At 56.3% G+C, this 113,739-nt stretch carries 108 protein-coding genes, 4 tRNA genes and 1 pseudogene (1 of these 113 running past the window's edge); 59 read left to right on the plus strand and 54 right to left on the minus strand.

Annotation, left to right across the window (positions count from 1 at the left end; translation table 11 throughout):
• Both ACR0KX_RS01315 and ACR0KX_RS01320 read left to right on the plus strand, forming a co-directional pair.
• Positions 1-1,251, plus strand: the 3' portion of a protein-coding gene (locus tag ACR0KX_RS01315) for a xanthine dehydrogenase family protein molybdopterin-binding subunit (RefSeq protein ID WP_170622938.1). 1,005 nt of this gene lie to the left of the window's left edge; only the last 1,251 of its 2,256 coding nucleotides appear in the window; its start codon lies off the left edge, out of view; the stop codon is at positions 1,249-1,251.
• Positions 1,244-1,489 carry a MoaD/ThiS family protein gene (locus ACR0KX_RS01320; protein WP_170452499.1) on the plus strand — a complete coding sequence of 82 codons (246 nt, stop codon included), beginning with the start codon at positions 1,244-1,246 and terminating at the stop codon, positions 1,487-1,489. Before ACR0KX_RS01315 ends, ACR0KX_RS01320 begins: the two co-directional genes overlap by 8 nt.
• Here the strand turns inward: ACR0KX_RS01320 and ACR0KX_RS01325 are convergent.
• Entirely contained in the window at positions 1,486-2,193 is a 708-nt protein-coding gene (locus ACR0KX_RS01325) for a lysophospholipid acyltransferase family protein (protein WP_480707768.1), read from the minus strand. The two genes, ACR0KX_RS01320 and ACR0KX_RS01325, sit on opposite strands and share 4 nt — an antisense overlap.
• Before the next feature lie 142 nt (positions 2,194-2,335).
• On the opposite strand from ACR0KX_RS01325, the gene ACR0KX_RS01330 reads away from it, so the two are divergent.
• Positions 2,336-2,411, plus strand: a tRNA-Trp gene (locus ACR0KX_RS01330).
• Positions 2,412-2,893: 482 nt separating this feature from the next.
• On the opposite strand, the gene ACR0KX_RS01335 is transcribed toward ACR0KX_RS01330, so the two are convergent.
• A complete protein-coding gene (locus ACR0KX_RS01335) occupies positions 2,894-3,289 on the minus strand; it encodes a hypothetical protein (RefSeq protein ID WP_170622941.1) in 396 nt (131 codons plus the stop codon).
• Positions 3,290-3,709: 420 nt separating this feature from the next.
• Positions 3,710-4,990, minus strand: a complete 1,281-nt coding sequence (locus ACR0KX_RS01340; RefSeq protein WP_170736379.1) for a hypothetical protein — start codon at positions 4,988-4,990, stop codon at positions 3,710-3,712.
• 297 nt (positions 4,991-5,287) lie between these two features.
• Between ACR0KX_RS01340 and lptF the strand changes: the two genes are divergently transcribed.
• Positions 5,288-6,427, plus strand: coding sequence for an LPS export ABC transporter permease LptF (lptF, locus tag ACR0KX_RS01345; protein ID WP_170622945.1), 1,140 nt, complete (start codon positions 5,288-5,290; stop codon positions 6,425-6,427).
• A 2-nt stretch (positions 6,428-6,429) separates the two neighbouring features.
• Here lptF and ACR0KX_RS01350 read toward each other — a convergent pair whose 3' ends face one another.
• Complete coding sequence (locus ACR0KX_RS01350; RefSeq protein ID WP_170622947.1) at positions 6,430-7,257, minus strand: LysR family transcriptional regulator; 828 nt, start codon at positions 7,255-7,257, stop codon at positions 6,430-6,432.
• Positions 7,258-7,357: 100 nt separating this feature from the next.
• Here ACR0KX_RS01350 and ACR0KX_RS01355 point away from each other — a divergent pair, with 100 nt between their 5' ends.
• Positions 7,358-7,948: an HD domain-containing protein gene (locus ACR0KX_RS01355; protein WP_170623156.1), complete on the plus strand. Its 591-nt coding sequence runs from the start codon at positions 7,358-7,360 to the stop codon at positions 7,946-7,948.
• Here ACR0KX_RS01355 and speB read toward each other — a convergent pair.
• The 10 genes from speB to ACR0KX_RS01405 all read right to left on the minus strand — a co-directional run bounded on the left by speB (position 7,945) and on the right by ACR0KX_RS01405 (position 19,011).
• The gene (gene speB / locus ACR0KX_RS01360) at positions 7,945-8,787 is read right to left on the minus strand and encodes an agmatinase (protein ID WP_170622949.1); all 843 of its coding nucleotides are present in this window, start codon (positions 8,785-8,787) and stop codon (positions 7,945-7,947) included. The two genes, ACR0KX_RS01355 and speB, sit on opposite strands and share 4 nt — an antisense overlap.
• Positions 8,784-9,953, minus strand: a complete 1,170-nt coding sequence (gene nspC / locus ACR0KX_RS01365) for a carboxynorspermidine decarboxylase (protein WP_170622951.1) — start codon at positions 9,951-9,953, stop codon at positions 8,784-8,786. Before nspC ends, speB begins: the two co-directional genes overlap by 4 nt.
• A 78-nt stretch (positions 9,954-10,031) precedes the next feature.
• Complete coding sequence (locus tag ACR0KX_RS01370) at positions 10,032-11,243, minus strand: saccharopine dehydrogenase family protein (protein ID WP_170622953.1); 1,212 nt, start codon at positions 11,241-11,243, stop codon at positions 10,032-10,034.
• Between the two features lie 19 nt (positions 11,244-11,262).
• The gene (speA, locus tag ACR0KX_RS01375; protein WP_170622955.1) at positions 11,263-13,152 is read right to left on the minus strand and encodes a biosynthetic arginine decarboxylase; all 1,890 of its coding nucleotides are present in this window, start codon (positions 13,150-13,152) and stop codon (positions 11,263-11,265) included.
• 100 nt (positions 13,153-13,252) lie between these two features.
• Positions 13,253-14,338 (minus strand): DUF1513 domain-containing protein, encoded by a 1,086-nt coding sequence (locus ACR0KX_RS01380; RefSeq protein WP_170622957.1) that lies wholly within the window; start codon positions 14,336-14,338, stop codon positions 13,253-13,255.
• Positions 14,339-14,341: 3 nt separating this feature from the next.
• Positions 14,342-15,355 carry an imelysin family protein gene (locus tag ACR0KX_RS01385; RefSeq protein WP_170622959.1) on the minus strand — a complete coding sequence of 338 codons (1,014 nt, stop codon included), beginning with the start codon at positions 15,353-15,355 and terminating at the stop codon, positions 14,342-14,344.
• A 1-nt stretch (position 15,356) separates the two neighbouring features.
• Positions 15,357-16,862, minus strand: coding sequence for a di-heme oxidoreductase family protein (locus ACR0KX_RS01390; RefSeq protein ID WP_480707769.1), 1,506 nt, complete (start codon positions 16,860-16,862; stop codon positions 15,357-15,359).
• Between the two features lie 16 nt (positions 16,863-16,878).
• Positions 16,879-17,364, minus strand: a complete 486-nt coding sequence (gene bfr / locus ACR0KX_RS01395) for a bacterioferritin (protein ID WP_480707770.1) — start codon at positions 17,362-17,364, stop codon at positions 16,879-16,881.
• Positions 17,312-17,605, minus strand: coding sequence for a (2Fe-2S)-binding protein (locus ACR0KX_RS01400; RefSeq protein ID WP_170452471.1), 294 nt, complete (start codon positions 17,603-17,605; stop codon positions 17,312-17,314). Before ACR0KX_RS01400 ends, bfr begins: the two co-directional genes overlap by 53 nt.
• Positions 17,606-17,739: 134 nt before the next feature.
• Positions 17,740-19,011 (minus strand): imelysin family protein, encoded by a 1,272-nt coding sequence (locus ACR0KX_RS01405; RefSeq protein WP_170622962.1) that lies wholly within the window; start codon positions 19,009-19,011, stop codon positions 17,740-17,742.
• 270 nt (positions 19,012-19,281) lie between these two features.
• Between ACR0KX_RS01405 and ACR0KX_RS01410 the strand changes: the two genes are divergently transcribed.
• Positions 19,282-19,818: a ZrgA family zinc uptake protein gene (locus tag ACR0KX_RS01410; protein ID WP_170622964.1), complete on the plus strand. Its 537-nt coding sequence runs from the start codon at positions 19,282-19,284 to the stop codon at positions 19,816-19,818.
• A 71-nt stretch (positions 19,819-19,889) separates the two neighbouring features.
• On the opposite strand, the gene ACR0KX_RS01415 is transcribed toward ACR0KX_RS01410, so the two are convergent.
• From ACR0KX_RS01415 to ACR0KX_RS01440, 6 genes are all read right to left on the minus strand, one after another.
• A tRNA-Met gene (locus tag ACR0KX_RS01415) sits at positions 19,890-19,966 on the minus strand.
• Positions 19,967-20,039: 73 nt separating this feature from the next.
• On the minus strand, positions 20,040-21,026 hold the full coding sequence (locus ACR0KX_RS01420; protein WP_170622966.1) for an alpha/beta fold hydrolase: 987 nt from the start codon (positions 21,024-21,026) through the stop codon (positions 20,040-20,042).
• A 4-nt stretch (positions 21,027-21,030) separates the two neighbouring features.
• The gene (locus tag ACR0KX_RS01425; RefSeq protein WP_170452464.1) at positions 21,031-22,500 is read right to left on the minus strand and encodes a flavin-containing monooxygenase; all 1,470 of its coding nucleotides are present in this window, start codon (positions 22,498-22,500) and stop codon (positions 21,031-21,033) included.
• Positions 22,501-22,633: 133 nt separating this feature from the next.
• On the minus strand, positions 22,634-22,873 hold the full coding sequence (locus ACR0KX_RS01430) for a hypothetical protein (RefSeq protein ID WP_170632158.1): 240 nt from the start codon (positions 22,871-22,873) through the stop codon (positions 22,634-22,636).
• A gap of 10 nt (positions 22,874-22,883) precedes the next feature.
• Positions 22,884-24,038 (minus strand): aromatic ring-hydroxylating oxygenase subunit alpha, encoded by a 1,155-nt coding sequence (locus tag ACR0KX_RS01435; protein ID WP_480707771.1) that lies wholly within the window; start codon positions 24,036-24,038, stop codon positions 22,884-22,886.
• Between the two features lie 99 nt (positions 24,039-24,137).
• Positions 24,138-25,043, minus strand: a complete 906-nt coding sequence (locus tag ACR0KX_RS01440; RefSeq protein ID WP_170452460.1) for a LysR substrate-binding domain-containing protein — start codon at positions 25,041-25,043, stop codon at positions 24,138-24,140.
• A gap of 460 nt (positions 25,044-25,503) precedes the next feature.
• Here ACR0KX_RS01440 and ACR0KX_RS01445 point away from each other — a divergent pair, with 460 nt between their 5' ends.
• From ACR0KX_RS01445 to ACR0KX_RS01465, 5 genes are all read left to right on the plus strand, one after another.
• Positions 25,504-27,330, plus strand: a complete 1,827-nt coding sequence (locus ACR0KX_RS01445) for a BCCT family transporter (RefSeq protein WP_170521847.1) — start codon at positions 25,504-25,506, stop codon at positions 27,328-27,330.
• A 146-nt stretch (positions 27,331-27,476) separates the two neighbouring features.
• On the plus strand, positions 27,477-29,024 hold the full coding sequence (locus tag ACR0KX_RS01450) for a trimethylamine methyltransferase family protein (RefSeq protein WP_480707772.1): 1,548 nt from the start codon (positions 27,477-27,479) through the stop codon (positions 29,022-29,024).
• A gap of 69 nt (positions 29,025-29,093) precedes the next feature.
• The gene (locus ACR0KX_RS01455; RefSeq protein WP_170622973.1) at positions 29,094-30,197 is read left to right on the plus strand and encodes a mandelate racemase/muconate lactonizing enzyme family protein; all 1,104 of its coding nucleotides are present in this window, start codon (positions 29,094-29,096) and stop codon (positions 30,195-30,197) included.
• Between the two features lie 13 nt (positions 30,198-30,210).
• The gene (locus tag ACR0KX_RS01460) at positions 30,211-30,942 is read left to right on the plus strand and encodes an SDR family oxidoreductase (RefSeq protein WP_170622975.1); all 732 of its coding nucleotides are present in this window, start codon (positions 30,211-30,213) and stop codon (positions 30,940-30,942) included.
• Positions 30,939-31,673 (plus strand): 3-oxoacyl-ACP reductase family protein, encoded by a 735-nt coding sequence (locus tag ACR0KX_RS01465; RefSeq protein ID WP_170622977.1) that lies wholly within the window; start codon positions 30,939-30,941, stop codon positions 31,671-31,673. The genes ACR0KX_RS01460 and ACR0KX_RS01465 overlap by 4 nt, the downstream gene beginning before the upstream one ends.
• 11 nt (positions 31,674-31,684) lie before the next feature.
• Here ACR0KX_RS01465 and ACR0KX_RS01470 read toward each other — a convergent pair whose 3' ends face one another.
• Genes ACR0KX_RS01470 through ACR0KX_RS01485 form a run of 4 tightly spaced genes read right to left on the minus strand, consistent with a single transcriptional unit; the run spans position 31,685 to position 36,154 of the window.
• Entirely contained in the window at positions 31,685-33,025 is a 1,341-nt protein-coding gene (locus ACR0KX_RS01470; protein WP_170622979.1) for an NAD(P)/FAD-dependent oxidoreductase, read from the minus strand.
• Positions 33,022-34,518, minus strand: coding sequence for an aldehyde dehydrogenase (locus tag ACR0KX_RS01475; RefSeq protein WP_170622981.1), 1,497 nt, complete (start codon positions 34,516-34,518; stop codon positions 33,022-33,024). The genes ACR0KX_RS01470 and ACR0KX_RS01475 overlap by 4 nt, the downstream gene beginning before the upstream one ends.
• A gap of 3 nt (positions 34,519-34,521) precedes the next feature.
• Positions 34,522-35,439 carry a dihydrodipicolinate synthase family protein gene (locus ACR0KX_RS01480; RefSeq protein ID WP_170622983.1) on the minus strand — a complete coding sequence of 306 codons (918 nt, stop codon included), beginning with the start codon at positions 35,437-35,439 and terminating at the stop codon, positions 34,522-34,524.
• Positions 35,440-35,446: 7 nt separating this feature from the next.
• Entirely contained in the window at positions 35,447-36,154 is a 708-nt protein-coding gene (locus tag ACR0KX_RS01485; protein ID WP_170622985.1) for a GntR family transcriptional regulator, read from the minus strand.
• A 156-nt stretch (positions 36,155-36,310) separates the two neighbouring features.
• Between ACR0KX_RS01485 and ACR0KX_RS01490 the strand changes: the two genes are divergently transcribed.
• Positions 36,311-37,261 carry a GlxA family transcriptional regulator gene (locus ACR0KX_RS01490; protein WP_480707773.1) on the plus strand — a complete coding sequence of 317 codons (951 nt, stop codon included), beginning with the start codon at positions 36,311-36,313 and terminating at the stop codon, positions 37,259-37,261.
• A gap of 294 nt (positions 37,262-37,555) precedes the next feature.
• Here ACR0KX_RS01490 and ACR0KX_RS01495 read toward each other — a convergent pair whose 3' ends face one another.
• Complete coding sequence (locus ACR0KX_RS01495; protein ID WP_480707774.1) at positions 37,556-38,563, minus strand: endonuclease/exonuclease/phosphatase family protein; 1,008 nt, start codon at positions 38,561-38,563, stop codon at positions 37,556-37,558.
• Positions 38,564-38,828: 265 nt separating this feature from the next.
• Positions 38,829-38,903 (minus strand) — tRNA-Thr (locus ACR0KX_RS01500).
• An 83-nt stretch (positions 38,904-38,986) separates the two neighbouring features.
• Here ACR0KX_RS01500 and ACR0KX_RS01505 point away from each other — a divergent pair.
• From ACR0KX_RS01505 to ACR0KX_RS01585, 17 genes are all read left to right on the plus strand, one after another.
• The gene (locus tag ACR0KX_RS01505; protein ID WP_170452420.1) at positions 38,987-39,142 is read left to right on the plus strand and encodes a hypothetical protein; all 156 of its coding nucleotides are present in this window, start codon (positions 38,987-38,989) and stop codon (positions 39,140-39,142) included.
• Positions 39,143-39,148: 6 nt separating this feature from the next.
• Entirely contained in the window at positions 39,149-40,417 is a 1,269-nt protein-coding gene (gene murA / locus ACR0KX_RS01510; RefSeq protein WP_170452419.1) for a UDP-N-acetylglucosamine 1-carboxyvinyltransferase, read from the plus strand.
• The gene (locus tag ACR0KX_RS01515) at positions 40,414-40,890 is read left to right on the plus strand and encodes a DUF2948 family protein (RefSeq protein WP_170452417.1); all 477 of its coding nucleotides are present in this window, start codon (positions 40,414-40,416) and stop codon (positions 40,888-40,890) included. The genes murA and ACR0KX_RS01515 overlap by 4 nt, the downstream gene beginning before the upstream one ends.
• A 43-nt stretch (positions 40,891-40,933) precedes the next feature.
• Positions 40,934-41,407: a GNAT family N-acetyltransferase gene (locus ACR0KX_RS01520; protein ID WP_480707775.1), complete on the plus strand. Its 474-nt coding sequence runs from the start codon at positions 40,934-40,936 to the stop codon at positions 41,405-41,407.
• Positions 41,408-41,460: 53 nt separating this feature from the next.
• Entirely contained in the window at positions 41,461-42,762 is a 1,302-nt protein-coding gene (hisD, locus tag ACR0KX_RS01525) for a histidinol dehydrogenase (protein WP_170622987.1), read from the plus strand.
• Between the two features lie 99 nt (positions 42,763-42,861).
• Positions 42,862-43,341, plus strand: coding sequence for a UPF0262 family protein (locus tag ACR0KX_RS01530; RefSeq protein ID WP_170452413.1), 480 nt, complete (start codon positions 42,862-42,864; stop codon positions 43,339-43,341).
• 3 nt (positions 43,342-43,344) lie between these two features.
• Positions 43,345-43,797: an arsenate-mycothiol transferase ArsC gene (locus ACR0KX_RS01535; protein ID WP_170452411.1), complete on the plus strand. Its 453-nt coding sequence runs from the start codon at positions 43,345-43,347 to the stop codon at positions 43,795-43,797.
• A gap of 3 nt (positions 43,798-43,800) precedes the next feature.
• Positions 43,801-44,199 (plus strand): ketosteroid isomerase-related protein, encoded by a 399-nt coding sequence (locus ACR0KX_RS01540; RefSeq protein WP_170622989.1) that lies wholly within the window; start codon positions 43,801-43,803, stop codon positions 44,197-44,199.
• Entirely contained in the window at positions 44,192-44,785 is a 594-nt protein-coding gene (locus tag ACR0KX_RS01545) for a GNAT family N-acetyltransferase (protein WP_170622991.1), read from the plus strand. The genes ACR0KX_RS01540 and ACR0KX_RS01545 overlap by 8 nt, the downstream gene beginning before the upstream one ends.
• A gap of 167 nt (positions 44,786-44,952) precedes the next feature.
• Positions 44,953-45,216 carry a hypothetical protein gene (locus tag ACR0KX_RS01550; protein ID WP_170622993.1) on the plus strand — a complete coding sequence of 88 codons (264 nt, stop codon included), beginning with the start codon at positions 44,953-44,955 and terminating at the stop codon, positions 45,214-45,216.
• Positions 45,217-45,342: 126 nt separating this feature from the next.
• On the plus strand, positions 45,343-46,218 hold the full coding sequence (locus tag ACR0KX_RS01555) for a carbon-nitrogen hydrolase family protein (RefSeq protein ID WP_170521880.1): 876 nt from the start codon (positions 45,343-45,345) through the stop codon (positions 46,216-46,218).
• Between the two features lie 90 nt (positions 46,219-46,308).
• Positions 46,309-46,527 (plus strand): translation initiation factor IF-1, encoded by a 219-nt coding sequence (gene infA / locus ACR0KX_RS01560; RefSeq protein ID WP_005978431.1) that lies wholly within the window; start codon positions 46,309-46,311, stop codon positions 46,525-46,527.
• 11 nt (positions 46,528-46,538) lie between these two features.
• Positions 46,539-47,117, plus strand: coding sequence for a Maf family protein (locus ACR0KX_RS01565; RefSeq protein WP_170452400.1), 579 nt, complete (start codon positions 46,539-46,541; stop codon positions 47,115-47,117).
• Positions 47,114-48,136 carry a ribonuclease E/G gene (locus ACR0KX_RS01570; RefSeq protein WP_170622995.1) on the plus strand — a complete coding sequence of 341 codons (1,023 nt, stop codon included), beginning with the start codon at positions 47,114-47,116 and terminating at the stop codon, positions 48,134-48,136. The genes ACR0KX_RS01565 and ACR0KX_RS01570 overlap by 4 nt, the downstream gene beginning before the upstream one ends.
• Positions 48,133-48,315, plus strand: coding sequence for a DNA gyrase inhibitor YacG (locus tag ACR0KX_RS01575; protein WP_170622997.1), 183 nt, complete (start codon positions 48,133-48,135; stop codon positions 48,313-48,315). The genes ACR0KX_RS01570 and ACR0KX_RS01575 overlap by 4 nt, the downstream gene beginning before the upstream one ends.
• A gap of 79 nt (positions 48,316-48,394) precedes the next feature.
• A tRNA-Phe gene (locus ACR0KX_RS01580) sits at positions 48,395-48,469 on the plus strand.
• A gap of 627 nt (positions 48,470-49,096) precedes the next feature.
• On the plus strand, positions 49,097-49,906 hold the full coding sequence (locus tag ACR0KX_RS01585; protein ID WP_480707776.1) for a hypothetical protein: 810 nt from the start codon (positions 49,097-49,099) through the stop codon (positions 49,904-49,906).
• 61 nt (positions 49,907-49,967) lie between these two features.
• Here the strand turns inward: ACR0KX_RS01585 and ACR0KX_RS01590 are convergent, their stop codons facing one another.
• From ACR0KX_RS01590 to ACR0KX_RS01600, 3 genes are all read right to left on the minus strand, one after another.
• Complete coding sequence (locus tag ACR0KX_RS01590; RefSeq protein WP_170623001.1) at positions 49,968-50,786, minus strand: hypothetical protein; 819 nt, start codon at positions 50,784-50,786, stop codon at positions 49,968-49,970.
• Positions 50,787-50,855: 69 nt separating this feature from the next.
• Entirely contained in the window at positions 50,856-52,520 is a 1,665-nt protein-coding gene (locus ACR0KX_RS01595) for a sulfatase-like hydrolase/transferase (RefSeq protein ID WP_480707777.1), read from the minus strand.
• An 11-nt stretch (positions 52,521-52,531) separates the two neighbouring features.
• Positions 52,532-53,794 carry a DUF3179 domain-containing (seleno)protein gene (locus ACR0KX_RS01600; RefSeq protein WP_480707778.1) on the minus strand — a complete coding sequence of 421 codons (1,263 nt, stop codon included), beginning with the start codon at positions 53,792-53,794 and terminating at the stop codon, positions 52,532-52,534.
• Positions 53,795-54,222: 428 nt separating this feature from the next.
• Here ACR0KX_RS01600 and ACR0KX_RS01605 point away from each other — a divergent pair, with 428 nt between their 5' ends.
• Positions 54,223-55,578 (plus strand): tetratricopeptide repeat protein, encoded by a 1,356-nt coding sequence (locus ACR0KX_RS01605; protein ID WP_170521903.1) that lies wholly within the window; start codon positions 54,223-54,225, stop codon positions 55,576-55,578.
• Positions 55,579-55,713: 135 nt separating this feature from the next.
• Here the strand turns inward: ACR0KX_RS01605 and ACR0KX_RS01610 are convergent, their stop codons facing one another.
• Complete coding sequence (locus ACR0KX_RS01610; RefSeq protein ID WP_170521905.1) at positions 55,714-55,920, minus strand: type 2 periplasmic-binding domain-containing protein; 207 nt, start codon at positions 55,918-55,920, stop codon at positions 55,714-55,716.
• Positions 55,921-56,535: 615 nt separating this feature from the next.
• On the opposite strand from ACR0KX_RS01610, the gene ACR0KX_RS01615 reads away from it, so the two are divergent.
• A complete protein-coding gene (locus ACR0KX_RS01615; protein ID WP_170623007.1) occupies positions 56,536-57,708 on the plus strand; it encodes a hypothetical protein in 1,173 nt (390 codons plus the stop codon).
• 214 nt (positions 57,709-57,922) lie between these two features.
• Here ACR0KX_RS01615 and ACR0KX_RS01620 read toward each other — a convergent pair whose 3' ends face one another.
• Genes ACR0KX_RS01620 through ACR0KX_RS01630 form a run of 3 tightly spaced genes read right to left on the minus strand, consistent with a single transcriptional unit; the run spans position 57,923 to position 67,646 of the window.
• Complete coding sequence (locus ACR0KX_RS01620) at positions 57,923-58,465, minus strand: D-Ala-D-Ala carboxypeptidase family metallohydrolase (RefSeq protein WP_170623009.1); 543 nt, start codon at positions 58,463-58,465, stop codon at positions 57,923-57,925.
• Between the two features lie 2 nt (positions 58,466-58,467).
• Positions 58,468-63,924 carry a CHAT domain-containing protein gene (locus ACR0KX_RS01625; protein WP_170623011.1) on the minus strand — a complete coding sequence of 1,819 codons (5,457 nt, stop codon included), beginning with the start codon at positions 63,922-63,924 and terminating at the stop codon, positions 58,468-58,470.
• A complete protein-coding gene (locus ACR0KX_RS01630) occupies positions 63,921-67,646 on the minus strand; it encodes an OmpA family protein (RefSeq protein WP_170623013.1) in 3,726 nt (1,241 codons plus the stop codon). Before ACR0KX_RS01630 ends, ACR0KX_RS01625 begins: the two co-directional genes overlap by 4 nt.
• A 661-nt stretch (positions 67,647-68,307) precedes the next feature.
• On the opposite strand from ACR0KX_RS01630, the gene ACR0KX_RS01635 reads away from it, so the two are divergent.
• The gene (locus ACR0KX_RS01635) at positions 68,308-69,462 is read left to right on the plus strand and encodes a helix-turn-helix domain-containing protein (protein WP_170623015.1); all 1,155 of its coding nucleotides are present in this window, start codon (positions 68,308-68,310) and stop codon (positions 69,460-69,462) included.
• A gap of 16 nt (positions 69,463-69,478) precedes the next feature.
• The gene (locus tag ACR0KX_RS01640) at positions 69,479-69,847 is read left to right on the plus strand and encodes a DUF1304 family protein (RefSeq protein ID WP_170623017.1); all 369 of its coding nucleotides are present in this window, start codon (positions 69,479-69,481) and stop codon (positions 69,845-69,847) included.
• Between the two features lie 769 nt (positions 69,848-70,616).
• Here the strand turns inward: ACR0KX_RS01640 and ACR0KX_RS01645 are convergent.
• Positions 70,617-71,117: a GIY-YIG nuclease family protein gene (locus tag ACR0KX_RS01645; protein ID WP_480707779.1), complete on the minus strand. Its 501-nt coding sequence runs from the start codon at positions 71,115-71,117 to the stop codon at positions 70,617-70,619.
• A gap of 740 nt (positions 71,118-71,857) precedes the next feature.
• On the opposite strand from ACR0KX_RS01645, the gene ACR0KX_RS01650 reads away from it, so the two are divergent.
• From ACR0KX_RS01650 to ACR0KX_RS01660, 3 genes are read left to right on the plus strand one after another with little or no spacing between them, the layout of a single operon-like run.
• Complete coding sequence (locus ACR0KX_RS01650; protein ID WP_170623021.1) at positions 71,858-73,738, plus strand: HU family DNA-binding protein; 1,881 nt, start codon at positions 71,858-71,860, stop codon at positions 73,736-73,738.
• A complete protein-coding gene (locus ACR0KX_RS01655; RefSeq protein WP_170623023.1) occupies positions 73,738-74,580 on the plus strand; it encodes a hypothetical protein in 843 nt (280 codons plus the stop codon). Before ACR0KX_RS01650 ends, ACR0KX_RS01655 begins: the two co-directional genes overlap by 1 nt.
• Positions 74,573-75,406 carry a DUF6339 family protein gene (locus tag ACR0KX_RS01660; RefSeq protein ID WP_170623025.1) on the plus strand — a complete coding sequence of 278 codons (834 nt, stop codon included), beginning with the start codon at positions 74,573-74,575 and terminating at the stop codon, positions 75,404-75,406. Before ACR0KX_RS01655 ends, ACR0KX_RS01660 begins: the two co-directional genes overlap by 8 nt.
• Before the next feature lie 50 nt (positions 75,407-75,456).
• On the opposite strand, the gene ACR0KX_RS01665 is transcribed toward ACR0KX_RS01660, so the two are convergent.
• On the minus strand, positions 75,457-76,227 hold the full coding sequence (locus ACR0KX_RS01665; RefSeq protein WP_480707780.1) for a hypothetical protein: 771 nt from the start codon (positions 76,225-76,227) through the stop codon (positions 75,457-75,459).
• A gap of 90 nt (positions 76,228-76,317) precedes the next feature.
• Here ACR0KX_RS01665 and ACR0KX_RS01670 point away from each other — a divergent pair, with 90 nt between their 5' ends.
• The 6 genes from ACR0KX_RS01670 (at position 76,318) to ACR0KX_RS01695 (ending at position 79,728) form a co-directional block, all read left to right on the plus strand.
• Complete coding sequence (locus ACR0KX_RS01670) at positions 76,318-76,521, plus strand: helix-turn-helix domain-containing protein (protein ID WP_170335516.1); 204 nt, start codon at positions 76,318-76,320, stop codon at positions 76,519-76,521.
• A 391-nt stretch (positions 76,522-76,912) separates the two neighbouring features.
• A complete protein-coding gene (locus ACR0KX_RS01675; RefSeq protein WP_170623029.1) occupies positions 76,913-77,383 on the plus strand; it encodes a ParB N-terminal domain-containing protein in 471 nt (156 codons plus the stop codon).
• Between the two features lie 216 nt (positions 77,384-77,599).
• On the plus strand, positions 77,600-78,958 hold the full coding sequence (locus ACR0KX_RS01680; RefSeq protein WP_170623031.1) for a DNA methyltransferase: 1,359 nt from the start codon (positions 77,600-77,602) through the stop codon (positions 78,956-78,958).
• A 29-nt stretch (positions 78,959-78,987) separates the two neighbouring features.
• Positions 78,988-79,077, plus strand: coding sequence for a DUF5681 domain-containing protein (locus tag ACR0KX_RS01685; protein WP_480708386.1), 90 nt, complete (start codon positions 78,988-78,990; stop codon positions 79,075-79,077).
• An 11-nt stretch (positions 79,078-79,088) separates the two neighbouring features.
• The gene (locus ACR0KX_RS01690; protein WP_480707781.1) at positions 79,089-79,337 is read left to right on the plus strand and encodes a hypothetical protein; all 249 of its coding nucleotides are present in this window, start codon (positions 79,089-79,091) and stop codon (positions 79,335-79,337) included.
• Positions 79,330-79,728 carry a DUF5681 domain-containing protein gene (locus ACR0KX_RS01695; protein WP_170623035.1) on the plus strand — a complete coding sequence of 133 codons (399 nt, stop codon included), beginning with the start codon at positions 79,330-79,332 and terminating at the stop codon, positions 79,726-79,728. The genes ACR0KX_RS01690 and ACR0KX_RS01695 overlap by 8 nt, the downstream gene beginning before the upstream one ends.
• Positions 79,729-79,836: 108 nt before the next feature.
• Here ACR0KX_RS01695 and ACR0KX_RS01700 read toward each other — a convergent pair whose 3' ends face one another.
• A complete protein-coding gene (locus ACR0KX_RS01700; protein ID WP_170623037.1) occupies positions 79,837-80,046 on the minus strand; it encodes a hypothetical protein in 210 nt (69 codons plus the stop codon).
• A gap of 230 nt (positions 80,047-80,276) precedes the next feature.
• On the opposite strand from ACR0KX_RS01700, the gene dcm reads away from it, so the two are divergent.
• Positions 80,277-81,509: a DNA (cytosine-5-)-methyltransferase gene (dcm, locus tag ACR0KX_RS01705; protein ID WP_170623039.1), complete on the plus strand. Its 1,233-nt coding sequence runs from the start codon at positions 80,277-80,279 to the stop codon at positions 81,507-81,509.
• Positions 81,510-81,540: 31 nt separating this feature from the next.
• Positions 81,541-81,981, plus strand: a complete 441-nt coding sequence (locus ACR0KX_RS01710; protein WP_480707782.1) for a very short patch repair endonuclease — start codon at positions 81,541-81,543, stop codon at positions 81,979-81,981.
• Here the strand turns inward: ACR0KX_RS01710 and ACR0KX_RS01715 are convergent.
• Positions 81,954-83,300, minus strand: a complete 1,347-nt coding sequence (locus ACR0KX_RS01715) for an MvaI/BcnI family restriction endonuclease (protein ID WP_170623041.1) — start codon at positions 83,298-83,300, stop codon at positions 81,954-81,956. The genes ACR0KX_RS01710 and ACR0KX_RS01715 overlap by 28 nt on opposite strands.
• Before the next feature lie 257 nt (positions 83,301-83,557).
• On the opposite strand from ACR0KX_RS01715, the gene ACR0KX_RS01720 reads away from it, so the two are divergent.
• Both ACR0KX_RS01720 and ACR0KX_RS01725 read left to right on the plus strand, forming a co-directional pair.
• The gene (locus ACR0KX_RS01720; protein WP_480707783.1) at positions 83,558-84,442 is read left to right on the plus strand and encodes an HNH endonuclease; all 885 of its coding nucleotides are present in this window, start codon (positions 83,558-83,560) and stop codon (positions 84,440-84,442) included.
• A 431-nt stretch (positions 84,443-84,873) separates the two neighbouring features.
• Entirely contained in the window at positions 84,874-86,367 is a 1,494-nt protein-coding gene (locus ACR0KX_RS01725) for a hypothetical protein (protein WP_170624819.1), read from the plus strand.
• 30 nt (positions 86,368-86,397) lie between these two features.
• Here the strand turns inward: ACR0KX_RS01725 and ACR0KX_RS01730 are convergent, their stop codons facing one another.
• The 4 genes from ACR0KX_RS01730 to ACR0KX_RS01745 are packed head-to-tail and all read right to left on the minus strand — an operon-like array spanning position 86,398 to position 89,996.
• Entirely contained in the window at positions 86,398-87,117 is a 720-nt protein-coding gene (locus ACR0KX_RS01730; protein ID WP_170624818.1) for a hypothetical protein, read from the minus strand.
• Positions 87,114-89,033, minus strand: a complete 1,920-nt coding sequence (locus ACR0KX_RS01735) for a hypothetical protein (protein ID WP_170624817.1) — start codon at positions 89,031-89,033, stop codon at positions 87,114-87,116. Before ACR0KX_RS01735 ends, ACR0KX_RS01730 begins: the two co-directional genes overlap by 4 nt.
• Positions 89,020-89,571 carry an ABC-three component system middle component 5 gene (locus ACR0KX_RS01740; protein WP_480707784.1) on the minus strand — a complete coding sequence of 184 codons (552 nt, stop codon included), beginning with the start codon at positions 89,569-89,571 and terminating at the stop codon, positions 89,020-89,022. The genes ACR0KX_RS01735 and ACR0KX_RS01740 overlap by 14 nt, the downstream gene beginning before the upstream one ends.
• Positions 89,544-89,996, minus strand: a complete 453-nt coding sequence (locus ACR0KX_RS01745) for an ABC-three component system protein (protein WP_480707785.1) — start codon at positions 89,994-89,996, stop codon at positions 89,544-89,546. Before ACR0KX_RS01745 ends, ACR0KX_RS01740 begins: the two co-directional genes overlap by 28 nt.
• Before the next feature lie 318 nt (positions 89,997-90,314).
• Here ACR0KX_RS01745 and ACR0KX_RS01750 point away from each other — a divergent pair, with 318 nt between their 5' ends.
• The 5 genes from ACR0KX_RS01750 (at position 90,315) to ACR0KX_RS01770 (ending at position 95,013) form a co-directional block, all read left to right on the plus strand.
• Positions 90,315-90,767, plus strand: coding sequence for a DUF3489 domain-containing protein (locus ACR0KX_RS01750; RefSeq protein WP_480707786.1), 453 nt, complete (start codon positions 90,315-90,317; stop codon positions 90,765-90,767).
• A gap of 5 nt (positions 90,768-90,772) precedes the next feature.
• Positions 90,773-91,189, plus strand: coding sequence for a DUF2924 domain-containing protein (locus tag ACR0KX_RS01755; protein WP_170623065.1), 417 nt, complete (start codon positions 90,773-90,775; stop codon positions 91,187-91,189).
• The gene (locus tag ACR0KX_RS01760) at positions 91,189-92,817 is read left to right on the plus strand and encodes a recombinase family protein (RefSeq protein WP_170623067.1); all 1,629 of its coding nucleotides are present in this window, start codon (positions 91,189-91,191) and stop codon (positions 92,815-92,817) included. The genes ACR0KX_RS01755 and ACR0KX_RS01760 overlap by 1 nt, the downstream gene beginning before the upstream one ends.
• 903 nt (positions 92,818-93,720) lie before the next feature.
• A complete protein-coding gene (locus ACR0KX_RS01765; RefSeq protein WP_170430361.1) occupies positions 93,721-93,927 on the plus strand; it encodes a cold-shock protein in 207 nt (68 codons plus the stop codon).
• 72 nt (positions 93,928-93,999) lie between these two features.
• Positions 94,000-95,013: a fatty acid desaturase gene (locus tag ACR0KX_RS01770; RefSeq protein WP_170623070.1), complete on the plus strand. Its 1,014-nt coding sequence runs from the start codon at positions 94,000-94,002 to the stop codon at positions 95,011-95,013.
• Here ACR0KX_RS01770 and ACR0KX_RS01775 read toward each other — a convergent pair.
• The 3 genes from ACR0KX_RS01775 to ACR0KX_RS01785 form a co-directional block, all read right to left on the minus strand.
• Positions 95,005-95,253, minus strand: coding sequence for a ParB N-terminal domain-containing protein (locus ACR0KX_RS01775; RefSeq protein ID WP_170623072.1), 249 nt, complete (start codon positions 95,251-95,253; stop codon positions 95,005-95,007). The genes ACR0KX_RS01770 and ACR0KX_RS01775 overlap by 9 nt on opposite strands.
• 74 nt (positions 95,254-95,327) lie before the next feature.
• Positions 95,328-96,017, minus strand: coding sequence for a hypothetical protein (locus ACR0KX_RS01780; RefSeq protein WP_170623074.1), 690 nt, complete (start codon positions 96,015-96,017; stop codon positions 95,328-95,330).
• A gap of 183 nt (positions 96,018-96,200) precedes the next feature.
• Positions 96,201-96,989, minus strand: a complete 789-nt coding sequence (locus tag ACR0KX_RS01785; RefSeq protein ID WP_170623076.1) for a hypothetical protein — start codon at positions 96,987-96,989, stop codon at positions 96,201-96,203.
• Positions 96,990-97,544: 555 nt separating this feature from the next.
• On the opposite strand from ACR0KX_RS01785, the gene ACR0KX_RS01790 reads away from it, so the two are divergent.
• A complete protein-coding gene (locus tag ACR0KX_RS01790; protein WP_170623078.1) occupies positions 97,545-98,330 on the plus strand; it encodes a DEAD/DEAH box helicase family protein in 786 nt (261 codons plus the stop codon).
• Positions 98,331-98,479: 149 nt separating this feature from the next.
• Here the strand turns inward: ACR0KX_RS01790 and ACR0KX_RS01795 are convergent, their stop codons facing one another.
• Positions 98,480-100,246, minus strand: a complete 1,767-nt coding sequence (locus ACR0KX_RS01795; protein WP_480707787.1) for an adenylate/guanylate cyclase domain-containing protein — start codon at positions 100,244-100,246, stop codon at positions 98,480-98,482.
• Positions 100,247-100,450: 204 nt separating this feature from the next.
• Positions 100,451-101,368: a LysR family transcriptional regulator gene (locus tag ACR0KX_RS01800; protein ID WP_170623080.1), complete on the minus strand. Its 918-nt coding sequence runs from the start codon at positions 101,366-101,368 to the stop codon at positions 100,451-100,453.
• 101 nt (positions 101,369-101,469) lie between these two features.
• Between ACR0KX_RS01800 and ACR0KX_RS01805 the strand changes: the two genes are divergently transcribed.
• Entirely contained in the window at positions 101,470-102,336 is an 867-nt protein-coding gene (locus ACR0KX_RS01805) for an NAD(P)-binding domain-containing protein (RefSeq protein ID WP_170623082.1), read from the plus strand.
• 281 nt (positions 102,337-102,617) lie between these two features.
• Here the strand turns inward: ACR0KX_RS01805 and ACR0KX_RS01810 are convergent, their stop codons facing one another.
• The gene (locus ACR0KX_RS01810; RefSeq protein WP_170623084.1) at positions 102,618-103,508 is read right to left on the minus strand and encodes an AraC family transcriptional regulator; all 891 of its coding nucleotides are present in this window, start codon (positions 103,506-103,508) and stop codon (positions 102,618-102,620) included.
• A gap of 174 nt (positions 103,509-103,682) precedes the next feature.
• Between ACR0KX_RS01810 and ACR0KX_RS01815 the strand changes: the two genes are divergently transcribed.
• Both ACR0KX_RS01815 and ACR0KX_RS01820 read left to right on the plus strand, forming a co-directional pair.
• The gene (locus ACR0KX_RS01815; RefSeq protein ID WP_480627388.1) at positions 103,683-104,540 is read left to right on the plus strand and encodes an SDR family oxidoreductase; all 858 of its coding nucleotides are present in this window, start codon (positions 103,683-103,685) and stop codon (positions 104,538-104,540) included.
• 12 nt (positions 104,541-104,552) lie between these two features.
• Positions 104,553-105,365 (plus strand): SDR family oxidoreductase, encoded by an 813-nt coding sequence (locus ACR0KX_RS01820; protein WP_170623086.1) that lies wholly within the window; start codon positions 104,553-104,555, stop codon positions 105,363-105,365.
• Between the two features lie 144 nt (positions 105,366-105,509).
• Here ACR0KX_RS01820 and ACR0KX_RS01825 read toward each other — a convergent pair whose 3' ends face one another.
• Entirely contained in the window at positions 105,510-106,103 is a 594-nt protein-coding gene (locus tag ACR0KX_RS01825) for a TetR/AcrR family transcriptional regulator (RefSeq protein ID WP_480627387.1), read from the minus strand.
• A 104-nt stretch (positions 106,104-106,207) separates the two neighbouring features.
• On the opposite strand from ACR0KX_RS01825, the gene ACR0KX_RS01830 reads away from it, so the two are divergent.
• Together ACR0KX_RS01830 and ACR0KX_RS01835 are read left to right on the plus strand one after the other, a co-directional pair.
• Positions 106,208-106,633 carry a VOC family protein gene (locus ACR0KX_RS01830; protein ID WP_170511118.1) on the plus strand — a complete coding sequence of 142 codons (426 nt, stop codon included), beginning with the start codon at positions 106,208-106,210 and terminating at the stop codon, positions 106,631-106,633.
• 365 nt (positions 106,634-106,998) lie between these two features.
• Positions 106,999-107,787 carry a VOC family protein gene (locus ACR0KX_RS01835; protein ID WP_170623090.1) on the plus strand — a complete coding sequence of 263 codons (789 nt, stop codon included), beginning with the start codon at positions 106,999-107,001 and terminating at the stop codon, positions 107,785-107,787.
• Positions 107,788-108,086: 299 nt separating this feature from the next.
• On the opposite strand, the gene ACR0KX_RS01840 is transcribed toward ACR0KX_RS01835, so the two are convergent.
• Complete coding sequence (locus ACR0KX_RS01840) at positions 108,087-108,317, minus strand: hypothetical protein (protein WP_170565561.1); 231 nt, start codon at positions 108,315-108,317, stop codon at positions 108,087-108,089.
• 97 nt (positions 108,318-108,414) lie between these two features.
• A complete protein-coding gene (locus ACR0KX_RS01845) occupies positions 108,415-110,007 on the minus strand; it encodes a hypothetical protein (protein ID WP_170623092.1) in 1,593 nt (530 codons plus the stop codon).
• A 163-nt stretch (positions 110,008-110,170) separates the two neighbouring features.
• Here ACR0KX_RS01845 and ACR0KX_RS01850 point away from each other — a divergent pair, with 163 nt between their 5' ends.
• Both ACR0KX_RS01850 and ACR0KX_RS01855 read left to right on the plus strand, forming a co-directional pair.
• Positions 110,171-110,482 (plus strand): hypothetical protein, encoded by a 312-nt coding sequence (locus ACR0KX_RS01850; RefSeq protein WP_170451072.1) that lies wholly within the window; start codon positions 110,171-110,173, stop codon positions 110,480-110,482.
• A 20-nt stretch (positions 110,483-110,502) separates the two neighbouring features.
• A complete protein-coding gene (locus tag ACR0KX_RS01855) occupies positions 110,503-111,102 on the plus strand; it encodes an HdeD family acid-resistance protein (protein WP_170623094.1) in 600 nt (199 codons plus the stop codon).
• Between the two features lie 67 nt (positions 111,103-111,169).
• On the opposite strand, the pseudogene ACR0KX_RS01860 reads toward ACR0KX_RS01855, so the two are convergent.
• From ACR0KX_RS01860 to ACR0KX_RS01875, 4 genes and pseudogenes are all read right to left on the minus strand, one after another.
• Positions 111,170-111,666, minus strand: a pseudogene (locus ACR0KX_RS01860) (DUF6653 family protein).
• Between the two features lie 93 nt (positions 111,667-111,759).
• Positions 111,760-112,137: a nuclear transport factor 2 family protein gene (locus tag ACR0KX_RS01865; RefSeq protein WP_170623095.1), complete on the minus strand. Its 378-nt coding sequence runs from the start codon at positions 112,135-112,137 to the stop codon at positions 111,760-111,762.
• A gap of 39 nt (positions 112,138-112,176) precedes the next feature.
• Complete coding sequence (locus ACR0KX_RS01870) at positions 112,177-113,106, minus strand: DMT family transporter (protein ID WP_480707788.1); 930 nt, start codon at positions 113,104-113,106, stop codon at positions 112,177-112,179.
• Positions 113,106-113,687, minus strand: coding sequence for a glutathione S-transferase family protein (locus ACR0KX_RS01875; RefSeq protein ID WP_170623099.1), 582 nt, complete (start codon positions 113,685-113,687; stop codon positions 113,106-113,108). The genes ACR0KX_RS01870 and ACR0KX_RS01875 overlap by 1 nt, the downstream gene beginning before the upstream one ends.
• Positions 113,688-113,739: the final 52 nt, after the last annotated feature.

Here is a 113,739-nt window from a genome sequence, read left to right on the forward strand (position 1 = left end):
GACATGACTGCCATGTGCGCCTTTGCGCCCTACAACCTGACCAACGTCAGGCAGATCGGTTACGACGTTATGGCCAACCGCCCGAAGCAGGCGGCCTATCGCGCGCCGGGGGCTCCGATGGGGGCCTTTGCCGTCGAATCGGTGATCGATGAGCTGTGCAACAAGCTGGGCCTCGACCCGGTCGAAGTGCGCCTGAAAAACGCCGCGCATGAGGGCACAAGGGCCAGTTACGGGCCAACCTATGAACGCATCGGTCTGGTTGAAACGCTGGAAGCCGCCAAGGCGCATCCTCACTACGCGGCCCCGCTGAAACCGGGGCAGGGGCGTGGGATTTCTTGCGGGTTCTGGTTCAACCACGGCGGCGAAACCTCGGTATCGCTGGCGCTGTCCGAGGACGGCTCGGCCCAGTTGATGGTCGGAACGCCCGATATTGGCGGCTCGCGCGCGTCCATGGCGTTGATGGCGGCCGAAGTGCTGGGCATTCCGTACGAGAACATCCGCGTCACCATCGCTGACACGGCAACGCTGGGCTATAACGACGTCTCGCACGGAAGTCGCGTGACCTATGCCAGCGGTCTGGCGACCATCAAGGCGGCGAAACACGCGGTTGAAAAGCTGTGCGAACGCGCGGCGGCCAAATGGGGCATCCCTGTGGACGCGGTGAAATGGGAAAACGGCTGCGCGGTGCCTTCCGGGCCCAACGCGGGCGATTTCGACCCCTTACCGCTGGCCGATATCACGGCGAACATGGGTCGCACCGGCGGTCCGATCTCGGGGCATTTCGAGGCCACCCCCGAAGGCGCGGGCGTGTCCTTCGGCACCCATATCGTCGATGCCGAGGTCGATCCGGAAACCGGCAAAACCTCGATCACCCGCTACACGGTCATTCAGGACGCAGGCAAGGCGATCCACCCGGCATATGTCGAAGGCCAGTATCAGGGCGGGGCCGCACAAGGCATCGGCTGGGCACTGAACGAGGAATACATCTATGGCGAGGATGGACGGCTGCAGAACTCGGTCTTCCTCGACTACCGCATCCCGGTCGCCAGCGACCTGCCGATGATCGACACGGTGATCGTCGAGGTTCCCAACCCCGGCCATCCGTTTGGTGTGCGTGGGGTCGGCGAGACAGGCATCGTGCCGCCCCTCGCTGCCATCGCCAATGCGGTGTCGAACGCGGCAGGGGTTCGGATGAAACAACTGCCCATGTCACCGCCGCGGATTCTGGCTGCGTTGAAGGACAATGATTGACGTCCACCTCTGGTCCAGCCTCCGGTCACTGACCGGGGGCAGGCAAGTGGTGACGGTCGAAGCCGCCACCACCGGAGAGCTGTTGAGCGCCCTAGTGCGCGCCCACCCGCAATTGCAGGCCCCCATCGACGCGGGGGTGTCCATCGCCATCGACGGGCGCGTCATTGCCACCGGCCTGACCGAACCCATCCCGGAAGGCAGCGAAGTCTATCTGATGCAGAGGTTGCGGGGCGGCTAGCCCTTTGGCGTCCACGGCGCGCGCCCGACCATACGGTCAGCCTCGGCTGTGATGTCGTTCATATGCGCCTCAAGGCTGAGGCGAAGGGTCTCAAGGGTGTCTTCGCTGGCCTTGCGCGGTACGGTTTCCGCCCACTCACGGCACAGAAACACGCCTTCGTTGCGCCACGGGCGCGGCATCAGCAACCGGTCCCAGGTTCCCGCCTCGCGCCCGTGTTTGGCGGAAAAAGTGATGCCGAACACGCGCTTGCCCGAGGTGCGCGCCCATACCAGAGGCACGGTCGACAGAACCCGTTCCGGCCCTCGCGGACCGTCCGCGGCGATTCCGATGGAAATGCCCTGCTTCACCTTTCCGATCACTTCGCGCGACACGGCAATATTGTTGGAATTTTTGCTGGTCATGGCGATCGTGTCCATGCCGAACAGCTTCTGCACCCGACCTACCATGCTGCCTGCCCGCGCCGAGGACGTAATTGAACAGATGCGCCCTTTATCCAGCGGAAAGAAATAAGGGGATTGGGCCAGCCGCTGGTGCCAGAGGACGACAATGACCGGCTCACCCTGTTCGGCCAGCTGGTCCAGCTCCTCATACCCGATGCGCTGCCAGCGCGTGTTGCGGTTGACCATCCGGATATAGCTGGCAATCCGCCGCGCGGTCCAGTTCAGTACGGCTTCGCTGTCTGCGATCTTCTTGCGGAGGCTCACACCGGGTTCCTTTTGCTGACCAGACCTTGTCTTACCCAACTGCACGGCCCGCGCAACTTGTTTGTCAGATTGCGAAGTATGAGAGATTGTAAAAAAGCCTCTTGAGTCCGCCGCGCGGCTGGCCTATTTGGGGCCTCACCATAGGGGTATAGCTCAGTTGGTAGAGCGACGGTCTCCAAAACCGTAGGTCGCGGGTTCGAACCCTGCTGCCCCTGCCATTTCCAAACCAATCACGTAACTGTATCACCGCGCTCGTCACTGACCTCGGCGCGTTTTTTGTGCGTTTGAAAGAGCGTGTGAAGCAGGGTTCAAATCAAGCCCGGCATCGTTTCCACCTTATTAGGTGGTCGGCCAGGTTTCAGGGAGAACCTTTGCGGCCAGCGAGCAGGACCCAGCAAAATGCGGGGTTTGTACACGTCATTGCTGAAAGAGCTGGGCCACAACAACGGTAAGGACAAAGAAACTGCCATCACCATTTGGTCTGTAGGTCAGCGTAACATCCTGGGCTCTCGCTGTTAGTCCCTGTTGATTAGAGCGAAAGAGGGGTTGCAAACTTTGCCAACCCAGCGACAGCAATTGGGGTCGCAAATACTGATACCCCGGTGGGCGTAGTACATAGGCCATAGGTCGGCAAACAGGAAACTGCCTTAACGCGCCTGACGAGCGAATTTAGGGCCGGTGCGGCGAAATGCCGAGCAAATTAATCGGCCAGACCTTCTTTCTTGGCGTCAGCCTCAAGGTCTTTCCAGAATTTCAGCGTGGACTTGAAAGTGGATTCCAGTTCTTTTTCGACGGCCTGCGCCGGTTTCGGTGGCAGTTTGGCCAAGGCTTTTTTGACACGCTGTTTGGCCTTCTGAATTTGACCCACCCTCTGTTTGATCCGCGCCTTTACTTCCTTTTTTGCCTTTTCCACTTTTGCGTCGGACATTGCTTTTTGCACTTCCTCCAGCCCTTCTTCAGCGCACATTTCCACGACTGCTTGCTCTACTTCGGCATAGGCTTTTTTCTCGGGTGCTGGCGCTTGTTTCACGGACCATTTCGCTTTTGCTAGGGCCGTTTCGGCACGTTTCTTCGCTTTTTTCGCGCTGTGTTTCACGGCTGCCGGCTTTTTCTTTTTTCAGAATGCGTTGACCTTCTTTTGCGTTTGAGGATCAAGTTTAGGCATGGGTTACTCCATTGAACGGACTATGAAATTTGAGGTGGGCGCCAGGGCTTGAAATATCTGGGTATCGTTCAGGCGCGCCATATTTGAAATAATCTTAACTCGAGTCCGCATTCCGACAAAGGAACCAATTCACATAGGAAATACACGAAGGCTAGAGAGGCTGGGTGAGCCCTTGCCTAAACCTTGCTGTTGGGACGCAGGCCACGAGCAGCCTGCCACCGGATGGGGCGAGTTGCTTTCCTGCATTGAGGGAAGGGTGGGGCAAGATGTGCCGGGGGCCTAACCTTCGCGAACAGCACCTGCAACCACGTAAGGCACTGGTTTCGCTGAGTAGAGTTGCAGAAAGTCGCTCTAAAGCCGTTTGACGACTCTGTGGTACAACTTTTTCAATGGATGTCGCCGAAGGTTGGCAAGCTTTGTCTCCAACAAATTTGTCTTTCTTGTTTCTACCTCAAGGCGCTCTTCCAACTCCTTGCGACTCAACCTTGCATGCTTGGTGCCAGCTGGGTTCAATCCCCGGAAATCACGTCTTTTTTCATTTTCAACGTATCTAAAGAAGACGGCCATAATTCGCATTACGGTTTGAGTTTCGTCTTCTTGGTTGTCCTGTTCTGCCGTTGGCTCGGTGAGTGGGCTTCCCTTGATTTGTTGATTAATAAGTGCCGTTTGTTTTGCAAATTTCTGATTGACGATAGCAATGTCATCCGGTGATGGACCATGACTAAATTCGAGTTCCGGGGAAGCCTCGATCAGACGATCCGCAATCAGCGGATAAGTTGCATGATCAAATACGCCGTTTATCATTCGAAGAAACTGACTTTCGCGTTCAGTTAACGATCGATTGACCCTGAGAGGGCTCACTGTTGGCCAGTTCCCAGGTGGTAGGTTCAGAACCTTTTCCAAGAAGAAGCTGCATATGTCGCGTTTGGCATCGTCGTAGTTAAAGACATCAAAGGTCAAACCCAATCTTTGGGCGGCTAAAATCTCTTCCATAGTTGCGCCCATAGTGTCTTCTGCGGCTTCAATAAACTGACGAAAGTCACCGGTAAATCGACCGCGTTTGATGACTTGCTGCCAGCTTGAAAATAATAGCTCACTGTAGTTTCTGGCAAAAAACACGATGTGAGTTGCAAAGCCCAAGTTTTGCAACTCCAACGCAAATTCTTTCAAACGCTTGCTGTCAAAAGCCTGCAGGAATTCGCTTGAGATCAGGACATGCGGCTCATTCCTTTGAAACACCGCCAAATTTCGAGCGACAAAGTCGCCTACCGTTTCTCGAACAGCCTCTTTTCTTTTGAAGATACTTGTTTCTTCGATGTCTTTTGCCAGGACGGAACCCAGGGGCGTACCGTTGCCGCCTGTGGCCTTTCCCTTGATAGCATCGGTCAAATCGACCAGAGGTGGATAGTAGATTCCCGCTTGAGATAGCTCTTCAGTGTGTCGGGCAAAAAACGTCTGAAGTGCGGACGTGCCTGTTTTGGCGTGCCCCACGTGCAAATAGACTATCTTCTTATTAGCTTCTTCCTGATTTGCCACGTCGCCCTCTGCTATGTGTTGAACCTTGTTCCCACGTGGAAATTTGGCCCTGCTTCTTATTTTGCCACCAATCGCGCGACCGAACCGCGTTTTCATGGCATTGCCGACAATCAGATACCTGACCAAGAATTCAACTTTGTTTAAACAGCGTCACAGTTGGAAAGCCAAGCCAGTGAGGGCTGCCGCCGTTGGCTAGCCTCAGATCGGCCACTTGGCTACTGCTACATGTTACAAGTCTATTGGTAAGCCCGAAGCGTGCAGATTGGCTGCCTGCCGCTGTCACTTCCCCTAAACAGGTATCTTGGGCGCGGGCGTTCATCGCGCGGAACCCGGTTTCCTCTGGCGGATGAATGGCCTAATGTCCCGGCAGAACAGAAACCGGAAAGAGGGCCCATGTCGCGTTTCGATGGATATTTCCTGCGGCAATTGCTGATTCTGTTCGGCTTTTTCACTCTGGTCCTTGTCGGGGTCTTCTGGATTACCCGGTCTGTCAGCCTGTTTGACAGCGTGATCAGCGGCGGGCAGTCGGCGATGGTGTTTCTGGAATTCACCGCGCTGACCTTACCCACTCTGATCCGCACCGTGATGCCAATGGCCGTGTTTGCGGCGGCGGTGTACGTCACCAACCGTCTGAGCCGGGAAAGCGAGTTGACGGTGATGCTGGCGACCGGGTCCAGCCCCTGGCGGTTGGCGCGGGCGGTGGTTCTGTTCGGCTTGATCACAGGATTGATGATGGCGGTGATCAGTGTGTTTCTGCGCCCGGCCTCGGTCGAACAGCTTGAGATCAGACAAGCCGAGGTTGCCGGCGATGTGACCGCTCAGTTGCTGAACGAAGGCGAGTTCCTGCATCCGGCAGAAAATGTCACCGTCTATATCGGGCGCATCGATCTGGACGGCACGCTGAAAGAGGTTTTTGTCTCGGACCGGCGCGATCCGGACAATGCGGTCAGCTATTCCAGCGCGACCGCCTATCTGGTCAACAACAGCGCGGGCATCCATCTGGTCATGGTGGACGGGGTCGCACTGCGCCTGAACCAAGAGGGTCGGACCCTGTCGTCGACTCTGTTTCAGGATGCGTCCTACGACATCTCGGACCTTACGCGATCCGGTGGCATGACTCGCCGCAGCCTCGAGGCGATTTCAACCGCCGAGCTGATTTATGACATGAAGTCGGTGGAAGAGGCCGAACGGCACAGCCGGGGCCATCTGGTCGAAGAGTTGCACCAGCGATTCTCATGGATTGCCATATGTATCGCGGTGTCGCTGGCAGGGTATTCAACGCTGATGCTGGGCAGCTTTTCCCGATTTGGGCTCTGGCCCCAGATTCTGGGTGCCTTTACCATCCTGGTCCTGCTCGAAGGGGTTCGAGGTTTCGTGTCACCAGTTGTTATCGATGATCCAAGGCTGTGGGGCCTGCTCTACGTTCCTGCTGTTATCGGAGTGATCGTGTCGGCGCTGTTCCTGCTGATCGCAGGCAGGCCTTTGTTGCGCAAACGGACCCGAGACGGGACGCCATTGCCCTCGCCAGCCTGAGATCACTGGCGGAGGTCTGACAGGCATTGCAGGATGTTCTCGACCTCTTCATTGTCCATGCGCACCACCAGATACACCGGCAGCATCAAATCGCGCGCGCCCGTTACGCGCAACAACTCGCCCGAGCTCAAATGCTGCGTGATGACGTAGTCGGGGAAATACCCATAGCCGCCGCGCTGTAGAAGATAGCGCAGGGCCATCAGGCAATTGCCCAGAAAAATCGTCTGCCCCGATGCGCGGCGCGCGGTGGATCTGACGTGATCCTGATAGGCCTCGCCCAGTTCAATGTTGACGAAAACCTGTTCAGATTCCGGGTTCGTCTTGCTTTCAACCAGACACAGGCGTTCTGGCGGAAGTTCGTGACAGATCACGCGCCGGTCCACGGGCCTTTCGTGGGTCAGGGCCGCATCCAGAACATGGGTTGCAACCGCATCGACCATGTTCAGGTCGTGGTCATAGTTCAGGGTCAGCAGCAATTGCCCGAACCGCTGCTCGAAGCGCACGGCCAAATCCACCAGCAACGGGTCCCAGACGCTAAGTTGGGCACCCAGGCGAAGCGCCAGCCGGTTGTGAACCTGATCGGGCAGATCATTGGCTGCAAAGGACCACAGGGACAACATCTGCTCGGCATAGGGTTTGAACTGACGGCCATACTCGGTCAAAGCCGTCCCTCCGGCCCCGCGCGAGAACAGGGGCTTGCCCGTCGCATCTTCAAGCGCGCGTATCCGGGCGCTGACGGCGGTTTGTGTGACGTTCAGCTTGCGGGCGGCAGCGTGAAATCCGCCGGTCTCTGCCACACATAGAAAAGTTTCCAGAGCTTTGGTTTGCATGTCGAAAGTATTTTTTGATCAATCTGATAAAATCAATTCATTTTTTTGGATGGTCAGCGTGCAGTATTCTGATGCCAACACCCAAGCCAAAGGACATGTCATGCTGGACAAAAGCCACAAACCCACCTGGACCAGTTTCGAAGAGGCGACCAAAGCCGACTGGGACGCCGTTATGGAGTATGAAGAGGCGTATAATGCGGCCCTGCCGGATCGGATCCTGGATGCAATCCGGTCGCTGGACGAGGATTGGACGCCCTATCCGGTGAACCGTTATCAGCACAGCCTGCAAGCCGCCACGCGCGCTTATGAGGATGGGGCGGATGAGGAACTGGTGGTCGCCGCACTGATCCATGACACCGGCGATATCCTGTCGCCGTACAATCACGGAGAGCTGTCAGCGGCGATGATGAAACCCTATGTCAGCGAGAAAACCTATTGGATTCTCAAACATCATTGCGTGTTCCAAGGGTACTATTACAACCATCACCTTGGTGGCGACCGCAACGCGCGCGACAAGTATCGCGACAGCCCCTATTGGGAGGACTGCCGCCATTTCTGTCACGAATACGATCAGAAGGCGTTCGACCCTGATTACCCGACCAAACCGCTGGAATTCTTCGAGCCCATGCTGCGCCGCGTCCTGAACAAGGGCGAGGGGCACATGGAGTTGAATGAAACGGCCGAGGGTTAACAGGCCGCCATCAGGCGATAGACGATCTGCGCGGCGGTAAAGTCCCAGGCGGCATTGCCGTCCGGGGCCAGTTCGACCACGTCGAAGCCCACGCATTTCCGCCCCTTCAGGGCGTGTTCGACCAGCCGCAGCGCCTGATAATAGCCAAGGCCACCGGGAACGGGCGTACCCGTTGCGGGCATCTGTGACGGGTCCAGCCCATCGACGTCAAAGCTGACATAGACCAGTTCGGGGAAATCCTCGGGCAGGTCGACGGCGTGGATATTGCCGGTGACCAGTTCCTCGGCATCCACGTGGAAGACGTGGTTTTTCAGGCGGCTTTGCGCCTCTTCCGTGGAAAAGGCGCGGACACCGAACTGGGCCAGTCGGATGCCTTCCTCGGCCAGCAGGTGCATGACCGAGGCGTGGGAGTGTTTCTCGCTCTGATAGGCGTTGCGCAGGTCGGCATGGGCGTCAATCTGGACGATCCCGATGGGCTGGTTCAACGCGCGGGCCACGCCCATCACAGCGCCGTAACTGAGCGAATGCTCGCCGCCCAGCGTGACCGGCACTTTGCCCGCGCGAATGGCGGAGTCGGTGCGTTGGGCGATGCGTTCCATGATCTCGGACAGGGCGGCATCGCAATCGACGGGCTCTTCGGTGAAGATACCTTCGACGCAGGGTTCTGCGGAGCCGGTGATGCGTTCCAGTTCGCTACTGGCCTCGATGATCGCCTCGGGGCCTTTGGCCGTGCCTGACCCGTAGGAAACGGTGCGTTCCAGCGGCACCGGGATCACGCGGAACCGGGCGTCTTCGCTGCGCTCGGATGCGGTCAGTTCACTGTCGAGGAATATGCTCATGAGAGGCGGTCCTTAAAGTCGTCATAGCCGAACTGTTTGATGATCTTCAGCGCGTCCGTTTCGCTGTTCCAGAGCGCGATGGTGGGCAGGGGCACGCCGTTGAACGTGTTGGTCTTGACCATCGAGTAATGCGCCTGATCGAGGAAGGCAAAGCGCTGGCCGATCTCCAGCGGTTTGTCCCATGTGTAATCGCCGATCACGTCGCCCGCCAGACAGGACGGACCTCCGAGGCGGTAGGTATGGCCAGCCTCGGCCTCGTCCATCAGGGCGGGGCGGTAGGGGGCCTCGATCACATCGGGCATATGGCAGGTGGCCGAAATATCGGTGATCGCAAGGTTCATGCCATTGGTGGGCAGGTCGAGGATTTCACCTACCAGTATGCCCGCGTCCAGCGCGACGGCCTCACCGGGTTCGAGATAGACGTCGATGTTGTGTTTTGCCCGGATCGCCTTGATGAAAGCGACCAGCCCGTCGCGGTCATAGTCATCGCGGGTAATATGATGGCCGCCACCGAAGTTCAGCCATTTGAGCTGGTCCATGAACGGGGCGAGTTTGGGTTCGACGGCGGCCCATGTGCGCTGTAACGGCTCGAAGCCCTGTTCGCAGAGGGTGTGCATATGCAGGCCGTCGACTCCTTGCAGCGTCTCAGAGGTCAGTTGGCTGACCGGCGTCCCGAGGCGCGAGCAGGGGGCGCAGGGGTCGTATTTGGGGATCTCGCCTTCGGAATGTTCCGGGTTGATGCGCAGGCCCACCTGCACATTGGCGGCCTGAGCCTTGGCGAGAAAGCGGTCTTTCTGTGCCGGGCTGTTGAAGATGATGTGGTCGGACAGCGACAGGATTTCATCCATGTCGGTGTCCTTGTATCCGGCGCAGAAGGTCGCGACCTCCCCGCCATATTCTTCGCGTCCCAGACGTGCCTCGAATATGCCGCTGGCGCAGGTGCCGCCGAGGTGCTGGCGCACCAACGGGGCCAGCGAGAACATCGAAAACGCCTTGAGCGCGCTGAGGACATGCGCGCCGGACCGTGCGCCGATATCGGCGAGGATGGTCAGGTTGCGCTCGACGGCTTTTTCATCGACCACGAAGCAGGGCGTGGGGACGCGGGCGAGGTCGAAATTGCGGAAGGCGCCGGCGTCTCCGGCTTGTGTGGTCATCATGTCGGACATAACCGGCGTCTCCTGAATTGGAGAGGCCGGGGGGCCAGACCCCCCGGACCCCCCCGGAGTATTTAGGAAAAGATGAAGTTAAAACTCGACCGAGCCGTCAAGCTCGTGGACCTGCCATGGCAGACCGTGTTCGTTCAGCATGTCCATGAAGTTGTCCGGGTCCAGCTGTTCCATGTTCCACACGCCGGGTTCGCGCCAGTTGCCTTTCAGCACCTGAGCGGCACCGATCATGGCGGGGACGCCGGTGGTGTAGCTGACGGCCTGACTGCCGACCTCGGCATAGCATTCTTCGTGGTCGCAGATGTTGTAGATGTAGTAGGTCTTCTCGCCCGAGCCGTCCTTGGCCTGACCTGTGGCGATGTCGCCGATGCAGGCCTTGCCCTTGGTTTCCGCGCCCAGATCGCCGGGATCGGGCAGCAGGGTTTTCAGGAACTGGATCGGGATGATTTCCTTGCCGTCATGCATCACCGGGTCGATGCGGGTCATACCAACGTTTTCCAGCACCTTGGCGTGAGTGATGTAGGCGTCGCCGAACGTCATCCAGAAGCGGGCGCGCTCGATCTCGGGGAAGTGGGTCGAGAGCGACTCCAGTTCCTCGTGATACATCAGGTACATGTTCTTGGGGCCGATGGCGGGAAAGTCAAACTCGACCTTGTGGGTCATCGCGGGAGAGTGTTTCCACTCGCCATTTTCCCAGTGGCGCACTTCGGCCAGCACTTCGCGCAGGTTGATCTCGGGGTTGAAATTGGTGGCAAACTCCTGATCGTTGCTGCCGCCATTGGCGTCCAGAACGTCGATCTGGCGGATGGTGTCCAGCTTGTGTTTCTTCAGCCATTTGGCAAAGACCGAGGTCACGCCCGGATCGAAGCCCGAACCGAGGATGGCGGTCAGGCCAGCCTCTTTGAACCGTTCCTGATAGGCCCATTGCCAGTGGTATTCAAACTTGGCCTCATCCTCGGGCTCGTAGTTCGCTGTGTCGAGGTAGTGGATACCTGCCTCAAGACACGCGTCCATCAGCACCAGATCCTGATAGGGCAGGGCGAGGTTCACGAGGATTTCCGCGCCGGTTTCCTTGATCAGCTTGACCGTGTCCTCGACCTTGTAGGCGTCGAGCTCGGCGGTTTTGATCTCCACGCCGACGCGATCCTTGACGGCTGCGGCGATGGCGTCGCATTTCGATTTCGTCCGGCTGGCCAGAGTGATTTCGGTGAAGATGTCCGAATTCATCGCCATCTTGTGCACGGCAGCGTGGGATACGCCGCCTGCGCCGACAACCAGTGTTTTGCCCATGGTGTCCTCTCCTCTCGGGTTATTCGTAATAGGTGTAGCCGTTGATGCTGTCGCGGTAGGCGGCCATCAGGGTTTTGCGGTCTTTGGCCATCAGAGTACCGGTCGAGATCGCCTCGTCCACCATTTTGCGGAAGGCGGCGACGCAGTCCTGCGGGTCGAACTCGACATAGGACAGGACTTGACTGATGGTGTCGCCCTCTTGTTCGTGCAGCAGGTCGAAACCGCCATCGGCGCGCAGGTCGATGGTGACGACATTGGTGTCGCCGAACAGGTTGTGCAGATCGCCCAGTGTTTCCTGATAGGCGCCGACAAAGAAGACGCCCATACAATATTCGCCATCCTCGGGCAGGGAATGCACCGGCAGGCTGGGCGAGACACCGTCGGCCAGAATGAAACGGTCGATCTTGCCGTCGCTGTCGCAGGTGATGTCGGACAGGACCGCGCGGCGGTCGGGAGTGTCGTTCAGCCCTTGCAGTGGCACGATCGGGTGCAGCTGATCGATGGCCCAGACGTCAGGCAGGGATTGAAACAGCGAGAAGTTGCAGTGGTAGATATCGGCCACTTTCTCAAGCTGGTCGTCTACATCCGTGTCCAGCTCGTCGCTTGCCGCCAGCGCCTTGAGGCGGGCCATCAGCGACAGATAGATGCGTTCGGCGCGGGCCATCTGGCGCAGGTCGACATAGCCGCGTCTGAACAGCGCGCGCAGTTCATTGCGATAGAAATTGGCGTCATTCCAGCATTCCTGCAGCCGGTCGCTGGACAGGTAGCCATGCACGGCGGCAAGGTCCGAGACCATGTGATGGTCGTCGGGTTCAACCTCGGGGCCGTTGGGGGCGTCATAAAGCGTGCTTTCCAGCACGTTGAACACCAGCATCGACGATGTCGCCACCACCGCGCGACCGCTTTCGGTGACCAGCGTGGGGTGGGGCACCTCGGCCTCGTCCAGCGCGTAGGCGACGGTTTCGACCACGTTGGCGCAATATTCCTCGACCGTGTAGTTGATCGAGTTTTCGGCGGCCTTTTTCTCGCCTGTATAATCCACACCCATGCCGCCGCCGAGGTCCAGATGGGTCAGCGGCACGCCCTCGCGGGTCAGTTCGGTATAATAACGACAGGCCTCGCCGGCGGCGCGGCGCACGTCGTTGACGTCCTGCACCTGAGAGCCCAGATGCGAGTGCTGCAGTTTCAGGCAATGCAGCAGCCCGGCCTCTTTCAGCTTGTCCACGGTGGCCACCAACTGGTCGGTGTTCATGCCAAAGGCGGATCGGTCGCCCGAGCTTTCCTCCCATTTGCCGCTGATCTGGTTGGTCAATTTCACCCGCGCGCCCAGCAGCGGTTCGATGCCCAACTCGTTATAGACCTCGATCACGGTATCGGCCTCTTTCGGGCTTTCCAGCACGATCACCGTATTGAAGCCGATCTTGCGGCTGAGGATGGCAAGCTGGATGAACTCGGCATCCTTGACGCCGTTGCAGACGATCAGCGCGTCGCGCGACAGCCGATGCGCCAGGGCAATCACCAGTTCGGGTTTCGACCCGGCCTCGAGCCCGTAGTCGTATGTCTTGCCGAATTCGACGATCCGGTCGACCACCTGCGCCTGCTGGTTCACCTTGATCGGGAACACGCCGCGATACGCCCCTTGGTAGCCGGTGCGGGCAATCGCATCGCGGAAGCTTTCGTTCAGATGCGCGATCTCGTGTTCCAGATAGGATGTCACGCGCAGCAGCATCGGGGCCTTGATGCCGCGGTCGTCCAGATCGGTCAGGATGCCGGGCAGGCTGATCGCCTCGGCCTCGGGGGCCATCGGATTGCGCAGACCGATCTCGCCCGCCTCCGTCACCTCGATGAGGCCCTTGCCCCATTTCTCAACCCCGTAGATGGAATGCGGTGCGTCGGGCGTGTGTTTCAATCAAGTCAGTCCTTAACGTAGGGTGCCGGTTTCGCGCCCGCCAATACGGCAGCAGTTTGATTCTTCCAAGTGTAAACTATGTGACGGGGATTGCCGAATTTTATGCGAAACTGCGGATCGGGATCAGATGGTTGTCCCATTGGCAATCAGACCGGGTCAGGATCTGTGTCCGCGGCCCGTCCAGCGTGCCGACAAGGCCGGTTCCTGTAGTGAAGACCAAACCGTTCGGACCAGACCCAAGACCGCAGACATCGTTCAAGGCGAAGGCGTCTAGGAAGGTTGCGGTCTGCACATCGAACCGGTGCAAAGCGTTGCCGCGCGGGCAGGTGATGGCGATGGCCGTCCCATCGGCTGAAAACGCTATACTGCCTGCATATCCCTGTAACCGGCTTTGATCCGCTTCGGGGGCCGATAGCAGCGTCGCAGCTTCACCCCGGCGGTGCAGACCCACCAGCGGAGGATGCTCGGACGCACTGCCCTGCCATTGCATCGCAAAACCGACAAGCCCGTCATCGCGTACGGCCAGATGCCGGATCGAGTTCTTGTGCATGGCGCGCGGCAGTTCCACCTGTTCCAGCAGTGTTCCGGACAGATCGAGGTAACTCAGATTCGGGCGCATCACCGGCAGGTTCAGTTTGGTGCGTCCGGTGTCCGGATGGGTTTCAATCCCGCCATTGGCGATCACCAGCGACTGCCCGTCTGGCATCAGTCGCATGTCATGGGGGCCAACGCCGCCAGACGAGAACTCACCCAGACGTTCAAAACTGTCCGCGTCCCAGATGCTAACTTTTCCGGTACCGGCTTCATAGTCGTTTTCGGTGGCAAAGAAGTGCATGCCATCGGCCGAAAACGTGCCATGCCCGTAGAAATGTCGCCCCTCCGGGGCTTCAAGCCGGGCCAGTTCCGTGCCGTTGGCGCAATCGATCACAACGGCGAAGGTTCCGGGGCGGCGCGCGAAGGCGACAGCCTGCGCTTTGTTCGGATGTGCGGCGGCGGCGTGGCCGCGCGCGGGCAGGGGCAGGGCGAACAGGATATCTCCATCGGCGGTCAACCCCGCCAGACGGAATGAACCGTCGGGGAACAGCCCTGCAGCCAGATAGTCTGGCGCGCCAACGGAAGCCCATCCCCGGATCGGGGTGATGCTCGCCGCCGCCAACCCGGCAAGAAAACGCCTGCGACTGGTCAAGGCTCAGTCCCCGTCCAATGAGTTGAAGCCTGCGCTGATCCCAAGGGTCGGGCCAAGTTCGGTTGAGGCGATGGTGCGGATGTCGGTGATGGATTGTTGCAGGGCTTCGATCCGAAACCGCGCCGCAGGGTCCGCCACGCCGGCCAATGCCGGATCATCAATCGACCGTGCAGTGCCTATCGCGCGAGCGAAGGCGGCGTCCAGATCGGAGGCGACCTCGGGGTGATCAGAGGATAACCGCGCCGCCAGATCGCGCAGCGCGATCAGCGACAGTTCCACATGCCGCAAGGATCGTCCAGAGCGTCGCGCCTCGGCCCGCTTGGGGCGCGGGCGGTCGAATGTTCCGAGCGGTCGCCCCAGCCTTGTTGATGCGGTGAACTCAAGACCGGTCGAGAGCGCCTTGAACAACTCCTGCAGTGCCTCATCCTGCGTCCTATAGCGACTGTTGACGCCGGGTTGGGTCAGGCTGGGGGCGTAGGTCTGCCAGTCATCGGCCATCGCGCGGGCATTGGCGTCAATATCCGCTGTGATCACCTGAATCAGGGCGCAGCGGTAAGCAGCACTGCCCTGATCGGCAAACGCAGGGTCAAACAGCATCCGCTCCAAAGCAAAGAACCCACGCCCAGCCACCGAGGTTTCGGCGTAGACCTCAACGCTTTCAACGGCCGCGTCTTCGGCGGTGATATGCTGCGACAGGGCCTTGGAGGTAAACCCTTTGGTGTCGGGCCAGAAGGCCATGGCAAAAGCACGGTCATCCACCTCGGTCGGTCCAAAGCGTAAATGGCTGAGGGAAATCCAGCTGTCGAAAGACGCGCCATAGGCCGCGCGCAGGGCGGGTGAGGTTGGTTCGCAGTCCTGCTGTGCAGTCTCGGCCAGCGCGTCGGCGGTATCCGCCAGTTCGGCGAACCGGGGCAGGATATGCGACTGGGTCGCATCCAGCAGGATTGCGGAACGATCCTGTGCCAAAGCGCTAACCGGTAGCATCAGTGATGCGGCGATGAGGGGCAGTATGCGCATGTCAAAGGCTCTCAAGGAAACGGATCAGGGCGTCCCGGTCGGCCTTGGGCATTGAGACGACGGCATGGCGCGCCGCCTGCGCCTCGCCCCCGTGCCACAGGATCGCCTCCAGCAGATTGCGGGCGCGCCCGTCATGCAGGAATTGCGTGTGGCCCGAGACTCGTTCGGTCAGGCCAACGCCCCACAGCGGAGGCGTGCGCCATTCGCGACCGGTTGCGCGGGCTTCGGGGCGGTTGTCGGCCAGACCTTCGCCCATGTCGTGCAGCAGCAGGTCGGTATAGGGCCAGATCAACTGAAAACTCTGTTCGGGCCGGTCGTCCATGCGGTGTGTCACATGGGACGGCGTGTGGCATGCCGTGCAGCCCGTGGTGTAGAACACCTCTTTGCCGCGCAGAACCTCAGGGTTATCTACGTCGCGGCGGCCGGGCACGCCCAGATTGCGGCTGTAGAAGGCCACAAGATCCATGCCGATCTGATCGATCTCAAACCCGCGCGTGTCATCATCGCCATGCGGCGCGTCCGTGCAGGTGATCTGCGCGTCGGTACAATCCCCGTGCGGGGCCGGGAACAGTGGGCTTGAGATGCCGATATCCCCGGCAAAGGCCGCCGCTGACTGCTCCATGATCGTTGGCATGCCCGCCTTGTGCCCAAACCGGCCCATCATGGGGACATCGTATTCTGCCGACCAGACGATGTTCGCCCGGCCCGAGATCCCATCGCCATCCGAATCTTCGGGGTCGGCTTTGGCCAGAAGATCAGCGACCGGGATCGCCTCCAGCAAACCAAGGCCGATCATCTGCGGCGCGACGCGGGGGCTGAGCATCGCATCCGGGTGCAACGGACCATAGCCCAGATCGGCGGCCCGATAGGTCGGGCGGCGCAACGACACGATTTCGCCGTCCGACAGCGCGACCGGGACCTCTTCGTAAGTGATGTCCAACTGGTATTCCGCCGGGTGTCCGGCCAGCGCGAAGTCTTGCATCTGGCCACCATATGTCGGCTCTGGCAGGGTCGCGATATAATCCTCGATCTCGGGAAAGCCGTCGTTTGGGCCGCCCGGTATGGAGACTCGCAGGAACATAGACACCGCATTGTCATCCGGCCCGTTCGGCGTGTGCCCGCGCCCGTCCTTGATGTGACACCGCTGGCAGGACCGCGCGTTGTAAAGCGGACCCAACCCGTCAGATGCCAGCGTCGATGACGGCGACGACACCCAGATTTTCTTGAACAGCCCGTTGCCGACCTTGAAATCAAGCTCTTGCTCAAAGCTTAGGTTGCCCGAGGGTTGGGAAAACGCATCCGCATCGTTGCGCACGCGAACCGTTGCGGCCCCGGCGGGCAGGTCTTCGAACCGCTGCGGCACGCTGAAGTCCTGCGGCGGTGCAGTGACCGCCTCAACGCGGGCGCGTTCGTCATCGGTGCGGGGGGTGATGTTCAGGTGAAGGTCCTGCAGGGGAAGGTTTTGGGTTTCAGCAGGCAGGGCCGGGGTGGCCGCCAGGGCGGCCACTGACAGGGCAAAAAGACTATTCGCCTTCGTCCATTTTCGATGCGTTGAGTTGCGCATAATTGGCTTCGCCGATCCTTTCGTACAGGTCGAGCTGCGTTTCCAGGAAGTCGATATGGCCTTCCTCATCTGCGATCAATCCTTCGAACAGCGTCATAGAGACGTAGTCCCCGGCTTCCCTACAATAGTCGCGCGCTTCGGCATAAAGGGCACGAGCGTCCAGTTCGGCGGCCAGATCACACTCCAACGTTTCCTTTGGGGTCTGACCGATACGCAGCGGGTCCAGCTTTTGCAGGTTCGGGTGACCTTCCAGAAAGATGATGCGCTCAATCAGCTTGTCCGCGTGCCCCATCTCCTCGATGCTTTCTTCGCGGCTTTTCTTGGCCATATGGCCAAGGCCCCAATCTTCCTGAAGCCTGTAGTGTAGCCAATACTGGCTGACCGCGGTCAGTTCATGCCGCAGGGATTTGTTGAGATATTCTATGACCTTGGGATCGCCCTTCATCAGCTTTCTCCTGTGATACTCCGCTGCGCAACGCGCGGAGTTGCATGGGGACTTCCAGATTATCGCTTGAACGCATCGTGTCTAGGAAAAGCGGCATGCACCCGCCGCAATCCGCCGACTTTCCGAGGGCGTGGTAGATTTTGCCCGGCGTGATGATGGCCTGCGAATCCGCCGCGCGCATCCAGTCAATCGCGGCGCGGATGTCGTGGTCAGAGATGTTGGTGCAGTGGCATACGATCATGGCGAATCGAGGCTCGTTAGATTTCTTACTTAAATAGTAGGTTATTTGTTTCAGGTCCAGCGCGCTTTCATACGTCTTCGTGACCAGACCGGTCGGAACCGAGGTGTCGCCCCGTTTCCGACCGACGGGGCCGTTTAGTGGAAAACCGCGTCGGGGTTGTCCAGGCTGTCCGAGCCTTCGAACTCGATGTTGTCAAGCTCAAGTGCTGTGACGATGCGTTCGATGGTCTTGGTCTGGTCGATCAGGCCGTTGACGCCGCCCATGATCAGCGCCTCGCCACCGGCATTGCCGCGTTCCAGCATCTGGTCATAGGCAAATCCGGCTTCGGCGGTCGATTTCATCACGCCAAGCGCCAGCATCGTGTTTGCCAGCTTGGTCTTCATTTCCGCGTCCAGCGCAGGATCGCTTGCGATCACCAGCTCCGACAGCGATGCGCCGCTGACCGGCGTACCGTCGATACGGGTATAGCTGCCCAGATAGACGTTCTGGATGCCAACCCCGTTATAGTAGTGGTCGTTATGGGTGTTGTCGGCAAAGCACGAATGCTCTTCTTCTGGATCGTTCAGCATCACGCCCAACCGCATGCGTTCACCTGCGGTTTCCCCATATGACAGCGAACCCATGCCGGTCAGGATTGCACTGATGCCAGCGTCTTCGTTTTGGGTCAGAGCGGCGCGGGCTTCTCCACCTTCGGCCCACTGTGCCGCCATCCATTCCAGATCGCTGACCAGCAGATCGGTGGCAGCGCTCAGATATTGCGCGCGGCGGTCGCAATTGCCGTTGGTGCAGTCATCGCCCTGCGCATAGTCGGTGGCCGGACGGTTGCCCGCGCCAGCACCGTGGCCGTTCAGATCCTGACCCCACAAAAGGAACTCGATCGCGTGGTAGCCGGTGGCGACGTTTGCCTCGACCCCATCTGCCTCGTGCAGCGTGTCGGCCAGCAGCTCCGGCGTGATCTGGGACGCGTCAACCGTGTTGCCCGACAGATCAAAGCTTGGGTTGGCAATGACGTTCAGAACGGCGAACTCGTTTTCGTCGCTGGGCCCACCGTAAGAGGCGTCAACATAGTCGATCATCCCTTCGTCCAGCGGCCATGCGTTCACCTTGCCTTCCCAGTCATCAACGATGGCATTGCCAAAGCGATAGACCTCGGTCTGCTGGTAGGGAACACGCGCCGCCAGCCAGGCCGCGCGGGCGGCGTTCAGCGTGGCATCCGACGGATCGGCGATCAGGGCGTTAACGGCCGCTTGCAGCGATTTTGCCGCGATCAGGCTGTCGTCATATTTGGCTTCGGCGATGTCGGCATAGGTGTTCAGAACATCGGCTTTTGCGGGTGCATCACCGGCCAAGGCGCTGGTTGCGGCACAAAGTGTTAAAGCGCTGGCAGCGGTCAATAATCTGGTCATGAGGGTTCAGTCTTTCCTGTCAGAAACGGCTAAGTGGGCGAGTGGCCACATAGAGTTATGTATCAATAACTGAGTGATTAAGTCAGATTTGTCAACCTGAGTTTTATTGTCGGAAATTAAGCCGGGCAAGGTAGCAATCACCCGCTTATTCCCCATATCTGGCGAGGCCTGAACGCGGGGCTTGCGTTGCGCAACAGGGGATTCGGGCTAAACTGATCGGTGTGATTCTATTTTGGTGGTACTTGGTTAATGAAATGCGCGGTTTTGGCATTGTCCCTTTTGCCGGCGGCTGTCACGGCCCAGGCAACGCAGCTGGAAAGCCAGCCTGAACGTGGGACCGGACGGTTAGCCATTCAATTTTCGGGTGCCGAGTTTGCACTGTCTCTGGCAGTTCCCAGCGCGGATATTGTCGGGTTCGAGCGGCCTGCCGCCTCGGATGAGGACCGCGCCATGGTTGCGGTGGCAATTTCGGACCTGTCTAAGCCATTGGAGTTGTTCGTACTTCCGGAAGAAGCCGGATGCTTTACTGCCTCGGCGAATGTGGCCCTGACATCTGATGCGCAGGGTGCGCCAACCCAGGCGATCGGAGCCGAAACAAGCCCATCCGAGACCCCCGAACTGTCCGAGTTTCAGGCCGATTACGTGATCCAATGTCAGAGCATCGAGGCGCTGAACACAATCGAATTCGCCTATTTTGATCGGTTCGAAGCAACTCAGAAGTTTCAGGTCAGTGTCGAGCGGTCTGATGGGCTGCACACATTCGACGTCACCCGCGCCACGCCACTGGTGGATCTGTCGGGGCTTTAGCAACAATCCCAGCGCTCAACGCCCAATGAGCCCGCCAAGGGGACATTCAAACCATCTGTTGTCGGGAATTTTGGTAGCGGAGGAGGGACTTGAACCCCCGACACGCGGATTATGATTCCGCTGCTCTAACCAACTGAGCTACTCCGCCATGAGTGAGAGGCGATTTAAGGGAGCCGCTGGGGAGGGTCAAGGGGGAAAAGACCGGATCACAGCGGATTCTTTCAGATCGTTTGCGTGTTTTCGTCCTCGCCGGAATTCGATGTGTCCGCAGCGGATTGAATGACCCTGCGGATGAAATCTGCGCACTGGTCCGGAACCGTGATTGGCGTCATGTGGCCCAAACCGTCAACCTCTTCGTAGAACAACCCAAACTCCGTCATCGGAGGTCCGTGCAGCGCCGGAGACAGGATCGTGTCCTGCGCGCCGTAGAATACGCCGCCCGGGGTTCGCAGTTCGGGGTAGCGGGCGCTTTGGGCTGCGATGCTGTCATCCACGCCGACAAGATCCTGCGAGGCGGTGACGAAGGCTGACGGTCTTAACCCCAATGCCCCGCCCGCGCGGCTTAGAAAATCGTCCGGCACCGGTTCCGGGTCAAAGGCGAAATGCAGGGAATGGGGGGCCGTTTTGGCGGCAATCGGAACCGCCAGCGTGTTGCCCACCAGATTGCGTATCCATTCCGAACGGATTTCCAGCGATTTGAAGATCACTGGCGGGGCGGGCATCTTGTGGGTCAGCGGTGCCAGCAGGGCAAGGGCTGCCACCCGGTTCGGGTAATCCAGCGCGATGGCCAGTGACAGCGCGCCGCCCAGGGAATGCCCCACCAGCACCGCGTCGGATATGCCTTTGACTTCAAGAAATTCGTTGATCATCCGGGCCTGTTCCGGCAGCCGCCCGACCTCGGGCGCTTCGCGGGTCGAGTAGCCACATCCGGGGCGATCCAGGGCGATGACGTGATATTCATCGGCCAGCGCGTCGACCAAAGCATAGGTGAAATGCTGCAACTGCCCCGCCAGTCCATGGATCATGACAATGGTCTGCGCCTCGGGGTTGCCTTTTTCAACATAGTGAATGCTGCCCCCGGTGACAGGAACGATCTGCCCCAACTGCGGAACAGTTTTGAACCCCTCGTTGGTCAGATGCCGGGTCCAGAGGTGCATGACCAACAGGACGGCCGCTAAAAGGGCGATTAGGATCAGCACAATTGTCATCTCATCAATCTCCTGCCGCGTCAGGCGCGGGCCCGTAGTGTTCCATTCCTGACCGGGCCATACGCTTTTGGAATTCTGCGACGGTTCCGGGCCACAGCGTCGTGTTGCGCCCCTTGGCATCCAGATACCAGGACGTGCAACCGCCGGATTTCCAGACACCGTCTGCGTGGCGGTCCTGCATTTCTTTGGTGAACGCCTCTTGTTTCTCGGCATGCGGCGTGATGGCGTCCAGCCCTTGATCCGCCATCGCGCTCAGCACTTCGCCAATATGGCTGACCTGCGCTTCGATCATCAGCACGACCGAGTTGTGGCCAAGCCCGGTATGTGGCCCGAGCAGAATGAAGAAATTCGGGAAACCCGCGACGGCGGTGCCCAGATTGGCCTGCATCCCGTCCGACCACGCCTGCCTCAGCGTCAACCCGTCCAGGCCGGTAATGTCCAGACGTTCGGCAATGTCGGTGACGTGAAAGCCGGTGCCCCAGACCAGAATGTCGGCCTGCGTCTCGGACCCATCGGTCGCAAGTATCTTGTCGCCGTCGATGGATGCCACGCCCGACGGGATAACGTGAACATTGTCACGTGTCAGGGTGGGGTACCAGTCGTTGGAACTGAGGATGCGCTTGCAACCGATCTGATAGTCCGGGGTCAGTTTCTCGCGCTCGGCCGGATCGGATATGGCACCGTGCAGCGATTTGCGCCACATGTTCATCGCATACGCCACCATGAGCTTTTCGCCCCGGAACACGCGGTGGCGAAACTCGAAAAAGGCGAAAATCAACCCGCGTCTGATCCGGGCCAGCAAGGGGACGCGCCGGTACAGCCGCCGGACCCAGGGCGCAATTGGACCGTCCGGGCGCGGCAGGACATAAGGCGCGCTGCGTTGGAAGACCGTCACCTGTTTCGCGGTCTTTGCGATTTCGGGCACAAACTGAATGGCCGATGCCCCGGTTCCGACAACAGCTACGCTCGCGCCGGTCATGTCAATGTCGTGGTCCCATTCCGCCGAATGGAAGCTGGGACCGGGGAAGCTGTCGGCGCCGGGAATGGCCGGAATGCTTGGAATATGCAGCGCGCCGATTGCGGACACCAGAAACCGTGCCGTCCAGGTCTGGCCGCTTTCGCTTTCGACATGCCAGTGATCCCCGTCCCATCTGGCGAATTTCAGGCGTTGGTTGAACTGGCACAGATCGTACAGTCCTTCATCCCGCGCGACGTTCTGCAGGTAAGCCTGTATTTCCGCACCGCCCGCATAAGACTGGCTCCAGTCCGGATTCGGATGCGTTGCCATGGAATACAGGTGCGAGGGCACATCGCAGGCAACACCGGGATAGGTGTTCTCGCGCCAGGTGCCGCCGATGTCATCGGCCTTTTCAAGAATGATGATGTCGCGAATGCCGCGTTTTCGGGCCTCCAGCGCCATGGTCAACCCGGCGAACCCCGCGCCGACGATCAGCATCTGTGTCTTTTGCGTCAAAACCTTGCCTCCCGGCACAACCATATGGAGATAACCCAAAGATAGGAAGGGGTGTGGTTTTGAGAAGCAAGTTATCGGGAATAAAAGTAAATCAGTGGGTGCTTGCGCTGTGAACAATTGGCACGTGTGCGTGTCACAGGTTCAGCCGATCGGCCCGCCCGTGTTGCACCAGTCGCAGGTTCAGCTCATCCGCCTCGGGTGCGCCGTGTTCCAGCGCAAAGACAAAGGCGTGGGTCAAGTAGAAACAGGCGGCGTCAATGTCGCCTGCCTCCTCGCGTTCATCTGCGGCCATGGTGTAGTATCGGACAAGGCCCGCGTGATCGTTGCCGGCGTGCGCGGCAAGAAGCAAATCGTCAAGCGCGGCCCTGTCCATGCCCAACGGCCTATTCTGACCGTCCATTTTCAATCTGTGTCGCGACCCAATGGTGGAAATTATGCGTGGGGCCGTCCATCGCGGGTGAAAAGCGGCCACCGTCGAACAGCATACCGTGACGCCCCTTTTGCATCCCTTCGACGACAAAGACATCCTCTTCGAACACGGTTTTCCAAAGCTGCGCGTTTGATGCCCGCAGACCGTCATGCTGGGGTGTCTCAGCCTCGCTTTTGGCATAGTAGAGCTCGATATGCTCGACGGTGTTTTCCTGATCCACCGGTTCCAGCACGATGGCAAAGCTGTGATCGCGCTGAACGCCCAACAGCACGTTGGGATACAGCGCCACATATTCCGCGCCCTCATCCCATTTGTCGCTAAGGCCTTCGAAATCCGGCAGGGTCGCACCGTCTTGATCTGTCAGTTGCCGGTAGACCAGCGTGCCCTGACCCGAGTAATGCCCGCGCTTTTCGATATTGTAGTGGTCCTCCAGCCGGGAATAGCTGTTCAGGCCGGGATGCACCCAGGGCAGGTGATAGCTTTCGCAGTAATTCTCGACCGCCAGCTTCCAGTTGGTTTTCACCTCCAGCTTGAAGGAGGATTCGTCGCCGCCGTGAAACAGCGGGGTTTCGAACTCTTTCCAACGTTCCAGCAGCTCGCCGTGGGCGTCTTCGAAAGAGGGCGCATTGCCGTCGACATTCACAAAGATCACATCGCGCCAGACATGCGAGCGGATACGGACCAGCCCGAGGTCTTCGTTCTTGATGTCTTCGTGCTTGTTCTGGCCGGGGCCGCCGACATGAGGGGTCGCACGCAGCTCACCCTTCAGGCTGTAGCACCAGCTGTGATAGGGGCAGCGGATGGCCCCGCCGATCTTCTTTGGCGCGTCCACAAGGATCATGCCCCGGTGGCGGCAGGTGTTTTGAAACACGCCGATCTGCCCATCGCGATCCCGGACGATCAGCAGCGGCATTCCCAGAAAATCGACCGGCTTGGCATCACCGATTTCAGGCACGTCCTTGCCGAACCCGATGCCTGACCAATTCGCGTACAGGACAGATTTCCGTTCTTCCGCGAACATGGCCGGATCGACGTAATGTTCATTCGGCAGACCATTGGCTGTGTTCACATCGGTCAGAACCGACGAGAGCGGGCTGTGCTTGTTCATCGAACTCTCCTGCGGTTGGGAATTGCCTTTCAGTTTCCTATTGGCGGACAGGTTGGGGGGACATCAATATCAGAAAAGCTCATCAATGGATGAGTTGGACTAAACCGAACCATCGCGCACCTCGTCGATGATCCAATTTTTCAGGGCTCGGGCGTTGTCGGACAACTCCTCGTCCGGGCGTCCGACAAGGTAAAACTGGTTCGGCGCTTCCAGAAAATGTGATCCGATCGGCACCAGTTTACCGGATTGCAGCATTGGCTGAATCAAGCGTTTCCACCCCAGGGCCAGACCCGCCCCCTTGCGGGCCATCTGCAATGCGACCGAATAGCTGTTGACCCGCGTTTCCATTGTGATCCGGTCTGTATGGCCGAGTTGACGAAACCAGTCGGGCCAGGTTGTCCAAGTGTTGTCTTCGGAATCAAGATGTATCAGCCGCTGTTGCGCAAGGGTTCTTAGCCCGGTGCCCGCCAACTGTTCGGCAAGTTCGGGGCTGCCGACCGGCATCAGGTGATCCCGAAACAGCGGCGTGTGATCCAAGTTGGGATCACCATCGCGCCCGTAGCGGATAAAAAAGTCCAGATCGGATCGATCCTTGAACGGGCGATCCTGCGAGATCTGGTCGATGCTTACTTCGGGCATGTCACGCCAGAACCGGATCACAGATGGCGACAGCCACAAGGCCGCGACTGAGGTGGTCGATCCGACCGTGACCTTACCGCCATATGACCGATCCCGGATGGTCGAAAGCGATTTCGAGATGCGCCCGAAGGATGATGACAGCGCCTCGTGCAGCGCCTTGCCGTCATCCGTCAGGGCGACGCTGCGGTGTTTGCGCTGAAACAGCGGTGCCTCCAGATAGGCCTCCAACGCCTTGATCTGATGGCTGACCGCGCCGGGTGTCACCGAAAGCTCTTCGGCGGCGTTTTTGAAGCTGAGATGGCGGGCGGCCGCCTCAAAAGCCGACAGGGTTGTCAGGGGCGGCAGTTTGTAGTGGCGACGGGACATAGGGACCTGGCTGGCTTCGGGTTAGTTTTGCTCGTGCGACTATGAAAATTTTTATCGTTGAACGCTAGCATTTGATGCATTGAGAATGCGTCAAATTTCAACGTTTGCGATTTTGGAGTCGCGAAAAACATCAAACAGGTCGGTTCTTGCGCGCCGGTTCGGCGGATGCCCCGTTACGCAGGCATACCAAGCATAGTCAATTCCGATACACAGTCGGGCATAAGTGTTCAGGGTCGCATTCGGGCCGCCTTCCCGGAGATGCCGTTCAAGCGTGCTGGTTTAAACCTGCAAAGGACCAAGGATGGAAATGTGCGATGCAAATTCAAAAGGCAAACACTCTAGGGACCTTGTTCTAACTTCGCATGTGGCATGGAAAGTCACCCATTCGAAAAGAAACTGAGAGGGCTTCGCCTTTGCAGCGACCCCCGAAAACCACGGATCGACAACACGGAGGAGAAATATGTCGGTACCTGAACCATTCACGGATCTTGAGATAGAAACGGCCGACGCCGGTTTCTATGAGAATTATAGTGTGCCGATTGCGCTGATCAGCAAGGGCATCATGGTGGCCTTGGTGCTGTGGGCGCTGGTGTTTCCGGCAAACGCAAACAGCACATTGGGCAGCTGGAACGGTCGGCTGCTCGAAAGCTTCAACGGCTTTTACGTGATTATTGTTGGCCTGTTCTTTTTCTTTCTGGCGATTGTCGCGATCATCCCCTCGACCGGAAAGCGGATCATGGGCACGCCTGGCGAAAAGCCCGAATTCTCGAATTTCTCGTGGTTTTCGATGATGTTTGGCGCTGGTCTGGGCGTTGGCCTGATGGTGTTTGCCACCGCCGAACCGCTGGGCCTGTGGGGGTCGAACCCTGTTGTCGTGTCCGGCTCGGTCGAAGGCAACAGCCCCGAGGCGCTGCAATCGGCCTACCGGTTCACCTATCTGCACTACGGCTTCCACGCTTGGGCGATCTACGTGGTGACCGGCCTGTCGCTGGCCTATTACGCATATACGCGCAACATGCCCCTTACCATTCGCTCGGCGCTGACGCCTTTGTTCGGTCGGCTGATGAACGGGTTCCTGGGTCATGTGGTTGACGTGCTGGGTGTTGTGGCAACGATCCTCGGCGTCTCGGTGACCATCGGCTACGGTGTCAGCCAGTTCATCGATGGGGTCTACGCCATCACTGGCATGCAGTGGGTCATGGATCTGGGTGGTGACGTGCCAACCCCAAGCAAAGTGGGTCTGATTGCAGGTCTGCTGGTCATCATGTGCCTGTCGATCATCTCGGCTGTTTCGGGTGTCGGGCGCGGGGTAAAGTACCTGTCGAACCTCAATCTGGTGCTTTCGATCATCCTGCTGGGAACGTTCGTCGTGTTCGGATCGTTCGTCTTTGCCATGACGACCTATGGTTCGGCGATGGTCGATTACATCCTGAACTTCCTGTCGCTCAGCTTCAGCGCGTATGGGCCGTTGTCTGCGGAATCCTTCGCGGCGGCCTTGCCTGCCGAGGCGCAGGCGCACGCCAACGACCTATTCGGCGGCGCAACCAACGCCTGGGGCAGCTTTGACGGCTTCAAAAGCGGCCTTGAAGGCGCCGCAGCCGAGTTGGACGAGGCCACTCTGACCGCAGCATATGCTGCTGGTGAGCAGGGCCGTCAGTTCGGATGGCAAGCCGGTTGGACCACGTTCTACTGGGCCTGGTGGATCGCGTTCTCGCCCTTCGTGGGCCTGTTCCTTGCACGTATCTCCAAGGGCCGTTCGGTGCGCGAGTTCATTCTGGGCTGTGTCTTTGCACCTGCACTGGTCTGCTTTGCGTGGATGACGGTTCTGGGTGGCACCGCGATTGATCTGGAGCTGGCCGGTGCCGCAGAAGGTGCGATCATCGGGGCATCGAACACCAACAAACTGTTCGTGACCCTGTCTTACATGATCGATGGCGGGCTGCTGTCTATGCTGAACGTCATGTGCGTGATCCTGATCATGACCTTCCTCGTGACCTCAGCGGACTCTGGCATTCTGGTGATGAACACCATCATGTCGGGCGGCAGTCAGGAAACCGGCGTCAAGCACCGTATCATCTGGGGTGTGATCCTGACCGCTGTGATCGGTGCGCTGATCCTTGCAGCCGGGGACAACAACCCGATGGACGCGCTGCGCAACGCGATGATCATCGGGGCGTTGCCGTTCACGATGGTCATGGGTCTGATGTGCATCGCACTGGGCAAGGCCTTGTTCCGCGACGGGCAGCGCGACAAACACGCGGCCTCGTCTACGCAGGCGGCTGAATAGCGCCTGTTGCGATCCCTTGAAAACAACGGACGCCGCCCAATCCGGGCGGCGTTTTTCGTGTCGCTTCCTGCAAGCACATATCGCAATCAGAGAGGTGACAGCCCGGCGAATCCCCCAAAGTGAAACGCAAGATGGAGGATTGCCAAGTGAACATCCGTACGACAACGCGCGCCGGTGGGCGCTCGGCCCGCCGCGCGCTGCGCACCGCACCGAACTTTGACATGTTGCCAGGTCTGACCCGGGGCATTCCGCTATGCGAGGTCATGGACGGCGGCCAGGTGGAACGCATCGACAACGCCTCGATGGACATCCTTGAAAACGTCGGCGTTCAGTTCCGCGACCCGATTGCACTGGAGGACTGGAAGAGGGCAGGGGCCAAGGTCGAGGGTGAGTTGGTCTATCTGGATCGGGGCCTTGTGCGCGAGTTGATCGCGACGATCCCGTCGGACTTTACCTACCACGCCCGCGATCCTGACAAGAATGTACGTTTGGGTGGGAAGCACTCGATCTTTGTGCCGATGACCGGCGCGCCGTTCCTGCGCGATCTGGACGATGTGCGCAGGAACCCCACGCTGGACGATCTGGCGATGTTTCACAAACTCAGCCACATGATGCCCGCGCTGCATTCCTCGGCGCATCATATCGTGGAACCGTATGACCATCCGATCAGCCAGCGGCATCTGCGCATAACCTATTCGTCGATGAAACACTCGGACAAGACGTTCATGGGCATGACCACCTCGCCCAAGAACGCCGAAGACGTGATGGAGATGTGCGCGATCCTGTTTGGCGAGGATTTCCTTGAGGATCACCCCGTTACCACCGGCAATTGCAATGGAAACTCACCGCTGGTCTGGGATGAGACGATGCTGGGCGCGATGCGGGCCTTTTGCCGCCGCAATCAGCCCGTCTTGTGTTCTCCGTTCGTTTTGGGCGGGGCCAATACGCCTGCCTCTGTTCCCGCCACGGTCGCACAGCTAAACGCCGAGGCGCTGAGCGCGCTGGCCTATACGCAGGTCATCCGCAAAGGGGCTCCGGCGATCTATGGTCATTACCTGTCGACAGTATCGATGAAATCTGGCGCACCGATGGCGGGTACGCCCGAGATCAGCCTGATGAATTTCATGATCGGTCAAATGGCGCGGTATTACGATGTGCCTTGGCGCACCTCGAACACGTTGGGCGGGGCCAAAACCTTTGACGCGCAGGCAGGATATGAATCGGCGACGACGCTGAGTGCGGTGATGCATGCTGGGGCGAACTACATCTGGCACAGCGCCGGGTGGAACGAGGCCGGAATGCATTGTTCGGTTGCCAAGTTCATTGTCGATGCCGAGCAATGCGCGATGGCCTACCGCATGGCCGAGGGGCCCAAATGGGGCGATTTCGACGAAGCACTCTCTGCCGTCCCCGAGGTCGGGCCTGGCGGGCATTATCTGGGCCACCCCCACACGCAGGACAATTTCCAAACCGCGTTCTTCATGCCAGAGATGTTCGATAACAACTCGATCGAACAATGGGTGGCCGAAGGTGAGGTCGAAATAACCGAACGCGCGTTGACCCACGCCCGCAAACTGCTGGCCGAGTATCAGGAACCCACGCTCGACATCGCCAAGAACGAAGAGCTGCTGGACTACATCGCCCGCCGGGAACGAGAGATCCCGGCCGCCGATGAGTTGAACCAGACCTACTAAAGAACACTCCCCGTACTGGCCCGCCCCTGCACAGGCGGGCCCTTTTTTGTTCATGATCCGAAGGCCAAAATGAAGATCGCCGAAATTCACATCTACAGCCACGAACTGCCGGTCAAAAACGGCCCCTACACGATGGCAAATGCCGAAGTTTGGGCGCTGGACACGACCCTTGTGAAACTTGTGGCCGAGAATGGTCTGGTGGGGTGGGGGGAAACCTGCCCGGTCGGTCCGACCTATGCCGAAGCCCATGCCGCCGGTGCCCGCGCCGCATTGGCCACAATGGCAACGGGCATGATCGGGGCCGAGGTGCTGCCGGTGCCGCTGCATCGCCGGATGGATGTGGTGTTGAACGGGCATAACTACGCCAAGGCGGCGGTGGATATTGCGGCGCATGATCTGTTGGGCAAAGCGCTGGGCGTTTCGGTTGCTGATTTGTTGGGTGGCGCAGTGAGCCGCAGATTGCCCTCCTACTACGCGACCGGGGTCGGGGCACCGGACGACATCGCGCGGCTGGCGGGTGAGAAGCTGGCCGAAGGCTATCCTCGCCTGCAGATCAAGGTTGGTGGGCGCCCGGTCGAGCTGGATATCGAGACGATCCGCAAAGTGTGGGAGGTGATCCGGGGCTCGGGCATGAGGCTGGCGGTCGATGGCAATCGGGGCTGGACCACCCGCGACGCGCTGCGTGTCAGTCGCGAATGCCCCGAGATCCCGTTCATCATGGAACAACCCTGCAACACCATTGAGGATCTGCAGAAAATCCGGCCACAGATTCAGCATCCGATCTACATGGATGAAAACAGCACCAGCCTGAACACCGTTATCACTGCCGCGGGAACCGGGCTGGTGGACGGATTCGGAATGAAACTCACTCGGGTCGGCGGTTTGCACCCCATGCGCGCCTTCCGTGACATTTGCGAGGCGCGCAACCTGCCGCATACCTGCGATGATGCTTGGGGCGGGGATATCATCGCCGCAGCTTGCACGCATATCGCCGCGACTGTGCGCCCGGACTTGTTGGAGGGCGTCTGGCTCGCAGCACCTTATATTGATGGGCATTACGATCCGAAAAATGGCATTCAAATCAACGGCGGGCATATCGATCTGCCAACCGGGCCGGGCTTGGGTGTTATGCCTGACGAAGGCCTGTTCGGCGCGCCTGCCGCGTCATTTTAGATGGGGTGAGAGAATGGATTTGAACGGAAAAGCAGCCCTTGTGACAGGCGCGGCAGGTGGGATCGGCACCGCACTGGTGCAGCGTTTGCGCGATGCCGGTGCGCGTGTCGCCGTGGCAGATCGCAATGTGGACGGGATCGAGGCCGAGGCGCGTTTGCCGGGTGATCTTCTGAACCCTGATTACGCGGACGCTTTGCCCAAGGCGGCAGCTTCGGCTTTGGGTGGTCTGGACATCGTTCTCAACAATGCGGGCGTTATTACGCGTGGGTCTGTCACCGAGACCTCGGATGACGATTGGTCCTTGTCCATGGGCGTGAATGTCGAGGCCCCGTTTCGCATTTGCCGGGCCGCGATTCCGATCATGGCTGATGGAGGCGGCGGGGTGATCGTCAACACAGCCTCTTGCTGGGGGCTGCGTCCGGGGCCGAACCACGCGGTCTATTGCATGACCAAGGCGGCCATCGCGTCGCTAACGCAGTGCATGGGGATGGATCATGCGCATCAGGGCATCCGCATCAATGCCGTTTGCCCGAATGAGGTGAACACGCCGATGTTGCGCTCGGGCTTTGAAAAGCGGGGATTTGACCCCGACACCGCCGTGGCCGAACTGGGCCAGACCGTACCGCTGGGCCGCATAGCCGAGCCTGAGGATATCGCAGATGTTATCATGTTCCTTGTCTCGGACGCGTCGCGTTATGTTTGCGGCACATTGGTTGAGGTGAACGGAGGCAAACCTGTCTCATGATGCGATTTGAAGGCAAAACCGCGCTTGTCACCGGCGGACGCAGCGGGATTGGTCGGGCCATCGCCGAACGGCTGCGGCACGAAGGCGCGCGCGTGTTTACGGCGCAGCGCGGGGCAGACCCGGAGTTTGAAGGGATCACCGCGGACTTTACCGATCCGGATAGTCCCCGTCGGGTGGTGGATGCCGTTATCGCCAAGGCCGGGCGTCTGGATGTTCTGGTCAACAACGCAGGTATGATGCAGGAATCCTCGGTCGAGGATATGAGCCTTGAGGACTGGCAGCGCACTCTGACCGTCAATCTGACCGCGCCCTTCCTGATGATAAAAGCCGCGCTGCCGCATCTGCGCAAAACGCGGGGTTGCATCGTAAATACCGGATCGATCGAAGGTTTGGGCAGCAATCCCGGTCACGCGGCCTATTGCGCGTCCAAGGCCGGTTTGCATGGCCTGACCCGCGCTGTTGCTGTGGATCACGGGGCCGAAGGCGTCCGCTGCAACGCGGTCGCGCCGGGGTGGATCGACACCGACCTGAACGAGGATTTCGTCAACGCGATGCCCGATCCCGATGCGTTTCGCCGAGATATTGCAAATATCCACCCTGTCGCCCGGACCGGACGGCCCGAGGAAGTTGCGGCGCTTGTCGCGTTTCTGGCCTCGGAGGATGCGGCATTCATCACCGGGCAGATCTACACCGTTGATGGTGGGCGAACGGCAAAGCTCAGCCTGCCCTGAGACCTTCGGATCTACTCCTTGCCCGAGCGCCATTCCTTCCAGATCAGATAGCTGTTTGCCCCGAGCGAGGCGAAGGGCTCGGGCGGCAGGCGCGGCGGGTCCGGCTGCGCCAGAAAGTGATCCGCGATTTCTGAGCCGCCTTGCAGCACAAGCTCGGCAATGCCCATTCCTTGCAATGTCCCGCGGGCGATGCCGAGGCCGTTCTGGCAGCACGCAGAAAAGACGCCGTCTTCCAGTTGTCCAAAGGCGGCTGATCCATTGCGGCTGAGGCAGAGCATTCCGGCCCAGCGATGCTCCATCTTCACATCAGGCAAATGCGGGAAGCGTTCCGTGAACTTCCGGTCATGCACCCAGCCCGCGTTGCGCAACCGCATCGGGCTGGTTTCGATGCTCGGGTGAAAGCTGGAACAGGTGCGGATCAGGATGCGATCCCCATAGCTGCCCGACACACGCCGGACCGAGGTGCCCATCGGATCGGCCGGCGTTGCCGACCAGCGCGACTGCCCGCCTAGCGTGTTGATCTGCGCCTCGGTCAGCGGGGCCGTGATCGAGGCGTAGAGGCAGATATGCATCAACTGCCGCTGGTAGAACCCAAAGCTTTCAAGATGGCCGTTATTGGCCAGAATGATCCGCCCGGTGCTGACCCTGGCCTTGGGGGTGTTGACCACCCAGCCTGCACCTTGCTTTTCAAAACCGGTGACCGGAGAGTTCTCGAACACGTTGATCTGTTCCGCCAGTCGGGCCGAGAGCGCCCGAATATAGGCTGCTGGCTGGATCATCACCGTTCCCGGTGCATAAAGACCCGAGGTGTAGTGAGGGCTGCCTGTGATCTCTTGCATCTGCTGTTGATCATAAAGCGTATGCGGCTCGCCCAGTTTGGTCAGATGCTCGGCAAATTCGTGATTATGCGCGTCACCCGCCTTGGTGGCGGCGGCGTTGTACTTGCCGCATGGGTCGAACATTTCCTGCGGCAGGTCGCACTCATCGGCTACTTCGGTCGCAAAACCGATGGCCTTGCGGTTCAGTGCGATGGCGGCGCAATCCGCCTCTAACCCTTCGCCCGCGTAATTGTCCGAGGCTAGATCATGCGGCAGGTCGATCATGAACCCCGAGTTCCGCCCTGCCGAGCTGTCTGCGAATTGGCCCGCCTCCAGCAGAACGATTTTCAGGGACGGATCCAGTTGGTGCAGCCGTCGCGCCGTGCTGAGCCCGGCAAACCCGCCACCGACAATGGTGATGTCGGCGCTTTGGTCCTGTTCGAGCACCGGCAGGGGTCTCTGGGGTGGCAGGATGGCATTCCATCCCGCCGGGCCGGTCTGCCGGGGCAGTCTTTTGGCCTGGAACTGTGTCAATCCACGGCCTCGTCCGCGTCATCGGCCAGATCGATCCAGATGGTTTTTAGCTGAGTGTACTGGTCATGGGCATGGACCGAGTTGTCGCGACCACCAAAACCCGATTGCTTGTAGCCGCCAAACGGGGTGGTGATGTCGCCCTCACCAAAACTGTTGACTGTCACGGTGCCCGCCCGGATCGCCCGCGCGCCGCGAATGGCGCGCTTTGCGTTGGCGGTGAAGATCGAGGCGCAGAGGCCATAGTCGGTGTCATTGGCGATCTTGATAGCCTCGTCAAAACCCGAGACTTCGATCACTGACAGAACGGGGCCGAAGATTTCCTCACGCGCCAGAGTGGCGTCATTACCGGGCACTTCGACCACGGTGGCTTCGACAAAGCCCTTCTCTGCTTTTCCTCCAATGACCACGTTTTCGGCCTGATCCAGATAGCCGCACACTTTGTTGTAGTGCCCTTCGCTGACCAGCGCGCCCACACGGGTTTCCGGGTCAAGCGGGTCGCCGATATTCCACTGTTTGGCGTGATGGGCGATGCGCTCCAGCAGTTCCTCTTTCACGTCCTTATGCACGATCAGGCGGGACGAGGCCGAGCAGTTTTCGCCCATATTCCAGAACGCGCCGTTCACCACATGCGCGGCCACCCGGTCGAGGTTTTCGGCGTCCTCCATCACGATGGCGGGGTTCTTTCCGCCCATCTCAAGCACCACCTCTTTGGCGTTGCTTTCAGCCGAGTAGGTCAGGAAACGCTTGCCGGTCACGGTCGATCCGGTGAACGAGACCATGTCGATATCCGGATGCCGCCCAATCGGTTCGCCGACCTCGGCCCCGCCACCGGGCACGATGTTCAGCACGCCGCGCGGCAGACCGGCCTCCATCGCCAGTTCGGCCAGGCGCAAAGCGGTAAGCGTGGTTTCCGCTGCTGGTTTGACAACGACCGAGCACCCAGCTGCCAAAGCAGGCCCGATCTTCCACGCCAGCATCAGCAGCGGGAAGTTCCACGGTAGCACCAGCCCGACAACGCCGATGGGTTCGCGCACCACCATGGCGATGTGATCGTCGCTGGCGGGTGAGACCTGATCGTAAATCTTGTCAATCGCCTCGGCGTGCCATTTCAGGCAGTGAATCGTCTCGGGCACGTCCACGGTTTCGCAGTCATAGATGGTCTTGCCGCTGTCGATGCTCTCCATCACCGCCAGTTCGCGCGCGTTGCGTGTCATCAGCTTGCACAGCCGGATCAGCACGTCCTTGCGCTCGGATGGATGCAGTTTCGACCAGCGGCCATCGTCAAATGCCTCACGCGCCTTTTCGACAGCAAAATCCACATCCGCCGCACCGCAGGCGGCGATTTCGGCCAGTTTTTCGCCGGTGGCGGGGTTCACCGTCCCGAATGTCTCACCCGAGATCGCCGGGCGGAATGCGCCATCAATGAAGGCTCCGGTCGGCAGTTCCAGATTGGCAGCGATGGATTTGTATTCGTCCTTAGTAAGCAATCCCATGCCTTAGCCCTCCGCCACGATATCTGCGATTGTCTTTTTCAATACGCGCGTCACCTGTTCTAGCGCGCGCTTGTCGTCCTTGTTCAGACCTTTCAACGGAGGCCGCATCGCGCCCGCGTCGATCCCGTTCATGGTCACACCGTGTTTGATGGTCTGGATGAATTTGCCGCCCTGTTCCAGCACCCGCATCAGCGGCATCATGGCGGACATGATCCGGCGACCCTTGGCGAAATTGCCCTCGATCACGCAGGCCTGATACAGGGCCACATGCTCTGCAGGCAGGAAGTTCGACCCGCCGCAGACCCAGAACGGTGCGCCCCAGGCAAAGAACTCCAGCGCCTGATCGTCCATGCCGCAGCCCAGCTGGATATGCGGATAGTCGCGCGCCAGCAGATGCACCCGGTTGATATCCCCCGAGCTTTCCTTGATGCCGCAGAAGTTGCGACTGCGACCCACGCGGTCGAGGAATTCCTCACCCATCATCGTGCCGGTGCGGTGTGGGTAGTTATACAGCATGACAGGCAAGTCAGCGGCTTTGTCGATGGCCAGCGCGTTCAGTGCATTTTCGCGATCGGTTGGCACTGAATAGGGCGGGCTGGCCAGCAGGATGGCATCGGCACCGATCTCACGCGCGCCCGAGGCCAGGGCAATCGAATCCGGTGTCAGCATTGCCCCGGTTCCTACGACCAACGGCAGACGGCCCTTCAACTGCTCATGCGTGAACCGCGCCAGTTCCAGCCGTTCCTCGACAGTCTGCGCATAGTTCTCACCGGTCGACCCGCCCGAGATCAGGCCGTGCACGCCATTCTCAATCAGGTATTCGATCACCTGCGCCAGAGCGTCCCAATTCACGCGTCCATCGTCGTGATAGGGCGTGACCACCGGGGTATAGATTCCCTCAAATCTGAAAATCGGGTTCATTCCGTCCTCATGCAGGTTTCGAAAGTGGGACGCCCATCGGGACATCCAGCGCGTCGGGCATAACGAACAGCTCGATCTGATCGCGTGACAGGTTCCAGTGATCCTCAGCCAGCTGCGCAGCAGCCGCCTCATCGCCCGCCTCGATGGCGGCGATGATGGCGTCGTGCTGACGGCTGGCTTCTGACAGGTTTTCGGACATTTTGGCCGTCTGAGGCCGGTAAAAGGTCATCCCGATCCGGGCGTGATCGATCAGCAACCGGTTAAACGACGGCAGCAAGTAGACATTGCCTGACATCTCTCCGGTCACGTCATGAAAGCGGTTGTTGGCCAGCGCGCGATCCTCGGCAGACCCCGACCGCAATGCTGCCTTAAAGGCCTGTTGGGCGTCTTTCAAAGCGTCCATCTGCGCGTGCGTGGCGTTTTGCGCCGCTAGCCGCAGGATTGCGCCGTAGATCATTGGGGCTGCCAGAAAGAAGTCGCGCAATGTGGTGTAAGACATCTCGGACACCCGCGCACTGCGATTGGCGCGCAGATCCAGATAGCCCTCGCCTGCCAACTGCCTGAACACTTCGCGCAGCGGCGTCCGGGACAGGCCAAATGCATCGGACAGATGCGCCTCATCCAGATCGGTGCCGGGTTGCAGGCGCAGCGTCAGAATCGCGACCTTCAGATGCTCGGTCAGTTCGGTTTTGCGGGACTTGGCATCGTCTTTCATCAGGGCCCTCTGGCTTGGCGCGGACGAATCACAAATCCGGCCGCTGTGCACCACCTGTATTCGAAAAAAATACAACTTGTATACAGAAAAAAATCGTGCAGCATGACACTTCCTGAAAGACTCGGGCGCGAACTGCCCAATTGAACTGGAAACACCATGCGCCAAACGCGGCACATCACCTTCATCCTGGTCGAGGAGTTTTCGCACCTCGCCTTTTCCTGCGCGGTCGAGCCGTTGCGGATTGCCAATCTGGTCAGCGATGAAAAGCTATATGAGTGGACCCTGCTGTCCGAAGATGGCGAACGTGCGGTGTGCTCGAACGAGCTGGTGACTTTGGTGCATGGCGGTTTGGATGACCTGACCAAAACGGACCAATTATTCGTGTTGTCGGGCATTCACATGCGCAATCACGTCACGCGACCGTTGCTGTCCACTCTTAGGCGCGAACGGGCGCGGGGGACGCCAATTGGGGCGTTGTGTTCCGGGGCGTGGCTGCTGGCCGAGGCCGGTTTTCTGGACGGGATGCAGGCCGCAATTCACTGGGAATATCACGACGCGTTCATGGAGGCGTTTCCCGAAGTGAACCTGGTGCGCAGCGTATTTGTGGCTGACGAAAAGCACATCACCGCCTCGGGCGGCACGGCGACGGCGGACCTGATGCTGCACCTGATCGAACGCGACCACGGAGAGGAACTGGCCATCGAGGTGGCCGATCAGATGGTCTATAACGCCGTCCGAAACGCCACTGCAAAACAGCGCGTCTCGCTTCAGTCGCGCAACGGGATGCGCAATGCGCATCTGGCCAAGGCGATCCAGATCATGCAGGGCAGTATCGAAACGCCGGTTTCACCTTCGGATATTGCCGAGACCTTGGGCATTTCGGCGCGCCAGTTAGAGCGTTTGTTCGGCAAATACCTCAACACCTCGCCCAAGAAATACCTGATGGAGATGCGTTTGGAGCGGGCACAGAAGCTGTTGTTGCAAACCGAAGCCTCAATCACCGAGGTCGCCATTGCCTGTGGCTTTGAAAATCCCGGTCATTTCTCACGCGTGTACCGGTCAAGCTTTGGTGTGACGCCGCATTCGCAAAGAAACAAGATCGACTGAGAACGGCAAGGCGGGGGGAGCACAGCAATCATCCGAAAATTGGACAATCGCGTGCTCACCCCCTGAACCCGCCGAGATACCCCCTCGTTAAAAAATCTGACTAGTCAACCGTTCGGCGGGCTTAGGTGTCGATATATATCGATATTGGCATAACTATTGCGAGATCATGTCACTTGTGCGTTAGTTTCTGCCACAATGATTAACATTTGAACCTTGATGAGGTCAGATGCTGGATATGAAACGCGAAATCGGGCGCTGATGATCGCGGCTAAGTTCGCCAAAAACGGCCCTTCATCAATCACCCGCCCACATCCCGAAAGAGCTTTCGTCAAACTCGGCGACCATGGGTGCGTGGTCGGATTCTGGGAATTTGCTGTCGGTTGCGAAGGCGATGCTTTCGTCGTGGATAAGTTCGTTATGAATCTCGGCATTCACAAAACTTGCCATCATTCGGCGCGACACAAGCATATGGTCCAGCAGGTTGGGCTTTCCGTGGTGATACAGGGTAAAGCGGCGGCTTTGCGCAACGGATAGTGCGACAGGGTGCATGACCCGGTCATTCAACGCGGGGTTTCCAGTGTCCTCGGTCGTACCGCGAATGGCCATGATCGGCACGTCGTTGGGCTCGGCATTGAAATCGCCGCAGATCAGGATTTTGGCGTTCGGCTCGTTCTCGAAGATACCGTCGACAAACAAACGCGCCTCCAGTGCTGCACCGACCCGTTTCATGGATGAAATGAAGTACCCTTCGGCCCAACCCGCCGCGCTGGCCCATTTGTAATTTGTTGGCCCCTGTCCCGGAATCGGAGTGGGGATCTTCGACTTGAAGTGGACGTTCAGAATGTGGATCGGATCCTCCTGACCTTTCCTCAACCGCACATAAAGGGACGGACGTTCCCATTTGACGTCCAAAGGATCCGGATTGCCGGTTGCCGTGACCCGCGAATAGGACGGCGGATTTACCAGCGTGTTCTGAACCTCCCGAACCTCTTCAACGGTCATGTCGGGCGAAGACGCAACAACCAGATTGCGGTATCTTTCGACATCGGGTTTGTTTTTCAGCGTGGTAGAAGAGAGTGTAAATTGCTCGTACCTGGTGCCCGTCAGCAACGTGTCAAGCGCCCGAAGCTGCCGCGGGCCGCTGTCCATATCCTGCCCGTGAACTTCCTGAAAACAGATGACATCTGCCCGCAGTCTTTCCAGCATCGGCTGCAGGATTTTGACGCGATCATTAAAGGCGGCGGTGCTGTTTTCTGATGTGCCGTCGTCGAGGTTCTCAATGTTGAAAGTCGCAAAACGCATGGCGTGGTCCTCAATGAAATGAATACAAAAACGCTAACATATTGGGGTAGAAATGATACCGTTTTGAGACAAACGACTGAATAGATGGCGGATCTTCTGATAGGGCCACATGATCGCTATTCGTGCAAAAACTGGACCCTGAGGACAAGTTTACCGCCCGGTTCTAGGGTCATATTCTGTAGGTTTGCCTAAGGATTGCCCGAAGCGACCATTGCCGCCAGCGAAATCATGGCTTCGCTAGGAATGCACAACACTAAAAGCGGGATGGTGCTGCTGGAGAGAATTGAACTCTCGACCTCTCCCTTACCAAGGGAGTGCTCTACCTCTGAGCTACAGCAGCGCTGTGGGCGGGTGATTAGACTCAAACGAAACGGGGCGCAAGGGTGTCTGGACGGTTTTTTTCGCCTCCTGTAGAGAAAGACCATGGCAGACAAAGATACACCTAAAAAACACGGCAAATCCGGGGATGCGCGGGAAGAGCGTTTGAAGGCTGCGCTTAAGGCGAACATGGCGCGGCGCAAGGCGCAGGCCAGGGCGCGGGCGGCATCCGACAACAAGGCCGGTAAGGACGAGGGATAAGAGCAGATGGATTCGATTCTGGTGACGGGCAACGGGCCGCTAAACGGTCAGATACCGATTGCGGGGGCCAAGAACGCGTGTCTGACGCTGATGCCTGCAACGCTGTTGAGCGAAGAACCGCTGACGCTGACCAATGCGCCGCGGCTGAGTGACATCAAGACCATGACAGCCTTGTTGCAGTCGTTGGGGGCCGAGGTGTCGTCATTGCAGGATGGACAGGTGATCGCGATGTCCAGCCACAGCCTGACCAGCCAGACAGCTGATTATGACATCGTGCGCAAGATGCGCGCCTCGAATCTGGTGCTGGGACCGTTGCTGGCGCGGTTCGGACAGGCGGTTGTGTCGCTGCCGGGCGGGTGTGCGATTGGCGCGCGGCCGATGGACCTGCATGTCGAAGGGCTTGAGGCGCTGGGCGCCGAGATTGAGCTGAAAGACGGCTATTTGCACGCCAAGGCACCGGGCGGATTGAAAGGTGCGATGCACGAGATGCGCTTTGCCTCGGTGGGTGCGACCGAGAACATCGTCATGGCCGCGACGCTGGCCAAGGGCACTACGGTTCTGAAAAACGCTGCGCGCGAGCCCGAGATTGTCGATCTGGTCGACTGCTTGCGCAAGATGGGGGCGCAGATTTCCGGCGAGGGCACTTCGACCATCGAAATTCAGGGGGTCGAGCGGCTGCACGGTGCAACGCATCAGGTTGTGACCGACCGGATCGAGCTGGGCACCTATATGCTGGCCCCGGCGATTTGCGGCGGTGAGGTGGAGTTGCTTGGAGGGCGTTTGTCTCTCGTCGAGTCGTTTGCGGCCAAGCTGGATGCAGCGGGCGTCAGCGTGACAGAGACCGAGAAAGGCCTGAAAGTCACCCGCAAAAACGGACCGGTGCGCGCCGTGGACGTGGTGACCGAGCCCTTCCCCGGTTTCCCGACCGATCTGCAGGCGCAGATGATGGCGCTGATGTGCACGGCCGAGGGGACTTCGGTACTGGAAGAGCGTATCTTCGAGAACCGCTTTATGCATGCGCCCGAACTCGTGCGCATGGGTGCGAATATCGAGGTACATGGCGGCACCGCCACGGTGACGGGTGTCGAACGTCTGAAAGGTGCGCCGGTAATGGCGACCGACCTGCGCGCCTCGGTCTCGCTGATCCTTGCGGGGCTGGCGGCGGAAGGTGAGACTACGGTCAGCCGGGTCTATCATCTGGATCGGGGATATGAACATGTGGTGCGCAAGCTGGAAGGTGTGGGTGCCAAAATCGAACGGATCAAGGGCCAATGACAGACGCAAGCTTTGAAGACGGGCGCGAGGCCCCGCTGAATCTGGGGGCCGAGGATGCGGATGACCTGCAGGTAATCTCAACCCTCGCGCAGGACGCCGTGTTTCCGGTGACAGAGATGACATGGCATCCCTCGCAGCGCCGGTTTGGCCTGCTGCTCAACCGGTTCCGCTGGGAGGACAAGGACGCAGCCACGCGCCGTGACCGCCCGTTCGAGCGGGTGCAATCGGTGTTGGTTTTTGATTCCGTGCTGTCGGTGGCCAGTCAGGGTGTCGATCGCAGCGACACGGATATGGTCATGTCGCTTCTGTCGGTCGATTTTGAGCCCGGTGAAGATGGCGCGGGCCAGATCATGCTGACGCTCGCCGGAGATGGAGCGATCCGACTGACGGTTGAGGCCATTGAAGCAACGCTCAAAGACGTGACGCGGCCCTATCAGGCCCCGTCCGGTCAGGCACCGAACCATCCGGAATAAACGCGGCATATCGCAGGCGTTCACCAACCCTGTCGAGGGGGTGGTGCTGCGCCGCGTCACCGTGTTCGACGTGTTCCAGATGAGCCAGGTGTTGATCCGGTCGATCACCCATCTTTGTGCTGCGGATCATGGGAAAGACCCGCATCTTCTGTCCCTGTGGACAGCCAACAAGGATCCGCAGACCATTCGGGGATGGATTCAATCCGGGTCCGAAGTCTGGGTCGCAGAACTGGCCGGGCAGATTGCAGCCGTCGGCGGCGTGCGGCTGGGGTCCAAGATTTCTCTGCTATACGTCGATCCGTCTTATGTCCGTCGTGGGATCGGTCGGGCGCTTTTGGCGCGGCTAGAGCAAGAACTTGCAGATCAGGGATGTGAACAAGCGTCCTTGGATGCCACGCATACCGCGCGCGCCTTCTACCTGAGATACGGGTGGGTGCAGGCGGGCGAGCCGGAAGACTGGCGCGGGATGACCCAGTTTCCCATGCGCAAATCGCTGCACCCCGCCAAGAAGGGTTGAGACCTGCGGGTCCCGGCGATATGTCCCCGTGAAACGCTCCGGAGTGCCCGATCATGCCCGTATTCCTTGATACCACATCGCCCGAGTTTGAAGCCGCTTTTCAAACCCTGCTGTCCGCCAAGCGCGAGGACAGCCCGGATGTTGATGCAGTTGTAGCCGGGATCATCGAGGATGTCCGGGCACGCGGCGATGCAGCAGTGATCGAGCTGACCGCCAAATTCGACCGGCTGGAACTGACGCCTGACACGCTGGCGTTTTCGGCCGAAGAGGTGACGGAAGCGGTTGCACAGGTATCAGAGGCCGACCGTGCGGCATTGGAACTGGCGGCTGCGCGTATCCGTGACTATCACGAAAAACAGATGCCTCAGGATCAGCAATGGACGGATGCTGCTGGGGCTACGCTGGGCTGGCGCTGGTCGGCGGTTTCGGCGGCGGGGCTTTATGTACCGGGCGGGTTGGCCTCTTACCCCTCATCCGTGCTGATGAACGCCATACCGGCAAAGGTGGCGGGCGTGGAACGGCTGGCCATCGTGGTGCCGACGCCGGGCGGTCAGGTAAATCCATTGGTTCTGCTGGCGGCGCAACTGGCAGGCGTGGACGAGATCTATCGCATCGGCGGCGCGCAGGCTGTTGCCGCGCTGGCCCATGGCACGCAGACCATTGCGCCGGTCGACAAGATCACAGGTCCGGGCAATGCCTTTGTCGCGGCTGCCAAGCGGCGGGTTTTCGGCAAAGTGGGCATCGACATGATCGCGGGCCCGTCCGAGATTCTGGTCATTGCCGACAAGGACAATGACCCGGACTGGATCGCGCTGGACCTGCTCAGCCAGGCCGAACATGACGAAAGCGCGCAGTCGATCCTGATCACGGATGATGCCGCATTCGGGCAGGCCGTGGCGCGGGCCGTTGATAAACGTCTGGAAACCCTGCAGCGGCGCGAGATTGCCGGGGCAAGCTGGCGCGATTTTGGCGCGATCATCACCGCGCGTGATCTTGAGGAAGCCGCCGCACTGTCCAACCGTATCGCCCCTGAACATCTTGAGCTGTGTGTTGCAGACCCGGTGGTGCTGAGTGAAAAGACCATCCATGCGGGCGCGATCTTTCTGGGTCAATACACGCCCGAAGCCATTGGCGATTATGTGGGCGGCCCCAACCACGTGCTGCCCACGGCACGGTCTGCGCGGTTTTCGTCCGGCCTGAGCGTGATGGATTTCCTCAAACGCACGACACTGAGCCAGATGACCCCCGAAGCGTTGCGTGCCATCGGCCCGGCAGCCAAACAACTGGCGCAATCCGAAAGCCTTGAGGCGCATGGATTGTCAGTGACGGCACGTCTGAAACGGCTGAACGGCTGATGTGACGCAAAGACCTGTGGAATATGGCGCTTCTGTGCGTTGCCCAATGAAATGCGTTGTTATAGGTCTGAGCAGACGTGAAGGATTGTGACCGTTAAGATGACTCGCATTTCGCATATCGAACTGGACGACCGTAACCTGCCCCCGCCGACGCCTGAGATCGAGCAGGAGCGTAAGGTCGCCATCTATGATCTGTTGGAAGACAACAGCTTTGCCCTGCCAGCGCGGGACGGGCGTCAGGTGCCGGACGGTCCCTACCACCTGCAACTGTCGATCCGCGACAAGCGGCTGGTCTTCGACATTGCCACCGAAGCAGCGGAAAAAGCTGCCGAGTTCCACCTGTCGCTTGGCCCGTTTCGGCAGGTGGTCAAAGACTATTTCCAGATTTGCGAAAGCTATTTCAACGCGGTCAAAACCCTGCCGCCCAGCCAGATCGAAACCATCGACATGGCCCGGCGCGGCATCCACAACGAAGGCAGCCGGGTGTTGCAGGAACGGCTTGAGGGCAAGGCCGATGTGGATACCGACACCGCCCGACGCCTGTTCACGCTGATCTGCGTGCTGCATTTCGGAGGCTAACGGGTGACGCCTCTGCCGCAGTCGATCCTGTTCTGTTGCGACCACAACTCGGTTCGGTCTCCGATGGCCGAGGGCATCATGAAAAAGTTCTACGGCACCGGCACCTATGTGCAGTCTGCCGGCGTGCACAATGATCTTGAGATTGACGGGTTCTGCATCTCGGTCTGCCACGAGATCGATGTTGAGTTGTCCCGCCATCGTTCACGCTCATTCGACGAGATGGAGGAATGGGGCGATGACCTCAGTTCCTTCGACCTGATCGTCGCCCTGTCCCCCGCCAGTCAGCGCAAAGCGCTGGAACTGACCCGGATTTTTCATCTGGATGTCGATTATTGGCCAATAATGGACCCTACCGGGATGGGTGAGACGCGCGAAACAAAGCTACACCACTACCGACAGACCCGCGATCAGATCATCAAACATCTGAAAGACCGCTGGGGCGAACCAACGGAGTGACACATGAACCAGACCGTTCAAACCTATTTCGATGCCTTCAACGCCGGGGATGTGGACGGCATGCTGGCCTGTTTGTCCGATGACGTGGCTCATCACGTGAACGAAGGCCAGATTCGCGTCGGCAAAGAGAAATTCGCGGCTTTCTGCGCCCATATGAACCGCTGCTACAAGGAAAACCTGACCGACATCGTAGTGTTCGAGGCCGAAGGCGGCACCCGTGCAGCAGCCGAGTTCATCGTCAACGGCACCTATCTGGAAACAGACGAAGGGTTGCCGGATGCCCATGGTCAGACCTATCGCTTGCCTGCCGGGTCGTTCTTCGATCTGAAAGACGGCAAGATCACTCGCGTGACCACTTTCTACAACCTTGCGGATTGGACCAAGCAGGTCTCGAATGGCTGAGGTCACCGCGGTCCGCGCCCTGACCGGAGCGGCGCTTGAGGCTGCTCTGGACGACGTTGCGCGCCTGCGGATTGAGGTGTTTCGGGCCTGGCCGTATTTGTACGACGGCGATCTGGAGTACGAGCGGACGTATCTGCAATCCTACCGCGATAGCGACAAGGCCATCGTCGTGGGAGCGTTTGAAGGGGATCGTCTGGTTGGTGCGTCAACAGGCGCGCCGTTGATGGATCACGCTGACGATTTCGCAGTGGCGTTCGATGGCACGGGTCTGGACCTGTCGCAGATCTTCTATTGTGCGGAATCCGTCCTGTTGCCTGACTATCGCGGGCAGGGTGTCGGGCATAAGTTCTTTGACTTGCGTGAAGCTCATGCGCGCGCCTTGGGCTTTACCAAATGCGCCTTTTGCGGTGTGCAGCGCCCGACGGATCACCCGTTGAGACCCGAGAACTACCGCCCGCTGGACGTATTCTGGCGCGCCCGTGGCTATGAGCCCCTGCCGGGTGTGATTGCGCAGTTTTCGTGGAAGGATATCGGGGAAGACGGTGAGACGCTGAAGCCGTTGCAGTTCTGGATCAGAAATCTTTAGGCATTTCTTGATAGGTGGGACACCTTAGGACAATCGGAGCCGACCGGATCATCCAAGCGGCTGTTGCTTAGACCTTTTTTCCCGCCAACATCTTGTGACTTTTTGCCAGCAGGCTTGTCGGCGCGGGTTTTCCCCTCAAGTTGGCCTTGGATTAACGAGGTCACAGAATGATTGAGAACGAACCCAAGCCAGCCCGCTATTATGACGAGCACGATATTTGGACATTGGACCCAACAGCGGCAGATGCTGTGGTCTATGAACGTTTCGCCTCAACCATCGTGGACCTTGTGAATGTGCTGGATGACACTAAGCCGATGATGTCACGTGACGTATACGCCAGACTGTTTGATTCCCTGCTGAATATGTCGCGGATTTTGGGGCAGTACGAAGAGAGTTGGGGTCTGGCTTCGGGCAGCCAACGGACCGATTGACCTGACACCGTACAAAAGTTGATTGGCAAATCGACGGTTTTCGCGTTTCCGCGCCCATGCTCACTATACAAACTTGGACATAGACGATTAGTCTCGCCCGCGGACCGATAAGCTGGGATCGCTGACATGAAAGTCGCCACCGCCGCCTACAATCTCGACTGGCTCGACAGTTGGGCGCAGTATGAGGACAAGCTGGACCGCTGGGTCTCGGACGCCGTAGGGCAGGGGGCCGAGCTTCTGGTTTTCCCCGAATACGGTGCGATGGAGTTGTCGACACTGGACGGGCCCGAGGTGGCAGGCGATCTGGAACGCTCGATCCGGGCGGTGTCCGACCGGATGGAGGATGCGCAGGCCCTGCATCAGCGCCTTGCGGCTGAGCACAAAGTGTACATTCTGGGTGCCTCGGCACCGGTGATTACCGGGCCTGGCCGTCCTGTGAATCGCGCCGAGCTATATGCGCCGGACGGTCGGCAGGATCATCAGGACAAGCAAATCATGACCCGGTTCGAGCGTGAAGATTGGGACATCGCCCCTGGCGGTCCGCTCAAACTGTTCGATACGGCACTGGGCAAGATCGGTATTCTGATCTGCTATGACAGTGAATTTCCCCTGCTGGGCCGGGCGCTGAGCGATGCGGATATCATCCTCGTTCCGTCCTGTACCGAGGCGCTTTCGGGCTATTGGCGGGTTCGGATTGGTGCAATGTCGCGGGCGTTGGAAAACCAGTGTGTGACGGTGATGTCCTCGCTGGTCGGCAGCAATGACTGGTCCGAGGCGGTTGATATGAACACCGGCACCGGGGGCATCTTTGGCCCGCCCGACAAGGGATTTCCGCAAACCGGCGTGCTGGCCGAAGGTGCCTTGAACCAGCCCGGCTGGACTTATGCCGACGTCGATCTGACTGCCATCGCCACTGTCCGCGCAGACGGCCATGTTCTGAACCGAACCCATTGGGACGAACAAATCCCCCGAGTCGAATCGGCCACAATCTCTCAGCTTTGATGATTCTGGCCTTGAAATAAGGCCGAAATAGGCTCATTTAAGCGCACATCCCCGCAGATTCTGCGGGTGCAACGTAACGATGGAGACAACATGGCCAAGGAAGATACGCTCGAATTTCCCGGTGTCGTGAAGGAACTCCTGCCTAATGCGACGTTTCGGGTCGAGCTGGAAAACGGCCATGAGATCATCGCACATACGGCAGGCAAGATGCGCAAGAACCGCATCCGTGTTCTGGCCGGCGACAAGGTTCAGGTCGAGATGACCCCCTATGATCTGACCAAGGGTCGGATCAACTACCGCTTCAAGTAACGCCTGCCGCAATGGCGTTTATCTTAGGATCGGGCAGCCCAAGGCGGCTGGACCTGCTGGCGCAGCTTGGCGTGCAGCCCGATGCTGTCAGACCCCCGGATATCGACGAAACGCCGCTGAAGGGGGAACTGCCGGTTCCCTATTGCAGCCGCATCGCACGCGAAAAAGTGCGGGCCGTGCAGGCCGATGCCGAAGATATCGTTCTGTGCGCGGATACCACGGTTGCTTTGGGCCGCCGCATTCTGGGAAAGCCTGAAGATGCAGGTGAGGCGGCGGCATTTCTTTTTGCCCTGTCCGGTCGGCGTCACCGCGTCATCACCTCGGTTGCCGTACGCCGTGGTGACCGTGTTCTGCAAAAGGACGTGGTTTCGCAAGTTCGGGTGAAGCGTCTGTCCGATACTGAGGTCAACACCTACCTTGAAACAGGGGACTGGCAAGGCAAGGCCGGAGCCTATGCCATCCAAGGTCCGGCGGGCGCTTTCATCCCCTGGATTTCCGGTTCATTCACCGGCATCGTTGGTCTGCCTTTGGCCGAAACATCGGGGCTGCTGCAAGCGATCGGTTACCCATTACATCGAGGAACGCCATGAAGGGCCGCACCATTGTTCTGGATCACATAGAAGGCCGCGAAGCTGCGGCCTTGATGGTGGACGGCAAACTGGACGACTTTCTGATCGCTGGCGACGCGCCAACCCCCGGTACGATCTACCGCGCCCGCGCGGATCGCCCGGTCAAGGGGCAGGGGGGCATGTTCCTGACAACCCCAGACGGCCCTGCGTTTCTGCGGCAGGTGAAGGGTCTAGCCCCGGGTGCCTTGGTGCTGGTTCAGGTCACAGGCTACGCAGAAGACGGCAAGGCACTGCCGGTCACGGATCGCGTTCTGTTCAAAAGCCGCTACGCCATTGTCACGCCCGATGCGCCCGGCCTGAACATCTCGCGCAGTATCAGGGACGAGGATGAGCGGGACCGGCTGCTTGAAATTGCGCATGAGATGATGGGCGACAGTCCCTACGGGCTGATCCTGCGCTCCTGCTGTGTCGGGGCCGATGCCGATGAGGTTGCCGAAGACATCAGCGCCATGCTCGCACAGTCCGAACAGGTGGTGAACGATCCCGGAACAGAGCCGGGAACCCTGTGCGAAGGGGATGGTCCACATCTGCTTGCATGGCGCGACTGGACCGATCCGGCAGAAGTTGTCACCCAGACCGGCGGGTTTGAAACCCACGGCGTGCTGGACGCGCTCGAAACCGCGCGCAGTATCAAAGAGCCTTTGACTGGAGGAGGGTTCCTGTACATCGAACCCACGCGGGCACTGGTGGCAGTGGACGTAAACACCGGCTCGGACACGTCCTTGGCGGCCGGAACCAAGGCCAACTTCGCCTGTGCGAAACAATTGGCCCGCGCCTTGCGTGTGCGTGGTCTTGGCGGGCAAATCACGCTGGATCTGGCCCCGATGCCCAAGAAGGACCGCCGCGGCTTCGAACAAGCCTTGCGCACCGCCTTCCGGCACGACCCCGTCGAAACAACGCTGGCAGGCTGGACCCCTCTGGGCCACTTCGAGCTGCAGCGCAAAAGGGGTCGTATCCCTTTGAAAGAGGTGTGGAAATGAGCTGCCCGATCTGTGGTGAAGAGACAGTGAACCGCTTCCGCCCTTTCTGCTCCAAGCGTTGCGCGGATATTGATCTGGCCAAATGGCTCAACGGCTCATACGCGGTTCCATCGCAACGCGAAGAGGACATCGAGGCCGACATTTCTGACGCGCCCGAAGCCCATCAGCGGCCACATTGAAAAAATGTAAAAAAGCCTCTGGACACTGCTGAACGCAAGTCATAGAACGCCTCCACCCAACGGCAAACACCGTTCCCGTGCCCGGGTAGCTCAGGGGTAGAGCAGTGGATTGAAAATCCTCGTGTCGGTGGTTCGATTCCGCCCCCGGGCACCATTTCAAAGCGGTAGGATGCTATCTTTATTCAGTCTTGCTTAAAGTTTTTTAACCACCGTGCTTCCTCCAGGGCCGGTCTAAATCCTTCTCCTGCTCACCTGTGGGTTTCTCCCTTCGGGCGGCGGTTTTGAAATGGTCCCAACCATCTATGAACGATCAAATTTAGTTGTTCGCAAGCAGACCAGATCAGAAGATGGTGCGCGGCGCCAAGCACAAAAAGAAAACCAACGGAAGAATAAACGCAGGTGTCGCGCCCGGCTTCAGGCTTCTATGCGATAGCAAACAGCTCTCCTCGACAAAACCAGCTTGATTCCGCAACGGCGTAAAGCAACTGTGTGACCAACCGACAGAACACTCGGAGAATAAGGGAATATGACTTCTGCCAACTTAACGAAGCATGGGAGCAGGTTTCGGAGACTCTTCCGATGGCTCAACCACCAGCCTGAAGTCATTCTCCACATAGGGCAGCACAAAACGGCCTCTTCTACTATTCAAAACTCCCTGCAGGGGGCTGAGCGAGCGAAGCTGTTAAGTGGCGTTCGATATTGCGAATTTTCTCGGCCAAACCACTCTTTTTTGGTCGCTTCTGCCTTTGCCGACCCGGCATGTGTTCCATACCATAAAAGTTTGAAATTTGGTTCTGGTATCCCCTATCGGTTCATGAAGGCGCAGAGTGCGAAAGAACACATCAAAAACGAATTGAACACGGCGCGTGAGCAAATGGTCCCGCTTATTCTTTCTGCTGAGGATTTTTGCGCTCTTTCTTATGAGGAGTTGGCAGCCGCCAAACTATTTTTTAGCGAACTCGGAGTATCAAGGGTGCGCGTAATCGGGTACGCTCGCAGTGTAGAAAGTTGGGCAAATAGTTTTTCCCAGCAAATTATTAAACAAGGGGTGCAGACAATCGATGAGGTTTCTGAAATCGAAATCTACCCAAAGTACCGGGAGAATTTTGAAAAATTCATTGATCTATTTGGCGAAAAAAACGTTCACATAAGTGCTTTTGACAAGTCAGCGTTGAAAAGCGGATGCATTGTTGCTGACTTTCTAAGCAAATGTGATATTATTGGAGCCGAAATCCCTGTAATTAATAGAAACACGTCTATTAGTCTGTTTGAAGCTAAAGTTGCGTCTAGGGTAATCCCGCTTTGTCGGCAAAGGGCTGGTCGCAATTACAGCAAGTATCGACCGCTCGTGCAAAGCTACTGTAGTGAGTTTGGAGGGAGAAAGTTTTCCCTTCAACGTAAGACACTAGACAGATGCAGAGAAGCGGCATCAGACGACATCGAATGGGCCCGAGATACCTTGAAAATCGATGAGGATTTTCTTCTGTCGAAAGCAGCGGAAACACCTCGAGAAGAATATTGCGCACCAGTGCAGGATTGGGAGCTAATGCAGTTCTATCGGCACTGTCGAAATATGATGAGAGCGGGGTAACACCTCACTCGACATTTGACCGGGAAACATGCCGAAACTCTGAAAGCACTGGGTCCAGAGCCTAGTTCAGAAAAATCTTAACCCCGAAATAGGGCCCGTGCTGTGTGACGTCATAGGCAAAGTCGCCAGTGTCGAGTGTATCGCTGTAATCGACACTGAAAAAACGATAGCCAAACGTAATCGCCGTATTCTCCCAAGGCTGATAGTCAAATCCGATATTGGCCCCGACCTGAAGGTCGTTGCCTCCGGCCCCGAAGCCGCCAAGATCTAGTGAGGCGATGGTCGTCCAGCGCTCGTTGAGGCGCCACATGCCGCGGGCCCCTATGACTGGTTCGATCCAGTCCTGGTCTCCGCCAAGGGTTGGTGGGTTTGCTGGCCCGGTTGTGGTGAAATCGATCTCTTGCCGGATCGAGTTATAGCGGAGGCCGCCTTGCAGATCGACGGTGTAGCGTTGGTTGTTCGCTCCATAGGTTCCGTCCGCTATGCGATATGCGCCGAGGATCGCGAACCACTTCTGCCGGACATCCACGTTCACGGCTGTCGCGCGTGGGCCGGGAAGTGTTGCATCCTCTTCGATGCCCACATAATTGGCGTCGACTATAATCCCCAGATCGCCGTTCCACGCCTCGTACCGCCCGGCGGCCGCGAAATCCAGAACGCTCAGCACATCGCCGAGATCAAGGTCAATATCGGCGGAAACACCAGCAACCGTTGACGTTCCAGAGGTCCTGAGTGGCGTAAACAGATAGAAGCCCAGGGTATGTCGCCACCCTTTGTCATTCTGGCCGGGCGCGGGCAGAGATTGTGCAGATGCGCCAAAAGCAAGCAGACAGGGCAGAGCAATTGTGCTTGCGGTGCAGGCGGCTGATCTGATGGTCATGCCTCAATCTCCTTAGTCTACTCCGCGGCCAGGCGGACAGTCCGTTCGTCACGAATGCAGCGCCTCTGGTCATTTGCTGACCGAGGATTGTTTGAGCAGAAAGGCCTCAACAGCGGCCTGGGTTTCGGGACGCAGGTTGTCGATGCCTTCATATGGAACGCCGCGTGCGGGTTCGGTGTCCGGGTACATTTCCTTGCGCTTCAGATGCCGTCCGAGAATGCGTACAAACTCCTGCCCGCCCCAGGCGCCAACCTCGGTAGAGACCGGGTATTTTTCATGCGTGTCCCGGTAAACATCGAAGAAGTCAGCAAGGATTGCGCTTTCACCGGATCCTGGAATACGCAGCTTTAACTGATCCTTGATGATCGCCTTGGGCGTTTTGACCGAATAGACGATCAGGTGATCCCGCCGGCCCTTTGTTTCCCCCAAAAGCAACAGCGCAGATTGATCGACGCCATCTACCAACCGGTCCCTGGGGATACCTGCATCCGCCCCCGCAAACCGAGCCAGTGTTGTGTACAGATCAGAGACATGGACGATATCCCCGACAATCCCGTCTGCCTCGATCATGCCGGGCCAGCGGATGAAGCTGTCGACCCGGATACCGCCTTCGGACACATCGCCTTTGCCGCCCGAGAAAACCATCGGCGTGAACCCGGACTGAGGGGCGTATTTGGTGAAGTGACCGTTGTCGCCCATGACGAGGACGATGGTGTTTTGGGCGATGCCAAGTGCCTCTAATTCGGCAAAGATGTCGCCCAGCCACTCATCAAGCAGTTGCATCTTGTCGACATAAAGCCCGCCATTTGGCGATTGCGGCCCGCTGCGGCCTGCGCGTGTATTATCGAGCGGGATCAGAGGCCAGTATTGCAGGAAAAAGGGCTGATCACCGCCCGCAAGCTTGCGCAGTTGTTCCAGAGTCTGATCCTGATAGCGCTGGTTCATGTCGTCGTATTTTTCTGCTGTCCAGCGTTCGCCCGCGGTCATATGAACTTCGCGCGCGGTTCCTCCTTTTTCGGCCTCTAGCCCGGTCACCATGGCCGCCGGGTCGGGGCGAAAGAAGTTGTCCAGAACAAAGCGATCATCGAAATCCGATATCCCGACAGAGACCTGTTCCCGGATTGCGTCGTCATTGAAGATCGTGAGCTGCCCCTGCTGGTGCACCGGGAAACCGGCCCAGTCAAACCCCTGGTTATGCGGCCAGGCTTCGGGGATATCGCCCATATGCCATTTGCCGACATGCGCTGTCGCATACCCTGCACCTGACAGGATCTCGGCCAGTGTGACCTCGTCAGCGGGCAGGCCGAACCCGGCGATGTCGACGGTGGTGTCGCCCATTCCCATCCGCACCGGCAGCCGTCCGGTCATCATGGCAACCCGGGTGGGTGTGCACGAAGGTTCGGTATACATGCGGACCATACGCATCGCCTGATCCGAAAAATCGTTGATGTTCGGGGTGGAATACCCGCGCACAGCGTTGAGTTCGGGAATGCCCAGATCGCCAAAGCCGATATCGTCAATCAATATGTTGAGGATATTCGGCGGCTTACCTTTGTTTGTGGCCCGAAAGTCCTTCAGAAGTTGATCGACCTCGGCATTATCCGCCGCCCATTGTTCCGCGTTTTGCGCTTCGAGGATGTAGTACTCGGCGTCGTGGATAATGGGTGCGTTCTGCGCTGTTGCGACGTTTGCAGCGAGACAGATGAGTGCCGAAAGGCCAATCCGTTTTTTCATTTCGGTGCTCCTCATTGATTCTGCTCCGGTGTTTGTTCGGTTGCGGATTCGACAGCGGGCTGCGGGCGAGTGGGCTCGGTGTACCCTGCGTTTGTGCGATTGATGTCGGTGCCGGGGAAGAACTCGACCCAGACGTGCCAGAACATCCCGGATCGCAGGGTTTCGACCCGGCTCAGCCTGCCGCAATTTGCATTTCCGAAGAAATCGATCTCTGTCACTGGCGTGCCGCTGTCATTGTACCAGACGCCAACGCTTTCATAGGCCGGGTCATAGGACACGACGACGTCGCGACCGCCCACCGTGGCATTGATCAGCCCGTGATGATCGGCAATGAAATCATCGGTCCAGCACACGGCATCGTCACCAACTGTCACGCCCCAGACGTATGTCTTGTTTGGAAGACGGTCGTCGCTGTGGCTCATGTTGTCCATGACCGGCGCGGATTCCTGATGCTGCTTTGCGATGCCCGGCGAGAACACGGTTTCGGTGAACATATCGAACAGTCTTAGAAATGGGTTGGAAGACGGTTTGTTCAGAAAAACCTCTCCGTCCGGGTAGGCTTTCTGAAATCCACGAAAGCTCATCCGGAAGGTTGGCCAGGGCTGCATCGCGGACTGCCCTGAGGCATCGCCGTCGAAATGGCCATAGATCTGTTGGATCGGTTCGCCACTGGTGTTGTCGCGCAGGATCAGGTTGTTGCCGTGCTGGGCCAGCACTTCCAGGTCCAGTCTTTTGCCATCGACTAAGGGCTTGTAGGCCAGACCCAGATTGGCCATCGCGCAATAAGTCATCACGATGTCGTCTCCACCCAGCCCTTTCGCATTCCCGGCCAGATGCGGGCGCATCAACTGCGCGTCGGAATGCGCGCGTGCGTGGCCATTGTTCTCGATCACCAGAACGCTTGCCGATGGATTGATGTAATCGCACGCTTCTGAGATCGGGAAATACTGCGCGCTGTTTTGCTGATTGCGCAGGCCGATGTGGACCCAAACCCAGGGGAAGACGAACAGGAAGATGATCAGCACGGTCACGGCCGGCATGCCCAGGAAAAACAACCATCCGGGGCCACCGCCCATCAAATGGCCAATAAGCATAAGGATCAATGCTCCGATACCGGCGGCCAGATAGGCGTTTTCGTTGCGGATAAATCGGATCATGTTGTTCCGCTTCACCTTCAACACCATTTGGCTGATGTCGCCGAGGTCGCGGAAATACATGAACCCTATCGTCAACGATACGATGAGACCCGCGTAGAATAAGAGATTTGCCAGCATTTGGATCGCCTTTGCTGTGTTCTGGTTAGCCTTCGGGAGGTTTTGATCTGGACGCGAGGTAAAGGTGAATTTCGTCCTCAAGCCCCCGAAGGCTATCGATTAAATCAGAGTAGGTCGGATCACTGGCATCGCAGGGTAACAGGGCAGCCAGGCTTTCATAATCAACGCAGATTTGGGCGAACACAGTGTCCGCGCTTCGAAGGCGTCCGATTTCATTCGCCCGGTCCGGAAACAACATCGACAGTGTGTCCATAGTGATCCTCAAATCGCATGTTCCCAAGTTCTGCCCCAGCGACCAGGCGCGCTCCCCCTCCTTTCCCATCCAATATCGCTGAAATTCATTTACATATTCAGGTATCTTAACGTATGTTACGTCGTAACATGTTATTTTTCAGAGGCTTATAGGTTGCCTGAAGGCTTCCAAGGCGATGTCGTTGACGAAATTGCAGACAGATCCGGGTCCTGATCCGGTTGGGTCGATTCTTTCGGATGTAGAAATCCGGCGGGCTTTGGCATCGATTCTGGAAAGCCCCGAATTTGACGGGGCAGAGCGTTTGCAGTCTTTTCTAAGCTACGTCGTCGAAAAGCTATTGACGGGGCAAGCCGAGGACATTCGCGCCAAATCAATTGCCGAGGACGTCTATGGCAGATCGCTGGACGCAGGTGGCGACCCGATGGCGGTCGTACGTGTCGACGCGGGCCGAATGCGCCGACGGCTGGCCAGTTACTACTCGAATTCCGGGAAAGAACAGCGCCTACGTATTCATGTCGATCCCGGTGGGTATGTGCCCCGGTTCGAGTTGCTGGAGCCTGAGCGAGGAAAGAAACGGAAGCGGCCACTGCCGAGATACCTGCTGCCCGGAATGGTCGTTCTGGCGGCGCTGGGGGTTGGGGTAGTCGTCTTTTTCTCCAAGGCTGCAGACATGCCGCAATTCGCCTCTGTTCAGTCCGATGACACCTTGAAACAGCAAGCGGTCAGAGAAGCGTTGTTTTCCACCAACCCCACAAAGTTGCAGGCGGTGAACCTGGCCGCCGAGGCGCGCCCGTTGATGTTTCCGGTTCTTGATCGTGAACGGCTGCACGCAGTACGTGGTATGTTTGACCGGGCTATCGCTTTGGATGAGACATATTTCGGCGGTTTCGCAGGCTCGGCCCAAGCCATGGGAATTCTGGCAATCACCGCTCCGCCCGGTGAGGAAAAACGCGACCTGCTGAACCTCGCAAGGGTGCGCGCGATCAAGGCTGTGGAACTGGCCCCTGATGAGGGGTGGAGCCACTCTGCGCTTGCTTTGGTCTCATTCGCCAATCGCGATTTTGATGCGGCACTCAACCAATCCGCGCGGGCGATCAGCCTCGCGCCGGACGACATCCATGTCACAAGTTTTGACGCTTTGTTTGCGTTGTTTGGCGGCGCGTTCGAACGCGCAATTGCCTCTGCCAAGCGCGCGCAAGAAAGCGACCCGAACAATCGAAGGTTCCCATATCGAAGCGTCCTGGCCTCTGCGAGTTTCCATTTGGGGGATTTTCAGGATTCAGTGAACCAGTTCAACGAAGCGATAAGACTGGGCGACCCGGTGAGCGCAATTTCGATTGGGTATCTGGCCGCCGGATATCAAAGGTTGGGAGAACACGAACAAGCCGGTGCAACAATCCTGCTTTTGCAGGAAGCCTGGCCTGACTACCCCCTTGCGGCTTTGTTTCGGACCTTGTTTGCTGATCCGGCCCATGCCGAGGATATCCTGTCCGCATTGGACGAAATCGCGCCTTCACCTGTTGATCAATGATCCGGTAAACACGCGACGCTTGAATTCAAACTCCGGAAGCAAGGCGCTCGTATTTTGCCTGAATCTGCATTGCCAGAACTGAATTTGCAATAAATTCAATCGGAAGTGTCTCACTCCGCCGTCACATGGTTCAGGTCATGTTGTGCCTATCCAATCCAGGAACCGCGCGGTGCCTGGCTTTCCTGAACCTTCCGGCGTGATCGAGCAAATATAGCCACGCGATGCTGGGTGTTCGTGGCTGCAGGCAAGAGCCAGTGTTTCATTTGCCAGAAACTCACTGAGCATCGGACGCCAGCCGATCCCGATGCCCAAGCCTTTTTGGATCGCGCGAAGATACACCATACCGTCCGCCCAAAAATGCGCACCTCCTCGAATACAGATCGTTGTTCCGCAAGCCAGGTCGCTTAAGTGTTCCGATGATCTCAGTTCCAGTTTCCTGCCGGTAGGCGTTCAACAGATCAACGCAAATAGACAAGGCGCTTCATGAATAAAAAGGAGCGACCGCGAGGCTAGAGAAAAGACCCGACGCGCCTGCACCGTGGGCTACGATATTCGATTTTGGGACAGGAAGTGTGCAACCGATCTTTCGTCCCATTGTCGGGAGACTTGGATACACATCAGGTGGAACGGGAGGATTTCCCGTTTTTTTGCTGTACTTTCGGAAAATCATGGCTGTGCGGGCAGTTTCCAGCTATCCAGTCTCTCCCAAATTTCCCTGAAAACAGGGAAGTTTACAGGGAAATGGTGTGTTTCAGGATTGTTCTGCGCCGCCATTTCTGGAGAAAGGCAGACATTTCAATTAGATGAAGGTGAATTCCCTAACTTGTAGAACAGGGAAATTCTTGATTTCGATCAGTGAAATGTCATTTGAGAACTGGGATTAACGTTGTTACGAAAGCCACCTTTCAAGAACGCTGGCTTCGATCATGCGGGTTGTTTGGCTTTTAGGGGGAACTCGTGGGGATAAAGGAAGGCAGCCAGGTTTCAAAACTCAGCAGGGAAGAACTCTACAGTTTGGTCTGGCAAAAGCCGATCATTCGGTTAGCAGAGGAGTTCGGGCTTTCCGATCAGGGTCTGGCGAAAATCTGCAGAAAGTTTGAAATACCTCGGCCACCGCGCGGTTACTGGGCCAAACTTGAGGCGGGAAAGAACGTCGAGCAAGCCCCTCTTCCAGCGCCACCAGCCGGTTTCTCCAAGATCATCGTAATACGTTCAAGTGAACCGCAATCCGATGCCATCAAGGAGGCGCGCCAAGCGTCGAAGGCATTTGAGGAAAAGATTGAAGTTGTCCAGATCCCGGAAGATCTGCGGCGCTTGCACCCTGTTGTTGCCGGTTGGGTGGCGAAACACAAAGCGGATCAATCAAAACGACGCACAGAACGGCGAAACTCGCGCAATTCGTGGTACGTCCGGGATCCAATTTCAGATTTAACGGAGAAAGACAGCTACAGGTTCCGCGTTACCAGTGCGTTTCTGAAGGCGGTTGAAAAGCATGGGTTTGCAGTCAAATCCAGCCACGTGAAAGGCTCAATCGAACTGGAGGTGTCAGGCGAGACGCTCGAAGTAGCAATTGCACAAAAAATGATGCGCAAACTGAAGGCCGGTCCGGATGATGAGGGGTGGACGGCTTTTCCTGAACATCACCAAGCCGGGCTTTACCCGTCGGGTTTCCTACGGTTTTCCATAAAGGGCTGGGGTATTTCCCAAAAGGACTACATTGAGACCGAAAAACGCAAGGCGGATAAACTGCTGTTTAAACTCATCGCCCGCGTTTTGGCCGCCGAACCTGAGCTCCTACAAAGACGGAAAGAGCACGAAGAGTGGCAACGAAAGTACGAACAAGAACGTGCAGAGCGCGCGGAGCGTGAGCGCTTAGAAAAGCTCGATGCCCAACGATGGGAGAGGTTGATTTCGAAAGCTCAGGACCGAAGCCTATCACGGCAAATCAGGAGCTTCATAGAAGAAGTTAGAGTTGCTTCGGCCAGCAGAGAGATTGTTGAAATTGACGGGAAATCTATTGACGAATGGCTGGAGTGGGCTGGGGCGAAAGCGGAAGAGTTGGATCCACTAAACAGCGTTGAGGACATTTTTGCACTTCCGAAGGATCCGTACAGCTTTGGTCGTTGGTAACGCGTGCAGAGCTCGGCACGATCGGTAAGCGCCATTATGTTAAATCAAATGTGGTCGGCGCGAGTTTTTGCCGCCAGGCGCGGAAACCCAAAATTCGTTAGTTTCCACGCCTTGAAGTAAGCCCTCCGAATTTCAGTCGAATCCGCTCCAGCGCGAATTCGTATTATGCCTTTTACGGGCCTTGCCCGCGTGCAGACTAATACAGCGGCTCAATTTAGCTGCGGTTGTCCCAGCTCGCGTTTGAGCCCCGCACGTCAACATGCACAAAACTATTGTATATACCGATACCGCCTGAAAACCCTCCGGCATCTCTGACTGCTCTGGCCGCGCTCGCCCATGTGGCAGAGTTGCCTGCATCGCAGATCCAATCCGCCGCCTGGAATCTTGAATGAAAGCTGCCAGGTACGCCTCCGACGCACGCGTTGTAGGTTCCACTGCGGAAGCAGTTTGTGATCTGAACCGAAGTGCCCAATTCCTTCCGGATCAGGTTCATGGCCTTCACAAGCGGCTCGACATTGTTCCACAGGCTTTTCGGTGCCAAACCGTTCTTGCCCTCACAGCTTCCGCCGGGCCGGTTGGACGGGCCAAGCACCATGAATTCGTCTGCGGTAAAAAACTCGCTGGGCAGGGTGTCGAAAAATGCCCGGAATTCCACCATCTCAGGCGTGTCACTGCGGGAATAGTCCCCCCTTAACGCCTCCTGAAGCAAGTCACCTTCCACAAAATCGTATTCGTTTCCTTCAAACAGGTCGTTCATTGTCAAATCTCCTCTGCTAAATTCAAAATTGAGTCCGAGACTTTTGGAATTCCGTTCTCAAGCTCTCGCGCCAATGACCTGACCGTTTCGCCAACTGTTGTGTCCAACTGATTGGTGCGTTGCTTGCCGACCTCGGACAACAACTGGGCGACAGTGTAAAGGTCGCTCACGACTTCTCTGCGTCGCCGGATGGATCCGCCATCCAGAAACAACTGCCCAAAGACATCAAGTAGCTCGCCCTGAAGTGAGGCATTGTATACGTCCGTCGAGACAAGCTCGAAGAGGCGGGTTTCGGCAATCAGGCGACGGCGTTGGAACTGCGTCTGTTGCGCGTCGGTTTCCCTTATGTCCTGCGCCACGCGATTTACGACCGGCATAAGCTCATCAATGGAGTGACCCAGTTGGCCATCGGATGCACAAGACAGAAGAAAGTCTGCAAGCGCCCGTCGGATAAGGGGGTATGCTGTGTCGAACTCGGGAAGCTGGAACCCGCAGGTTACGGCAGTGTCATAGGCCCCGCGCGCCCGTTCCAGATAATCAATGGTGGTTGCCTTTGTAGGGGAACCGACAAACGCGCAAGCCGACAGCCGCAGGTATCCGTCACCGATCCGGGTCTGACGCAGGGCTGCACTGCGTTCTCCTGCGATTTTTTCCTGTTGAACCAGATAGTCGATCGCCGCCCGTATCGTCTCTTCTTCCTTTTTGCGCGCCTTTTCAATTTCCCTTTTCGATGAGCCTTGTTGTTTCTCGATGCGGGTTTGCGTATCCACGCGCACCCGCAAGGACATCAGGTTTTCCAAGGCATTCAGCGACAGGGTCGGGGGCGAACGGCGTACCGCTCTCTCGTAATATTCAATGGCACTTTTGTAATCGCCCAATTCCGCGCAAACATCAGCGATGGCCTCGAACAGCTCGGGATTGCGGCTCCATTCGCTGTACCCGTTGACGACCCGAAGTGTCTCCATGAACTGTTTGGCAACCTGCGTTGTCTGTTGAGCCGTTGGCGCGAACCGCGCGTCAAGTTTTAACGACCGCAGCGTCAATGTCGCCTGTCGAGGCGAAACAAACTCGGGCTTGACCCAGTCCGGTCGATGCGCGCCCACGCCTCTTTGCAATCTGAACTCAGGATCGCCATAGGTTTGATAGGCACTCCAAGTGTTTCCATCTTGATCCTTCTCGTAGACCTTGGCCCGCGCCAGGCGTACTGCCTCAGCAAAACTGTATCCATTCAGGAAGGCGTCGTAGAAAGTTGTCGCAAACAGCTGCGCCATGCCATCGTTCACAGCCCAACCGGCGGCAATCACGGCCTTACTGCCAGCTTCAATGAACTTCATCGCAATCCCCGAAGCGAGATCGGGACGGTTGGCCAGCGCTGCCCGAGGAGTGTGCGGATCTCTCTCTTCGTCAGAGGTTTCTGCCATGTCCGGCGCGATGCCGATGGCGCCGCCGTAGCAACAGTTGAGGAACACGAACTCTGGCACATAGCGCAGCTTTTCGATGAAGGCGGGTTCCAGCACCCGCTTCTTGCCTGTTATGAGCCCGGTCTGTTTGTTGTCGCCCCACTCGAACACACCATGCCCGGCGAAATGCAGGATTTGGTTCTCCTCTAACGTAAGCGCGCGCTCGACGTCGACGTTCTCGCGGATTTGTACGTCCATATCTTGCGTCCAGCCGCTGGCGCCAAGTTTGTCGGCAACAAGCCGGGCTTCGGCCTGTGCGCCTTTCAGTTCACTAAAAAAGCTGACCGGATCACCGATCACCAAAACCCGGCGCGATGCGGCGATGTTTGACCCCAGACCGCTGCGCCGGCGAATTAACTGGCGGGTTACCTGCGCTTCAACCGCAACCGGTTTGCCGCCTTCACCCCAGTTGTCCTGCAACATCTCCCATGGGTAGGCTGCCGCGGCTTCGTCGACCTGAAATGTCATGTTGCGTTTGTCCGAGGTTTTGGCGCGCAACTCTTTGGGGATGACCCACTCATACAGCAGTTTGCCTGTGTCCGGTCCCGTATGGCTGCTTGCAGTGGCCTCGTGGATAAGACTGTCGATACGGCTGCGTTTGACGCGCGTAGTCACTCTCTGGGCCAACGCGCCGCGATCAAACACCACGAAATCCAGACTCTCGGTGTCATTTTCAGGCACTGTAATCTGCATGCGCCGGTTACCGCTTGTATCTGGGCCAAAGCGGAACCGCTGCCGTCCTGCCAGGCCATTGCGGATGTTGCAGTCGATCTTGAAGTCCTGTTTCCAGCGCCCCTCGCGTTCCATCCGAGACAGAGCCGAGCCGACCTCGATGGCGCGGTCCTCGTAGAGTTCGAGGATGGTCAGATGCGTGATCCTGTGATCGCGTGGCAAGCGATTATTCGCATTCTGTAGCGCCACAAGGATCGATTCCACGCTGTCGGCGATTGAAAGCTGACTGTCGTTGGAACTGATCGGCAAAGTCGTCAGTGTCTTTGCCCCATCTTTCTCAACGGGGCCCGTACGTAACGCGTAAAGGACAAAGGCGTTGGCCAGCGTCACCGACAGGCGGCGCCGTGACAATTCGCTGACGCGGCCCAACCCGGCGACCAGGGCGCCGTCGATCCCCGTGGCAAACTCTCCAACGGGCTGTTTGCGCAGGAAAAGTTCGGCTGTGCCTTCTTGCCCCGGATAAATCCCAAGCGCGCGACGTTGTGTCAATTGTCCGTCCAACTGTTCATCAATGTCGCGCTCGACACCTTCCATCGGTTCGTGTTCATATCGCCCAACGGTCACCACACTATTGTGCAGTCTCAGATCTCCATGCATGACGGACACTTTGCAGGGGTCCCGCTTCTCGGCATCAGTTTCCAGATCATTCGCACCCGTGGCCCCGATGATCGCCGCTTCCGCGTCCTCGTTGGACGGGTAGAGCAGTTCGGGTTCCACCACTTCGAACAGCGGAGCACCGCTGCGCTCAACCGGCGGTGTCTGTGGTAAGCCGTTTGTGCGCCCGGTTTGCAACAGATCGAGGATTGGCCCGAACAGATCCCTGTCGCGCGCCAGGTCGCCGTGACTGGTTTCATACGCATACCATGTGGAAACATCTGGCAGCAGGCCGGTGCGCCACAGCACGCGCCCGTCACCGTGTCGCGATCCTGTCATCTTCAATGTCGTGCTGTCCAACGCAGCCGGCGTCATATCGGCATTGCCCGCGATATAGCTCATGGCGGGCGCATCATTGGGTATCAGCTTAAGTTCATCATAGGTCTTGGCCGCATTTTTCAGTCGTTTGCTTTCGGGTAGCGGCCAGCTCGGGCCCTTTGCATTGCGCAACTGCTGCCATGTCGACCTTTTGAAATAGGCTCCGTCCCCGTCTGTCGGAAGCAGTTCCAGAATGCCCTGCAGTGGGACCATTTTCTCTACCAGTTCGGGCACATCATGCTTCCAGTCGATGCGATCGATCGTGTGGATCATCTTGTCGAGCCCCATCAGAGCCCAGACAATCGACATCGATCCACGATTGGGCGTGCCCAGCATAACAAGCGTGGACCCGCCGCCCGCATCGCTGCGCAGTTTTTCCCACAATTCGCGATGGCGGTTGATCATCAGACGCACCACGAGCCCACCCATCGAGTGGGCCACAAATCGGATCGGACGCGTTTCCCCGTTGGGAATTTTACTGAGCTCCATTTGCACGCGCGCGGCAAGCCGGTCTGCCTCTTCCTGCAGCGGCTTGCGCCAATCGAAATCAAAGACTGCCACCTCGTGGCTGCGGCTCAGATGCCGTACGAGCCCTCCGTAAAAGCGTTTGAGAACGCCAGCAGGTTCAACATCTTCAATAGGTTCGCCGTCCTTGCTCGTGATTTTTTTAAGCTCGCCGGTCAGAATGCGAGGGAGATTGAACCAGATCGGCGTGTCTTGCCCCCTGACCCGCAGATGGCTGCCCATGATCCCCGGTAGCACAAACACAAGCGGCTTGTCCGCCCCTGATCCTCGGGTGCCCGAGATTAATTCCATCGCCTCAGGCTCTGGCGCGTGAGCCTCAAGGTTGGGGTTCTCAACGCCTGTCAACGCATCGACTATCACTTTCGACGACATTTTGTTGGAGAAGTAGCTGAAGTGATTCACGTCGCTGCCTTGCGCGGGAAACACCTTTAAGTCGGGTTTGCGCGGCACACCTTTGAGCATCGCGCGCGTATGGACCACTACGTCGTGATCCTCGCGATAGAACAGATCCGTCGCAAATACGGCGAGCGACTTGAGAATGCCGGCTGGCTCGATATCACCGCTGACAACAGTCAGGGGACTTTCGATGGTGCGATTGGCCCGATTGAGGATTGCCACCAGCGCGGACTCGGGGCTCATTGCCGCCAACCCCGGCAAAACCGAGACATCCTCGCGCGTTGCGATAAACTCGCGGGCAAATTCGCGGAACGCGTCGGCCAGTACATTCTGCCCACCCGGTACGATCTTCATGAGGTTGAACAGCAACGAGAAGGTCGTATCGATACGGTCCGAATTCAGCAACGTGCCCTGCATCGGTGCTGCAACGCGCACGAATTGCTGCACTTGCGGAGCCTTGAATGCCATCAGTTGCTTGAACTTATCCAGATCGTCACGTGGCAGCCCGGCGTTCGCGTATCGGTCCAGATCATCCTTGTCCAACGTGTCCGGCAGCAGGCACAGCAGTTCACCGACCAACCCGCCCCGAGAATGGGAAAGCATGTGTAGCCTGGCGTTGCGCGGAATCGCTTCCAAAAGCGCGATGGCATTCTGTACGGGGCTGCGTGTCAGCGTGTGATGCTCGAACCCGTAGATCAGGCAACGCTTTTCTTCATTGTCGTCTTTTGGGTCTTTGAATCTTTTGCAAAGCCTTTCCCATTGCGTGCGCGATGTTGTCCCCGGGGATAGGGTTCCATCGGATTTGCCATGAACGATTGGCCCAAAAGAACCCATGGTGCTGGAAGCCGTGCCGTGGATCAGCACAAGAATTTCAGCGCCATCGCGCGTGGCCAGTGAGGCGTCAATCTCTCCGAAGCCCCCGTCGCGCATCAAGGGTAGCAACACGTCTTTGTCGCGATAGGCGGGTTTGTACGGCCAACCGTCCAATTCTCGCGGTTTTTGCTCAAGCTTTCGCGCGGTGGCATAAGCGGCCTTTTCGCCCAGACCACTGCCTGAAAAGAATCGGTAAGTACGCACCGCAAACGCGCCCAGTCCGCGCGAGTTGCCGCTTTGGTCCAGAGATTGCGGCAGGACTAGCTGAGTCCCCCCTGAACCGCTGCGGTCAGAGCTCACTTCACCAATTTCATCCGCGCGCCGAAACAGGATTAACCCGTTTTCAAGCTCGGCTTCGATGATGTGCTGATCGGGTAGGTCGAACTCTTTGACATCGACACCCGAACCGCGGCCGTGCTGCATTGTCACTTCACCGACCTGAGTCAGCTTCTTGCGCGCAACCTTTTCCTTGGCAATGCGATTGATTTTGACAATGGTCATTGAGTGTCTCCCCCGGCACTGTTGTCTGCAACCTGGATTCGCTGTGGGCAAAGATACACGGTCGCGCTGCGATGATTTGAGTCACTTTCCCGATCTGGCAGACCTGTGTCCGCCAGCCATCCTGCCTCGCCCAAAGGCAGCGTCACTATTGATGAATCGTCTATTTCTTTCGAAAGTGCCTCTTTCACAGCCTCGGCCCGGCGCTTTGACAGGTTGAGATTTGCAACGGCGTTGCCCTGCGCATCGGCCAGCCCGACGATGTAAATCCGCGAGGGATCATCTGCAGCCGTGTCTTGCGAGGTTTTCCAGGACTTTAAGCGCGCGACAAGCGAATCCAGGTCCGTCTTGTCAGCCACGTTGCGCCCGCTGAACCACTTGTCTTCTCTGACATTCGCATCGTTTGTATCGAAGCTCATCCCGCCCAACAGGTCACATTGCTCCAGCAAAGGTGGCAAAACCTTGGTCACGATCTTCGGATAGGTGGCCGCATTGATAAAGGCGAGGTCTATGTCGATCCATCCTGCAGTTGCAGGGGGCCTCTGACCCTCGGGCGTCATGGGAATGACCGTGCCTTCCCGCAACTGATCGAGTACGGCCTTGAGAAACCCCAGCTCTCGCAGCGCTGCCCCGATATCGGCATCCACTGCTACTTTGGAATTCAATGTCGCCCGCCGCATTGCCTCAGACAGCTCTTTGACTGCGGCAATCGCGTTTTCCGTTTCCACATCAACTGGCAATCGGGGCAGTTGCGTTTCCTTGATGCTTTGCTCAAGTTCTTCAAGGGCCGTTTCTGCCGGTCCAGTGTTGGCCCCAACCACCAGTGGCTCGGGTTGCAACCGCTCCAGTTGGGCTGCCAGAGCCCCCAGATGGCGGTGTGCCTCGTCGGTCCGGGCCGAGATTGTTACGTCCCGGTTTTTTTGAATGTGCCGAAGCGTCTGAAGTAAACCAGTTAGTTCTTCGTTGAGCGTGCCCAGATCGGCGAGCACCTCAGGTGTTACGTCGATCTGATTGACCTCAAGGTATTCCGGGATCAACGGGCGAAGCTTTTCGATCAGATTGGGATGGGCTTTCGTCAGCTCGGTGGCCATGCCCTCAAATCTCTTGGATTTGTCCTCGTTAAACGTTCTGGCTTCCATCGCGCTGAAGGGAGCAAGCAATCCGATCACCGCCACCAAGGCCGCATTTGCGGCAGAGCCCTTGTCGAACCGCGAACGCGCTGCCGTGATTTCATCCGTCACGCGCGTCTTCATCCGCGCAAGGGCGTCTCCGATTGCCAGAGTTTTTTTAACGGTCGGTGCCGGAGTCTCGCCGTCTGAAAAAATCTTAAGCGATGGCAGCGCCTGACCGGCCGCCAGTGTCTCTTGGACGCCGACCACGGAGTTCAGCTTTCGCTGCAACTGGCCACGTTGCAGAACCAGGTCGTAAAGCAGCATGTACCCGTGCCGCATCAAGCCGATGGCTAGAAGCGGCAGCGCCCAGACACCCTTGTAGAGCGCGGCTGAGAACCCGGCAGCATCAGCTTCTGGTTCAGCTTCTCCCAATCGGACTGTGATGTCCTTCCCAGCCGGCTCCTTGGCATCGGGCGCTCCAAAATCGAACCCAATTGCGTGCGACAGGGCCCACTTTTCCTCCTGCCAATAAAACGTGGTCGCAATCAGCATGCACATGACCGTGGGCCCGATCAGAAGAAACCATCGGTAAGCAAAAGCCAACTCGACCACCTTACCCACAGACTTTGAGAAGCTTGAGCCTAGTCTGGACAGCCAATCATCCCCACGTGTTGTTGGGCGCGGTTCGCGGGCCCGGGCCGATAGTCCCCAACAAATCAGACAGCGCCAGATACCGATCACCGAAAACGCCAGAGTGCATAGCCAAAGCTCTGGCACCGTATACGAACTGGTCGCCACCACAGTCGACAAGACCATAGCTGCCCAAAGCGCACCAAGCAGCAAGCAGGTGTATTTGAACCACTGCGTCAGCTTGTGTAGCGCGTCCTGTTCATTGACACCCTTCCGCACTTTGATGGGGCCTGCACCGGTCGAGTTCAGCACGCGCAGATGCCGCTCGGCAGTATATGTAAACCGCGCCGCTAATGCATCTGCCTGAACCGCCGGGCTCCAACCCACGGCCCAGCGTGGCACTTTGTCCAGCTTGAGCAGCCCCGACTCGAGTTTTTCCAGCAGGGTCTCTGCCCGGGTGACCGCCCCCTGCGGATCGACTTGAAGTGGCCAGATACAGTAACTCGAAATATGCAACCGGTTGCTCTGACCGCATGGAGTTGGAAAACTGCGGTCAGTGTCCGGCCCATTCAGCACACGTGACACCAGTGCCACTGTCAATAAGCTCATCAGGCGCGCATTGTTGTAATCCTCGCGCAGTTTAATCACTTCGCTGGAATTACTATCGTCAATGGTCGTTTTGCTGTCATTCAGCTTAACGACAACGGCCAGCAACCCATCTGGGCGAAGCGCGACGGAAATCTGCCGCGCGGGGTCCGTGTCCAGCCATTTCGATATTCGCGCCGTTCCCGGATAATCCTTGATGAAAGGGCGTTCATCAATTCGGTTATCGTCCGCATCATGCAGGAATTCCAGCACATTGCCCTCAAACTGTCGTAGGACCTGCCCGACGCGGTCACCTTTGCGCAGGTCGAAGAAAACGCCTTGTTTCAAGCTTTCCGACGTCATTACCGGCATTGGCACCTGATCAAGAAACCGCAATGCAAACGGCAGAATGCGATCTTCAGGGCCACGAACCTGCGGATCGGGCGGCGGGTAATTAGCTTGATTTAGGAATTTTTTGCTGGGGTACATGTAATTTTTTTCGAATGAAAACTGGCCTCCGGCGTCGCGCTCGCGCGCGCGGTATTCAAGTGAGCCATCTTCCAGAACCATAAGGGTCACCGTGTTGATCAACTGGTCCTGTAGGTGCTGATCGCTTTTCTGGTATTCCCTGCCCAGCTTCGCGTTAGGCACGCCTTTGCCTTCGAACAGCATTTTCTTGATCCAGAAAGCAGCCGTGCGGTTGCGCACGACCTGTGCGACCAATATCGGCCGGTCGTTCTTGTCAAAATCCGCCAGCTTGTCCTGCAGCGCAGACCGGTAAGACGTTTCGACCTGCTCAGCCCAGCCAGTCTGCGCAGCATCCAGCAATACTCGCGCCTCATCCCGCATCGCACTGGCCTGCGTGGCTGACACTAAGACGTCCCGCTTCTCTGCGGTCAGTGCCCGGAGTTCATCCCGGTGTTTACCCGCAGCCCGGTTTTCGATCGAAGTGCATTCCGTATCGAATATCTGAAGCGCAGCCTCAAGCGACCGATTGAGGGTTGTGGAAAGGTCAAGTTCGGCTCGATCACGGACAGCAGCCACGCGCGGCACCCGCAGCGCCTCCAAAGTGGCGGGGTCCGGAACCAGCAACAATTCGCCCTTCTCTTCAGTGTTTTCGAGGACTTTTGACTTCAGATCTTCCAGCCGTCGTTCGTGGGTACTGCTGTAAGGATTGCCAAGATTGATGATGTCGTGCCACGTCACCGAAAGCGCCCTGGCATAGTTTTGCCGCGACTGGATGGTCGCGGCTTCGGAAACATGGTTTTTGTATTCTGCCGCTATTGCCGTTTCAGCCGCCTGAAATTGCTGCTTTATCTTTCTGCGGCGATCGGCCTGCCGGACATCGTTGGATAGCGCGGTGGCGGCGTTTGTAATTTGTGTAACAAAATCGAACATAACAACAATCCCTCCGGCAAAAACTCGGACCAACATCACACTTCAAAAGTGTGGAACCTGAGAAACCGCAGAAGCGATAACCGGAACTCAATATCTTTTTCTGTTCAGGCCCCATCGACTCATTCAGCTCCTGAGAAAAGAACTGGCCTATCGGAACTGGTGTCCCGCACTGTGGGGCAAAATGTGGCAAGCAAATACACCACCAAACCCACCGGCTTTCTCAGATCGTTGACGCAGGACTAACTGGTCTCAACCAAATGCAATAAATAAGCGTATTTCGACGACGGAGACTACATTCAAAGGCGTGAAATTGCAAATAATCAGGCGCTACCCCATCGCGAAAGGCTGGAATAAATCATTCCTGGAAATCGAATGATCGAATGTTGATGCAGTAGTGTTGTGCGAATTAATCTTCTAAACACCAAGCCGGTCAAATTCCACAAGGGAACTGGAAAAGCAAATCTCCAAACCAAACGAGAATGAGCGCTGCAGGTTTTCATATCTCCTCATTTCCATTTTGTCAGAAACACTCTGAATCCTATTTAATTTACGACTCTACCCATTTGGCAAAGCTCCGGCATCCCCCAAATGGGCTATGCCTGTGGATGAATGTGCGGTTAGAGTTATGAAACCTGTCTCGAGTGAATAGGTGGATAATCCCGTGATCCAATCTGACGAGCAACTGATTTTACGAATCTACGATACGGTTGCCGACAGCAACCGCTGGGCCGAGGTTCTTGACGAGGTTGTGGATCGTGTCTCTGCACAGGGTAGCATCATTTTTGAGTGGGCAGATACGGTTGATGGGCGCGTTTTGACCGCACCGCTGCATTCAGGGCTATACTCTCAGGATGTGCTGTCCGTCTATTTGTCCAAATGTCAGGACTTGGAGGCGCGCGACCAGGCCATCATACGGCGGGAGACGAATGAGGGTGACGCCGTAGAGCTTATAGATGACAGCGTTTTGGCCTCCTCACTCAATGAGCTCAAATCGCAGGAACACGTCAAAAAACTGATGAGGCTTGGTATTCTGCATCGCGCTGCGGGCGTCATGAACAAGGACAATCAGTGGATCTCACTGTTTTCTGTTCAATTGAATATCGCGCGTGGTCCCTTGACCGGAGAAGAGCGCGCCTTCCTGTCCAAAATCCTGCCGCACCTTGCAAAGGCGATTGATTTGGGCATTCCAACGCGCCAGTTGCAACAGCGATACGAAGGAATTCTGTCCGCAATTGACAAACTGTCCATCGGGATTTGTGTGTTGGACGCGCGTGGCTGCGTTGTCGCGCGCAACGACGAGTTTCAGCGCCAGCAGGAAAGCTATAGGTTGTTTCGTATTCGGGCGGACGGACGCCTGCACATGGCGGATACCAAGGGACAGAAAAGCTTGGAAGCCCTGATGGATAGCCCGCGCCAACATGGCAAATTTGGCGCAAGACCCCGAAAGGAATGTATACTCAGCCACACGAACGATGCGCTGTGTGTTGAAATCATTCCATTGCATAGGCTGGACGAGATGGGAGCTTCTCCGTTTCGGGGTTTTTTGCTTTGCAGCACGGATGCGAGCCTGCCCGTCACCTTTAACGTCAATCACGTGCAGCAAGCTTTTGATCTGACCCAGACAGAAACTTCGATCGTCAATTCAATCGGGCGCGGCTTGACCAATCCGGAGATTGCTGACCGGCGCGGGCGCTCTGTCTCTACAATTAATGCACAGACGAAATCAATTCTTTCAAAAACCGGCTGTTCCAACCGAACGCAATTCGTTCGAATGATGATGCGTTACGGAGGTAGCTTTCTGACACCCGAGGTTTAAGTGAACGGAGTTTTTCATGATTATTATTTATTATCTTGCACTTGTCGCTGTAATCATCGGTCATTTGGTATTTGCATACGCGCAGTGGTTTCACTGGCAGAGAGTGTGTGAAAGGTTGACTATTTTTGACGCGAAAGAGATCGAAAAAACACGCTTCTTGGGCCGTAGCATTGCGTCCTACAACGCATCCATCGGTGTGGGTCTCTGTCTAAGTATTTTTCTGCCGGATCTTTCTCAAGCCCGGACACAGGCCGTTGTTTTGGGCTTTATCGTGCTGACGGCCATGGTCGGAAATGCAGGTGCGCGGGGAAATTTCATCCTCTATACTAGACTGTCACCCGCAGCAATTGCGCTGGTTTTTCTGATCATTTCTACATGGTTTTGACGCTTGCAGGGTATCTAAGCATTCAGCGCCGGGTGTTGGCGTAAGGAACTGAAATAAAAAGTATTTGCAGATGGAAGCTGCTCTAGAAGCTCACGCGTGGCGGTGAATCATGCCATCTTCAATCAACGACCTAAGTCCTACTCCGCATGCTGCACTTGAAGCTGCAGATCAGGAAGGTTGCTCGAGCGATGATCCTTTGACGCAACTAGACCGGCTGAATACTGAACTTGGCGGGAGTTTGTAGGTTTCTTCTGAGCGATCCGATCCAGAGCATTCGTCCCAAAGAGCTTGAGTGTGCAATTTTTTCGATCTCAACGGCAATTGCCACATCTTCATGATCAACCGGATGGAGGCTTATCTGCACGCCTGCCAAAGTGGGTGTATCTATAATTGCGCGCCACTCGCGCTGACTCAGCCTCTTCTTTGCCCCAATTCCATTCCCCTTGTTTTTCGGAAAGACGTCAGAAACGTGCTTAACGTATTTTGGTACCTGTCCGAAGCACTGCTTTTCGGCAAGATAAGGGCCGTTATGTTAAGTGTAGAAGTAGTGCGTCTTTAAATGCATCGAATGGTTGTCAGTTAAGACGATCGAACTGTTGTAGCAAACGCGACCCCTGTCAGATTGCGTGCAGAAATTTTAAGTCGGTGACTGGTTTTCAGATGACTGCGGCACTCGCCGGGCCAAGAAGCTCAACTGTATTGGTTCTTCAGGAGTCGTTTGAAACCGACCAATCGATTCTCGAACCGCTGTAATGCTGCCCGTGTTGCGTCACTGACCGTGTATGTTCCAACTGGGTTGCTTTCTTTTGATTAATATCTCTTCAATTGCGCTCCTGGCTTCGTCAGGAGTTACCTGAATAACGCTTACACCGATTTCAGCGCTGTTTTCCAGGCATCCTCGCACTTTGTTGAGCTGGGCTCCTGTACTTTTGTGTTTTGAGAATAGATGCTGGCACAATCGCTCTCTTATGCTTTTTGATTTTCTTTGACCGATGTATTGAAGCCGCCAATCGTCGGTGCCTTGTGCTCTGGCCCAAAGAGCGTAGACGTTGCCACCCTCACTCAAAAGTTGCTTCAAAACGGCCTCATTCGATCGTTGAGATGCTTTCATCCTCTCTGGCATGCTGCTGGTCAGGTCGTCTTCGTAGTCGATCTCGGCGACTCTTTTTTGATCGAAGAGAAAGTCTTCGGCTTTTGTGGCCGCAGCTTCCAGTACAGTTGTTAAGTCAATCTTCGCTTGGTCTCTTTCTGACATAGCCTCGAGCTTCATTACTGATGAGAACACAGAGTGGTCTGATCCGGTGGGTTCGTTTTGATTGTTAGTTGATGGCCGGCTGAGATGTAACTCTGATCTTCGCACGGCGATGTCGTGTGATCTTCTGAGCGACCATGTGTGAGGCCATCATGTTGAGCAATCCTGATCGCGTATTGATTTCAGGCTTTTCCAAATCATCCGGAGCAGAGGTCTTTGCGACGAGTCGCGCTTTGCAGCTCCTTTGCTTCGGCCTAATTGGGTATAGAAAGCTCGGATCCGTTTACGAAAGGTAGTCAAACAACTCGTCATATTTTCATGAAGTATAAATCAATCCACAGATTACAAAATTTATGTTTAAAAGCAGACTATTAATGGCTGTTCGACGTAAGCAATGACTCGAAATATTTCTCATTTAATGCGTAATATTTATGTAATGTTGCTGATAATATTGAAATTATGTGTAAATATTTCTACATATCTCACGGGTGCAGCACTGTGGCGGAATGTTGAATGGTAGAACGCGATAAGAGAGCGAAGTTCGTGGAACTCGCAGAGAACAGGGTCAATCGGGCGATCAAGGATCTACGACTTATCGGTAATCTCTCTAATCGCTCGGCCTACGAATTCACAGACGAGGATATCCGAAAGATCTTTCGGGCGCTTCAGAAAGAGCTCGACACTGCGAAGGGACGATTTTCCCGAGGCGACAAGAGCGGCGACGATGGTTTTCGGATTGATTGAGGTGGGAGTAAAAAATGACTGAGGTTCGGCTGGAGTTTCTTGAGAACCAGGCAGGTGAGGTCGAAGGCTTGGGCCATGCCGGTATTGAGACATTCAGGGACACGCCATTCGTAAGCTGCAGTAAGGAAGCTGGACAGAACACATTGGACGCGGCTGATGGACGCCCTGTTCGCATGGTGCTGCGTGAGCATCAGGTACCAGCCGGCGAAATCCCGGGAATCGACAAGCTCAGAGATACGATTTCTGTTTGTCTTAAGGCAGCCCGAGTATCCGGGAGTGATAAAGATCGCGACTTCTTCGAGAACGCCAATGAAGTAGTGTCAAACCTGTTCATCCCAGTCTTGGAGATCGCTGACTATAACACAACCGGGCTGGAGGGGCCGCCTAACGACGCTTCGTCCAAGTTTCATGCGCTGGTCAAAAGCTCCGGCAAGAGCAATAAATCTACTGAAACTTCCGGCGGTTCATTCGGGATCGGAAAAAACGCAACCTTTGCCGTTTCCGATCTCAGGACAGTTTTTTATTCCACGCTTTATGACACTCCAGATGGGGAGAAATTCGCATTACAAGGAAAAATTCAGCTAGTTTCACACAGGGATGCCGACGGTATTGAGCGGACTGCCAAGGGCTACTGGGGTCATCCAGAGCACTTTGAGGCGGTGGAAGATCCAAAACTGGTTCCGGCTTGGTTACGGCGCGACACAAAGGGAACCTCGGTTTTCTCCATTGGCTTCCGCGGGCGAAAAGACTGGATTGACCGGATGACCGTTCCGCTACTGGCAAATTTCTTTGCTGCGGTTGAAGACGGCGACATTGAATTCGAGGTTGGGGACGGCACACGCATTGTGAATACCGAGACAGTGGCTGAATTGCTCGACGACCCGGTGATTGAAGAGGCCGGAGAAGAGGCTTCACATGGTGACGACATCCGACTCGCACGACAGCTATTCTGTTGTCGAAGATCAGAGGAATCAGTGAAAAAACGATTCCGCGTGGATGACCTCGGTGAATTCACAGCGAAAATCCTCGTTAAGGAAGGAATGCCGAAGCGTGTGGCGATCGTCCGCAACGGCATGCTTATCTCACAGTCGCTTGAACACTTCGGGGACAAATTTGCTCGGTTCCCCGGTGCGCGAGATTTCATAATGCTGGTCGAGCCTGCTGATAACGAAGCAAGTAAGGTTTTAAAGTCTTTAGAAAACCCGCAACATAACGCCTTTTCGGCTGGTCGCCTCGATGATCCCGCAAAGCAATCGAAAGTGACGCGGGCGATGAAACAACTCATCCATGAGATACGCAACCTGATCCGAGAGAATGCAGAAATCACCGGAGGTGAAGCGGTAAAGCTCGAGGAACTTGGAGAGTTCTTCGCTGACGCCGGCAGCGAAGAGGCGAAAGTGCCCTCTGCCGAAGACGATCCTGAAACTATTAGATTCACACCGGCAAAGCGCGTCCGTCCAAAGCCCAGAAAACCAGTTGCCAGGTATGTAGAAGGTGAAGAAGGAGGGGCCGGGCATGATGACGGAGCCGGAGGCATTGGAGCAGACGGCAAAGGTACTGGCTCGGGTGCTGGAGAAGGAGGAGAAGGGACGAGGGGACAGCAAAACGTCGTGCGACTCGCCACTGTTCGCAATGTCGAACAGAGCCCGCGGAGCAGAAAGATCTACTTTACTCCAGATGAGGCTGGAGACATCGAGCTCACGTTCCTCGCAACAGGTGTCTATGATGAGGCGGAGCTCAGAATAGCTAACGCTTTCGGAATGGCAAATTGCTCTGCCAGAAGCGGGCGCGTTCAAGTTAGCGTTGATCAAGGCAGTCGCGTCGAGATCGAAGTGACATTTGCTGACGACTACACTGGCCCGCTCGAGGTCTATGCGATCCGGAGCGCGAGCTGATGAAGATTGATCTGAACAGCCATTTTCCGCATCCTGTTTTGAGTGACGGAAACGACGATTTTCTGAGCGGAAGCTTTGATCTTCAGATCGCCGAGGTCCGCGAGTCTTCCAATGGCAACGTTGAAGTGGATTTTATCCCATTGCTCGGGGCATCCGACATAGAGAAGCTCATCGACAATGGGTCGGCACAAGTTGGTGCATTTATCCGCTGTCAGGATACGTTCTTTTCGGAATTGCGCGCGGCTGGCAATGCTCCGGGAACTTGGAGCTTTGATCGTGGTGCACTTCACGGCCGCGTCGAAGTAAAACCGGCAATCTGGCTAGTAAGACCAGTCAAGAACTGGTCGGCGAAAAGCCTCAATCCGGAATTTGGTGACGCCATCTCAATCCGTGGATCGGAGATCATCGGCCTCGCAAATGATATCGTATTTAGCATTGGCCAGGACAAGCTTCGCAAATTCGAGAGCATTTTTGAGCTTGTTCCGTCCGATGACATTCCCAAAGGCCGTCTCAAACTCGACCTTTTGGCTGATTCAATTCGGATCCTTGCTCCTGTCGATCTGTTCAAGTCCATAGAACAGCTGCGAGGTAGCAAAGGAGGCAAATCGATGCTGCTCTGTGCTGTATACATGCCAGTAGTCATGGAGGTTCTGGAAAGCATTCGCGGACAGGGAAACTCCGGATATGAAGACAGGCCCTGGTGCCGTGTATTTTCGGCGAAATGCGAGCACCTCGGTATAGACATTGAAAGGGCGCCTCTTCTGGAGAGCGCACAGCGGCTTCTGGGTTCTCCGGTAGATAAGCTAGGCGAAGCATTCACGGAGATGATGGACAATGCCTAAACTAAAATACTTTGCTGAGAGCACTCTTGCCGAGCTAAAAGCCAATGTTCCGTCCAACCTTGAATTGTATCGTGACTCTGGTTTCGAAGATCAGGCTCATCTAAACGGATGGTCGATGGAACTATCCTCGGTTGAGGTGGATCCCGAAAAGTTGGGCAAGTTAGAGCTGTCGGGCGGCAGCACAGCGGAGGCCAGCAACTCCCTGATCGTATTCGAGGCTTTCAAGGGGATGACGCCCGCGCTAGCGACTGAAGAGCGTGTCTGGGCGCGCCTTACGCATTTTGAATGCCTGGAATATGCCCGGAAACGGTGGCCCCTGAAAGACGAGCCAAAAGAGGCTGGTGGTTTGCTGGGCAGTTTGACTGGGGCGAAGCGGAAGGCGGCTGAACAGCGCAGAGAGGTGCATCATCAAAACGTCAGTCAGATTGAAACCCACTACTTTGCACGCGGCAGAACAGGGTATCGCGATGATCACGCAGTCTCGCGGCTGTGGTGGAACGCGTTCATCGCCTGGCGGGTTGATCCCGAGGATCAAATTGGTGTTTTGCAGGAGCTCCTACGTTTAGCTGACACAAGGCAGGCTCTTGTTGAACGCCCTATTCTAAGCAACAGGGTCGAGCTGCTGCGCGGTATTGTTAGGATTATGCGGATGCATCCCGATGTCTACGCAACAGGCAAGGCTTTTAACGAGTTCATGAAGGCGCTGAATTTGCGGGGCAGTGGGGTGCTATTTGAGACCCTCGCAGATCAGGATGCCGACAAGATACTCCTTAAGTGCCGTGATGACGCGCTTCGGAAATTGCAGAAAGCTAAGAAGGCGGCATAAGGAGCCTATCGCGAAATGTGGCTGGTACAACTTGTTGTTACCAGCGCAGATCATTGGGTTCGTTGCTTAGTCCAGATAGCGTAGTCCAACTGTCGTTCAGACCATTTGCTTTCTTGTTCGGCTAGAATGGTTATCACGCCTCGCATCAGTGATCTTGCAAGCTCCGGCGTGACCTGCTCGGGTCTCATGTTCGCCGCTTTTGCGACGTAGCGCTGAACCATCCGGTCCGGTTTGATCAGGTTGTCATTGCCTGCGAGCATCCGAAAGTAGTCGAATGAGATTCCGCTGCCCTGGCCCGGGATACGGCGGACCTGCTTTTCGATCATTGTAAGACGGGTTTCGGTCATATCCCCAAAATCTTCGATCCCGTTTGCCTGCAATGCTTCAGCATACTGGCGAACTGCTTCGGCCTTCAGAATGCCTGAGCGGGTGGACGTGCGCTGTCGATTGCCGAAGGGGTCATCGGCCATCTGGTCCGGCGTCAGGCCATCAAACAGCGCCAGAAACTCACTGATGGTGTGCTCGCCGGTTGAGCGAGGCGCATCCGGCGCCAACGACTTCGTCCAGCCCTGGCGTTCGCAAAACCGGGTCACCGTGTTTGCGGTAGAGGTGTATGTGACGCCAATCGAAAACACCGCATCGATTACACAAAGGGGCAGGGAGGCGTAGAAGAACTCCGCGGGCAGGGGCAGCGGCTTCAGCCCGGTTTCAATGATGTAGTCTGCAAGTTGCTTTGTCAGTTCATCAATGCCTGTCTGGAGTTCCATGGCTGTTGTTTCTGAATTCAGCATATCAATTCCTTTGTCGTCGATCAGTGACATCGACAAATGCTCGCTGCAAGATGGAAGTCAACACAAAATGTCACTGATCGTCTGTAGACGGATCGGCGACATCCCGTGCCTTTGGGGGTCATGGATGTTCGGGACCGTCTCAGTGGAAACATGCGGCGTCTGCGCCGGTCGAAAGACTGGTCGCAGGAAGAGCTCGCGCATCAGTCCGGCATCCACAGAACCTACATCAGTGATCTCGAACGCGGGGCCAGAAATCCCACGATAGAAGTGGTGGACAAGATAGCTGTTGCGCTGGGCGTACCCTGCGGCGAGCTACTGGACTGAGCCGAAGCCGAATCACGTCAGGGTTGAGAGGCCGCGGTAGGGCCCCGAGTGAACCGTTTGCCCGGAGCGAAATCACGGCGAAACCGGCCTGAATGTCATTTTTTGTATAAGCCATTTATAATTTAGGCTTCTCTACCAAAAAAAGTTCTTGAAATTCCCACCGAACTTTCCTTTCTGGTGTTCAGCAAGACGCATCCACCGGGTGATCTTGTCTATCAACGGAAGCTGGCAGGTTTGCTGAACCTGCCGGATGTCGGGCTCAGATCCGGCAATTCCGTAAGCGCCTGTGAGGCTGCTTACGCATCAACGGAGTTAAGCGGTGACTATCACCGCATGAAATTTCGAAGCCGCCGGATGGTCCGGAGGCAAATGGTGTGTGAGGAGTACTCTGATGCATGCTTCAAAACTGGAACTGCAGGTTCCGAAAATGCCGGTGACAAGCCGGTGGAAAACAGAGCAGGTTTCTCCAAAGAAACTTGTGGATTATGGTCGCGAATACATGCCGCTTCACAGCGGCGAGCAGATCAAGGTGATCGCTGATACGATCCGTAAATTTGGTTTTGCTCTGCCAGTTGTGACAGATGGCCGGGACTCCATTATCTGGGGACCTGGTCGTGTGAAGGCGGCAATAAGACTCAGGTATTCGACGATTCCGACAATTCCACTTCAGTGGATGACCGAGCAGGAAAGGCGCCTGCTGAGTATTGGCATGATCCGCTTTGCCCGTCTCGGAAACTGGTCGCCGGAGATCCTGGATCTTGATGTGCGTGGCCTGAGGGAAACGCAGCTGAACACCGAATTCAAGATCAATGGTGGCTTCTGTGACGCGCGTGGAAACATGTACTATCCGAAGCTGCGCTAAACAGCCTGACCTGAACAAGCGCATACTTTATTAGCTTGTTCACACGCAAAGCGAAGTGATCGGTGGGGGGCCTGCCGATCTAGTGCCGGGAGATACCGGCCCTTCGCAGGGATCTGTTGATCCGGCCTCTTCCTGAAACAGCGCAGACCGGTTCCCCGAACGGGGATCTGATCTCTGTCAGGGCGAGCCGGCTGCGCGAATTTGAAAGGCCCCGAAATGGCTGACATTAAATCTCTGCCGGAGGAAACCCGGCTGAAGATCGTATATCGCAAAACGGATGATCTGATCCCCTATGCCGGCAATGCCCGGACGCACAGTGACAAGCAGATTGATCAGATCGCAGCGTCGATCCGACAGTTTGGCTTTACCAATCCTGTGTTGATCGACGAAAAAGGCGGCATCATTGCCGGCCATGGTCGTGTCGCTGCAGCTAAACGGCTTGGCACTGCCGAGGTGCCGACAGTTGTACTGGCGCATTTGTCGGACGCAGAACGTCGTGCCTATGTCATTGCTGACAACAGACTGGCTGAACTGGCCGGCTGGGATCGCGACATCCTGAAAATCGAATTCCAGGCGCTGGAAGAGCTGGAGCTGGATTTCGACCTGGAAATCACCGGCTTTGAAACGGCCGAACTGGATCTGCTGTTGGATGACGATGATGAAGAAACAGCGGACCCGGCCGATGAGGTGCCGGAGCCCGCTGCAGAACAGGCAATCACGAAGTCCGGTGATGTCTGGATTCTCGGCGCGCACAGGCTGATCTGCGGTGATGCACGTGATTCGAAGACATATGCAAGCCTGATGGGCGACGATCGTGCGCGCGCTGTGTTTACCGATCCGCCTTACAACGTCAAAATCGATGGTCATGTCTGCGGCTCCGGTGCCGTGAAACACCGTGAGTTTGCAATGGCAGCCGGTGAGATGGATTCCAGTGCCTTTACAGCCTTCCTGGAAGCGTCACTCGGCGCTATGGCTGGTGTCAGTGTCGATGGTGCTATTCACTTTGTCTGCATGGACTGGCGCCACATGCCGGAGCTGCAGTCGGCCGGATCCAAGACCTATTCAGAACTGAAAAACCTGATCGTCTGGGCCAAGACCAATGGCGGCATGGGTACGTTTTGTCGATCGAGACATGAACTGATCTATGTCTGGAAAGTCGGAACATCTCCCCATCTCAATACTTTTGGCCTTGGTGAGAAAGGCAGATACCGGACGAATGTCTGGGATTACCCCGGAGTGAACAGCTTTGGTGGCAATCAGAAAGATCTGGAACTGCACCCTACGGTTAAGCCAGTGGCGCTGGTGGCGGATGCGATCAGAGATGTCAGTCGACGCGGTGATATCGTGCTGGACGGCTTTGGCGGATCCGGCACGACTCTGATAGCTGCGGAGCGCTGTGGCCGCAGAGCCCGCCTGGTAGAGCTCGATCCGATTTATTGCGACGTTATCTGCCGCCGCTTTTTGGCGCAGACAGGGCAGCAAGCCGTTCTGGAGGCTACTGGTGAGACACATGCTGAGATGGCCGCTCATCGCGCTGTAGAGGCTAAGGCTCCGGCTGCGGAGGCTGCAGAATGAGTGGTCAGATCAAAACTCAGGTGGGCTATATGCGCCCGCCTGAACACCGCCGTTTCAAAAAAGGAAAATCCGGAAATCCAAAAGGCCGGCCCAAAAACAGGAAGACATTCTGTCTCTGACGCAAAAAGTGTTGAAGCGCAAAGTCAGGCCGAAGGGTGCAGAGAAACAGATGCCCATCAGTGAAGCCCTGATCCGCAAATTGCGGGAGCTGGCGCTGTCCGGTGACCGGCGTGCCATGGACCTGCAGCGGCGTATCCTGGAAGAGGCCGGTGCTGCTCAGGCCACAGAGTTTGATCCGCACGAGAAAAAGCAGCGGATCCTGAACGCCCTCCGGAAGATGGGTGTCAATGTCATCGATGATGGAGGTGGCAATGACTGACACCTACGACATCGGCTATGGCAAACCCCCGAAATCCAGCCAGTGGAAAAAAGGTCAGTCCGGCAATCCGAAAGGTCGGCCGAAGACCCGTTCCGATCTGGTGAAGGACGCTGCAGCGATCCTGTCGGAGCCTGTTGCCGCCCGCACGCCTGATGGCCGGACTGTGTCGCTGGACGGATATGAAGCTGCCTATCTGGCGCTCTGTAAAAAAGGTCTCAAAGGTCATGTGCCGTCCCTGATCAAAGCGATCAACATTATGCTGGAGGTGCAGCCGGAAATAGATGCCAGAGAAAATCTGGGCAAACAGCGCCGCGAAGAGATACTCGCCAGGCTGGAAAAAATGGGTGTCGATGTCAGTGGTGCCAGGCGCGCATCTGCAGATACAGGCTGAAAAGTTATGCCACTGGTTTTAGCGCCCAGACACGGCTCGGATCAGGGGCGGCGGTGTTATGCCCGCTGCCCCTGTCGAACATAGTCTCAGGGGGGTGTCGACCGGGTATCAGCGATACCGGCCGGTCAGCCGCTCTATCGCGCGTATGCGGGCGTCAGCGTGGTTCAGCAGGGCCTGAATGGACCGTATCAGCTCTTCGGCCTCTTCCGCACTTATCTGCGGGTGCTGGCCCTTCAGGGCCAGCGAGGCCGCATCCTCCAGATTGCCCGTCAGCTTCGCAAATACAAAACTGAGCTGTTCCCGGGTTACGTCGTCCATGACTGCAGTACGGCTTGCCGGGCCATGGAAATCGAGCGATATCTGTACTACCTTCGGATGTATCGCAAAATCGCGGCGAGCATCCTGATGAACCTTAGGTCCCGACCTGCGTTAACTTCAGATTCATCCCGATGTTTCCAGAATGTTCTTGCTTCGCGGGACTCTGGTCGCCATAGTGACAAAAAAATTCCCCGCGAAAACCTGAAGCGCGGGAGCAGAGGGCGAGCAGAATGACCGAATTTGAATTGTTGTTGCAGAAAACCGGCCATTCGGTTTCTGAAGTTGCGGAAATCCTGGGTTATTCTGAAAGTCACATCTACCGCTGGAAACGCGGAGAGGAAACCCCGCGTGAGGGGGTGATGAACCTACTGCGAATGGAGGCCGAGGCGCGCCAGCCGGATACCTCCGGCACGGCTTTTTCGTTCATTGACCTGTTTGCTGGTATCGGCGGCCTGAGAAAGGCCATGGAGAGCGCCGGTGGCCGCTGCGTATTTACGTCGGAATGGGATAAATACGCCCAACTGACGTACGACGCCAACTTCGCGGATAACCGCCCCATCGCGGGCGACATCACTCAAATCGAGGCCGAAGAGATCCCGGAACATGACGTTCTGGTTGCGGGCTTTCCCTGCCAGCCGTTTTCGATTGCAGGGGTGTCAAAAAAGAACGCGCTGGGCCGCGCCCATGGCTTCGACGATGAAACTCAGGGCACGCTTTTTTTCGATGTGCTGCGGATCCTGAAACATCACCGTCCGGCGGCATTCATGCTGGAAAACGTGAAAAACCTGCGCAGCCACGACAAGGGCCGGACCTTTGAGGTCATCATGCGTAAACTCCGGGACGAACTGGGCTACTACGTGCCTGACCCGCGGGTGATTGATGCAGCCCACTTTGTGCCTCAACACCGGGAGCGGATCGTTATTGTGGGGTTCCGTGAGGAGGTACCGTTCAGCTTTGATGCTGTTGCTCTGCCGTCGCGCGGGGCGCGCCGAATGCGGGACATTCTGCATCCGGAGAACGGTCTGGAGAATCCTGAAGGGCATTTCACGCTCGGCAATGATGCCACCGTCAGCGACAAATACACCCTGACTGACAAGCTCTGGAAATACCTGCAGGACTATGCGGCCAAACACAAAGCTAAGGGTAATGGGTTTGGTTTTGGCCTTGTAGACGGCGACAGCATCGCCAGAACTCTGTCCGCCCGCTACTACAAGGATGGATCGGAAATCCTTGTGAGCCGGGGTGAAGGCAATAATCCCCGCAGGCTTACACCGCGCGAATGTGCCCGACTGATGGGCTATCCTGAGAACTTCCGGATCCCGGTCTCGGATACACAGGCCTACAAGCAGTTTGGAAACTCGGTGGCCGTGCCGGTATTTGCCGAGGTGGCGCGGATTATGGAGCCGCATGTCCGCGCAATCCTGGAAGGGCAGGGGAAGGTACCTGTTCGCAAAGCTGGCTGACGTACACGACCGCCAAACCCGCAGCCGCAACATGGCGGCTATCCGAGGTGCGGATACCAAACCGGAACTGATCATCCGGCGCGGGCTTCATGCCCGGGGATTCCGCTATCGCCTGCACGGCCGCAAACTGCCGGGTCGGCCGGATCTGGTGCTGCCAAAATATCAGGCCGTAATATTTGTAAACGGGTGCTTCTGGCATAGTCATGAATGTCCGCTGTTCAAATGGCCGAAAACGCGCGAAGAGTTCTGGCGGGACAAAATCGGCGGGAACGCGGAACGGGATCAGAGGAACCTGGCTGCTCTGAAAGCATCAGGCTGGCGCGTCGGTGTTGTTTGGGAATGTGCACTGAAAGGGAAACGCCGCCTTCAGTCGGCACACGTCCTCGATTGCCTTAGCGAATGGCTCGAGGGGGATGCAGCGGATTGTATGATCGAAGGTCAGGATCAGGAGACCACTGACACTCTCGCATAAAGTTCCCGCAACGCCGCTTCCAGGCGCGATGTCCCGATCCGCCATTGCGGCCGGACCTTCGCGCTCCCGTCTGCGTAGATTGTGTGGGCGGGGTCATAGTAAACCAGACCAGATGCGATCGCGCGCAGCAGACGCCAGACATCGGTACCTTCACACATGAACCATGGTGCGTCGAAGCAGTATTGATCGCCCCCTCTATCAGGATCCTTACGGAACCCGGCAGGCACATAGGCTGCCAGCGCGTGTTTAGTGTTCCAGGAATTAGCAAGTTTTTCGAGAGACCAACCGCCAATCAGTCTCCCGGTGTCCGGATCTGAAATTCCAACAAAGATCTCATCCGGGTTGTCGTCGAACTCGCCGCTAACAGGGTTAAACCCTGAGACCCCAAGAAGGTATCCGGTCGAGTTGCTCCGTTTACCCGCGCGATGCACGCCAGTGAAGCGGTGAGAGCCGTCTCCCTTTTTTCCTTCCCAGCCGTAAGTCATCATGAAATCGCGAAAGGTAAGATCGCCTTCAGCGCCCATATCCGCTGTCGGTGTCATCAGGCTGATTTTGTCACCTCTGAAGGACTTGATTTCATGGCCAAACGCATCGGGTTCTTTTAGCGCGTTGGTCTCGACGCCGAGCAGTGCCTCCAGCGTGTATCCGGCGCCCTGGTTTCCTTTGAACGGAACGATGGTACCACCCTTGTTTCTGACAGACGGGTGCCACCCGGCAGCGACAATCCCCCGAAGCTCGCGGGTCAGCTGTTCCTGGGGAGTTACTGTTGCATCGCCGGTGACATTCAGGATGCCAAGGACACCTGATATTCCCGAGGGTGCGAGTTTGGGGAAATCCGCTACGACCGAGTCATCACGTTCGGTCAGAAGTAATCCGAAGATTTCGCCCGCCCGATTGGCTCCGAGGCCCAGGATGCGTTTTCCGAACTTCGCTTGTTTAGTTCTCCAAATGGCTTCAGGCGCCCACTCTCGTCCTTTTAAGAACCCTGACAACCGGGCTTCCGGATACTGGAAATACTCGATCAGTTTCGTATTGGGTGCGTGATATCGGCTACCATCTGTATCGAGCCAGAAAAAGTTGAGATGCGCCTCAGTGATCGGACGACCTGCGGAAGAGTTTCTCTTCTTAGTGCTGCTGCTTGGTTCGCGCAGGCGGATTTCGCGCACGGGAAAAGCGTTCACCAGCCCTTCAAGCTGGCTGGCAAGAACTATCTGGTTTTTGTCGTTGTCTTGTCTAGGAGCAAGAATCTTGACGTAAATCCGGTCAACACCTGCATCACTGAAAAGGTTTCGAAACTGATCGATTGATGAAATGCCCATGCGCGGAAACTAGCGCAATGGTTGTATCGAGCACAATGGGTGGTAGCGGCCCAGAGCGGTCACTCGCCACAGTAAACGGGCACTGCGGTGCGGCCCGTCAGAAGAAACGTTCGCTGCGCCCGCGAATTCACCCGACATAAGAACTCACACACCGGGACCAAGCGGCTGTTCGCCGCAAGTGTGGCCTGGGCACTATCTTGCGCCCGCTTTATGTCGCTAAGTGCTATGTGACTTTCGGGATCCTAAGGCGATTGCAGATGTACAATCCATATGATGAAAAAGGCGACGAGCTTGACGCCAAATATTCAGTTGAATCATTGAGTGAGGGTTTCGATCTGATCATCGAGTCTCGGGGCGGCTCCACTGGCGGGCGCCCGCCTCGAAACACCGACTACGCCCGAGCTTTGGTTTTGCATCTTCACCGAATGGCAGAGCTCGGCATGGTGCTGGACGATCTTCAAGTTGCCAGTTCTGATGCGATGCGGCTGCCGGAGAAAAAGCGCCAAATTCGACCAAAAGGCTATGCTCTGCCACTCGAACTCTCGTCAGTGTCAGACTTCGACGAGCTCCGGCTGGCAATTGGACGGGTCACTGGTGAGCATGAGGCAAAGTCAAAAAAGGGAGGCAACCGGACAAAGAGATTGAGGTTGCGGATGCGCTGGACTGGTGCGTCCAAAATGTCGGCAGACTCAATAGCTACCTTGTTGGCACATTCGGATCCTTCAGAAGAACCCACGGGTGACCCGAAAGAATTGTCCGAGCGAGTCGAGCGCGCACGTAGTCGAGTGCGCTCGAAAAAGGCGGCTCCACCAAAGGGCCAAGTGAAGGTTCCAAGTACTACCGTTACTTCTGAACGATATATTCGCGATCCGGAAGTCATAGCTTGGGTGCTAGAGGAAGCGGCGGGTAATTGCGAAAACTGCGGTTCTCTCGCGCCCTTCAAACGTAACGGCGGCGAAGGGTTCTTAGAAGTGCATCACGTTAGACCACTCGCGGAAGGCGGCCCAGACATAATCGAAAATGCAGCAGCCTGCTGCCCAAATTGTCACCGGCAGTTACATCATGATCCAGCAAAAAATAGCATCCGTCGCAAGCTAATCGCATCTATCAATCGACTTAAGGACTTCCCAGTTATTGCTTAGCTCCAGAGGCTCCATGGCTTGCACACAACCATCGGCTCAATCCTGAACTGCATCACGTCGTCAAACGCTGCGACCCAGCTTAACCATAGCGGACAACCATCGATCGTGCAGCATACAAGGTCAAATCTGCTCGGCGTTCTCATCCGAGTTCATTCCATCGTTTTGAGCATGAGGAGCTCATGCCAACCTACCAAAGCGCCACTATTAGCAACTTCCCCCTTGCTTGATCTTAACATCTGGAGGCACTTTCCTGGCGAGATTTCGCTGTCTTGTGACAGGGCAAAAAAGAACGACCGTTACCGGTGGAAAGCTTCGTCGAAACTGAAAATGTGTAAATCATTGAAAATATGTACTTATTTTTCACCCGTGGTGCGATTGAAGAAGAATGCCGATGCCTTGTAGTATAAATTATAAATAGCGCAGCGTTACAAATGAAGAAATCCTTCCCAACAATTGTTGACCTTCTGCACGAAAACGGACCGATGCTCAGCGGCGAGATCGCAAAGATCTACCGAGATATGGGACTGTCGGAAGGAGCCGCCCGGCAACGTGTCAACCGCCGCTCGGAAGAGGTGAAAGTGCTCTTTGGGCTCCCGTTTCCACGCGGCGCGCGATTCATGTATCTTGAGGGCGAGTTTGGCGACCAGCGGTTTTATCTGTCTCTGATAAATAAGCTGACGGTTACCGGATCGGCGTATGGGGCAGCCTTGAGCGGTTTGTTTGCGCGCGGCGGTATCTGTCTCACCGAACATTGGCCGATTGTCAGTTGCGCTCCCAGCAAACAAAAAGGCCATCTACCCTATGATCGGATACTCGAAGGCCTCAAGCAGGCGAAGCTTGTACAAGAAATAGATATCGCCGGAATAGGGCCGTGTATTGGCCTAAATGATCGGGTGGGAGCTTGGGATACGGCCTATTTTCGCGCAAAGCTAACGATTGACCATGTTTTACGCGCGGCTGTCCGCAAATGGGCCATTCGTCTGGGTTGGTCGTCCAAAGGCGCCATCGAGATGAACGGGCACGGAGCGCTTCCACGGTTTTCCACGATGAATTTCGACATTGTGGGGCCGTGCTATCTCAATTCTCTAACCACTAGGTCAAAAGGTCAGGTAAAGCCCGGTTTTTTCGTCTGTGACATCATTTCCTCGGGCCCGTTGCAGGTCGATCATGTCTCTGGTTTCCTGAAAAAGGTCACTTCGCTGACCGCGCTTCGAAAGCTTGGCCGTTTCCAACCAATGCTACTTGCTGAGGCCTATAGCGAAGAAGCGCTTCGAGAACTGAGGTCTCGCGGGGTGATTGTGGCCACACCCGACAGTCTATTTGGCCGTGAGGTTGCCTCCGCTCTCGAGGAATTGCTGCGTGTCTTGCAGAAGTCGGCCGAAATCGCAATCGGCAACCCAGGCAAGGTCGAAGAACTCTTTGACAAGCTAGAAGGCTTTGAGGGCAATCTGCGCGGTGCGCTTTTCGAGATGATTGTCGGCCATCTTGTTTTGAACCTTTTCGCCGGATCCATTGATATCGGGGTTCTGGTCACAGATTTTGAGACGCGGCAGAAGGCTGACATCGATGTGCGTAGGGTCTCCGGGACCGATATCGCCTGTTATGAATGCAAAGGACATGGGCCTGACGTTTTTGTCAGCCTCGAAGAAGTCAAATACTGGCTTGAAAAACAAGTGCCGATCATTCGCGGCGCGCATAAGTTTGAAGGTCGGTTTCACGGACTAGCAGAGCGGTACGAGTTCTGGACGACTGGCAAGTTCACTGAGGACGTGGTGGCCTATCTCGAGGAACGCAAAAGAACGATCCGTAGATACGAGATCGACTGGAAGGATGGCACAGACCTGCAGGCTCTAGCGTCAAAACTACCTAACAAAACCATGCAGCGTCTGCTGAAGCGCTTTTATCACAAAGACCTGGGCTCCTAAGTTGCCCTTCGGTTTCGAAATCTATATCGACTATGTGCACAGTGAAAGAACTGAGACTCTCAAAACTCGTAGAGTGAAGAGCACGCCGGGAACAGATAGGAGAAGAAAACCGACAAGATAGAGCGCGACCGTTAAATACACAGCCCAACGGTGAGAGTATCGGTTCTCTATGTTGTAAAAACTGCTGAGCACATCGTTCTGAAGCTGGTCTCGTTGGATATTCTGGAGTTCAGCATACGCCGTTTTCAACGTAGCGTTTTTTTTGTCCAACCACGGAGCAATACTAGTTAAACCTCGTGCAACCGATGGCCGTCTTCTTTGGATAGTACTGATCATAGATCGAAGGCGACGCGCTGTTGCCCTACCTATCTCATTTTCAGCGTAATCAGAAATTGAAGTTGCCTCTTTCACAGCTTTCGGTGCGAAAATTCTAAAAACTATGGTGCCCAAACCAACGAGAAAGCTGCCGAGATAAATCAGATTAAGCTTTGTGAACAAGCTAACCTCAAGAATAGAACTCTGATCCGCAGAGGGAGACCGGAACAATTCCTCTTGTGCTGAAATCGTTTTTCCTAATCCGTCAATATAAGCCTCAATCTGGCCATGATAAAGGATTGCGTACCCGACAAAAGGCATGGCGAGGGAAACTGTTGCTACGCTAGACTGCCCGAACCCTCTCAATAACTCCCAATTGAATGTTCGATGAAAAAAGTCATCAGATTTGTGGCTTTCCTCTACTCCTCCAGTCACTGGGGCAACCTCAAAGTCCTATGAGTGTGCGTGTAGCTTTCACCGACAGTGTAATCTGGAGTATCCAATTCTTCCGCAATCATCGAAGTGGCAATAATGATTTGATGCTCAGACTTGGCATGCCTACTTTTTTCAAGCAGCAATCGCTGAAAATTCTGGCTTCGTTCCGGTTCAAGCCCCTTGTCTTCAACTGTATCCATCATCAGGAACCGAGGATGGAGGAAGCCAGGATCATTGGCCGCTGCAAATAGAAACGACGCGAAGAAACTATTTCTAAGGTAAACCATTGATGACGCAGAGAAATAGGATTCTCCATTTACTGCCAGCCGATCACCCCCAAAGGAGAAATGAACATTGTGGGCATCCTGAAAGGTCGACTGTCTTGCCAAATCTCGTTTTAGGAAATCTAGCGCGTGCTCTTCAATTTCCGCTCTAGCTTCTCCTAAGCGCTTTTCCTGCGCCCGTTCTTCGTTTTCAATAAGGGTTTTAAGTCGGCTCAGCTCGTTCTGTAGCCTATCCTTGCGTTCGGAAACCGTTGCAATTTCATTGATCACGGCTTTCACTCGCGCAAGATCCTCGAGATCCCTGTATGCATAACCAGCGTCTCGGTTCAGCTTTCTTAGTCTAGCACGCATTTCCGATGTCGGGCTTCGCAGTGACACTGTGTAATGGCGAGACGCCTGCTCCCAAAGTTCTTTGAGTTCATCTCGACGCGCCTTTAGCTGTACGAGTTGCTCTTGCCTGTCTTTTTGAACGTTTTCAGCCCGCCCTTTCTGGCGGGCATATTCGTTGATTAGCTTCAGGATTCGAGTTTGTGCCATGTCACTATCATGAGCACATTTGCATAGAGGACAGGCCCCTTGAACATCGTTTTCTGAGATGGGCGCAAAACAAGAAGGGCAAAAACTAAAGCTTAGATCTCCAACTTCATCAGCTACAGTGTGAGATTGCCCGAGTTCTTCCAGCTTTCTGTCCAACGACAGAACATATTGCTCCGTATCTTCGAAAGCCAATGCAGTTTTTGTAATCAGTTCATCAACCGTCGCAACCTGTTCTTGGAGTGCTATAACGGACTTGTGAGCTTCCTCTTGATCGTTGAGTGTCAAGCGATCCTCAAACTGCGCATCGAAGATCTGTGCCTCCAAGTCGGAAATTTCTTTGTTCAGAGCCGCCAGTGCTTGTTCGCGCGTACGGCTTTCAGCCTTCAACCATTCCTCGGTAAGCGGATGGCCTTCTTTGCTATGAGTTCGGATCAAGAACTTCACTTGATTGTCTAGTTCCTTGAACTCCTCTGTAGCTTCCTTATTTCTGATTAAGGCTTTGTAGTACTCGTCGCTGTACGCACCACACAACATCCCTCCAACCGCTTCTCGGGTAATTGCCAAATCATAACGAACTGGTCGGAAAATCTTCTCTACTGGACTCATTTGATCTGAGTAGAGCAGCCGCAAAACCTGATTTATGGTTAGCCGTGAATTTGTTTCCCCATATTCGACCTGAGGAAGCCCCAGAAAGCGGAACAAAACTTGGGAGAAGCTTTCCTTACTATCCCTCTTAAATGGGTAAATTTCCCACCCGTCGGTTGCGTTCTTTGATGCCTCATCAAGAGTGCCGTAAAACAGCTTCATCGGACGCTGTGATACAACCTCAACATCTCGCCATAGAGTCAGAAGCTCACCATTGATCTCGACCTCGACCATTACCGAGTCGCACTTTGCAGCGGTCTCTCTCCACTGCTCTCGCAGTATGTCTCCGCCTAGCCCATAATACAGAAAGTCCATGATCGTAGACTTTCCCGAACTGTTTTGACCTCTAATAATGTTTAGGCCAGCGTGAAACTTCTCCTGAAAAGCAACGTTATTGTTGATATTGACCTTTAATTCGTTGACTTTGAGATTTGGCCTAAATTGCATCATATTCCCATTCCCCCAGCCCAGTACGCGCGCGAAGCCCCTCAATGCCCTTGAGATCCATTTTCGCAAAATCGACGGCGACTAACTCCAGAAGTTCGGCATGTTGGTTCGTGAAATCTTCAATCTTCTCGCTCATTCCAGCAGACAGACCGTCAGAGAGAAGCCTAACCGATTGCTTGTCGCCTGCTCCTTCTAGCTCCACGATTGATTTCGCCGCCATTGCGCTAATCGCTGTGTTCTGAATTACGCTCATCCGTTCAAAGAGCACGTGAGATGAAGGCAAAAGCTCATGTCCCGGTGTAACCTCAACCCTGAGGACTTTGTTTCGGCGTCCACGCATGCCCTTTACAGCGTTTGGCGGCCTAATCTCTGACAGACGGCTTGGAAAACAGAGAAAGAAGTCCGAAATACCCAGTGTCCCAGTAAGAAGGCTGTGGCTTTCACTTGCCCGTAGTACTGCGCTCATTCGGAACACAGTGTTGTATGGATCATAACAGGACGCGTAAGAAAGACTTAACATGCTTGCCACCGAATATGGCATCTTTCAGCAAGCCAGTTGATCATACCTCTGATGTCAGCTTCGTCTATGAGAACAAGATCATGACCGCCCACTTCATCCATTTCCTTTAGTGTTGGTTGGATGATGTCCGTTTCAATGATTTCATTGACCTTCGAGTATGTCAGATTGAGCTGCTCCGGCATGATTTTTGTCTCAAAAACATGCAATATTCTACTCAAAAAATACAACAACACTTGCTGTGCCGACTGGTAATAGGTGTACTTATCCAGTGTCTCTTCGAACCATTGCAAGTCTCGTTCAGCAGCCTGAAATTCTTTGCCTCTCCCAACAGCTTTGAGCTTTTCTTCCAGCCCTTTCAGCTCAGAGTCTTCGCGGTTCGATATGAAGTGCTGCAGCTTGTCTAGCAAAGCATTTGCACGTTGTTCATTGTCTTTCTCGGAGCGCATTTTTCTGAGAAGGTAAGCAAGCCGAGAGCTTCCGGAGACAACGCTTTCAACCCGCTCATCGCAAACTTCTGACATAAATGAACTTGCTCGACTTATTTTCTTTCCCTCTTGTCGCCCTTGGAACAAGGAACGTCAAGCAGGCTGACTTGGGCGAAGCTTTATATCGGCAAAGTTGTTTTGGTACCCCTTGGACCAACGCCACAGACAAGAAGTGGTTCACCAAAAATGGAGGCACGTTACCATCGATCAGGGTAGACTTGCTCTCAAGGTGCAAGAAGGGAGCCAAAGGGAGTATAGAGTGGAGCTATTCTGCTGTGAATGGCCGCTTTCCAAAACCTCCCAACTAGGTTTCGCGCTTGTAGCGAACTGCCGCTTTCCGCCCATTTTTACAGTGAACAACTGGACTTTGGACCGTTCGGAAGCGGTACTGACGACGGTCAAGATTCGCCCGGAACAGCCGGGCTCCACTTAGTACAGGGCACAGGATCAGCCTGTGTCCGCCAAGTGGAGATATCAATGACAACTTCATCTGATACAGAAATCAAAACATCGCCCTCCAAACCTGCCCGAAACAACCTGACGCGTCAGCAACAGTTACAGAAACTGCTGTCCCGCAAGTCTGGTGCCACGATTGCGCAGATTCAGAAGGCGTTTGGCTGGCAACCGCATTCCGCGCGTGCAGCGATTTCGATGATGCGCAAGGCGGGACATACTGTTGAGCGATCAGGATCTGACAAAGGTACGGTCTATCGGATCGTGAAGGAGGTTTGATCGCCATGGATGCCACTCGCGCGGATCGTGACCTTGCGAAGGTATTCTGTGACATTGAACACTTGGATCGCCCCGGGTGCCTTGATCGATGGCGGGAAGTGTTCGGTCGGCCCCCACCAAAATACCTGTCTCCACAGTTCATGAAGCGAGTGTTGATCTGGGAACTACAGAACCGGGAACTGGGCGGGTTGTCTGCGAAGACAGAACGCCGACTGCATCAAATCGCGTTGGGAAAAACACCGCCAGCTACTCTGAAACCGGGATCCCATCTGGTGCGGGAATGGAACGGACGCACCTATCAGGTTGAAGTGGTCGATGGCGGTTTCGTTATGGATGGCAAAACGTGGCGCTCCCTGTCAGCCATTGCAAAACACATCACCGGAGCGCACTGGTCAGGTCCACGCTTCTTCGGGGTTCAGTGATGCGACGTATCCGCTGCGCCATCTACACGAGGAAAAGCTCAGAGGAAGGGCTGGAGCAGGACTTCAATTCGCTGGATGCCCAGCGGGAAGCCTGCGAATCTTATGTTGCCAGCCAAAAGCACGAGGGTTGGGAACTTCTGCCGGATTACTATGACGATGGCGGTATCTCGGGCGGTCATCTTGACCGCCCGGCGCTGCAGCGGCTGATGCAGGCTGTAGATGATAATCGTGTTGATCAGATTGTAGTCTACAAGATCGACCGGCTGACGCGCTCGCTTGCTGACTTCGCAAAGCTGGTCGAACGCCTTGATGCGGCAGATGCGTCTTTCGTGTCTGTTACCCAGTCCTTCAATACGTCTACCAGTATGGGGCGCCTGACACTCAACGTGTTGCTCAGTTTTGCTCAGTTTGAACGGGAAGTCACCGCTGAACGCATCCGTGACAAGATCGCAGCCTCGAAACGCAAGGGTCTGTGGATGGGCGGGAATGTTCCACTCGGGTATCAGGCGGATGGCCGAACGTTGAAAATCGATGAAGAAGAAGCTGAGATCATCAGGGCGCTCTACGGTCTCTATCTGGAGCATCAGACCATTCTTGATGTGAAAGAGCAGGCGGAGGCACTGGAGCTCCGATCCCGAAGACGGGAACGCCCGGGCGGACGCGTGACAGGTGGTAAGCCATTTGACCGGGGACACATCCATCATTTGCTTAGCAATCCTATCTATGCCGGCCGCATCCGACATAAGGGTCAGGTCTTTGAGGGGCAGCACCCTGCCATCATCGACCCGGAAGTGTGGGAGCAGGTGCAGCAGCTGTTGACGGATGGGGCGGCAAGGGAGCGCGGAGTAAAGCAGAAAGCAAAGCGGTCCCTATTGGCAGGAAAGCTTTTTGATGAAATCGGAGATCGGCTGACGCCCAGCCATAGCCAGAAGAACGGCAAGCGGTTGCGTTACTACATCTCCTCGCGCCTGGTGACTGATCGCAGTCAGAAGCATCCGGATGCGTGGCGACTGCCGGCAGAACAGCTTGAAAACGTACTGGCCGAAGTGGTCAGACAACATCTGAGCCGACCGAATGCGGTGGCATCAATGGCAAGGGACTTGTCAGCGGTTGAAATTGCTTCGGCAGCGGAGCATCTCAGAGATTGCCAGTCCGTCAGGAAGTGCCTCGGCCTGATTGCACGGGCAGATCTGCAACAGGGGTCACTGACCGTGCTGCTGGATCTCCAGTCACTGGCTCAAATGATCGCCTGCAGAGCAGATCAGGTCGATGCCGAAGAATTAACGATCGAAGCGCCTTTCCGGATGCGCCGCCGAGGTGTTGAGCTGAAACTGCATCTTGGAGATGCACCTCCTGAGGTCGATCAAACACTTGTCCTTAACATCCTCAAGGCGCGTCGATGGCTGGTGATGATCATTGGTGGCAGAACGTTTTCTGAAATCGCAGAAGAAGAAGGTATTTCCAAACGCCGTGTTCAGGATGTGATCGATCTGGCAATGCTGGCGCCTGATGTGCTGGAGGCCATCGCTGCAGGTGAACAGCCTGACGGCCTGACCACGGATTACCTGATCAAGTCCGGCTTCGCGGCCATCTGGTCAGATCAGCACAAACAGTTCGCTGCGCTCTGATCTACAGACTCTCCCAAAGTCACCAAACTCGTACCGCCGGAATCGCGAACTGAGACTGGGGCCCGAAATCGACCATTGTTGCGCATAAACTCAGGTCTCAGCTGGATTAGCCGGGTGATAACCTGCTGAAAACACGCGGTAATAGGCGGCCAAACATTCAGTGCGTGATTTTAGGGAAAATCATGGCTGTGCAGGCAGTTTGTAGCTAGCTAGTCTCGGCCCAAAATTCCCTGTAAACAGGGAATTTACAGGGAAAACTAATAGATTTAGGCCGTTTTCGGAGGTTTGGAGCTCGAAGTTACTCTTAAAAACAGTGGCTTGCGTGGATTTTCCCTAGATCGATTAACAGGGAATTTTTCTCTGATGATCAGGGAATTTCTTACGACTAACAGTGAAGAGGATAGGGGGAGCGGGCTAAACAAACCTGATCTGAATGTCGGAAGCCGACATTCACGTGAAGTGTAACCAACGGCTGTTGTGAGCCCACTCTGACCGATGCTGCGCGATGCCCGAATGACAACAATGCGCAGGAAGCTGACTTTGCAAAGTCTCGCCAAGGCACCAAAACGGACGCTTATCGCTGTCTCGTATGCAGCAGGATAATTTCCGATAAGGGGTCGTTAGTCTTCTGTGCCGCTGACCCAAGCTACCGTCAAGTTTGGATCGAAGAGCAACGGTTTCACCTCTACTTGCCTAGTTCTAAGCCAGACAGGCTCAAATTCTCTGTTGTCCGCCAAAGCATCAAGGCTTGTATCGTGCGTACTCGAAGTCCATATACACAAGGCTTACGTTTATCTTTTTCGACCTGCTGTCTCCCCAATTCGGCGTTCAGTCTTTCGATTCAGACCGACCACGCCGAGTCGCCGCAATGATGCGGGCGGCAACTATTAGGAGACCTCCACTATGGCAAATGGCACAGTAAAATGGTTCAACTCGACCAAAGGTTTTGGCTTTATCGAGCCTGAAGATGGCAAGCGCGACGTATTCGTGCATATCTCGGCACTTGAACGTTCCGGAATCAGCGAATTGAAGGATGGCCAGAAGGTTACCTTCGACGTTGAAGCGGGCCGTGACGGACGCGACAGCGCCGCCAATCTGGCATTGGCTTAACCACTTTCGGGCACCCTTTTTGGGTGCCCGTTTGCACACTGGGCTAGTATAAGCCGTCGGAGACCAAGTAAGTTGCAACCTAAAGACTGGACGCGGGTGCTCGCGCAATACCGTGTGCCCGATGCGAAGCGCAGTGTTTTTGAACTTGCGATCACTGTTGTCCCCTTGTTCACGCTATGGGCCCTTGCGTGGTTTGCGTTATCATTTAGCGTCTGGATCGCAATATTACTGGCTGTTCTGAACGCCGGATTTCTGGTCCGCATCTTCATCATTATGCATGATTGTGGTCATGGATCTTTCTTCAAAAACCGCAGCGCATGCAATTGGACCGGCAGGGTTCTGGGTGTTCTTACCGTGACACCCTATGACGTTTGGCGACAAAGCCATGCGATTCACCATGCCTCAACCGGTAACCTTGATCGGCGCGGTATGGGTGACATCCCCACATTGACCATTGAGGAATACCTGAAGCGGAATTGGTTCGGGCGTGCCGCGTATCGTCTGACCCGGAGTCCAGTCTTCCTGTTCGGTGTTGCGCCGATCTATACGTTTTTTGTTCAATACCGCTTACCTGTTGGCTTCATGCGGTCAGGCTGGCTGTACTGGGCAAGTGCGATGGGAACAAACGCCGCAATTGCAGGATTGTTGGCTCTGATTTTGTGGACCGGAGGCTTTGAGGTGTTGGCGAGTGTTTTCCTGCCAACCGTGGTTGTCGCATCATCCGTTGGTATCTGGCTTTTCTACATTCAACACCAGTTTGAACACACGACCTGGGATCGGGAAGAGGGCTGGAACCTTCAGAACGCCGCATTCTACGGAAGTTCTCACTATGCATTGCCAGGCATTCTGCGTTGGCTCTCTGGCAATATCGGTGTGCACCATGTTCACCACCTTGCCAGCCGCATACCGTTTTATCGGCTAGACGAGGTCTTGCGTGACCATTCTGAGTTGGAAAATTGCCAGCGTATTACTCTGTATGAGAGCCTGCATTGTGCAAGACTGCATCTTTGGGATGAAAAAAGTCAGCGCCTGCTGACCTTTTCCGAGGCTTTGTCGAACGCCAATTCCAACAAGAGTTTAGTGTAGTCTGGCGCGGACCAGATAGGCTTCAACCGTGTCACCGCCAAGGGCGCGGATAGCCTCTAGTCTGTGAAGGCCTTCGATCAGCACGAACCTTTTGTTGTCAGCGCGTATCTGGATCGGGGTCTTTTGACCGTTCTTCAGGATATCTTCGGCCAGCGTCAGAACTTTTTTCTGATCAAGCGTTTTTGCACGTTTTGCAGGAACATAGATCAGGTCGAGCGGGTATGGTTTTTTCTCCAACATAAGCTACGTGTGCAACCTTTCGTGCATTTGTTCCGGTTCAAAGCTCGCTTCAAAAGCAGGGGCTGGAACGTACGTCATAGAACCGAACGAACAGCATCGCGCAGTTCCTGATGCATAATCCAGGTTGCTGGCTCATCGTCACTTTCGATGTGAGAAAATGCCAGGACCTGAGCGGCGCCATCATTCTGCGCCGATCCGGCTTCGGGAAGTTCGAGCTCCAGATATTCTGCAATCAATAGCCCGATTTTCTTGAAGACTTTGATGGAGGCCTCGCGCGATTTGTAACCGGCCGCCTGAGACAAGTGACCAATGGTCAGACCGTCCTTGCCTGCGATTGCAAGTGCTTTGAGCAATGTGACCTGCGCGGGGGTGAGCCTGATCTGGCGCAATGCCTCGGCATATTCTCTTTCGCTGGGAACGAGGGTGCCAGAGTTTCCCTCCAAACGGCGTTGACCGCCACGCTTCCTGTCTCGTTCTTCAAGAATTTCTTTTAAGGCTTCAATGGCCAATGCCGGTGTTTCGCCAACTGCATCGGCAATCATTGCCTGTGTTTTAGCCGGTGGCTTGGGAAATGCCCGTGCAACACTATTGCCGCTCAGAACACCAGCTTTAATCAAGTACTTTCCAAATTCTTCTTCAATCACTCCTGATACGTCAGCGTTCCGCGGCTTACGAACACTGCGGTCCTGAAACGCTCTTTGTTCCAGACCATGAGCTGACATCTTTGAACTGGGAAGGGTTACTTGAGGGGCATTTTTACGCATCAGAGGAACACCACTGCAATTATCGCCGCAACACACACTGCTGACGCAATAGATATCTTAATCCTGTAGGACCGGCGACGCGCCTTTTCAGCTTTGAGACTTTTACCCAGGTTTTCGTCAATCGAGTTATGGTTCACGGCTTAGTCCTTCCGGATTTGTTAGGCGGCTTTGGTTTCCACCAACTTATTGTCGCGGCACATTTTCGGTGCACTCGTCGTTCTGTCTCGTGAACGGCCGATTACATTCCCAACCATCACCTCTTCGATTCAAATGAGCGTTTGAAGGGACAAGGATCGCAACGCACCTGTCCCGGTTTGCGCGAAAACCACGTTCGCATTTCCATCCGGAATAAGTTTCAGGTGCAAGATACGCATGCTGTGGAACAGCCACAGGCTCACAGCCGCTCTCCGCTGCCCTGTAACCTCTGAGGCATACCCAACCATCCGATCTTCCTCTGTCGCTCAGACGGCCGTTTTCTGGGACTTCTATTGCAACACAATCCTGGTTCTCCTTACGAAATCCCCAGTTGCAGTGTATTTCCTGCACGCCAAACCGGGTTTCGACGTACCCATTTTGAGGCGAAATCACTTCTTCACATTCTTCTCCAACACGCTGGAACAGCCGATTGCACTCCCACTGATCTCCGGTTGATGCAAGATAGGCATTTTCAGGAACTCTTATTTCCTCACAGAGTTCTCCGACAATCTGAAAACCGTGATTGCATTCCCAGCCGCTGCCATAGGCGCTACCCGTCAAAAATGCGTTTTCTGGTAAGTCAGTTCTTTGGCAGGATCCGTTCTTGTTTTCGAAACCTTCGTCACAAACAGACCCATCGGCATTGCCTGCGACCTGAGCAGGAAGCTGCGTTCCTGAGAGAAACACCAAAAGTGTCGGGATCAAACAAAGAATGCAGCGAGCAAACACGATGAATGAATGGTCGAAACGGAGCCTGAGGCCTGATCTATCGGGCATCAAGCACGCAATTCAAGAGCCATGTGTTGTTCATACGGCGCCTTCTTTCATGGGTCACGCGATGACTGGAGCACGTCAGGTGACAGTTGCAAATGCTTGCGAGGAACGAGCTCATAGCGAAGACCCCAGCGGAACCCGTTCCTATGTTGGGGCACATGCTACAATTAGTCTGAAGGCCATTGGATTATCGTAACCGGCAGCATCGCGGCGGCGAGTAATGTTTTACCAATACACTCTTGTCGTTCCTAGTCTGTGAAGAGTCAAGGACGCATGCTCGTCAAGAAGCGTGTGCTGCGGAATGATCAATTTTTGAGACCGGCGAGTTATTAGGTGGTTAAGTGAATAACTGAGAGGCAAAATTCACTTTGAGGCAATTCAGGTTGACAATGCATCTGTGAAATCGCCGGATTTCATGGGCAACAATCTTGGAGGTGGTGAACGCTCGCCGCTCCGGTCTGCGGCTGACACCAAATTAGGAGATACGCAATTTCTATCGACAGTTTTGCGGAAACCGAGATTGGAACACACCTCGCCGACGCTGCACGTCGTTGCCGCATGGTTTTCTTTACTGGATTACCGGCATCTGGAAAGTCATTTCTGTTGCGCCAGCAAATATCCATTTCGGTCTCCTTGGGACGTCGCGTACATATCATGCGGTGGGATACAGGACTCGCGGCGTTTCAGACCGAAGACATACTCGCAAAGTATCCAGATGTTTCAGATGGAACTCATCCGTTGATCCGCAAGGCAGCCGGATTGTGGGGCCGGAGAGCCCTGGCGCGATGGCTGACAGAGACTACCGATCCCACAGACATGATTGTCGGTGAAGTCCCTATCATCGGAAACAGGTTTTCCGAGTTTGTCCAGGCGCAGCCGGATCAGGTTGAACCAGCCTTAGCATCCGAGGAAACGACATTCATCTATCCTGTTCTTACAAAGAACTTGCGTGCCAATCTCGAAGCTATTCGAAGATCTACATTTACGAACCCCAGACATCCTGATGAGGCCAGGGACGCGCCACCATCCACAATGGATCTGGCTTGGCGTTTGACGTGTGCCAAGGCGGCAGAATTGGGCTTGATCTCAGAAGCGGATGGTCATTCTCCGTACAAGGAGATGATTTACGTGCGGTTTTTTGAGCACCTACTGCAACACCGAAACGCCATCAGAATTGGGGTTGATACGATTTTTTCAAATGCCGGGTCAGCCCATGATCTAGGGGCGAGCATTTTGGAACTTATTGCAAGCTCGGACGAAGTACGGCGTGTCATCGCGGAGGTAGAGGCTGCTTTTACAGTCGACGAAGCTACCCGAGACGTTGAAAACTGGTATCGGGTGTAGCCTCGTGCAAAAATTCGCTCTTTGGCATCTTTAAAACTGCAAAGTCTAATTTTGCATGTCTGCTTCGGGTTCTCGCTGCCGGAAAAACAGGGCGCAGAGAACCGCGTAATTGAGGCCGCGCCGGTAGGACAAAAGAGTTAATGTCGGCGTCAGCCAGACAATCCTGCCGCTCGTAGCCCATCCACAAGACGTTCGAAATCATCTGGTCGCCGCCACATAGACCGAAACCCGCGGGCAAGGCTGTCGACCGTCTTATCCTCAACCACAATACCTCGACTTGTGAACTCATCGTGACGTTCGGTGACGAATTCTCGCAATGCGCCAGAGGCGTCTCGCTCTCGTTCGAGCTGCGCGTAAGACGCTGCGACAAAGGCAGTGGCCAACGAGTTAAGCCGCGCTGCTCCCATCAGAAAACCAAGCACTGCTTCATAGTTACCGTTGAAAAATTCGACTTGCCCCATAATCCAGTCGATGGCAGGCGGATGTAGCGGGTCCAGCGCCATAGCTTCCGAAACTACGTCGCGCGCCTTTTCGTGCTGGCCGAGCAGTAGGAAAGCATAGCCGCACCAAGCCATCGACTCCGCCTCGCTTTCTATCATGGAAAGTGTCTTGTTGAATTGCGCTTCGGCTTCATCCCACAGCCCGGCGCAGAGATAAGCAAAACCAAGCTGGTCCTGAATGTAGACGTCCCGGTTATCCAGTGCCACGCCCTTTCGGGCGATATTCAACGTGTGGGTGGGTGCGTCAGCATCCGCCAGACCCAGCCACAAATCTATGACATATGTATCTGAAAGATACATGTAAGATCGCGCGATACTGGGATCCAGCGCGACCGCTCGTTCCAACAACGCTCTCGCCTTGGCCGTATCTCGTGCGTTCAAGCCGTCGCGTAGTGCCTTGCCCTTGAGCATCAGCTCATAGGCCTTCATCTGATCCGTTGGTTTCTGTGTCGAACGGTCGACGACATCGTGCTGGACCCTGCCTGGCAACACTGCGACGATATTTCGGGCCACCTCGTCTTGTACCGCGAGAACATCTTCCAGTTCGTGGTCGTATCGATCCGACCAGAGTTGAGTGCCCGTTCGGGCGTCAGCGAGTTGCACCGAGATTCTGACGCGACTGCCGGCCTTCCGCACGCTGCCTTCAACGAGATATTCTGCGCCGAGAGTCTCCGCGATTTTGGCCGGATCTGTGTCCAGTGTCCGGAACCTGAAAGACGCATTTCTGGAAACAACCTTAAGCGTCCGAAAACGCGATAAGCCCACAATAATGTCTTCCGCAATCCCGTCGCTAAAGAAGGCCTGCTCGGGGTCATCGCTCATGTTTTGTAGTGGCAAGACCGCAATAGTGGCTTTTCCTGATGTTTCAGGCCGAGGCGGTTCAGCGCATATTGCGCTTGACCCGCCAATGCGCCAGGCACGTACCGGTTCGGCAACGTTCTTTACTGTGTGCTGACCAGCATCCTCCCAGGCGACCGGTATACGGTTCCCGACCACACGATAAACAGCGTCCGAAACCAACACACCGCCGGGCGGGGCAAGCTGCTCCAACCTCGACGCAAGGTTCACACCGGACCCAAAAACGTCTCCGTCGCGCATGATGATGTCGCCAAGAGTGACGCCGATACGAAAGCGAAGCGGGTCGGAGCCCACCACTGGCGAATTTTGCCATTCAACCGCGCAAGAAACGGCATCAACAGCGCTGTCGAAGCTTACGAGCAGACCGTCACCCATCTGTTTGACAATGCGGCCGTGATGACGACCGACAAGCGGAACAACGGTTTCGTCAATGTGCGCTGAAAGGATTTCGAGCGTGCCTTTCTCGTCCCGCTCCATCCGGGCGGTAAAGCCGACTAGGTCGGCTATCAGGATGGCCGCTAGCTTTCGCTCCACGTGTTGTACTCCTATCTGTTTCATACTGATCGCTACGTGTTTAGACCATGCGAAAGTGAACAGGGGTGGTGTCTGATCTTGTCCGAAGTCTGTTTCAGCTTTGGAAAGCGCTGCGATACGTCTGCTTTAACAGCTCAGTGGGCAAACGGCCTTTTTTGTCCTCATCTTGCGAAAAATCATCGCCGCTCTGGGTTGTTGCTATCCGTTCGAGTCGAACGCCAATAACAGTTATATCAAGTGAGCAGGCGTCCATCTGAAAAGGCTTTTTTCATATTCGGTAATTGAACTGGAAAGCCACTTCTGAAACACCTTTGCCGCTGGACGAACTGCTCCAGGCAGCGTGACGAGGTGATATCCGATCTGCGGGATTGGATCATCGAAAAGCGCCACGAGATCTCCAGACTTCAATTCGTCAGAGATGAATGCCGGAACCGTTGCCCCGATACCATCACCTTGGCGGATTCCATCAAGCAGCATGTTGCCCGGCAAGCGAACAACTCTCCTATCTGCACCAGGTGGCACTCCAACCTTTTCCAACCACAGGTCAAATTCGACCGAAGCCTGTTCCTGAAGAAGAGTAAAGTCGAGCAACTCAATTGGGTCTTTGAGTACCCGTTCCCCAATCAATTCTTTTGCAGCAACCACTGTCAGACAGCCAGGTAGCAACATTTGCGACACCAGCCCCGACCAGCGCCCGGTGCCGTATCGAATGGCTATGTCAATGCCGCCTGGCTTGAGGTCGACAGCCTGGATTGTTGAGTCGATCCGAAGCTCAATTTCCGGGAACTCCTGAACAAACGCCGATAGGCGCGGCATGAGGAATGCGCTTGAAAACATCGGTGTCGCACTGACCACCAGCGGGCGAACCGCCTCTGCACTTGATATGCTCTCAGTCAGGGACGCCATTGAGGCGAATGCTTCGTGTAGGCCCGCCGCTAAGAATTCTCCCTGCGCGGTCAGAGCGATACCGTGTCGCGTCCGAGTAACAAGCTGGGTTCCCAGATGCTGCTCCAGACCACGGATTTGTTGGCTGACCGCGGAATGGGTCACGTTCAGCGCCGCTGCTGCGCGGGTCAAGTTTTTAAACTCTGCGGCGGCGGCAAAAGCTCTGAGAGAAGTCAGCGAGGGAAACGTGTGCCAATCCATGAGTCAGAAAATCTAACAATACAAAAAAATTTACAACTACGCGATTTCTCGATTCTTACGCATGTTGACTGAAACACCAATAACCAGAACAGGAGGAAACCATGGCAACGCTTGCGGTACTCGGATTGGGCAGCATGGGTTCGGCGTTGGCGCATTGCCTGCTCAATGCAGGTTACAGCGTCTGCGTCTGGAATCGGACGCCTAAAAAGACAAAATCGTTTGCAAATGCAGGTGCAGTTATTTGCGCATCGCCGGAAGATGCTGTTGCAGCGTCGGATTTCGTCATCGTCTGTATCAAAAGTCACAAGGAAACTGTCGATTTGATCAGCGGTCTAAGTGTATCTTTGAAGGGGAAAACAATCTGCGACATGAGCACCGGCGACACGTCCGATGCTGATTCACTGGTCTCATTTCTCAGCGAAAAAAACGCAGACTACATGTTGGGCATGATCAATGCCTACCCTTCGGGCATCGGTGGCAGCGACACCACCATCCTCACCGTAGGCAGTGACGGAACCTGGGATCGCTACGGCGAAGTAATAAGATCTCTGGGGGGAAAGTCGGAGCAAGTCGGTGAGAAACCCGCAGCTCTTGCAGCACTTTTTGCTGGTCTCTTCACTGTCCGGCAAGGTTTCATGTTCGGGATGATATACGGTGCACTGGTTTGCCAGAAAGCTGGTGTTCCTATGCAGGTCTATGTCGATCAACTTCCTGCCACGATCAAGCTGGTAAATGATTACCAAGATCTCTTTGTCCGTACCGTTCCAACCGAGGACTATGACGACGCTGAAGCCTCGTTAAAAGTCTACGCATTGGCCCAGGAGGACGCTCTAAAGACCTGCAAATCTCTGAATGCTCCGGCTGACTTCATCCGATTGATGCATGACCGCACAAAAGCCGCGTGGGAGGGTGGATACGGAGACAAACAATTGACCTCTTTGGTCAAGCACATGACGGATGCCTGCTGAAATCGAGAGCTTACTGTCAAAATAGCCGTTCGACTTTACCAACAATCGGCTGCAAAGTTGCGTACATGGGATTGCGAAGTTGCGTCGCCAATGTCCGGTTTGGGCTGCCTGTGGTCATCCACCCTCAACAGGCGAGTGACAGTATTGTCCCGCAAACTGTGTGTTCGCGATAGCCCTGAGTTTGCAGTCGCGGCGAATGACGGCTTTGGCGGGCCGCATTGCAGCGATGAAGGTTCTGGGCCAATGGCGGCTTTGGGCCGCCAATGCCAGTCAGAGGCTCATCAACCGGCAGCTTCCAGAGCACGGTCTTGCCTGGGCGCTCTGCCGAACTTGCGCGAATACTCTCTCGAGAACTGTGCGGAGCTTTCGTAGCCCACAGCGAATGCGACTTCGGAAATCTTGGCGCGACTTGTTCTTAGGTCGTCTCTGGCCTTCAACAAGCGCAGCTCCTTCTGATATTGGAGCGGTGAAGTTCCTGTGACAGCTTTGAAGTGCTCGAAGAAGGCCGAGTTGCTCATCCCGATCCTCTCAGCCAGATTTCTGACAGCGATGGTTTCCGACAGGTTTGCCTGTATTTCGCGGGTTGCCATTAAAATTCGGCTGGCGGTGCTCTCTTGCCAGAGAAGCCTTTGCAGGGTCTGCGCATGTTGTCCGATCAAAAGTCTTGCATGGATTTCGCGGGACGTAATCGGTGCCAACAGATGCCGCGTTTCCCCTTCCTCGCACTGAAGGAAATAGCGGTGAAGTGCGTCTGTCAGACCTGGATCGGTGTCACACAAACAGATCGAGAATGGATCAGCGGACTTCACACTCAAGGTGGAGGACACCGAAGGCGCTAGTGACCTGAGAAGATCGAGTTCGAGAGGAAGGACCAAGGCCGTGTAGGGCGCCCCGGGGGAGGCCTCTGTAATGCGCGAAACAACCGGCAAGGTATGGCTGACGATAAGCGACCGCCCGGCGCCGACCGTGAGTGTTCGAGTGCTGGACCCGACCTGCTTTGCGCCTTGCAGGATAAGACAAAGTAGCGGTCGATAGACGGTTGCACTCAAGTCGGTTGTCGCGTGATGCCGCAGGAGGTGGGTGCCGCTCTGCGCATGATGAAATGAACCTTCAGCGATGCCTGCTTGATCGAGCAGCGCGGTGATGTGAGATAACAGATTTTCGCTCGTCATGTCGAAGGCCTCCCTAAGGACGTCTTTCGATAGCATCACTACACACCCCACCAAAACAGAAATCTCTATTTCTGGAGGATCAGGCAAGTATTCTGGTCAATCGGAAAAGAATGAAGCGCATGATGCGACTAACGTGATCAAGACACAGCAAAGGAGACCGACATCCAAAAGGTTATGATCACCGGTATCGCAGGCGGGTTTGGAAAGCCGACTGCGCTCGCGCTTCTTGAACAAGGCTATCAGGTTGCTGGAAGTGTTCGAAGCCGCGAGGGAAAGAGCGCCGAGACAGTTGCCGAGCTTGAAGTGGCGGGGGCGTCCATCGTCGAAATGGACGTGACCGACACGGCCAGCACCGAGCGTGGGATGGCCGAAGCCATTGCCCATCACGATGGCATTGACGTCCTTTTCAACAATGCCGGGATCGGCTCATACGGGATACAAGAGTTGATGTCGCCCGAGGATATGGCACGTGTCTTTGATGTGAATGTCATGGGTGTGCAGCGTGTCATGCGCGCGGCGTTGCCCCATATGCGGGCGCAGGGGCGGGGGACGGTTCTATACACCTCCAGCCTGATCGGCCGGATCGCGACACCGTTCTATGGAACCTATTCCGCGTCGAAATGGGCACTGGAAGCGATCGTTGAATGCTATCGGACCGAATTGTCTGGGTTTGGGATTGAATCCTGCATCTTCGAACCAGGCGCCATGCCGACTGCCTTCTTCGACGGAATGGTCGCGCCAGCCGACCCGGAACGCGAGGCGCAGTTTGGGGAGTTCGCAGCGGTACCCGCAATGTCCGCAGTCGGCTTGGCCGAGATGATAACGGCGACACCCGATCAACGCCCGGAGCGGATTGCGGAAGCGGTTGTCGACCTTCTGGAAAAACCCTTCGGACAAAAGCCGTTCCGTACCGTTGTGGATCACGTGGGCGTTGGCCCAGAGATCGAGCGCTACAATCACGTGCTTCACGAAGTCACCCGCACTGTCATGACCAACTTCGGCATCGAAGATATGCTCAAGCTCAACGCCTGAAGGAGATACCTCATGAAAACCATTCTGATCACCGGCGCCTCCTCGGGCATTGGAGAGGCCACTGCCAAACATTTCCAAACCAAAGGCTGGAATGTCGTCGCCACCATGCGCAACCCCGACAGCGCAGGCGACCTTGCCGAACTAGACAACGTCCAGGTCGTGCGTCTCGATGTCACCGATCCCGCTTCGATCACGGACGCCGTCGCCGCCGGCATCGACCGTTTTGGCAAGATCGATGTCCTTCTCAACAATGCGGGTTACGGAGCATACGGCGCGCTGGAGGCTTTCTCGATGGATCGCATCCGCCGCCAGTTCGATACCAACGTGATTGGACTGATGGAGGTCACGAAAGCCGTACTGCCGCATATGCGTGCAAACCGCGCAGGCACGATCATCAACATCTCATCCATCGGCGGCCAGATCACATTCCCGCTCGGCACGCTCTACCATGGGACGAAGTTCGCGGTCGAAGGTCTGTCGGAAGCACTACATTACGAGCTTGAACCGCTCGGAATCCATGTCCGCATCGTCGAACCCGGCATGATCAAAACCAACTTTGGCGGGAGTTCATTCGACTTCGCCATGGAAGAGGACCTTGCGGACTACGCGCCGATGGCCGAAGCCATGGGGCGAGTCTTCGGAAAGCTGGCGTCTAATCCGTCCGCCCCAGAGACGGTTGCAGACGTCATCTGGGACGCTGCCAATGACAGCGGTGACCGCCTCAGGTACCGGGCAGGAGTGGATGCGGTGGAGTTGCTCGACAGGCGCAAGACACAGGACGACGCGACCTTTATCGGCGGGATCAAAGAGTTGATGAAAGAGTAAGGCTTGGCGGTACCGCAGCGACAGCGAGGTCCGCTTTCGGGAAGCTGCGCTGCGGCATCGTTTGACACGACGAGAGTCCGGTATGGGCCGAGTAACTCACGGAAGAAAGGGTAGGGACCCATACTGCGGGGCTTCCGAGGTCTGCTATTTTCCCTTGAGCACTTCACCAACCAAGTGGTTCATAGCTTTCTTGTAAGTCACTGGGTCGCCCCCATAGGCGATCTCAAGAGCGGCGCGATCAAACGCTGCCGACAACAAATTAGTCAAAGCATCGATCTGCTCTGGTGAATGCTCAGGACGAGCCCGCGAAAGCCCTTCACGAAGTTCTGCTGTTCCATTGGCTCGAGTCAACGCGACAGCAACGCTATGCCCTAATACCGCTGGTGCCTCTTCCATCAGGAGGCGCACCCGACCTGGAACCAACATCGCTTCAAAAAAGGCATTCGATCCTGTCACCATGGCCTGTTCGGGATCGGCCACATTGCGGGTTGCTTGGTCAATATGGTGTGAGATCGCTTTGGCCTCCTCTTCTGCGACGGCGCGGAAAAGGTCAGCCTTGTCCTTGAAATGATGATACAGCGCGCCCCGAGTTACGCTGGCCTTACGTACAATGTCTGGGGTTGCAGTATCGGCAAATCCCGAATTCACAAACAGTTCTCGGGCAGCCTCTACGAGTTTGGCACGCGTTTCTGCGCGCCGGTCTGCCTGGCTGCGTCGGGCGGGTTTTTCTGGGGGCAAGATTGACGGCTCCGAATATCACTACAAGCACCTTACATACATCTTGCATGTATTTGCAAATCTATGATACATACACATTGCATGTAAGTAAGGGAGATAAAGAAATGCGTGTCACACAATATTACCCGGTCATTCAGTCTGAAACGGTTTCTGAAACGGCAGAGTTCTACAAACGTCACTTTGGCTTCCGCGCAGCATTCGAGGCGGATTGGTATGTGCATCTACAAAGTGAAGCGGATCCGTCGGTCAATCTCGCGGTCGTCCAGTCAAACCACGAGACGATCCCAGAGGTTTCCCGCGGTGCGTCTAAGGGTATGATCCTCAACTTTGAAGTCGAGGATGTCGACAAAGTGGATGAACGACTTCGGTCGGAAGGAGTTCCGGTGGCAAAGTCACTTGTGAGCGAGCCGTTTGGTCAACGCCATGCGATTTATCGCGATCCAAACGGGGTACTGATTGATGTTATCACTCAGATCCCGCCCTCAGAGGAATTCCTGTCTCAATATGCGGCCGACGCGGTGCCGTCGTAATTCAGGGTGCCGGGTGGCCAGGTTGGTTCGAAGCAGTTGGAACGATTTGCCCGCGTGTAAAGGGACCAATTCTGGACAGATCAGTGGCCCTCGCCGAGTTGGCCACCTTTGGTACTGGGGCGGCCTTGTTACCTGTGCCCATGTTCGAACGCTACATCGAACACGGCCGCCTGATACAACCCTTCAGTGAAGCCGTTAACGCTGGTAAATATTGCTTCGCCTAGCCTTCGGATCGCCCCGCAACGGATGATATGGGTAAATTTGCAGAATGGCTGACCGCCAACGTAGCCACTGAATTAAGTGACTTCACGGACCAGAACCGCGCAAATTGATCTGCATCAATATTTGGACCGCAAGCGAGAGTTATGGCGAACCGAAGCAGTTTGGATGAAGTCGCGGTGACAAAAGAAAAAGTTGGCCGAATTGTCTGGCACGATCTTTTCACGCCTGATGTGGAAGCTTCCAGGTCATTTTACGAAAGCGTGGCAGGTTGGAGCTATATTGTCGAACACGCCACAGATTTCGCATGGGGCGGCGGCCACAGAGATTTTGTCCTCGCCACTCTCGATGGAGAGGCAGGGGCCGGGATTGTTTCTCAAAATCTGGTGCTCTTTGAAGGGTGGATTCCTTATGTTGAAGTCGAAGACGTAGATCAGGCCGCCAAACTCGCCGTCAAGCTTGAAGGATCAGTAGTGAAACCTCCCTTTGAAGTTCCTGGGGTTGGTCGGAACTGCCTCTTACGTGATCCGCTTGGCGCATTCTTCGGTGTATCAGTTTCGCGACACGAATACCCTGTCCCCGCTCGTCAGTTTACGCATGAACACTACCTATCCCGTAGCGGCGTATTCCCCGACAACTTGTACCACCAAATGTTCGGATGGAATCTCTCACCTGCTAGAAACGTACCTTCGTCACAGAGACCAATTAGTCTAAAAGACGAAGTGTTGGCGATATGTGCAGCGGAACCTGCAGTTCCCAACAATAACGTGGCGTGGGCGCCGGGTGTTCGCGTCGACTTTCTCGAAAACGCGCTGAGCAAGATCAACTCAGGCCCAGGTTCCGTGCTTGCTCGTCATCAGAATAATAAAAACACTTTTGAGAAAGGTTTGGTATGCGATGCAACTGGGGCATTGTGCTGTGTCGTCCAGAATTGATGCTCGGTCGAAAGGTTCGCAGTCTATTGTCTATAACGGCATCCTCAAGTGGGTCAAAAATCTCAAATCTGACTTTAGTACAAGTGTAACCCAATTCCACTTTGCCCCGTTAGAGATAATACATTTAGCGCCAGTTTTCACAATCGCAGCGAAGGCAGGAAAGCGCGCTGCTAGCGAAGTGTGCGAGAACCATACTTGAGGTTCGGGTCGGGGCGATTGCACTTGATAGTTGTTAGAATTGTGAGCACGCAACATCCTGATGCGAAACGGCATTGTTTGGCCTTGAAAACAAGGACCGGCTATTCCAGAAATCCGTCGATGGTCGAGGCGACGTCAACGGCGGTTTTCACATCAGACATGCTGGTGTTCTCAAAGGCGCTGCCGCTTTCGACACTTGGCCTGAGCCTCTCATAAATGGATAGGATTTCCTCTTCCAGTTTGGTCGGCTTTTCTTCGGACCAGCTGGCCTTGGTTTTTGCGATATCCGTCGCAAGTTTCATCAGATCAAGGCGCTGAGGCAGAGTTAGCATTGGTTGGTTCCGGGTCTGTTTGCGATGTCAGGACCAGCCTACGCACAGTGGTCGAACGGGCAGAGTGAGTCACCGTTAAATTCCTGACGGCCGGACCTCAGTCCAGCGCCCCGGTTGCGCGCAGCGCCTCAGTCATTTTCTGTGAGATGTCAGATGGCACATGCCAGATCGCGTAGAGCGTCTGGATAAAACGGTCAACATCGGGAATGTTGGTCTTCAGGGCCAACAGGGTTGAATCCAGGTCGGCGTCCGGTTCCGTGTAAGGGATGCACATAAGCTCAAGCACTTCAGAACCATTCCACATGCCACCACCGACTTTGCGCGCCGCTGAACGCGCGCCGCTGTAATCATCTTTCATGAAACAGATCAGGAACGTGCTTGCGTGGTACCAGCCGGGCGGGTTGGGGCTCAGCTCGATCGCGCGGGCGCTCAGTCTCGCGGCCTGTTCAAGATCGCCGCGCAACGCAAAGCAGGCCGCCAGATCGGCCAACATGTCTGGATAATTCGGATTGGCCCGCAATGCTTTAGCGGCCGCTTCTTCAAAGCTTTCGAACTCTCCACGATGAAAATGGGTCAAAAACAACGCGTGCTGGCCGGTTGCGTTCAGCGGATCCAGAGCGACCGACCGCTGTGCGGCCTCCAGCGCGCGATCAAAGGGCGGGGGGGACGTGCGAAAATTGAACCCGCCGCGCACTTCGTCGCCGTAGACAATCGCGAGCATCCCCCAGGCGCCGGCATATTCGGGATCAATCTCAACGGCGCGCTCCAGCAGGTCGCGGACCTTCTTGTGTTTTTTAACCGTGGGTTCACGCCAGTATTCGGTGGCCAGCAACCTGCACTGATAGGCATCCAGCGTGTGCGTCTGTGCCCTGCGCTGCACTGCACCTGTTCGATGGATCACTCCGTGGGGTTCCGCGATTTCCGTGGCGATCCGGGCGGCGATATCGTCCTGAATTTCAAATAGGCTGTCCGCGCTCAGGTCGCGGTCATAAGTGTCCGCAGAAACCTGTTGGCCGGTTTCCGCGTCAATAAGCTGGGCGGTGACGCGCAGCTTGTTGTCCCAATGTCGCACGCTGCCTTCGACCAGATATTGGACGTCGAGTTCGCTTCCGACCGCGCGCGGATCGCGGCCGCGGCCGCGAAAGCGAAAGGTGACGTGCCGGGACAGCACGCTCACCTCGCGAAACCGGGCGATGGCCGAGATGATTTCCTCGGTAAACCCATCGGCCAGATATTCCTGCGACGGGTCTCCGCTCAGGTTGTCAAAGGGCATCACCGCCACTGCAATCCGGCTTGTTGTTGCTTGGGGCGGGCTGGTATCCGCCCGGCGTTCGGGATCAAATGCGATCTCAAACACCGGGGCGTAAGAACCTTTGGGAATGTGGATCCTCACCGGGTCTTCGCGCCCTTCCTGTGCGTAGTAGAGATCCAGCCGACTGCGCATTTTGTTGGCCTGAACCCGGACGATCGTGTCGATTGTTGGGTCGAAATCCTCGGACTTGTCGAACACGTCAATGCCGATTGCGTAGCCTTTCAGCGCCTCGGACCGGCCGGCCAGCGCCTCGTTGACAATATGCGACAGAAAGCGATTCAGGCGCGTGGTGTCCGCGAAATGCGGACTGTCCAGGATGCGCTTTAGCTGCTCCTGAATAGCGCGCGGATCTATGGCAGAGCTTACTTCGGCAAGCATGTTTCCCTCCGTCGCTCAACTTTGTCTGATGACGGCCCGCGTCACAAGACAACGCGGTGGTTTAACCGTGACTCACTCGGACGCAGGATCGGGATCTGTGAGGGTCCGGGTCATGGCGCTCAAACGGGCCCAGAAAACATATGACCCATGAAAGGACTGAACCATGACAACATTTTCCGAATTCGTACAGAAAGCCAAAGACGACTATACCCGTGTCGAGGACGAGCTGAAATCGTTCGAACAGAAGGTCAAGGACGCGGGCGACGCGACCGACAAGTGGACCCAGGAGCAGGTGACAAAGCTGCAATCCGATCTGCAGGAAGCAAAAGACAAGGTCACTGACCTTGCCGATCGCATCCAGAAAGAAGGCGAAGACGCTGTGACGGACGCGCATGATCAGGCGAAGAACCATTGGGAAGCCTTGCACGCCGCCGTTGCCGCCTATCGCGATCATCTCGACAAGTCGGTCGCCTGACCCTGATCCTGGAGGTCGACATGACTGATTCAGTTAATGAAACCGTGCCGAAACCCGCGCTCATGGAAGAGGTCGCCGGTTGGCAGCCTCGACCGGTCTGGCTGATTGTGCTCGGCGTCGCCATGCTCTGTGTAGGGCTGTGCGCCGTAGCCTTCCCGCTGATGTCCACGCTCGCTGTCGAAGCCTTTATCGGCGCGGCCCTGCTGGTTGGAGGCATTGTTGCGGCGATTCAGGCATTTGCGGAAAAGGCGTGGAAAGGGTTCTTCTGGCTGTTGGCCATCGGTATTCTGAACGTGCTTGCGGGTCTTGTCCTGATGCTTGATCCATTCGGCGGCGTTCTGGCACTGACCCTTGCGCTTGGCACGATCTTTCTGGCTGAAGGCGTGTTACGGATCGTAATTGCCATTCGGTCGCGTCAGGAGCGGCGTATGGCGCTGATGATTGCGTCCGGCGCGATGGCCATCCTGCTTGGCGGCCTGATCCTGACCGGTATCGTCAATGGCTCATCCCTTGTTCTGCTGGGGGTTCTTGCCGGCCTGAACCTGATTTTCGCCGGTGTGTCCCTGATGTCTTTGGGGCTGTCGCAGCGGTCCTCGGCGCATGGGGGTCCACAAGCTTAAGCGTGTCCTGGCAGACCCGGAATGACAGGGGCATTTGATGCTCCTGCTTTCCGTTTTCACAGCGCTGCTATTTTCCTTGCCAGGTGCTTGCTGCCCGAGTGTCTTCAAACAGCCAGACCATGCGGTCCAGAAACCACAGCTTCCCACCCATAACCAGCAGCAACCCCAGAAGCGTCGGCCAGAATTGAAGCTGCCAAAGCCCCCAGACCAAGGGGCCGATTCCGACCGCGCTGACTGCGGCCAGAATAAGAGTCATCCGGCGGTGCCTTGCAGGGATCGGCGATTTCGCGCGCGCAAGCCAGATCCGTTCCCCAAGTACACCTTTGGACATCCAGTTTTCCGGATTGCCCGTTTTGCGGAAGGCGCGGGGTTCCACCATGTCCAGAATACAACAACAACGACCGGAACAAGGCACCACCAGCCCAGCCAAACCCGGCTCCAGACGGCCAGAACGAACAGGGGCGGGATGCTCAGGCGGCTCCAGCCGCTCCAAGGGTTGGTGTGCCGGTCCCAGACGTCGTCGGACATCGTCATGAGCTGTTCCAGAATGCTGCGATCGGTCATCGAACCCTCTTCCGAAGCTGGATCGCAATTATGGCCGTTTCTGCCCGCGTCGGCCAGAGCGGCAGGCAACGCGCGCCGCCCTGACCATGCGGGTCAAAGACCCGAGATATCCACATACACCCGGTAATCCGCGATCCTGTCCTCGCGAAAGTTGAACCGTGCAGCAAAGCGCACGTCGTGTGTGCTTTGGTCCTTGCGCGTGTAGTGAACGGTGCCGTCGCAGAACGCGGTATCGCCGCTGGACCAGATGCCGGTGATGGTATGTTGCATACCCTGGATCGTGGCAAAGAATTCCGCGTTCGCGGCTTGCACGGCTATGCGCCCGTCAATCTGTTCGAAATTGCCAAGCTGGAATTGCACGTCTTCGGTGACATGCTCGACAACGCCGGCTTCGTCGAGCGCGTCAACCGCTGAATAAAGGGACGCGATCCGGGGTGCGTGAGCCGCTGTGGTGGGGGCCGTGATTTGCATGTTTTGGTTTCCTTTTCTGTTTGAAAGTTTTCGGTGGGTCTAAGTCTGGTTGGCCTGTGAACGTCGGTGCAGGATCGGCGGGAGTTTCAGGTGGCTGTTGGTGACGGCTAGCCCAAGGAACAGGATTGCGAGGGACCCAAGCAGTCCGAGGCCAAGAGGTTCCCGAAAGACAATTGCCCCGATTGCGATGCCGGAAAGCGTGGCAAAATAGCCGACCTGCGCGAACCCAACGCCATCCGTGCGCCGCTGTACTTCGAAGGTCAGCGCATAGCAGAGCGCGGTGATGGATCCGATGCCTAAGATTGCGCCAAGCAGGGCAGGGGGCACCGAGACGTCGCTGATTGTGCTGCCGCGTCCCAGTAACAGGGCGGAAATCAGCACCAGCTGTGACAGAAGCGTTCCGGTCGCCAGCCCCAACGGATCGCCGCCGGGCGGGTAGGCATAGCTGCGAAAGACGTTGCCGCAGGCCAGAAACAAGGGCCCCAAAAGCGACAAGGCAATCCACGCCGGCTCGACACCCGACAGGTCAAATCCACCCATGGTGGCAAGGCTGACCCCTGCAAGGCCGATCAGAATACCAATCAGGCGGTGCAACGGCAGCGTCCTGCGCGCGATCAGTGCCGTTATCGCAAAGGTAAACAGCGGTGACAGCGTGACAAGGGCGGAATAGAACCCAAGGCTCACGTGCTCCAGCACCAGAAACCCGATCACAGCGGGGCCGCTGACACCGAAAACTCCGGCACCGACATAATAGGGGATGTGCCGCGTGTCGAGCGCCACCCGCTTCTTCGGCAGCAAACACAACGCCAACAGCGCGATGCTTGCCAGCAAAACCTGCCAGAACAAAGCGGTCAGAGCAGATATTCCCGCCATCGAGACGAATTTGGACAAAGTGAAACTGACCCCCACCAGGACGCCGATGGCCATGATCAGCGCTGATACACGGGATCTTCTGACTATATCAGGCATCACGCGGCCCCCATTTCCGGCACATCGGCTGTGCGCAGAGAAGCCGGGCCGATCGGGATAATTCCGCTGGGGTTGATGTGCCGATGGCTGCGGAAGTAATGCTGACGGATATGGGCCATGTCCACAGTGTTGGCCACGCTCGGCAATCCCATGATCTCGGCCGATTCGGTGCTGACGATCCGGCCCGTAACCTTGTCCAGTAGCACAGGCACGCTGATCGGACCCGTGTAATCCGGCTTGGCACTCTGACAGACTTCGTAAAGGAAGCGGGTGCGTTTTACACCGCTTTGGTCGTCGAATAGCGTCTGGTCGATGACCCAGCCGTTTTCCGACATGACCGGGTCCATCCATGTGATGCTGAACGCATTGCGTAAGCCTTTCAAAGTTAGAATCAGATCGACGCCATGACACCAGGGGCAGGCTTTGGACAGGTAAAGGTGGTACCGGCCGGGCGTGTTAGGAAACGGGGCGCCCGGTTGCACGCTGATGTGGCTCGTGAATGGGCTTTGCAGGCGGTGAAAACGACCGTCCGAGGCGAGCGGTCTGTCACGCAGAACTCCGTTGATAAGCATCTTGGGCATGGCAGCCTTCGGCGTTAACAGGACATGCAGATAACTATTAGGCTTTCTATTT

It is taken from the genome of Ruegeria sp. BG5, from assembly GCF_056538425.1.

Excerpts from the sequence above, each read along its gene's own strand:
- hisD (WP_170622987.1), top strand. The coding sequence starts at position 41,461 with ATGCCCGTATTCCTTGATACCACATCGCCCGAGTTTGAAGCCGCTTTT.
- ACR0KX_RS01515 (WP_170452417.1), top strand. The coding sequence starts at position 40,414 with ATGACAGACGCAAGCTTTGAAGACGGGCGCGAGGCCCCGCTGAATCTG.
- ACR0KX_RS01830 (WP_170511118.1), top strand. The coding sequence starts at position 106,208 with ATGCGTGTCACACAATATTACCCGGTCATTCAGTCTGAAACGGTTTCT.
- ACR0KX_RS01570 (WP_170622995.1), top strand. The coding sequence starts at position 47,114 with ATGAAGGGCCGCACCATTGTTCTGGATCACATAGAAGGCCGCGAAGCT.
- ACR0KX_RS01465 (WP_170622977.1), top strand. The coding sequence starts at position 30,939 with ATGATGCGATTTGAAGGCAAAACCGCGCTTGTCACCGGCGGACGCAGC.
- ACR0KX_RS01710 (WP_480707782.1), top strand. The coding sequence starts at position 81,541 with ATGGCGGCTATCCGAGGTGCGGATACCAAACCGGAACTGATCATCCGG.
- murA (WP_170452419.1), top strand. The coding sequence starts at position 39,149 with ATGGATTCGATTCTGGTGACGGGCAACGGGCCGCTAAACGGTCAGATA.
- ACR0KX_RS01430 (WP_170632158.1), bottom strand. The coding sequence starts at position 22,873 with ATGGACAGGGCCGCGCTTGACGATTTGCTTCTTGCCGCGCACGCCGGC.
- ACR0KX_RS01340 (WP_170736379.1), bottom strand. The coding sequence starts at position 4,990 with ATGAAAACGCGGTTCGGTCGCGCGATTGGTGGCAAAATAAGAAGCAGG.
- ACR0KX_RS01480 (WP_170622983.1), bottom strand. The coding sequence starts at position 35,439 with ATGAACCCGATTTTCAGATTTGAGGGAATCTATACCCCGGTGGTCACG.
- ACR0KX_RS01835 (WP_170623090.1), top strand. The coding sequence starts at position 106,999 with ATGGCGAACCGAAGCAGTTTGGATGAAGTCGCGGTGACAAAAGAAAAA.
- ACR0KX_RS01735 (WP_170624817.1), bottom strand. The coding sequence starts at position 89,033 with ATGATGCAATTTAGGCCAAATCTCAAAGTCAACGAATTAAAGGTCAAT.
- ACR0KX_RS01645 (WP_480707779.1), bottom strand. The coding sequence starts at position 71,117 with ATGAAGCTCGAGGCTATGTCAGAAAGAGACCAAGCGAAGATTGACTTA.
- ACR0KX_RS01655 (WP_170623023.1), top strand. The coding sequence starts at position 73,738 with ATGAAGATTGATCTGAACAGCCATTTTCCGCATCCTGTTTTGAGTGAC.
- ACR0KX_RS01455 (WP_170622973.1), top strand. The coding sequence starts at position 29,094 with ATGAAGATCGCCGAAATTCACATCTACAGCCACGAACTGCCGGTCAAA.
- ACR0KX_RS01810 (WP_170623084.1), bottom strand. The coding sequence starts at position 103,508 with ATGACGAGCGAAAATCTGTTATCTCACATCACCGCGCTGCTCGATCAA.
- ACR0KX_RS01845 (WP_170623092.1), bottom strand. The coding sequence starts at position 110,007 with ATGCTTGCCGAAGTAAGCTCTGCCATAGATCCGCGCGCTATTCAGGAG.
- lptF (WP_170622945.1), top strand. The coding sequence starts at position 5,288 with ATGTCGCGTTTCGATGGATATTTCCTGCGGCAATTGCTGATTCTGTTC.
- ACR0KX_RS01385 (WP_170622959.1), bottom strand. The coding sequence starts at position 15,355 with ATGCGCATACTGCCCCTCATCGCCGCATCACTGATGCTACCGGTTAGC.
- ACR0KX_RS01765 (WP_170430361.1), top strand. The coding sequence starts at position 93,721 with ATGGCAAATGGCACAGTAAAATGGTTCAACTCGACCAAAGGTTTTGGC.
- nspC (WP_170622951.1), bottom strand. The coding sequence starts at position 9,953 with ATGTCCGACATGATGACCACACAAGCCGGAGACGCCGGCGCCTTCCGC.
- ACR0KX_RS01445 (WP_170521847.1), top strand. The coding sequence starts at position 25,504 with ATGTCGGTACCTGAACCATTCACGGATCTTGAGATAGAAACGGCCGAC.
- ACR0KX_RS01490 (WP_480707773.1), top strand. The coding sequence starts at position 36,311 with ATGCGCCAAACGCGGCACATCACCTTCATCCTGGTCGAGGAGTTTTCG.
- ACR0KX_RS01760 (WP_170623067.1), top strand. The coding sequence starts at position 91,189 with ATGCGACGTATCCGCTGCGCCATCTACACGAGGAAAAGCTCAGAGGAA.
- ACR0KX_RS01755 (WP_170623065.1), top strand. The coding sequence starts at position 90,773 with ATGGATGCCACTCGCGCGGATCGTGACCTTGCGAAGGTATTCTGTGAC.
- ACR0KX_RS01420 (WP_170622966.1), bottom strand. The coding sequence starts at position 21,026 with ATGACAATTGTGCTGATCCTAATCGCCCTTTTAGCGGCCGTCCTGTTG.
- ACR0KX_RS01720 (WP_480707783.1), top strand. The coding sequence starts at position 83,558 with ATGTACAATCCATATGATGAAAAAGGCGACGAGCTTGACGCCAAATAT.
- ACR0KX_RS01505 (WP_170452420.1), top strand. The coding sequence starts at position 38,987 with ATGGCAGACAAAGATACACCTAAAAAACACGGCAAATCCGGGGATGCG.
- ACR0KX_RS01550 (WP_170622993.1), top strand. The coding sequence starts at position 44,953 with ATGATTGAGAACGAACCCAAGCCAGCCCGCTATTATGACGAGCACGAT.
- ACR0KX_RS01865 (WP_170623095.1), bottom strand. The coding sequence starts at position 112,137 with ATGCAAATCACGGCCCCCACCACAGCGGCTCACGCACCCCGGATCGCG.
- ACR0KX_RS01745 (WP_480707785.1), bottom strand. The coding sequence starts at position 89,996 with ATGCGCTCCGAGAAAGACAATGAACAACGTGCAAATGCTTTGCTAGAC.
- ACR0KX_RS01750 (WP_480707786.1), top strand. The coding sequence starts at position 90,315 with ATGGCCGCTTTCCAAAACCTCCCAACTAGGTTTCGCGCTTGTAGCGAA.
- ACR0KX_RS01725 (WP_170624819.1), top strand. The coding sequence starts at position 84,874 with ATGAAGAAATCCTTCCCAACAATTGTTGACCTTCTGCACGAAAACGGA.
- ACR0KX_RS01800 (WP_170623080.1), bottom strand. The coding sequence starts at position 101,368 with ATGGATTGGCACACGTTTCCCTCGCTGACTTCTCTCAGAGCTTTTGCC.
- infA (WP_005978431.1), top strand. The coding sequence starts at position 46,309 with ATGGCCAAGGAAGATACGCTCGAATTTCCCGGTGTCGTGAAGGAACTC.
- ACR0KX_RS01355 (WP_170623156.1), top strand. The coding sequence starts at position 7,358 with ATGCTGGACAAAAGCCACAAACCCACCTGGACCAGTTTCGAAGAGGCG.
- ACR0KX_RS01875 (WP_170623099.1), bottom strand. The coding sequence starts at position 113,687 with ATGCCCAAGATGCTTATCAACGGAGTTCTGCGTGACAGACCGCTCGCC.
- dcm (WP_170623039.1), top strand. The coding sequence starts at position 80,277 with ATGACCGAATTTGAATTGTTGTTGCAGAAAACCGGCCATTCGGTTTCT.
- ACR0KX_RS01795 (WP_480707787.1), bottom strand. The coding sequence starts at position 100,246 with ATGAAACAGATAGGAGTACAACACGTGGAGCGAAAGCTAGCGGCCATC.
- ACR0KX_RS01460 (WP_170622975.1), top strand. The coding sequence starts at position 30,211 with ATGGATTTGAACGGAAAAGCAGCCCTTGTGACAGGCGCGGCAGGTGGG.
- ACR0KX_RS01545 (WP_170622991.1), top strand. The coding sequence starts at position 44,192 with ATGGCTGAGGTCACCGCGGTCCGCGCCCTGACCGGAGCGGCGCTTGAG.
- speB (WP_170622949.1), bottom strand. The coding sequence starts at position 8,787 with ATGAGCATATTCCTCGACAGTGAACTGACCGCATCCGAGCGCAGCGAA.
- ACR0KX_RS01685 (WP_480708386.1), top strand. The coding sequence starts at position 78,988 with ATGCGCCCGCCTGAACACCGCCGTTTCAAAAAAGGAAAATCCGGAAAT.
- ACR0KX_RS01695 (WP_170623035.1), top strand. The coding sequence starts at position 79,330 with ATGACTGACACCTACGACATCGGCTATGGCAAACCCCCGAAATCCAGC.
- ACR0KX_RS01665 (WP_480707780.1), bottom strand. The coding sequence starts at position 76,227 with ATGTCACTGATCGACGACAAAGGAATTGATATGCTGAATTCAGAAACA.
- ACR0KX_RS01820 (WP_170623086.1), top strand. The coding sequence starts at position 104,553 with ATGAAAACCATTCTGATCACCGGCGCCTCCTCGGGCATTGGAGAGGCC.
- ACR0KX_RS01625 (WP_170623011.1), bottom strand. The coding sequence starts at position 63,924 with ATGACCATTGTCAAAATCAATCGCATTGCCAAGGAAAAGGTTGCGCGC.
- ACR0KX_RS01670 (WP_170335516.1), top strand. The coding sequence starts at position 76,318 with ATGGATGTTCGGGACCGTCTCAGTGGAAACATGCGGCGTCTGCGCCGG.
- ACR0KX_RS01350 (WP_170622947.1), bottom strand. The coding sequence starts at position 7,257 with ATGCAAACCAAAGCTCTGGAAACTTTTCTATGTGTGGCAGAGACCGGC.
- ACR0KX_RS01405 (WP_170622962.1), bottom strand. The coding sequence starts at position 19,011 with ATGACCAGATTATTGACCGCTGCCAGCGCTTTAACACTTTGTGCCGCA.
- ACR0KX_RS01575 (WP_170622997.1), top strand. The coding sequence starts at position 48,133 with ATGAGCTGCCCGATCTGTGGTGAAGAGACAGTGAACCGCTTCCGCCCT.
- ACR0KX_RS01435 (WP_480707771.1), bottom strand. The coding sequence starts at position 24,038 with ATGAACAAGCACAGCCCGCTCTCGTCGGTTCTGACCGATGTGAACACA.
- ACR0KX_RS01785 (WP_170623076.1), bottom strand. The coding sequence starts at position 96,989 with ATGCCCGATAGATCAGGCCTCAGGCTCCGTTTCGACCATTCATTCATC.
- ACR0KX_RS01600 (WP_480707778.1), bottom strand. The coding sequence starts at position 53,794 with ATGCTGGCAAATCTCTTATTCTACGCGGGTCTCATCGTATCGTTGACG.
- ACR0KX_RS01640 (WP_170623017.1), top strand. The coding sequence starts at position 69,479 with ATGATTATTATTTATTATCTTGCACTTGTCGCTGTAATCATCGGTCAT.
- ACR0KX_RS01870 (WP_480707788.1), bottom strand. The coding sequence starts at position 113,106 with ATGCCTGATATAGTCAGAAGATCCCGTGTATCAGCGCTGATCATGGCC.
- ACR0KX_RS01780 (WP_170623074.1), bottom strand. The coding sequence starts at position 96,017 with ATGCGTAAAAATGCCCCTCAAGTAACCCTTCCCAGTTCAAAGATGTCA.
- ACR0KX_RS01485 (WP_170622985.1), bottom strand. The coding sequence starts at position 36,154 with ATGAAAGACGATGCCAAGTCCCGCAAAACCGAACTGACCGAGCATCTG.
- ACR0KX_RS01400 (WP_170452471.1), bottom strand. The coding sequence starts at position 17,605 with ATGATCGTATGCCACTGCACCAACATCTCTGACCACGACATCCGCGCC.
- ACR0KX_RS01620 (WP_170623009.1), bottom strand. The coding sequence starts at position 58,465 with ATGAACGACCTGTTTGAAGGAAACGAATACGATTTTGTGGAAGGTGAC.
- ACR0KX_RS01700 (WP_170623037.1), bottom strand. The coding sequence starts at position 80,046 with ATGGACGACGTAACCCGGGAACAGCTCAGTTTTGTATTTGCGAAGCTG.
- ACR0KX_RS01790 (WP_170623078.1), top strand. The coding sequence starts at position 97,545 with ATGGTTTTCTTTACTGGATTACCGGCATCTGGAAAGTCATTTCTGTTG.
- ACR0KX_RS01715 (WP_170623041.1), bottom strand. The coding sequence starts at position 83,300 with ATGGGCATTTCATCAATCGATCAGTTTCGAAACCTTTTCAGTGATGCA.
- ACR0KX_RS01565 (WP_170452400.1), top strand. The coding sequence starts at position 46,539 with ATGGCGTTTATCTTAGGATCGGGCAGCCCAAGGCGGCTGGACCTGCTG.
- ACR0KX_RS01840 (WP_170565561.1), bottom strand. The coding sequence starts at position 108,317 with ATGCTAACTCTGCCTCAGCGCCTTGATCTGATGAAACTTGCGACGGAT.
- ACR0KX_RS01595 (WP_480707777.1), bottom strand. The coding sequence starts at position 52,520 with ATGAAAAAACGGATTGGCCTTTCGGCACTCATCTGTCTCGCTGCAAAC.
- ACR0KX_RS01590 (WP_170623001.1), bottom strand. The coding sequence starts at position 50,786 with ATGACCATCAGATCAGCCGCCTGCACCGCAAGCACAATTGCTCTGCCC.
- ACR0KX_RS01660 (WP_170623025.1), top strand. The coding sequence starts at position 74,573 with ATGCCTAAACTAAAATACTTTGCTGAGAGCACTCTTGCCGAGCTAAAA.
- ACR0KX_RS01775 (WP_170623072.1), bottom strand. The coding sequence starts at position 95,253 with ATGTTGGAGAAAAAACCATACCCGCTCGACCTGATCTATGTTCCTGCA.
- ACR0KX_RS01680 (WP_170623031.1), top strand. The coding sequence starts at position 77,600 with ATGGCTGACATTAAATCTCTGCCGGAGGAAACCCGGCTGAAGATCGTA.
- ACR0KX_RS01815 (WP_480627388.1), top strand. The coding sequence starts at position 103,683 with ATGATCACCGGTATCGCAGGCGGGTTTGGAAAGCCGACTGCGCTCGCG.
- ACR0KX_RS01850 (WP_170451072.1), top strand. The coding sequence starts at position 110,171 with ATGACAACATTTTCCGAATTCGTACAGAAAGCCAAAGACGACTATACC.
- ACR0KX_RS01855 (WP_170623094.1), top strand. The coding sequence starts at position 110,503 with ATGACTGATTCAGTTAATGAAACCGTGCCGAAACCCGCGCTCATGGAA.
- ACR0KX_RS01650 (WP_170623021.1), top strand. The coding sequence starts at position 71,858 with ATGACTGAGGTTCGGCTGGAGTTTCTTGAGAACCAGGCAGGTGAGGTC.
- ACR0KX_RS01440 (WP_170452460.1), bottom strand. The coding sequence starts at position 25,043 with ATGTCCCGTCGCCACTACAAACTGCCGCCCCTGACAACCCTGTCGGCT.
- ACR0KX_RS01610 (WP_170521905.1), bottom strand. The coding sequence starts at position 55,920 with ATGGTGTATCTTCGCGCGATCCAAAAAGGCTTGGGCATCGGGATCGGC.
- ACR0KX_RS01805 (WP_170623082.1), top strand. The coding sequence starts at position 101,470 with ATGGCAACGCTTGCGGTACTCGGATTGGGCAGCATGGGTTCGGCGTTG.
- ACR0KX_RS01530 (WP_170452413.1), top strand. The coding sequence starts at position 42,862 with ATGACTCGCATTTCGCATATCGAACTGGACGACCGTAACCTGCCCCCG.
- bfr (WP_480707770.1), bottom strand. The coding sequence starts at position 17,364 with ATGAAGGGCGATCCCAAGGTCATAGAATATCTCAACAAATCCCTGCGG.
- ACR0KX_RS01630 (WP_170623013.1), bottom strand. The coding sequence starts at position 67,646 with ATGTTCGATTTTGTTACACAAATTACAAACGCCGCCACCGCGCTATCC.
- ACR0KX_RS01495 (WP_480707774.1), bottom strand. The coding sequence starts at position 38,563 with ATGCGTTTTGCGACTTTCAACATTGAGAACCTCGACGACGGCACATCA.
- ACR0KX_RS01475 (WP_170622981.1), bottom strand. The coding sequence starts at position 34,518 with ATGGGATTGCTTACTAAGGACGAATACAAATCCATCGCTGCCAATCTG.
- ACR0KX_RS01370 (WP_170622953.1), bottom strand. The coding sequence starts at position 11,243 with ATGGGCAAAACACTGGTTGTCGGCGCAGGCGGCGTATCCCACGCTGCC.
- ACR0KX_RS01605 (WP_170521903.1), top strand. The coding sequence starts at position 54,223 with ATGTCGTTGACGAAATTGCAGACAGATCCGGGTCCTGATCCGGTTGGG.
- ACR0KX_RS01740 (WP_480707784.1), bottom strand. The coding sequence starts at position 89,571 with ATGCCATATTCGGTGGCAAGCATGTTAAGTCTTTCTTACGCGTCCTGT.
- ACR0KX_RS01540 (WP_170622989.1), top strand. The coding sequence starts at position 43,801 with ATGAACCAGACCGTTCAAACCTATTTCGATGCCTTCAACGCCGGGGAT.
- ACR0KX_RS01675 (WP_170623029.1), top strand. The coding sequence starts at position 76,913 with ATGCATGCTTCAAAACTGGAACTGCAGGTTCCGAAAATGCCGGTGACA.
- ACR0KX_RS01320 (WP_170452499.1), top strand. The coding sequence starts at position 1,244 with ATGATTGACGTCCACCTCTGGTCCAGCCTCCGGTCACTGACCGGGGGC.
- ACR0KX_RS01555 (WP_170521880.1), top strand. The coding sequence starts at position 45,343 with ATGAAAGTCGCCACCGCCGCCTACAATCTCGACTGGCTCGACAGTTGG.